This is a genomic window from Staphylococcus sp. AS1337, from assembly GCF_051408735.1.
GTDB classification, from domain to species: Bacteria; Bacillota; Bacilli; order Staphylococcales; family Staphylococcaceae; genus Staphylococcus; species Staphylococcus xylosus_B.
The window spans coordinates 1-115343 of record NZ_JBOIHZ010000004.1 but is presented as its reverse complement, the minus strand read 5'-3'; the positions used below and the strand labels follow the sequence as shown (position 1 = coordinate 115343).

General features: G+C 31.8%; 105 protein-coding genes, 1 tRNA gene, 1 other RNA gene and 3 pseudogenes (1 of these 110 running past the window's edge). 81 read left to right on the top strand and 29 right to left on the bottom strand.

What is annotated here, in order from left to right; translation table 11 throughout:
* The 5 genes from ACSUE0_RS07875 to ltaS all read left to right on the top strand — a co-directional run.
* Window positions 1–110, top strand: the 3' end of a protein-coding gene (locus tag ACSUE0_RS07875) for an aminotransferase class IV (protein ID WP_436956887.1). 499 nt of this gene lie to the left of the window's left edge; the window shows 110 of its 609 coding nt (coding positions 500–609); the start codon falls outside the window, past its left edge; its stop codon occupies window positions 108–110.
* A 112-nt stretch (window positions 111–222) separates the two neighbouring features.
* Window positions 223–429 carry a hypothetical protein gene (locus ACSUE0_RS07870; RefSeq protein ID WP_080619636.1) on the top strand — a complete coding sequence of 69 codons (207 nt, stop codon included), beginning with the start codon at window positions 223–225 and terminating at the stop codon, window positions 427–429.
* Between the two features lie 22 nt (window positions 430–451).
* On the top strand, window positions 452–1159 hold the full coding sequence (locus tag ACSUE0_RS07865) for an allophanate hydrolase subunit 1 (protein WP_119613868.1): 708 nt from the start codon (window positions 452–454) through the stop codon (window positions 1157–1159).
* On the top strand, window positions 1147–2151 hold the full coding sequence (locus ACSUE0_RS07860) for a biotin-dependent carboxyltransferase family protein (protein WP_436956884.1): 1005 nt from the start codon (window positions 1147–1149) through the stop codon (window positions 2149–2151). The genes ACSUE0_RS07865 and ACSUE0_RS07860 overlap by 13 nt, the downstream gene beginning before the upstream one ends.
* A gap of 699 nt (window positions 2152–2850) precedes the next feature.
* Window positions 2851–4791, top strand: a complete 1941-nt coding sequence (gene ltaS, locus ACSUE0_RS07855) for a polyglycerol-phosphate lipoteichoic acid synthase LtaS (RefSeq protein WP_436956882.1) — start codon at window positions 2851–2853, stop codon at window positions 4789–4791.
* A 261-nt stretch (window positions 4792–5052) separates the two neighbouring features.
* Here ltaS and ACSUE0_RS07850 read toward each other — a convergent pair whose 3' ends face one another.
* Window positions 5053–5871, bottom strand: a complete 819-nt coding sequence (locus ACSUE0_RS07850; protein WP_119613871.1) for a ZIP family metal transporter — start codon at window positions 5869–5871, stop codon at window positions 5053–5055.
* Window positions 5872–5983: 112 nt separating this feature from the next.
* Between ACSUE0_RS07850 and ACSUE0_RS07845 the strand changes: the two genes are divergently transcribed.
* From ACSUE0_RS07845 to ACSUE0_RS07820, 6 genes are all read left to right on the top strand, one after another.
* The gene (locus tag ACSUE0_RS07845; RefSeq protein ID WP_436956879.1) at window positions 5984–7864 is read left to right on the top strand and encodes an ABC-F family ATP-binding cassette domain-containing protein; all 1881 of its coding nucleotides are present in this window, start codon (window positions 5984–5986) and stop codon (window positions 7862–7864) included.
* Window positions 7865–7877: 13 nt separating this feature from the next.
* The gene (gene recQ, locus ACSUE0_RS07840) at window positions 7878–9656 is read left to right on the top strand and encodes a DNA helicase RecQ (RefSeq protein ID WP_119613873.1); all 1779 of its coding nucleotides are present in this window, start codon (window positions 7878–7880) and stop codon (window positions 9654–9656) included.
* A gap of 456 nt (window positions 9657–10112) precedes the next feature.
* Entirely contained in the window at window positions 10113–11075 is a 963-nt protein-coding gene (locus tag ACSUE0_RS07835; RefSeq protein WP_436956877.1) for an ABC transporter ATP-binding protein, read from the top strand.
* Entirely contained in the window at window positions 11072–12589 is a 1518-nt protein-coding gene (locus ACSUE0_RS07830; protein ID WP_119613875.1) for an ABC transporter permease/substrate-binding protein, read from the top strand. Before ACSUE0_RS07835 ends, ACSUE0_RS07830 begins: the two co-directional genes overlap by 4 nt.
* A gap of 185 nt (window positions 12590–12774) precedes the next feature.
* Entirely contained in the window at window positions 12775–13830 is a 1056-nt protein-coding gene (gene hisC / locus ACSUE0_RS07825; protein WP_119615089.1) for a histidinol-phosphate transaminase, read from the top strand.
* Between the two features lie 250 nt (window positions 13831–14080).
* A complete protein-coding gene (locus tag ACSUE0_RS07820) occupies window positions 14081–14629 on the top strand; it encodes a 5' nucleotidase, NT5C type (protein WP_436956874.1) in 549 nt (182 codons plus the stop codon).
* Between the two features lie 202 nt (window positions 14630–14831).
* Here the strand turns inward: ACSUE0_RS07820 and ACSUE0_RS07815 are convergent, their stop codons facing one another.
* From ACSUE0_RS07815 to ACSUE0_RS07795, 5 genes are all read right to left on the bottom strand, one after another.
* Window positions 14832–15791 carry a diacylglycerol/lipid kinase family protein gene (locus ACSUE0_RS07815; RefSeq protein WP_436956872.1) on the bottom strand — a complete coding sequence of 320 codons (960 nt, stop codon included), beginning with the start codon at window positions 15789–15791 and terminating at the stop codon, window positions 14832–14834.
* 497 nt (window positions 15792–16288) lie between these two features.
* Window positions 16289–17797, bottom strand: a complete 1509-nt coding sequence (locus ACSUE0_RS07810; RefSeq protein WP_436956870.1) for a peptide MFS transporter — start codon at window positions 17795–17797, stop codon at window positions 16289–16291.
* Window positions 17798–18032: 235 nt separating this feature from the next.
* Window positions 18033–19547, bottom strand: a complete 1515-nt coding sequence (locus tag ACSUE0_RS07805) for a peptide MFS transporter (protein WP_436956868.1) — start codon at window positions 19545–19547, stop codon at window positions 18033–18035.
* 186 nt (window positions 19548–19733) lie between these two features.
* Window positions 19734–20234 (bottom strand): preQ(1) synthase, encoded by a 501-nt coding sequence (queF, locus tag ACSUE0_RS07800; protein ID WP_119615174.1) that lies wholly within the window; start codon window positions 20232–20234, stop codon window positions 19734–19736.
* A 20-nt stretch (window positions 20235–20254) separates the two neighbouring features.
* Window positions 20255–21136 (bottom strand): DMT family transporter, encoded by an 882-nt coding sequence (locus ACSUE0_RS07795; protein WP_119615175.1) that lies wholly within the window; start codon window positions 21134–21136, stop codon window positions 20255–20257.
* A gap of 722 nt (window positions 21137–21858) precedes the next feature.
* Here ACSUE0_RS07795 and nrdI point away from each other — a divergent pair.
* From nrdI to ACSUE0_RS07755, 8 genes are all read left to right on the top strand, one after another.
* The gene (gene nrdI / locus ACSUE0_RS07790) at window positions 21859–22257 is read left to right on the top strand and encodes a class Ib ribonucleoside-diphosphate reductase assembly flavoprotein NrdI (protein WP_017722526.1); all 399 of its coding nucleotides are present in this window, start codon (window positions 21859–21861) and stop codon (window positions 22255–22257) included.
* Window positions 22220–24325: a class 1b ribonucleoside-diphosphate reductase subunit alpha gene (gene nrdE, locus ACSUE0_RS07785; protein WP_017722525.1), complete on the top strand. Its 2106-nt coding sequence runs from the start codon at window positions 22220–22222 to the stop codon at window positions 24323–24325. Before nrdI ends, nrdE begins: the two co-directional genes overlap by 38 nt.
* 115 nt (window positions 24326–24440) lie before the next feature.
* Entirely contained in the window at window positions 24441–25409 is a 969-nt protein-coding gene (gene nrdF / locus ACSUE0_RS07780) for a class 1b ribonucleoside-diphosphate reductase subunit beta (protein ID WP_107531939.1), read from the top strand.
* Between the two features lie 385 nt (window positions 25410–25794).
* A complete protein-coding gene (locus tag ACSUE0_RS07775) occupies window positions 25795–26763 on the top strand; it encodes an ABC transporter permease (RefSeq protein WP_119614535.1) in 969 nt (322 codons plus the stop codon).
* Between the two features lie 13 nt (window positions 26764–26776).
* Complete coding sequence (locus ACSUE0_RS07770; protein ID WP_430459420.1) at window positions 26777–27712, top strand: iron chelate uptake ABC transporter family permease subunit; 936 nt, start codon at window positions 26777–26779, stop codon at window positions 27710–27712.
* Complete coding sequence (locus ACSUE0_RS07765; RefSeq protein WP_119614537.1) at window positions 27709–28509, top strand: iron ABC transporter ATP-binding protein; 801 nt, start codon at window positions 27709–27711, stop codon at window positions 28507–28509. The genes ACSUE0_RS07770 and ACSUE0_RS07765 overlap by 4 nt, the downstream gene beginning before the upstream one ends.
* Window positions 28510–28610: 101 nt before the next feature.
* Window positions 28611–29657, top strand: coding sequence for a ferrated catecholamine ABC transporter substrate-binding lipoprotein SstD (locus ACSUE0_RS07760; protein WP_119614538.1), 1047 nt, complete (start codon window positions 28611–28613; stop codon window positions 29655–29657).
* Between the two features lie 317 nt (window positions 29658–29974).
* Window positions 29975–30301, top strand: a complete 327-nt coding sequence (locus ACSUE0_RS07755; RefSeq protein WP_119614539.1) for a PH domain-containing protein — start codon at window positions 29975–29977, stop codon at window positions 30299–30301.
* 287 nt (window positions 30302–30588) lie between these two features.
* Here the strand turns inward: ACSUE0_RS07755 and ACSUE0_RS07750 are convergent, their stop codons facing one another.
* From ACSUE0_RS07750 to ACSUE0_RS07740, 3 genes are all read right to left on the bottom strand, one after another.
* Entirely contained in the window at window positions 30589–30903 is a 315-nt protein-coding gene (locus ACSUE0_RS07750; RefSeq protein WP_436956863.1) for a CHY zinc finger protein, read from the bottom strand.
* A gap of 14 nt (window positions 30904–30917) precedes the next feature.
* Complete coding sequence (murB, locus tag ACSUE0_RS07745) at window positions 30918–31838, bottom strand: UDP-N-acetylmuramate dehydrogenase (RefSeq protein WP_107551309.1); 921 nt, start codon at window positions 31836–31838, stop codon at window positions 30918–30920.
* Window positions 31839–32070: 232 nt separating this feature from the next.
* Window positions 32071–32613, bottom strand: a complete 543-nt coding sequence (locus tag ACSUE0_RS07740; protein ID WP_119614541.1) for a GrpB family protein — start codon at window positions 32611–32613, stop codon at window positions 32071–32073.
* 127 nt (window positions 32614–32740) lie between these two features.
* On the opposite strand from ACSUE0_RS07740, the gene ACSUE0_RS07735 reads away from it, so the two are divergent.
* The 3 genes from ACSUE0_RS07735 (at window position 32741) to ACSUE0_RS07725 (ending at window position 35513) form a co-directional block, all read left to right on the top strand.
* Entirely contained in the window at window positions 32741–33634 is an 894-nt protein-coding gene (locus ACSUE0_RS07735; RefSeq protein ID WP_119614542.1) for an EMYY motif lipoprotein, read from the top strand.
* Between the two features lie 154 nt (window positions 33635–33788).
* Window positions 33789–34109 (top strand): bacillithiol system redox-active protein YtxJ, encoded by a 321-nt coding sequence (gene ytxJ / locus ACSUE0_RS07730; RefSeq protein WP_017722514.1) that lies wholly within the window; start codon window positions 33789–33791, stop codon window positions 34107–34109.
* Between the two features lie 279 nt (window positions 34110–34388).
* Window positions 34389–35513 carry a glycerate kinase gene (locus tag ACSUE0_RS07725; protein WP_436956860.1) on the top strand — a complete coding sequence of 375 codons (1125 nt, stop codon included), beginning with the start codon at window positions 34389–34391 and terminating at the stop codon, window positions 35511–35513.
* A gap of 194 nt (window positions 35514–35707) precedes the next feature.
* Here ACSUE0_RS07725 and pepT read toward each other — a convergent pair whose 3' ends face one another.
* From pepT to gdpS, 4 genes are all read right to left on the bottom strand, one after another.
* Entirely contained in the window at window positions 35708–36940 is a 1233-nt protein-coding gene (gene pepT, locus ACSUE0_RS07720) for a peptidase T (protein WP_119614544.1), read from the bottom strand.
* 12 nt (window positions 36941–36952) lie between these two features.
* Window positions 36953–37453, bottom strand: coding sequence for a threonine/serine exporter family protein (locus ACSUE0_RS07715; RefSeq protein WP_119614545.1), 501 nt, complete (start codon window positions 37451–37453; stop codon window positions 36953–36955).
* A gap of 18 nt (window positions 37454–37471) precedes the next feature.
* On the bottom strand, window positions 37472–38233 hold the full coding sequence (locus tag ACSUE0_RS07710) for a threonine/serine exporter family protein (RefSeq protein ID WP_119614546.1): 762 nt from the start codon (window positions 38231–38233) through the stop codon (window positions 37472–37474).
* A 525-nt stretch (window positions 38234–38758) separates the two neighbouring features.
* Window positions 38759–39829 (bottom strand): GGDEF domain-containing protein GdpS, encoded by a 1071-nt coding sequence (gene gdpS / locus ACSUE0_RS07705; protein WP_119613399.1) that lies wholly within the window; start codon window positions 39827–39829, stop codon window positions 38759–38761.
* 400 nt (window positions 39830–40229) lie between these two features.
* On the opposite strand from gdpS, the gene ACSUE0_RS07700 reads away from it, so the two are divergent.
* Window positions 40230–41291: a glycosyltransferase family 4 protein gene (locus tag ACSUE0_RS07700; protein ID WP_119613400.1), complete on the top strand. Its 1062-nt coding sequence runs from the start codon at window positions 40230–40232 to the stop codon at window positions 41289–41291.
* A gap of 119 nt (window positions 41292–41410) precedes the next feature.
* Here ACSUE0_RS07700 and ACSUE0_RS07695 read toward each other — a convergent pair whose 3' ends face one another.
* The gene (locus tag ACSUE0_RS07695; RefSeq protein WP_436956857.1) at window positions 41411–42052 is read right to left on the bottom strand and encodes a YigZ family protein; all 642 of its coding nucleotides are present in this window, start codon (window positions 42050–42052) and stop codon (window positions 41411–41413) included.
* Window positions 42053–42215: 163 nt separating this feature from the next.
* On the opposite strand from ACSUE0_RS07695, the gene fakB1 reads away from it, so the two are divergent.
* From fakB1 to ACSUE0_RS07595, 20 genes are all read left to right on the top strand, one after another.
* Window positions 42216–43079 carry a fatty acid kinase binding subunit FakB1 gene (gene fakB1 / locus ACSUE0_RS07690; protein ID WP_436956855.1) on the top strand — a complete coding sequence of 288 codons (864 nt, stop codon included), beginning with the start codon at window positions 42216–42218 and terminating at the stop codon, window positions 43077–43079.
* A 271-nt stretch (window positions 43080–43350) separates the two neighbouring features.
* Window positions 43351–44433, top strand: coding sequence for a DEAD/DEAH box helicase family protein (locus ACSUE0_RS07685; RefSeq protein WP_436956853.1), 1083 nt, complete (start codon window positions 43351–43353; stop codon window positions 44431–44433).
* A complete protein-coding gene (locus ACSUE0_RS07680; protein WP_436956851.1) occupies window positions 44426–45097 on the top strand; it encodes a ComF family protein in 672 nt (223 codons plus the stop codon). Before ACSUE0_RS07685 ends, ACSUE0_RS07680 begins: the two co-directional genes overlap by 8 nt.
* Before the next feature lie 66 nt (window positions 45098–45163).
* A complete protein-coding gene (gene hpf, locus ACSUE0_RS07675) occupies window positions 45164–45730 on the top strand; it encodes a ribosome hibernation-promoting factor, HPF/YfiA family (protein WP_119613405.1) in 567 nt (188 codons plus the stop codon).
* Window positions 45731–46016: 286 nt separating this feature from the next.
* Window positions 46017–48548: a preprotein translocase subunit SecA gene (gene secA / locus ACSUE0_RS07670; protein WP_119613406.1), complete on the top strand. Its 2532-nt coding sequence runs from the start codon at window positions 46017–46019 to the stop codon at window positions 48546–48548.
* Between the two features lie 212 nt (window positions 48549–48760).
* A protein-coding gene (gene prfB / locus ACSUE0_RS07665) for a peptide chain release factor 2 (protein ID WP_436956848.1) occupies window positions 48761–49877 on the top strand; the annotation gives its coding sequence in 2 pieces (ribosomal slippage) (window positions 48761–48832 and window positions 48834–49877; 1116 coding nt in all).
* Between the two features lie 472 nt (window positions 49878–50349).
* Window positions 50350–51300, top strand: a complete 951-nt coding sequence (locus ACSUE0_RS07660; RefSeq protein WP_119613408.1) for a CHAP domain-containing protein — start codon at window positions 50350–50352, stop codon at window positions 51298–51300.
* 318 nt (window positions 51301–51618) lie between these two features.
* Window positions 51619–52260, top strand: a complete 642-nt coding sequence (locus tag ACSUE0_RS07655; protein WP_017722499.1) for a YfbR-like 5'-deoxynucleotidase — start codon at window positions 51619–51621, stop codon at window positions 52258–52260.
* Between the two features lie 5 nt (window positions 52261–52265).
* Window positions 52266–52496 (top strand): CsbA family protein, encoded by a 231-nt coding sequence (locus ACSUE0_RS07650; RefSeq protein ID WP_107531850.1) that lies wholly within the window; start codon window positions 52266–52268, stop codon window positions 52494–52496.
* Between the two features lie 321 nt (window positions 52497–52817).
* Window positions 52818–54800 carry an excinuclease ABC subunit UvrB gene (uvrB, locus tag ACSUE0_RS07645; RefSeq protein WP_436956846.1) on the top strand — a complete coding sequence of 661 codons (1983 nt, stop codon included), beginning with the start codon at window positions 52818–52820 and terminating at the stop codon, window positions 54798–54800.
* 5 nt (window positions 54801–54805) lie between these two features.
* Complete coding sequence (uvrA, locus tag ACSUE0_RS07640; RefSeq protein WP_119613410.1) at window positions 54806–57640, top strand: excinuclease ABC subunit UvrA; 2835 nt, start codon at window positions 54806–54808, stop codon at window positions 57638–57640.
* Window positions 57641–57941: 301 nt separating this feature from the next.
* Complete coding sequence (gene hprK / locus ACSUE0_RS07635) at window positions 57942–58877, top strand: HPr(Ser) kinase/phosphatase (RefSeq protein ID WP_017722495.1); 936 nt, start codon at window positions 57942–57944, stop codon at window positions 58875–58877.
* A gap of 3 nt (window positions 58878–58880) precedes the next feature.
* Window positions 58881–59717 carry a prolipoprotein diacylglyceryl transferase gene (gene lgt / locus ACSUE0_RS07630; RefSeq protein WP_119613411.1) on the top strand — a complete coding sequence of 279 codons (837 nt, stop codon included), beginning with the start codon at window positions 58881–58883 and terminating at the stop codon, window positions 59715–59717.
* Window positions 59718–59726: 9 nt separating this feature from the next.
* Window positions 59727–60203: an acyltransferase gene (locus ACSUE0_RS07625; RefSeq protein ID WP_119613412.1), complete on the top strand. Its 477-nt coding sequence runs from the start codon at window positions 59727–59729 to the stop codon at window positions 60201–60203.
* 21 nt (window positions 60204–60224) lie between these two features.
* A complete protein-coding gene (locus ACSUE0_RS07620) occupies window positions 60225–61661 on the top strand; it encodes a tetratricopeptide repeat protein (protein WP_119613413.1) in 1437 nt (478 codons plus the stop codon).
* Window positions 61662–61725: 64 nt separating this feature from the next.
* On the top strand, window positions 61726–62670 hold the full coding sequence (gene trxB / locus ACSUE0_RS07615) for a thioredoxin-disulfide reductase (protein WP_436956842.1): 945 nt from the start codon (window positions 61726–61728) through the stop codon (window positions 62668–62670).
* A 361-nt stretch (window positions 62671–63031) separates the two neighbouring features.
* Window positions 63032–63958: an RNase adapter RapZ gene (rapZ, locus tag ACSUE0_RS07610; protein WP_017722490.1), complete on the top strand. Its 927-nt coding sequence runs from the start codon at window positions 63032–63034 to the stop codon at window positions 63956–63958.
* Complete coding sequence (locus ACSUE0_RS07605) at window positions 63945–64949, top strand: gluconeogenesis factor YvcK family protein (protein ID WP_119613414.1); 1005 nt, start codon at window positions 63945–63947, stop codon at window positions 64947–64949. The genes rapZ and ACSUE0_RS07605 overlap by 14 nt, the downstream gene beginning before the upstream one ends.
* Before the next feature lie 34 nt (window positions 64950–64983).
* Window positions 64984–65928 (top strand): DNA-binding protein WhiA, encoded by a 945-nt coding sequence (gene whiA, locus ACSUE0_RS07600; RefSeq protein ID WP_119613415.1) that lies wholly within the window; start codon window positions 64984–64986, stop codon window positions 65926–65928.
* Window positions 65929–66121: 193 nt separating this feature from the next.
* Entirely contained in the window at window positions 66122–66967 is an 846-nt protein-coding gene (locus ACSUE0_RS07595; RefSeq protein WP_436956839.1) for a YitT family protein, read from the top strand.
* A gap of 309 nt (window positions 66968–67276) precedes the next feature.
* Here the strand turns inward: ACSUE0_RS07595 and ACSUE0_RS07590 are convergent.
* Window positions 67277–67696 (bottom strand): annotated as a pseudogene (locus ACSUE0_RS07590) (tyrosine-type recombinase/integrase); the annotation flags it as partial.
* An 832-nt stretch (window positions 67697–68528) separates the two neighbouring features.
* Between ACSUE0_RS07590 and ACSUE0_RS07585 the strand changes: the two are divergent.
* From ACSUE0_RS07585 to ACSUE0_RS07560, 6 genes and pseudogenes are all read left to right on the top strand, one after another.
* Entirely contained in the window at window positions 68529–68816 is a 288-nt protein-coding gene (locus ACSUE0_RS07585) for a hypothetical protein (RefSeq protein WP_436956837.1), read from the top strand.
* Between the two features lie 11 nt (window positions 68817–68827).
* Entirely contained in the window at window positions 68828–69241 is a 414-nt protein-coding gene (locus ACSUE0_RS07580; protein WP_436956835.1) for a lipoprotein N-acylation protein LnsA, read from the top strand.
* Between the two features lie 800 nt (window positions 69242–70041).
* The gene (locus ACSUE0_RS07575) at window positions 70042–70245 is read left to right on the top strand and encodes a YxeA family protein (protein ID WP_436956833.1); all 204 of its coding nucleotides are present in this window, start codon (window positions 70042–70044) and stop codon (window positions 70243–70245) included.
* Between the two features lie 272 nt (window positions 70246–70517).
* Window positions 70518–70856 (top strand): annotated as a pseudogene (locus ACSUE0_RS07570) (PepSY domain-containing protein); the annotation flags it as partial.
* Between the two features lie 123 nt (window positions 70857–70979).
* Entirely contained in the window at window positions 70980–71450 is a 471-nt protein-coding gene (locus ACSUE0_RS07565) for a MarR family winged helix-turn-helix transcriptional regulator (RefSeq protein ID WP_436956831.1), read from the top strand.
* Window positions 71447–71851, top strand: coding sequence for a VOC family protein (locus tag ACSUE0_RS07560; RefSeq protein ID WP_436956829.1), 405 nt, complete (start codon window positions 71447–71449; stop codon window positions 71849–71851). The genes ACSUE0_RS07565 and ACSUE0_RS07560 overlap by 4 nt, the downstream gene beginning before the upstream one ends.
* 170 nt (window positions 71852–72021) lie before the next feature.
* Here the strand turns inward: ACSUE0_RS07560 and ACSUE0_RS07555 are convergent.
* A tRNA-Arg gene (locus ACSUE0_RS07555) sits at window positions 72022–72093 on the bottom strand.
* Window positions 72094–72247: 154 nt separating this feature from the next.
* Here ACSUE0_RS07555 and clpP point away from each other — a divergent pair.
* Window positions 72248–72832 carry an ATP-dependent Clp endopeptidase proteolytic subunit ClpP gene (gene clpP, locus ACSUE0_RS07550; RefSeq protein ID WP_101103877.1) on the top strand — a complete coding sequence of 195 codons (585 nt, stop codon included), beginning with the start codon at window positions 72248–72250 and terminating at the stop codon, window positions 72830–72832.
* Between the two features lie 255 nt (window positions 72833–73087).
* Here the strand turns inward: clpP and ACSUE0_RS07545 are convergent, their stop codons facing one another.
* The 3 genes from ACSUE0_RS07545 to ACSUE0_RS07535 form a co-directional block, all read right to left on the bottom strand.
* Window positions 73088–73297, bottom strand: coding sequence for a hypothetical protein (locus ACSUE0_RS07545; RefSeq protein ID WP_119613417.1), 210 nt, complete (start codon window positions 73295–73297; stop codon window positions 73088–73090).
* A gap of 23 nt (window positions 73298–73320) precedes the next feature.
* The gene (locus ACSUE0_RS07540; protein WP_436956827.1) at window positions 73321–74217 is read right to left on the bottom strand and encodes a TIGR01777 family oxidoreductase; all 897 of its coding nucleotides are present in this window, start codon (window positions 74215–74217) and stop codon (window positions 73321–73323) included.
* A 517-nt stretch (window positions 74218–74734) separates the two neighbouring features.
* Window positions 74735–74923 carry a hypothetical protein gene (locus ACSUE0_RS07535; RefSeq protein ID WP_119613419.1) on the bottom strand — a complete coding sequence of 63 codons (189 nt, stop codon included), beginning with the start codon at window positions 74921–74923 and terminating at the stop codon, window positions 74735–74737.
* A gap of 285 nt (window positions 74924–75208) precedes the next feature.
* Between ACSUE0_RS07535 and ACSUE0_RS07530 the strand changes: the two genes are divergently transcribed.
* Window positions 75209–75937 (top strand): DUF4887 domain-containing protein, encoded by a 729-nt coding sequence (locus ACSUE0_RS07530; protein WP_436956825.1) that lies wholly within the window; start codon window positions 75209–75211, stop codon window positions 75935–75937.
* 1012 nt (window positions 75938–76949) lie between these two features.
* Here ACSUE0_RS07530 and ACSUE0_RS07525 read toward each other — a convergent pair.
* Window positions 76950–77180: a hypothetical protein gene (locus ACSUE0_RS07525; RefSeq protein ID WP_119613421.1), complete on the bottom strand. Its 231-nt coding sequence runs from the start codon at window positions 77178–77180 to the stop codon at window positions 76950–76952.
* A gap of 367 nt (window positions 77181–77547) precedes the next feature.
* Between ACSUE0_RS07525 and ACSUE0_RS07520 the strand changes: the two genes are divergently transcribed.
* The 13 genes from ACSUE0_RS07520 to ACSUE0_RS07460 all read left to right on the top strand — a co-directional run bounded on the left by ACSUE0_RS07520 (window position 77548) and on the right by ACSUE0_RS07460 (window position 90793).
* The gene (locus ACSUE0_RS07520) at window positions 77548–78576 is read left to right on the top strand and encodes a sugar-binding transcriptional regulator (RefSeq protein WP_436956823.1); all 1029 of its coding nucleotides are present in this window, start codon (window positions 77548–77550) and stop codon (window positions 78574–78576) included.
* Between the two features lie 41 nt (window positions 78577–78617).
* Window positions 78618–79625, top strand: coding sequence for a type I glyceraldehyde-3-phosphate dehydrogenase (gap, locus tag ACSUE0_RS07515; protein ID WP_042363075.1), 1008 nt, complete (start codon window positions 78618–78620; stop codon window positions 79623–79625).
* Between the two features lie 130 nt (window positions 79626–79755).
* Window positions 79756–80946 (top strand): phosphoglycerate kinase, encoded by a 1191-nt coding sequence (locus ACSUE0_RS07510; RefSeq protein WP_436956821.1) that lies wholly within the window; start codon window positions 79756–79758, stop codon window positions 80944–80946.
* 78 nt (window positions 80947–81024) lie between these two features.
* Window positions 81025–81786, top strand: coding sequence for a triose-phosphate isomerase (gene tpiA, locus ACSUE0_RS07505; protein WP_436956819.1), 762 nt, complete (start codon window positions 81025–81027; stop codon window positions 81784–81786).
* Between the two features lies 1 nt (window position 81787).
* A complete protein-coding gene (gene gpmI, locus ACSUE0_RS07500; protein ID WP_436956817.1) occupies window positions 81788–83305 on the top strand; it encodes a 2,3-bisphosphoglycerate-independent phosphoglycerate mutase in 1518 nt (505 codons plus the stop codon).
* Window positions 83306–83498: 193 nt separating this feature from the next.
* The gene (gene eno / locus ACSUE0_RS07495) at window positions 83499–84803 is read left to right on the top strand and encodes a surface-displayed alpha-enolase (RefSeq protein WP_017722475.1); all 1305 of its coding nucleotides are present in this window, start codon (window positions 83499–83501) and stop codon (window positions 84801–84803) included.
* Between the two features lie 284 nt (window positions 84804–85087).
* Entirely contained in the window at window positions 85088–85549 is a 462-nt protein-coding gene (locus ACSUE0_RS07490; protein ID WP_119613426.1) for a hypothetical protein, read from the top strand.
* Between the two features lie 68 nt (window positions 85550–85617).
* Window positions 85618–85851 carry a preprotein translocase subunit SecG gene (gene secG / locus ACSUE0_RS07485; protein WP_017722473.1) on the top strand — a complete coding sequence of 78 codons (234 nt, stop codon included), beginning with the start codon at window positions 85618–85620 and terminating at the stop codon, window positions 85849–85851.
* A 133-nt stretch (window positions 85852–85984) separates the two neighbouring features.
* Window positions 85985–86725 (top strand): alpha/beta hydrolase, encoded by a 741-nt coding sequence (locus ACSUE0_RS07480; RefSeq protein ID WP_017722472.1) that lies wholly within the window; start codon window positions 85985–85987, stop codon window positions 86723–86725.
* Between the two features lie 35 nt (window positions 86726–86760).
* Window positions 86761–89148: a ribonuclease R gene (gene rnr / locus ACSUE0_RS07475; RefSeq protein ID WP_436956814.1), complete on the top strand. Its 2388-nt coding sequence runs from the start codon at window positions 86761–86763 to the stop codon at window positions 89146–89148.
* Window positions 89149–89170: 22 nt separating this feature from the next.
* A complete protein-coding gene (gene smpB / locus ACSUE0_RS07470; protein ID WP_017722470.1) occupies window positions 89171–89635 on the top strand; it encodes an SsrA-binding protein SmpB in 465 nt (154 codons plus the stop codon).
* Between the two features lie 129 nt (window positions 89636–89764).
* Window positions 89765–90125, top strand: a transfer-messenger RNA (tmRNA) gene (gene ssrA / locus ACSUE0_RS07465).
* 197 nt (window positions 90126–90322) lie between these two features.
* On the top strand, window positions 90323–90793 hold the full coding sequence (locus ACSUE0_RS07460; RefSeq protein WP_436956812.1) for a DinB family protein: 471 nt from the start codon (window positions 90323–90325) through the stop codon (window positions 90791–90793).
* Between the two features lie 28 nt (window positions 90794–90821).
* On the opposite strand, the pseudogene ACSUE0_RS07455 reads toward ACSUE0_RS07460, so the two are convergent.
* A pseudogene (locus tag ACSUE0_RS07455) lies at window positions 90822–91759 on the bottom strand (tyrosine-type recombinase/integrase); the annotation flags it as partial.
* 297 nt (window positions 91760–92056) lie between these two features.
* Between ACSUE0_RS07455 and ACSUE0_RS07450 the strand changes: the two are divergent.
* The 5 genes from ACSUE0_RS07450 (at window position 92057) to ACSUE0_RS07430 (ending at window position 97456) form a co-directional block, all read left to right on the top strand.
* On the top strand, window positions 92057–92299 hold the full coding sequence (locus tag ACSUE0_RS07450) for a hypothetical protein (RefSeq protein ID WP_436956810.1): 243 nt from the start codon (window positions 92057–92059) through the stop codon (window positions 92297–92299).
* 1343 nt (window positions 92300–93642) lie between these two features.
* Window positions 93643–93822 carry a hypothetical protein gene (locus tag ACSUE0_RS07445; RefSeq protein ID WP_119615251.1) on the top strand — a complete coding sequence of 60 codons (180 nt, stop codon included), beginning with the start codon at window positions 93643–93645 and terminating at the stop codon, window positions 93820–93822.
* Window positions 93823–93959: 137 nt separating this feature from the next.
* Window positions 93960–94169, top strand: a complete 210-nt coding sequence (locus ACSUE0_RS07440; RefSeq protein ID WP_436956808.1) for a hypothetical protein — start codon at window positions 93960–93962, stop codon at window positions 94167–94169.
* 371 nt (window positions 94170–94540) lie between these two features.
* On the top strand, window positions 94541–95452 hold the full coding sequence (locus tag ACSUE0_RS07435; protein ID WP_436956806.1) for an iron-hydroxamate ABC transporter substrate-binding protein: 912 nt from the start codon (window positions 94541–94543) through the stop codon (window positions 95450–95452).
* A 1443-nt stretch (window positions 95453–96895) separates the two neighbouring features.
* Window positions 96896–97456 carry a PepSY domain-containing protein gene (locus ACSUE0_RS07430; protein WP_119615221.1) on the top strand — a complete coding sequence of 187 codons (561 nt, stop codon included), beginning with the start codon at window positions 96896–96898 and terminating at the stop codon, window positions 97454–97456.
* Between the two features lie 347 nt (window positions 97457–97803).
* On the opposite strand, the gene ACSUE0_RS07425 is transcribed toward ACSUE0_RS07430, so the two are convergent.
* Together ACSUE0_RS07425 and ACSUE0_RS07420 are read right to left on the bottom strand one after the other, a co-directional pair.
* Window positions 97804–98130 carry a hypothetical protein gene (locus tag ACSUE0_RS07425; RefSeq protein ID WP_436956804.1) on the bottom strand — a complete coding sequence of 109 codons (327 nt, stop codon included), beginning with the start codon at window positions 98128–98130 and terminating at the stop codon, window positions 97804–97806.
* A gap of 148 nt (window positions 98131–98278) precedes the next feature.
* Entirely contained in the window at window positions 98279–99181 is a 903-nt protein-coding gene (locus tag ACSUE0_RS07420) for an ABC transporter substrate-binding protein (RefSeq protein ID WP_436956802.1), read from the bottom strand.
* A 393-nt stretch (window positions 99182–99574) separates the two neighbouring features.
* Between ACSUE0_RS07420 and ACSUE0_RS07415 the strand changes: the two genes are divergently transcribed.
* The 4 genes from ACSUE0_RS07415 (at window position 99575) to ACSUE0_RS07400 (ending at window position 101636) form a co-directional block, all read left to right on the top strand.
* Window positions 99575–99745 (top strand): hypothetical protein, encoded by a 171-nt coding sequence (locus ACSUE0_RS07415; protein ID WP_436956800.1) that lies wholly within the window; start codon window positions 99575–99577, stop codon window positions 99743–99745.
* Between the two features lie 213 nt (window positions 99746–99958).
* Window positions 99959–100165 carry a GlsB/YeaQ/YmgE family stress response membrane protein gene (locus tag ACSUE0_RS07410; RefSeq protein ID WP_436956798.1) on the top strand — a complete coding sequence of 69 codons (207 nt, stop codon included), beginning with the start codon at window positions 99959–99961 and terminating at the stop codon, window positions 100163–100165.
* 890 nt (window positions 100166–101055) lie between these two features.
* Window positions 101056–101178 carry a hypothetical protein gene (locus ACSUE0_RS07405; protein ID WP_436956796.1) on the top strand — a complete coding sequence of 41 codons (123 nt, stop codon included), beginning with the start codon at window positions 101056–101058 and terminating at the stop codon, window positions 101176–101178.
* 80 nt (window positions 101179–101258) lie between these two features.
* On the top strand, window positions 101259–101636 hold the full coding sequence (locus ACSUE0_RS07400; RefSeq protein ID WP_436956794.1) for a YolD-like family protein: 378 nt from the start codon (window positions 101259–101261) through the stop codon (window positions 101634–101636).
* 12 nt (window positions 101637–101648) lie between these two features.
* Here ACSUE0_RS07400 and ACSUE0_RS07395 read toward each other — a convergent pair whose 3' ends face one another.
* Entirely contained in the window at window positions 101649–101891 is a 243-nt protein-coding gene (locus ACSUE0_RS07395; protein WP_119615015.1) for a hypothetical protein, read from the bottom strand.
* Between the two features lie 764 nt (window positions 101892–102655).
* Between ACSUE0_RS07395 and ACSUE0_RS07390 the strand changes: the two genes are divergently transcribed.
* Entirely contained in the window at window positions 102656–103000 is a 345-nt protein-coding gene (locus ACSUE0_RS07390; protein ID WP_436956792.1) for a hypothetical protein, read from the top strand.
* Here ACSUE0_RS07390 and ACSUE0_RS07385 read toward each other — a convergent pair.
* Window positions 102961–103107, bottom strand: a complete 147-nt coding sequence (locus ACSUE0_RS07385) for a hypothetical protein (RefSeq protein ID WP_436956790.1) — start codon at window positions 103105–103107, stop codon at window positions 102961–102963. The two genes, ACSUE0_RS07390 and ACSUE0_RS07385, sit on opposite strands and share 40 nt — an antisense overlap.
* 98 nt (window positions 103108–103205) lie before the next feature.
* Here ACSUE0_RS07385 and ACSUE0_RS07380 point away from each other — a divergent pair, with 98 nt between their 5' ends.
* Both ACSUE0_RS07380 and fosB read left to right on the top strand, forming a co-directional pair.
* A complete protein-coding gene (locus ACSUE0_RS07380; protein ID WP_436956788.1) occupies window positions 103206–103685 on the top strand; it encodes a GNAT family N-acetyltransferase in 480 nt (159 codons plus the stop codon).
* A gap of 16 nt (window positions 103686–103701) precedes the next feature.
* Window positions 103702–104121, top strand: coding sequence for a FosB/FosD family fosfomycin resistance bacillithiol transferase (fosB, locus tag ACSUE0_RS07375; protein WP_436956786.1), 420 nt, complete (start codon window positions 103702–103704; stop codon window positions 104119–104121).
* A gap of 1454 nt (window positions 104122–105575) precedes the next feature.
* Here the strand turns inward: fosB and ACSUE0_RS07370 are convergent.
* The 3 genes from ACSUE0_RS07370 to ACSUE0_RS07360 all read right to left on the bottom strand — a co-directional run bounded on the left by ACSUE0_RS07370 (window position 105576) and on the right by ACSUE0_RS07360 (window position 107771).
* Window positions 105576–106034, bottom strand: a complete 459-nt coding sequence (locus ACSUE0_RS07370) for a threonine/serine exporter family protein (protein WP_017722440.1) — start codon at window positions 106032–106034, stop codon at window positions 105576–105578.
* 12 nt (window positions 106035–106046) lie between these two features.
* Window positions 106047–106799 carry a threonine/serine exporter family protein gene (locus tag ACSUE0_RS07365; protein ID WP_436956784.1) on the bottom strand — a complete coding sequence of 251 codons (753 nt, stop codon included), beginning with the start codon at window positions 106797–106799 and terminating at the stop codon, window positions 106047–106049.
* Between the two features lie 111 nt (window positions 106800–106910).
* The gene (locus ACSUE0_RS07360; protein WP_436956782.1) at window positions 106911–107771 is read right to left on the bottom strand and encodes a MurR/RpiR family transcriptional regulator; all 861 of its coding nucleotides are present in this window, start codon (window positions 107769–107771) and stop codon (window positions 106911–106913) included.
* A gap of 173 nt (window positions 107772–107944) precedes the next feature.
* Between ACSUE0_RS07360 and ACSUE0_RS07355 the strand changes: the two genes are divergently transcribed.
* From ACSUE0_RS07355 to ACSUE0_RS07335, 5 genes are all read left to right on the top strand, one after another.
* Window positions 107945–109435, top strand: coding sequence for an aldehyde dehydrogenase family protein (locus ACSUE0_RS07355; RefSeq protein ID WP_436956781.1), 1491 nt, complete (start codon window positions 107945–107947; stop codon window positions 109433–109435).
* A 26-nt stretch (window positions 109436–109461) separates the two neighbouring features.
* On the top strand, window positions 109462–110346 hold the full coding sequence (gene dapA, locus ACSUE0_RS07350; protein ID WP_436956779.1) for a 4-hydroxy-tetrahydrodipicolinate synthase: 885 nt from the start codon (window positions 109462–109464) through the stop codon (window positions 110344–110346).
* A gap of 16 nt (window positions 110347–110362) precedes the next feature.
* Complete coding sequence (locus tag ACSUE0_RS07345; protein ID WP_436956777.1) at window positions 110363–111742, top strand: flavin monoamine oxidase family protein; 1380 nt, start codon at window positions 110363–110365, stop codon at window positions 111740–111742.
* A 348-nt stretch (window positions 111743–112090) separates the two neighbouring features.
* Window positions 112091–113164, top strand: a complete 1074-nt coding sequence (locus ACSUE0_RS07340) for a YkvI family membrane protein (protein ID WP_436956775.1) — start codon at window positions 112091–112093, stop codon at window positions 113162–113164.
* 785 nt (window positions 113165–113949) lie between these two features.
* Window positions 113950–114690 carry an SDR family NAD(P)-dependent oxidoreductase gene (locus ACSUE0_RS07335; RefSeq protein ID WP_436956773.1) on the top strand — a complete coding sequence of 247 codons (741 nt, stop codon included), beginning with the start codon at window positions 113950–113952 and terminating at the stop codon, window positions 114688–114690.
* A gap of 581 nt (window positions 114691–115271) precedes the next feature.
* Here the strand turns inward: ACSUE0_RS07335 and ACSUE0_RS07330 are convergent.
* Window positions 115272–115343, bottom strand: a 72-nt coding sequence (locus ACSUE0_RS07330) for an IS3 family transposase (RefSeq protein ID WP_436957057.1), incomplete at its 5' end; no start/stop codon positions are given.

Sequence of the window (115343 nt, the reverse complement as noted above, 5' to 3'; positions counted from 1 at the left end):
AAAAAGATTATGATATACATGAATTAAAAGATAAAATAAGTAGTAATATGATACAGATTTTTCTAATAAATAGTTTGCGAGAGGTTGCCGAGGTAGAAATTTATCTATAGAATATAGAAAGTATAATCATGGCGTCATTGATAGCGCATACGCAATTTAAAATAATCAAATTTTATAAACAAAATAGTAAAGACAAAATTTATAAACAGTGAGTGAGGCAAAATGATGATATTGGTTTGGGCATTTACAATTATTATAATTTCTATGCTTACCAAATGGGGCGTAAATCAATTGTTGAAACGACAAAGTGTTTATTTAACACGCTTCGTCATTACAGTATCTTGCATATTTCAATTTATATTTGTCTATTTCCTAGTAAAAGAACTCGTACATTATTTGATACAAGTATTTGATGTATTTTATCGTTAGTAACAATTTATGAGGTGAAACTATGAAGATATATAGTCAAGGAGACCAAGCAATAGTGGTTTCTATAGAAAAAGAAGTCTCTAAAGATTTGACTGAAGATCTGTTAGCTTTGAAAAAATATTTAGCAGACAAACAGTATCCTTTTATAACAGAAATTGTACCTACAGAATCAGACATGATGATTTGTTATGATGCAAGGGACATGATTAAGCATCATCATATCCAATCTCCATTTTTATATATGAAAGCGTTAATGCAAACGGTACAAATGGAAATTAAGCATGACGAAGAAACAGTTGAACCTATTGAAATTCCAGTAGTGTATGGTGGGAAATATGGACCTGATTTAGACGCTCTACTGACTTATTATAAAATGGATTTTGAAAAATTTGTGAAATTACATACGGAACAAAATTATTTTGTGTCAATGATGGGCTATACACCAGGATTTCCTTATTTAACTGGCATGAATAAGCGTTTATTTGTAAATCATACAGGCGGGAAAAAGACTTTTATTCCTGCGGGTTCTGTAATTATTGAAGGTAAAAAGACAGGAATCACTACAACTGATACATATGGTGATTGGTTAGTCATAGGGTATACACCTGTTCGATTGTTTAATCCGGAATTAGAAGATTTCACAAAATTAAAATTAGGAGACAATGTTAAATTTTGTGCGATTCAAGAGGAAGCGCTGGATTTAGGAGGGTTTCAACCATGTCAATCATAATAGAAGGTGAAGGACTATTTTCAAGTTTTCAAGATTTTGGTCGTAAAGGGTATGAGCACGATGGTGTTATCCCTGGTGGTGCTTTAGATCCTCTATCTCATGAAATAGCAAATAGACTTGTAGCTAATGATAAGAATGAAGCTACTTTAGAAATGACAAATAGAATGGCGAGTTTTCGTTTTACTGAACCGACGCTTATTGCATTGAGTGGAGGGAATTTTAAAGCTAAAACTGAGCACATGAAAGTGCTACCCAATAAGTTGTATTTGATGGAAAAAGGTGATGTACTTGTGTTTACTGAAACGAATCGTACATCCAGAGTTTACTTGGCAGTAGGCGGAGGATTTGAACTTAGTGAATGGTTAGGGTCAACTTCAACGGACTTTAAGTCGAAAATTGGTGGTTTCCATGGTCGTAAACTACAAAAAGGTGACGAAGTTAACATGAAACGAAACTACACTGAGCGTCATCATAAATTATTTGAAAACTTAAAAGAAACACATCAAACAGATTGGGGTATCGATGGTTACGCGCTATCTTTCAATTATATGTCCGATGTTTTTCATGTGATAAAGAATAAAGGAACAGAAGATTTTAAACCTAAAATATTGAATCGATTTACTTCTGGAGAATATAAAGTGACAAGTAAAGCAAATAGAGTTGGCATGTATTTAGAAGGAGAACCTGTAAAAGCATTTTACGAAGACATGCCAGAACATCAATCAGTACAAATTGGTACGATACAAGTAAAACGAGATGGCACACCAATTATTTTATTAAATGATCATTATACTTTAGGCAGTTACCCACAAATTGGTACGATTGCAAGTTATCATTTAACAAAACTAGGACAAAAACATCAAGGAACTAAATTGAAATTTCAATTTATAGATGTGGAAAGTGCGGAGAAGAATTTAATCAAATATACAAACTGGTTGAATCAGTTATTTCACGGCATTGAATATAGAATGCAATTAGAGATGTTGAAATAGCAACTATATAAATAATTAAAAGCAGTAACGCCAAAAATAAGCCTAGGTTTTGGGTTACTGTTTTTTATATTTTATTCCTTTGAATTTTTTGGATGATTTCAAAAATATATAATGATATAGAAGTTAGAGAGTGTATCAGCAAAATTGCTAATACGACCATAGTCCGATTAATATACTATCCAATAAAGGTATAATTAAAAAACATATAAATACTTAATAGTAAGTTAATGACCGTTTAACAAGGCGTTAATAAAGCTTTTGTTTGATACCAAATTACATAAAAAAGTGTCTTTTTACTTGATATTTAGCTATGATTGCTTTATATTTATTAATTGAACTATGTGCGTTTTATTACGAGCATATTACAAAAATATAAAAATTGTAAATATAATTTTAACTTATGGTTATGAGTAATAGTGATTGGAATAACTATAGTTAAATATCAATGATTCATAATATAGATATCAAATAAAACTTAAAAACTGAAACATATGAATGCTTGTAACAGTGTACTTTAAATTAATGATTAAAGATGACACTAAAGCATAATTCTAAAACAATTTGCCCAAGCCAATAACGACTTTCGTTTATTAGAGATACTAACATCGCTAATAAGTGTTTAAGATAGTAACTTTACCACTTTTTATAAGGTTAGGTAAGCGTTCTAGCCTATATTAATTTATATCGGGGGATAAGAACATGAGTATACACAAAAAGAAATTAACTCTTTTTGGGTTTTTTATTTTAACGGTGCTAACAGTCACCTTAAAAACATATTTTTCATATTATGTTGATTTTTCTTTAGGCGTTAAAGGATTAGTTCAAAACCTAATCTTGTTAATGAATCCATACAGTTTAATTGCATTAGTATTGAGTATTTTCTTGTTTTTCAAGGGTAAGAAAGCTTTTTGGTTCATCTTTATTGGTGGCTTTTTATTAACTTTCTTATTATACGCAAACGTTGTATACTTCAGATTCTTTTCTGACTTCTTAACATTTAGTACATTAAACCAGGTTGGAAATGTCGAATCGATGGGTGGCGCTGTAACAGCTTCATTCAAATGGTATGATTTCGTTTACTTTATAGATACTATTGTGTATCTGTTTGTTTTAATTTTTAAACAAAAATGGTTTGATAAGCGTGTATTTAGCAAAAAGTTTGTGCCAGTAGTAATGGCTGCGTCAGTTGCATTATTCTTTTTAAACTTGGCATTTGCTGAATCAGATCGCCCAGAATTATTAACACGTACTTTTGACCATAAATATTTAGTTAAATATTTAGGTCCATATAATTTTACTGTATATGACGGTGTTAAAACAGTTCAAAATAACCAACAAAAAGCGTTGGCTAATGAAGATGATTTAACTAAAGTATTGAATTATACGAAACAAAAGCGAACTGAACCAAATAAAGAATATTTCGGTGCTGCTAAAAAGAAAAATGTTATTAAAATTCACTTAGAAAGCTTCCAAACTTTCTTAATAAATAAAAAAGTAAATGGTGAAGAAGTTACACCATTCTTAAATAAACTCTCGTCTGGTAATGAAGGATACAGATATTATCCAAACTTCTATCATCAGACAGGACAAGGTAAAACCTCGGATTCAGAGTTTACTATGGATAACAGCTTGTTTGGTTTACCACAAGGTTCAGCTTATTCATTGAAAGGTGATAACACTTACCAATCACTACCTGCTATACTAGATCAACAGCAAGGTTATACATCTAGTGTTATGCATGGTGACTACAAAACATTCTGGAACCGTGATCAAGTTTACAAACACTTTGGCATAGATAAATTTTACGACGCAACTTATTACGATATGTCTGAAGAAAATCTTGAAAACTTAGGCCTTAAAGATAAAGAGTTCTTTAAAGAATCTGCAGATTATTTAGCAAAAGAAAAAGAACCATTCTATAGTCATTTAATTACGTTAACTAACCACTACCCATTCACTGTGAAACCAGAAGATGCATCAATCGATAAACCAAACACAGGCGATTCAACAGTAGATGGTTATGTACAAACAGCAAGATACCTTGATGAATCATTAGAAGAGTTTGTCAATGAACTTAAGAAAAAAGGGATATATGATGATTCAGTAATAATGATTTACGGTGACCACTATGGTATTTCTGAAAACCATAATAAAGCCATGGAAAAATTATTAGGTGAAGAAATTACACCTGCTAAATTTAACGACTTAAACCGTACAGGTTTTTGGTTGAAGATTCCAGGTAAAGAAGGTACTGTAGATAAAACTTATGCAGGACAAGCTGATGTAATGCCTACATTATTACACTTAATGGGTATCGATACGAAGAACTATTTAATGATGGGTACAGATTTATTATCTAAAGATCACAATGATACAGTACCATTCAGAAATGGTGACTTTGTAACGAAAGACTATAAATATGTTAATGGTAGAATTTATGATAATAAGAATAATGAACCTATGACAGAAAAGCCTAAAGACTTCGATAAGCGTAAACAACAATCTGAGAAAGACTTACAAATGAGTGACGATGTCCTCAACGGTGATTTATTGAGATTCTATGATAATCCTGATTTCGATAAAGTTAAGCCTTCAGATTATGAATATAAATCAGGTCCAAAAGGACAAGAGAAAAAATAAATAAAAATACCGACGATTCTAATTTAGAGTCGTCGGTATTTTTATTTATTATAGATGCCTATTGGAGACAGTTTGTTTTAATATAATCATAAAATAGAGGTGTTGACCATATCTTGTATATTACTTAAAGTATCAATTTGATAAATGTTTGACTAAACGTAAGAAACAGTCCGGGACATTAATATATGTCTCGGACTGTTAAATCATGTCGTCTTGTTTAATGTTTAAATTTTAAAAAAACATCAATTGCATAGTTTGACCTTATCCAAGTGCAACATCTAAAATCATCATAATAGTGAAACCTAGCATGAGACTCATTGTTGCAAGGTCAGTATTATTACTAGCTTGGGAATCAGGAATAAGTTCTTCAACAACTACAAATATCATCGCTCCTGCAGCAAATGCTAGGGCATAGGGTAACATTGGAGTCACAACTAATACAGCGGCTGCACCAATTGTAGCAAATATAGGCTCAACGATAGCAGACGCTTGCCCGTAGTTAAATGCTTTCCATCTAGAAGCGCCAGCTGCTCTTATTGGCATAGACAAGGCTGCTCCTTCAGGAATGTTTTGAATACCGATTCCTATAGCTAAACCAAGGGCTCCTAAAAATGTAGCTTGCCCATTGCCAGCTACGATACCACCAAAAGCAACACCAATAGATAAACCTTCGGGTATATTGTGTAGCGTTATAGCTAAAACGAGTAACGTATTCTTATTGAGTTTTTTTGTGCCTACACCTTCTTGGTATTGGTTTGTGTCTTGGGTGTTTGGGTGTATATGAGGGATAACTAAATCTAGTGCACGAATAAATACTCCGCCCAATAGAAAACCGATAGCAGCTGGTAACCAAGGTAATGATGTACCTTCGCCATAATTAATAGCTGGTTGTAAGAGTGACCAAAAGCTAGCTGCAATCATTATACCTGCAGCGAAACCTTGCATTGAATTTAGAATCTTATCATTTATTCTCTTGAAAATAAAAACAGCTGCAGCTCCTAATGCAGTAAGTAGCCATGTAATAATACCTGCTATTAATGCTTGGATATAAGGAGGCAAGTTTTGGAAAAATTCCGACATAAGCATTGCTCCTTTGTATCATTTGAGTTAAAAAAGGTGTATAATATGTAGAACTGAAATTAAGTTTAACAGAAATAATTATAATTTTCGATATTAAAAAGGATGTTGGGCAATGGAAGCATATAAAATTGAACATTTACATAAATCATATGCCGATAAAACCATTTTTGATAATTTGCAGTTGTCAATTTCTGAAGGTGAGAAAATAGGACTTGTAGGTATAAATGGTACGGGTAAAAGTACATTATTGAAAGTGATCGCTGGATTGGATGAAGACTTTGAAGCAGAAGTATCACATCCTAATGCTTATCGCATCCGATATTCTTCTCAAAAACATGATTTTGATCAAAATATGACGGTGTTTGAAGCGGTATTAACTTCAGAAACTGAAACGATTAAGGTTATAAGAACTTATGAAAATGCTTTGGCGCAATATACAGCGACCCAAAGTGATGAAGATTTTCAGAAAATGATGCAAGCACAAGAAGCAATGGATAATTACCAAGCGTGGGATTATAGCGCTGAAATTAAAACGATTCTTTCTAAATTAGGTATCTATGACATAAACAAAGAAGTGAGTGAACTTTCAGGAGGTCAACAAAAACGTGTTGGTTTAGCTAAAACACTTATTGAACAACCTGATTTATTACTATTAGATGAGCCAACAAACCATTTAGATTTTGAATCAATCAATTGGCTAATTAACTATGTGAAACAATATCCGCATACAGTATTATTTATCACACATGATCGTTATTTCCTAAATGAAGTATCCTCTCGTATTATTGAATTAGATAGAGGTAAGCTTACTACCTATGTAGGAAATTACGAAGATTATATAGCTCAACGAGCAGAAAATGAAATTATAGAGCAAAAACAACAAGCGAAACAGCAATCCTTATATAAGAAGGAACTTGAATGGATGCGTGCTGGTGTTAAGGCACGTACGACTAAGCAGCAAGCTCGTAAAAATAGATTTAATGATTTGGAACAAGATGTGAAAAATCAACACCAACAAGAGAAAGCATCTTTAAACCTTGCTTATTCTAGATTAGGAAAACAAGTCTTCGAATTAGATGGCTTAACGAAACGCATTAACAAAAAAACTTTATTTGAAGATATAACTCAAATTATTCAAAGTGGGCAACAAATTGGTATTGTTGGTCCTAATGGTGCAGGTAAAACAACGTTACTGAATATCCTAAACGGGGAAGATAAAGAGTTTGAAGGTGACCTTAAAATCGGACAAACGGTAAAAGTTGCTTATTTCAAACAAACTGAAGAGCGGTTAGATCGTGATATAAGAATGATAGATTATCTGAGAGAAGAAAGTGAAGTTGCTAAAGAAAAAGATGGCACATCGGTATCTATAACTCAATTACTCGAAAGGTTCTTATTTCCAAGTGCAACTCATGGTAAAAAGATTTATAAATTATCAGGTGGAGAGCAAAAAAGATTATACCTTTTAAGATTATTGGTACACCAACCGAATGTTCTTCTTCTAGATGAGCCAACAAATGATTTAGATACAGAAACACTTACAATTCTTGAAGATTATATTGAAACGTTTGGTGGCGCCGTCATCACAGTTAGTCACGATAGATATTTCTTAAATAAAGTAGCACAAGAGTATTGGTATATTCATGATGGACAAATGGAGCGCATCATAGGTACTTTTGAAGATTATGAAGCTTACAAAAAGGAACAACATCAGTTAAACGAGCAAAAGAGTCAACAGACTAAAGTTAAACAACAATCTGACAAGAAAAAAAGAAAAGGTTTATCTTTTAAAGAAAAACAAGAGTATGAAATGATTATTGAACGTATTGATACAACTGAAGAACGATTAGAAACTATAGAAAAAGAGATGATTGAGGCAACCTCTGATTATGCCAAGATTAAAGAATTAAGCGAAGAACAACGAAGATTAAATGCGTTGTATGAAGAAGATATTGCAAGATGGAGCGAACTTGAAGAACAAAAAGAACAATGAGGGATTTTATAACATGGAGTCAACTTTATCGCATTATTTTGGCTACGACACATACCGTCCTGGTCAAAAAGAAATCATATCAAAAGTATTAGATCATCAAAATGTGCTCGGCGTTTTACCTACCGGTGGGGGGAAATCAATTTGTTATCAAGTACCAGGATTAATGTTGGGTGGCACAACAATTGTTATCAGCCCATTAATCTCATTGATGAAAGACCAAGTTGATCAATTGAAGGCCATGGGTATTCGTGCAGCATATTTAAATAGTAGTTTAACGCAAAAACAGCAAAAAGAAATTGAAACGCAATTAAGAAATGGTGAAATTCAATTCTTATATGTTGCACCAGAACGTTTTGATAATGCTTATTTTATTAGCTTATTACAACAACTATCAATTCATTTAGTTGCTTTTGACGAAGCGCACTGTATTTCTAAATGGGGTCATGACTTTAGACCAAGTTATCAAGATGTAATCCACAAAGTATTTGCATTACCACAAGACTTTACGATTGTTGCACTAACTGCAACAGCAACTATTGAAGTACAAAAAGACATAATGGAACGTTTGAATATAGGAAAAAATGATGAGGTGAAAACGAGTACAAAAAGACGAAATCTCGTGTTTCAAGTCAATCCTACTTATCAACGTCAAAAATTTGTGATGGAATATGTGAAGCAACATAAAAAGGCAGCTGGTATTATCTACTGCTCTACACGTAAACAAGTTGAAGAATTACATGAAGCTTTAAAGAGCAATGATATCAACAGCACGATTTATCACGCTGGATTAACAAACAAAGAACGTGAAGCAGCACAAAATGATTTTGTGTATGATCGCGTACGTGTTGTTGTCGCAACTAACGCTTTTGGTATGGGTATAGATAAATCTAATGTGAGATTTGTTATACATTATAATATGCCTGGTGATTTAGAATCATATTATCAAGAAGCAGGACGTGCAGGTCGTGATGGCTTGAACAGTGACTGTATCTTATTATTTAGTGAACGAGACATTGGATTACATCAATATTTTATTTCATCGTCAAAAGCCGATGATGACTACAAAGATAAAATGGGTGAAAAACTAACGAAAATGATTCTCTATACTAAAACGAAAAAATGTTTAGAGGCGACTTTAGTTCATTACTTTGAACCGAATGAAAAACTTGAAGAATGTGAACAATGTAGTAATTGCATCATTGAGAATAAGACTTATAATATGACAGATGAAGCGAAAATGATTGTAAGTTGTATTGCTCGTATGAAGCAAAAAGAGAGCTATAGTGTCATTATACAGGTGTTAAGAGGTGAAGATTCTGATTATATTCGTTATTGTGATTATAACGAATTATCAACACATGGAATTATGAAAAGTTATACAACTTCAGAACTTAGCCATTTGATAGATGAATTGAGATTTAAAGGATTTTTAAATGAACACGATGAGATTTTAACGTGTGATCAATCTGTTAAGAATTTGCTCGGTGGACAAGTTGAAATATTTACAACGCCATTCAAACGTAAAACAAAAGAAAAAGTAAATATAAATACGGTAGAAGGTGTGGACCGTGCATTGTTTGACGAATTAATTGGTGTCCGTAAAGAATTAAGTGAGAGCTTGAGTATTCCACCGGTTAGTATTTTCTCAGATTTTACACTAGAAGAATTTGCTAAAAGAAAACCAGAAACAAAACAAGAAATGATTTTAATTGAAGGTGTAGGTAGTTATAAATTAAAACATTATTGCCCGATGTTTTTGGAAAAAATTCAATCTTATAAATCTAAAATTTAATAGAATCAAACAACTGATATGGGCAAAACCAGCAATAGAACGAGTCACTTATATGCTAATAAGCTAATCACGATAGTATGTACACTAAAAATATGATTTACAAATCTCTTTTTTAAGTGATTTCTTAAGTATTTAAGTTTATAGCTATCTTATTATATAGAAAATAGATAGCTTTCAGTCTGCTGATTATCATAAGTGAATAACAAGTAAACTAAAGTTATTTTAAGCGAAGTTAATTTGACAATAATTAATATACTATGCAGAATCTTGAGTCATAGATATAATTTTATTTCGAATTAACTTCGCTTTTTTAATGATTAGAATGATGACCTGTAAGTTAAATACTATGAACAAATTAATTGAATTATACATAAAATCAATAAAAATAGGGAATATGTCATTTGATTGAAAATCTAATTTTTTGTTAAATGAATATACGATAATGAAGGTGACAAAGTGATAGAATTTAAGAATGTAGTTAAACGCTACGGTGATAAAATAGCTGTAGATGATATTAGTTTTAATATTAAAGAAGGGGAATTCTTTGTTTTAATCGGGCCGTCAGGTTGCGGTAAGACGACTACGTTAAAAATGATAAACCGATTAATTTCTCTTTCTGAAGGTTATATTTATTTTAAAGATAAACCGATAAGTGATTATTCAATATATGAAATGCGTTGGGATATTGGCTATGTTTTACAACAAATTGCATTATTCCCACATATGACAATTAAAGAGAATATTGCGCAAGTGCCACAAATGAAAAAGTGGAAAGATGAGGATATAGACCAACGTATTGATGAATTAATGGATATGGTAGGACTAGAACCTGAAATATACAAAAATCGTAAACCGGATGAACTCTCTGGTGGGCAACAGCAACGTGTAGGGGTTATTCGTGCACTGGCAGCTGATCCACCAGTCATTTTAATGGATGAGCCATATAGTGCCCTAGACCCAATTAGTCGTGAAAAATTACAAGATGACTTAATAGAGCTACAACAAAAAATAAAAAAAACAATTATATTTGTAACTCATGATATTCAAGAAGCAATGAAGATGGGCGACCGTATATGCTTGTTGAATAAAGGTCATATAGAACAAATAGATACACCAGAAGGCTTTGTCACAAATCCTAAAAATGACTTTGTTAAACAATTTATGGGTGATAAATTAAACCGATCAGTTAATGAGTTAAAACTTTCTGAAATAATAGATCAGTTATCTATAAAAGAAGGAGAGACAAAAGAAGGTTATCCAATCGTTGAAAGTAATTTATATGTTAAAGACGTATATACAGATTTGATAGACAATGAGGCCGTTATTATTAATGATTCAGCTACCTCAACACAACGCGTGTTGAAACGACAAGATATTTTTCAAATTTTGTCAGAGCGTAAAGGAGGTCATAATGAATGAATACCTTCATTAATACACTTATAGAGCGTAGAGGACAATTAATAACAACTATATTTGAACATATACAATTATCTTTTATAGCACTTTTGATTGCAGCACTAATTGGTGTGCCGTTAGGTATATTTTTAACAAAAACACGTAAACTTTCCGAAATTGTTATGAATATCGCGGCGATACTTCAAACAATACCTTCATTAGCATTGTTAGGGCTAATGATACCGTTGTTCGGTATTGGTAAAGTTCCGGCGGTTATAGCATTAGTTGTATATGCGCTATTACCAATTTTAAGAAATACATATACTGGTATTAATGAAGTAGATGCATCATTAGTAGAAGCGGCAAAAGGTATCGGTATGAAACCGGGTAGAAGATTGACTAAAGTAGAATTACCAATTGCTATGCCAGTCATTATGGCAGGTATTCGTACGGCAATGGTATTAATTATTGGTACAGCAACATTAGCTGCGCTTATTGGTGCTGGCGGTTTAGGTGATTTAATTTTATTAGGAATTGATAGAAATGATTCATCACTTATTTTAATTGGTGCCATCCCAGCGGCATTATTAGCTATTTTATTCGATTTAGTGTTACGTTTTATGCAAAAGCTATCATATAAAAAACTTTTGGTGTCACTCAGTGCGATTGTTATTATTTTATTGTTAGTAATTATTGCACCATTGTTAGCTCAAAAAGGTGACAAAATTGTTTTAGCTGGGAAATTAGGTTCAGAGCCATCTGTAATAACTAATATGTATAAAATATTAATTGAGGAAGATACGAATAATACAGTAGAGGTTAAAGATGGTATGGGTAAAACTTCATTTCTTTTTAATGCTCTAAAATCTGATGATATCGATGGCTATTTAGAATTCACTGGCACTGTATTAGGTGAATTAACTAAAGAAGATTTAAAATCTAAGCAAGAAGCAAAAGTATATAATCAAGCGAAATCTAGTTTGGAAGATAAATATGATATGACGATGTTGAAACCTATGAAATACAATAATACGTATGCATTAGCGGTGAAAAAAGATTTTGCTGAAAAACATAGCATCAAAACAATTGGAGATTTGAATAAGGTGAGCGATGAGATTAAACCAGGCTTTACATTGGAATTTAATGATCGTGGAGATGGCTATCCAGCTGTTAAAAAAGCCTACAATCTAGATGTAGGTGATGTGAAAACAATGGAACCAAAACTACGTTATCAAGCGATAGAGAATGGAGATATTAATCTGATTGATGCTTACTCAACGGATGCCGAATTAAAACAATATGATATGGTTGTGTTGGAAGATGATAAGCATGTGTTCCCTCCTTATCAAGGAGCGCCTATGTTTAAAACATCTTATCTGAAAGAACACCCTGAAATTAAAAAACCACTAAATCGCTTAGCTGGGAAAATTTCAGACGAAGATATGCAGGCTATGAATTATGATGTAACAGTGAAAAAGAAAGACCCATATAATGTTGCAAAAAATTATTTAGAGGAACATAATTTAATCGATAAATAAATATTAATAAAATAATATGAGACTGCTAACTTAGTATGAAATATAATACTAAATTATTTGGTCTCATATTTTTTCCTTATAAATAATGGAGACTATAATGATACATTGATTTTAGTCTGTTATAAGGTTTATAATAGTTACTAAGTTTTGAAATTTCTGTAAATTTAAGGAGGACCGAAGCAACTATGAAGAAACAAATTGAACAATTATCAGCTTACGAACCAGGACTATCGCCTCGAGCGTTAAAAGAACAATACGGAATTGAAGGTGAGTTATATAAATTAGCTTCTAATGAGAATTTATATGGTCCAACACCAAAAGTTAATGAGGCAATTCAAGCACATTTAGATGAGCTACAATTTTACCCTGAGACGGGTTCTCCATTATTAAAAGAAGCAATAAGCAAACATTTAAACGTAGACGCATCACGTATATTATTCGGTGCTGGTTTAGATGAAGTTATCTTAATGATTTCACGTGCAGTACTGACTGCTGGAGATAAAATTGTGACAAGTGAAATGACATTTGGACAATATTATCATAATGCGATTGTAGAATCTGCAAACGTAACACAAGTGCCACTCCAAGAAGGTCATTTTGATTTAGAAGGTATTTTATCGGAAATTGATGAAAATACTAAGTTAGTTTGGCTATGTAATCCAAACAATCCAACGGGAACTTATTTTTCACATGATGAATTACAGCGCTTTTTAGAACGTGTACCGAGTGATATACCGGTTATTATTGATGAAGCATATGTTGAATTTGTAACTGCCGATGATTTTCCAAATACGTTAGCATTACAACAACAATTTGCAAATGCCTTTTTATTACGTACATTTTCAAAAGCATATGGTTTAGCGGGTATGCGTATTGGATATGTTGTAGCCGCTAAAGAAGCTATTGAAAAGTACAACATTATACGTCCACCATTTAATGTTGGCCGTCTATCAGAATATGCTGCATTAGCTGCATTAGAAGATCAATCCTATTTAGCTTCTATACGTGATCGCAATGCTCAAGAGAGAGCAAAATTCTTTGAATTATCTCAAAGTGATGCGTTTTATCCTAGTCAAACGAATTTTATTTATGTGCAAACAGATAAACCACACGATTTGTATGAAGCATTGCTAAATGTAGGATGCATTACAAGAGAGTTTCCTAAAGGGGTGCGTATTACAATTGGATTCCCAGAGCAAAATGCAAAAATGATAGAAGTACTTAAAGAGTTTAACTTCTAAAAATAATTCTTAATGAACGTTCAACGATACAAAGTTTATCATTTGATTAATATAAGTAGGGTGTTTATTATATGGCTATCCTATTGGCCTAGTAAATTACTTGAAGATGATTATATTAATGCTATGTTCAATTTTGGTTTAGTTGAACGTGTTTTGCTATAATTGAGGTATATAGGGATAGATTTGTTACGTGTATATAGTACGTTACAAATTAAAGTATATTAAGTAGGAAAAGGGAGTAGAGTAGTACATGACTAGAAAATCAATAGCGATTGATATGGATGAGGTACTTGCTGATACAGTGGGTGCATTAATTGAAGATGTAAATAATCGTACGGATTTAGGGATTACGATTGATATGTTAGATGGTATTAAATTAAGACATGCGATGCCTGAGCATGATGGATTACTAACTGAAATTTTGCGTGAGCCTGGTTTTTTCAAAAAATTAAAGGTGATGACAGACGCACAAGATGTGGTTAAAAAATTAACCGAACACTATGATGTATTTATTGCAACTGCAGCAATGGACGTACCAACATCATTCCATGATAAATATCATTGGCTAAGAGAATACTTCCCATTTTTAGATCCTCAACATTTTGTTTTTTGTGGTCGTAAAGATATCGTTAATGCCGATTATTTAATAGATGATAATCCGAGACAATTAAGTATTTTTACAGGTACGCCAATTATGTACACAGCAACGCATAATATCAATGATGATAGATTCACGCGCGTTAATAATTGGAAAGATGTTGAGCAATATTTCTTAGGTGATAGTGAATATAATATTTAGTTATTAATTTAGAGGCTGGGACATAAATAATGTCCCAGCCTCTATCATTGTATAGGCAGTAGCTGACTGAATTAAAAAAGCTATAAATAAAAGCTTTTTTGACTCTAGTCATCCTTGCCGAGGTGGGACATCGAAACCTTTTTAGTAAAATCAGGTTTGTGTCCCGGTCCCTTTAATTTATTATCTTGATAAGTTGTTTTAGTTAAACATCATCAGATTGTGTGTCTGTATTTGATTCTGGTAATGTGAGTATATTGATTGCATTAGGTATAACTTCGATATTAAGTGGTGTTTTTAAGGCGATTTCACCGTCAATATCTACTTTCATGTGAGGCGTTGTTTCAATTGTAATATTTTTAGCAAGTATGTGTTTAATACCATCAGTCATATTGTTCCAATTCATACTATCGCGTTGTTTAAAGATGTCGCTTAAGACACTTGAACTATGTTCTTCAAAGACAAATATATTTAAATAACCATCATTTGGTGAAAGGTCAGTTAAAGGTATACGACTACCTCCTATAAATGGTCCGTTCGCTACAACAAGCATAGCAGTGTTACCATCAATCTCTTTACCGTCTACGGTCAAACTAAAGTCAAAGTGCTCTGGATTGAGTAATGTTTTAACAGTAGAACCGACATAGCTCAGTTTCCCGAAAACGTCTTTATTCCCATTTTGCACATTTTCTGCATTTTGGACAATCAGACCTAACCCAGCAAAATTTAATGCATATTGGTCATTTATTTTCATTACGTCATAGGAGCACAATTCTGAACTAATAAGTTGTTGACTCGCAATTTTATGACGTGGACTAAGGTTAAGTGTTTTTACAAAGTCGTTAAAAGTACCACCAGGAATAATGCCTATTGGAATATTTAATTCACTTTGCATGATGCCATTGACTAACTCGTTTACTGTACCATCTCCACCTAAAATAAATATAATATCAACGTCATCACTATAGCTTTGATCTTTTATCTTTTCACAGAAAGTGATGATGTCACCTTCATTTTCACTTAATTGGATAGATAAATGTTTACAAAATGTTGTTAAAGAAGAGGCCACATCTCCTAAACCTCTATAGATATCTTTTATGCCTGAGTGTTCATGGTAAAATAACACACCGTGTTTGTATTTTGTTTTAGTCAATCTATTCACCATATTTCTTTTTATTTTGCTTGCTATTCTATTATGTACCCGATTCTCTTATAAAATAAATACATAAACTATAGGGATTAAATTATAGACGTTAAACGTCTAGTAAGCAAATATCAGGAAATAGCTATAATATGAACTAGGGACGAGATGACATATTAAGTTGGCTATTATGTATAAGCTATTATAGTGTTTAATATGTTATTGGTTAATGTGGAGAAAGTAATAGTTGGTTATTATTGTAGACGATTAGGTAAGTGTAAAGTATAAAGGCTTAATGACAGTCTAGTTAGTTGTAATAAAAAGGTTGGGACGTCGCAATCTCATTTATTAAAAAGATTTCGACATCCCAACCCAGTAAAGATGATTAGAACTGAACGGCTATTAAGGAATACTTGAGCAAAAGCTCATGCATAAGCACTACTAATTGTCATAAATGACAAAGTAGTGCTATAAAGTAGTGGGACTTTATTGCTACAGCATCATTTACATCTATATTGAATTTACTTAATGCCTCTCATACCTTTGACAATTTTCGGTACAAATGCAAGAACGACAAGACTGATTACGATGGCAATTACCCCTAAGAATAGGAAGTAGTTTTTATAACCAAGTGGTTCAATTAGTTTAACCAATGTACCATTAATAGCTTGTGCACAGGCATTTGTTAATAACCATAAACTCATCATTTGCGTGTTAAATGCTTTAGGCGCTAATTTAACAGCGGCACTGTTGCCGGTAGGTGATAAGCATAATTCACCTATGACACAAATGATGTAAGAAAGAATGACCCAATTAACACTAATCATCGAACCGTCAGAGCTATGACCTATTAACCCTATCATGATGTATGAAGCGCCGGCTAGGGATGCACCTAATACAAATTTTGTAGCTAAGCTAGGTTGACGTCGAGCCATTTTTGCCCATATAAGCGACACAACAGGAGCTAGTAAGACAATGAATAGTGGATTAATAGATTGGAATAGGGTTGGACCAAAGTCCGTCGTCCAACCAAAGATATTTAGTTTCATATCACTACTTTCAAAAGCAAATAAGTTTAGCACATTTGCACCTTGCTCTTGAATAGACCAGAATAATACCCCCAAAATAAATAAGGGTATAAAGGATATAACTCGAGAACGTTCATCATCTGTTACTTCTTTACTACGGATCATCAGCGTAAAGTAAATAATAGGTAACGCTACGCCAAGTATCAAGACAGTTGTACTCACAATGTTAAATGACAATGTACCTGTTAGACCTGTAATAATTAATACGGCTGCAATAACAATGATGGCAACTGCAAAGATTAAGCCGTATTTTTTCTTTTCTTGTTGATTTAATGGATTAGTAGGTTTGATACCGACAGCACCAATATTTTTTTTATTGAAAATCATGTACCAAACTAAGCCTAGCGCCATACCAACAGCAGCTATTAAGAAACCAGCATGGAAATTACCTGTATGTACAAATTGATCTAAAATTAATGGTGAAAGTAAACCACCTAAGTTAACTGACATGTAGAAAATAACAAAGCCTGCATCAATACGTGTGTCATTTTCTGGATATAAACGGCCAACAATATTAGAAATGCTTGGTTTCATTAGCCCAGAACCTACTATAATAAAGAACATAGAAATAAATAGGCCAACGATATCTAAAGGTAAACTTAAGAATATATGTCCGATGATAATTAATACGCCACCATAAAACGTAGCTTTTCGAGTACCTGTAATTCTATCTGAAATCCAACCTCCAAGTACTGATGTCATATAAATTAATGCACCATAAACGGCCATAACGGATTGTGCCGTACCTTTGTCCATGCCTAATCCGCCATCTTTAATAGCGAAATACATGTAAAAAATAAGCAATGCGCGCATGCCATAGTAACTAAATCTTTCCCAAAATTCTACGAAGAATAGTACGCCTAATCCCTTAGGATGTCCAAAAAAACCTTTTTGGGGAATAGTTGCTACTGTTTGTTCTTGAGATGTGTATTTATCTTGCATAAAACATTCCCGTCCTTTCTTGCTCCCAATAAAAATGTATAGAAAAGATTTTACGCTTAATAAAATTAAATTGCAATAATATTCTCATAATAACAATATTCTAAATATTCCGATAATTAATTAACTGTATATTTTTATTTTTTAATTTCAGGCTACCGAAATAAAATGAATTAAAAAAGTGGCACAATTAAGCACCACTTTGATTAACTATAAATATAAAATTTTTGACTGAAGCTTAATAAACACCTTTCATTGCTCGTTTTACTTTTGGTGATATCAGCAATAATAGAATACCAATCACTACTGCAACTAAGCCTGAATACATAAAGTAATCACTTTGGTTCATCTTTGTATAGACTACTACAAGTTGCGCGTTGAGTCCTTGTGCAGTTGCATTACTTAACATCCATAGACTCATCATACGTGCCGTGAATGTAATAGGTGCTAATTTTGTAGTTGTCGATAAACCAACAGGTGAGATACAAAGTTCACCGATTGTTATCAATAAGAAACTCAGTACAAGCCACAATGGATTGATTAACTCTTGACCACTCGCTAATGGAATAATCATGACTAGATATGATAGACCTGCAATAATCGCACCAAAGGCAAATTTATAGACAGTAGGTGGGTTATGTTTACCTAATTTCATCCATAATGTTGCAAATAGAGGAGCTAATACAACGATGAAAATAGGGTTTAATGACTGTGCCCAAGCTGCTGGGATTGTAAAATCGAATAACCCATTCGTAAGTACTGACATTTCTAATTGTGTTTTTTTATCTGCAAATGTTGCTAAAATAGTTGATCCTTGTTCTTGGATCATCCAAAAAGCTACAGATGTTATGTACAGTGGTACGTAACTATATACTCGTGAACGTTCATCTTTAGTTACATCTTTACTAGCTATCATAACAATAAATATATAGATTGGTAGCACGATACCTAAAATAGTAATTAAGAAACTGAAGTTTTCAAGCGTCAGTGCGTTGAAAAAATGTAAAATTAATAAATAAACTAAGAATAATACAATGAAACCGACAGAAATATAAGAGAATTTCTTAAGTTCTGGTTTTGTTAATGGATTAGGGACGTTACGTCCAGCAAACCCTAAATTTTTCTTACGTTTTAGTGCGAAGACAACTAAACCAAAGAACATACCAATTGCAGCAGCTAAGAAGCCAGCGTGGAAACCAATTCTAGTTTGTAAATAGCCTGTAAGTAATGGTGCAAGTAAACTCCCTAAATTTATTCCCATATAAAATAGTGTGAATGCTGCATCTCTTCTTACATCATTGCGATCATATAATTCGCCTACAGTAGTAGAAATATTGGGTTTTAACAATCCAGTACCAGCAATGATGACTGCTAATGCAATCATGGCCAATGTTAAATTATTTGGTAAAGATAATAAAATATGCCCAATCATAATCAAGAAGCCACCGTAGAAGACGGCGTTTTGCGTACCAGTAATCCTATCTGCAATCCAACCGCCAATCGCACCTGACATATAAATCAGTGTTCCGTATATGGCTACGATTTGCATGGCTACAGCTTGATTTAATCCAAAGCCGCCCTCAGCAACGCTGTAATACAAATAATAGATTAATATGGCTTTCATACCATAATAACTGAACCTCTCCCAGAATTCAGTGAAAAATAGTGTACTTAGTCCTTTTGGATGTCCGAAGAAACCTTTGTTTGGAATGCTTTTCATGATTTCTTCATGTGTGTAATCAATTTTTTTCATAATTTCCCTCCCCTTAAACGGTTGGATTTATTTTATACTGTTTCCGCAAAAATAACAAGTGTATATATGAGCTGTACTAAATTTAAAGAATCATCAGTTAATTATTAATAAAAATGTATAAAAAAATAAATGAACAAAGTTGAAATAATCATGCTTCAGCTTTGTTCATTTATATATGTTGAGGATTTAGCGATTATCTATTTTTTCAGGATATAAATCGTGATTCATTAGACGATGTTCAGCCATTTTTTCATATTTAGAATCTGGGCGACCATAGTTTGTGTATGGATCTATGGAAATACCACCACGAGGTGTAAATTTCCCCCAAACTTCAATATAATGAGGATCCATCAATTCAATTAAATCGTTCATAATGATATTCATACAATCTTCATGGAAATCGCCGTGATTTCTAAAACTAAATAAATAGAGTTTTAGAGATTTAGATTCAACCATTTTAATGTTTGGTATATAAGATATATATATTGTCGCGAAATCAGGTTGACCAGTGATAGGGCATAGTGATGTGAATTCTGGACAATTAAATTTTACAAAATAGTCACGACCTGGATGTTTGTTGTCAAACGATTCTAAGACTGTTGGGTCGTAATCAAATTTATATTTATTGTTTTGATTACCAAGTAATGTGATATCTTGTAACTCTTCTTTATTACGTCCTTCTGTCATTATCGTTCTCTCCTTTAATGTTATGGTTTTTGTTCTTCCTTTTGAATTGTTAGCGGTTGGCGTCTTGCTTTTTCAAACATATAGTAACTAGAGCTAATGATTATGATATAACCTAATACGGCATAAAAATCTGGTGATTCTCCGAACAAGATAAATCCAAAGAATGCAGTAAATATAATAGACGCATAAGTAAATATGGAAATATCTTTGGCAGGCGCGTAGCTATAAGCAAGGGTAATTCCAATTTGACCAGCAGCAGCTGATAGTCCAGCACCAATCAAATAGAATACTTGTATCATAGTCATGGGTTCAAATGTAAATATAGTAAACGGGATGAGTACTATAATTGAAAAGAATGAAAAATAAAAAACGATAGTATATGGTGCTTCACGAGTGCTAAGCGCTCTTACACATGTATAGGCACTGGCAGCAAATATACCAGAGAGTAAACCAATCACGGCAGGTATCATAGATGATGAAAATTCTGGTTTGACTACAAAAAGCATACCAATAATAGCTACAATCATTGCAATGAATTGATAGTTACGAACTTTTTCATGCAAGAATATTAAACTCAGTAAAATAGTCCAAAATGGATTTAACTTCATCAATGTATCAGCATCACTCAAAATCATATGATCTATCGCGTAAATATTTAACAAAACACCAATTAAACCTAATGTTGAACGAGAAATCAAAAGTGGTTGGCTACTAAGTTTGCCAAATAGGGGTTGTTTATATTTGAAAATAAAATAAAGTGGTATAAACATCGCAACTAGATTTCGAGCAAGAGATTTTTGAAATACAGGTAAGTCACCAGCTAATCTGAAAAATACAGACATAAAGCTAAAACCAACTGCTGAAATAAGGATAGCAATGATACCTTTAACTTTAGGGTTCACAGTTATCGCCTCAATTATTAGATTTTAACGTATCTATATTAGCATATATTTCTAGAATATGTATATATCCTTGAAAGTCTGAAGTAACTATATTATGATTATAAAAGGGGAACAAACGTTCTGTTCTTGGTATGGTAATTTACAATTTATCTAAATAGAATTTATAGTTTGTGTGATATGTGTTGTGGGCAACGTGAAGGGGGTTAATACCTAAACCACGCTAAATCAAGTGTTACAAGGTTTTCAAAAAAAGCAAATGAAAAAACCTTAAATTCAGAAAAAAAATTTTTTGTAATCAAAAATAGCAGTTTAAAGTTGAATTGGTGCCATTTACCTCTGCTCTTCAATATTTTGTCAAAAACAAAGGCCTTTAAATAAGGTTCTGAATTATGTATAATGAAACACATAATATAGTATTGATGATTAGAACAAAACACAATATATTGTGTTTTATATGCCTGGTCACTTTATTTATAATAAACCAAATTTTAAGTAAAATAACACTATTAAGAGCGTTTAATAATGACAAATCAAGCATAAATACTTAATTAATGATTTTTTACATACCAACATATAGATAACAAGCTTACTATATATAGTGGTTCACTCCAAAAAATTAATACTAGTTATCATTCTTTAAGTACGAAGTGAAATAGTTCGATTTTATAATTGTGATTTTTCATTAATAAAATATTAGTTAAATTAAGAAAGAAGGTGGTCCAATGAAGGTTGTCTATTTTTCATTTTCTGGCAATGTACGCAGATTCATCAAAAAAACTGAGCTTACGAATGTGATGGAAATTACACAAAGTAATTGTTCTGAGAAAATTGAAGAACCATTTATATTGGTCACTGGAACGATAGGATTTGGCGAAGTACCACAACCAGTTCAGTCATTTTTAGATGTAAATAAAAATTTATTAAAAGGCGTTGCAGCGAGCGGAAATCGCAATTGGGGTCAAAACTTTGCGAAAGCTGGACGGTCTATATCAGAAAAATATCAAGTTCCTTTATTAATGAAATTTGAAGTACAAGGAACACAAAATGATATTAGCGAATTTAAAGATAAGGTGGGGCATTTCAATGAAGATTATGGACGAGAAGAAATACAATCATATTGAGTTAAATAACGAGGTTACTAAACGTAAAGATAATGGCTTTTTCAATTTAGAAAAAGACCAAGAAGCATTAGCAGTATATTTAGAGGAAATAGAAGACAAGACTATATACTTTGATACTGAAATCGAACGCCTTCACTATCTCGTTGATAATGATTTCTATTTTGACTTATTTGCAAAATACTCAGAAGCAGATTTGATAGAAATAACAGATTACGCTAAAAGTATCCCTTTTAAATTTGCGAGTTACATGTCTGCAAGTAAGTTTTTCAAAGATTATGCTTTAAAAACAAACGATAAAAGTCAATATTTAGAAGATTATAAGCAACACGTAGCAATCGTTGCATTATATCTAGCAAATGGTCATAAAGCGACAGCTAAACAATTTATTTCAGCAATGGTTGAACAACGTTACCAACCGGCAACACCTACATTTTTAAATGCTGGTCGTGCTCGTCGTGGTGAACTTGTATCCTGTTTCTTACTTGAAACAGATGACAGCTTGAATTCAATTAATTTCATTGATTCAACAGCTAAACAGTTAAGTAAAATTGGTGGCGGTGTTGCTATTAATTTATCTAAATTACGCGCACGTGGTGAAGCGATTAAAGGTATAAAGGGCGTTGCCAAAGGCGTACTTCCAGTTGCAAAATCACTTGAAGGCGGCTTTAGTTATGCAGATCAACTTGGACAACGTCCTGGTGCGGGTGCAGTTTATTTAAATATTTTCCACTATGATGTTGAAGAGTTTTTAGATACGAAAAAAGTCAACGCTGATGAAGATTTACGTTTGTCTACAATTTCAACAGGATTAATTGTGCCATCTAAGTTCTTTGATCTTGCAAAAGAAGGCAAAGATTTCCATATGTTTGCACCGCATACAATTTATAAAGAATACGGTGTCACTTTAGATGATATTAACTTAGATGAATATTACGATGAACTTGTTGCTAACCCAAATGTTGATAAAAAGAAAAAAGATGCACGTGAAATGCTGAATATGATTGCACAAACACAATTACAATCAGGTTATCCATATTTAATGTTTAAAGATAATGCAAACAAAGTGCATGCTAACTCTGACATTGGACAAATTAAAATGAGTAACTTATGTACTGAAATTTTCCAATTACAAGAGACTTCTATTATCAATGATTATGGCACTGAAGATGAAATTAAACGTGACATCTCATGTAATCTAGGTTCATTAAATATTGTTAATGTTATGGAATCAGGTAAATTCAAAGACTCAGTACACACTGGTATGGATGCTTTAACGGTTGTTAGTGATGAAGCGGATATTCAGAATGCACCTGGTGTTAGAAAAGCTAATAGGGAGTTACATTCAGTAGGATTAGGTGTAATGAATCTACATGGCTACTTAGCTAAAAATAAAATTGGTTATGAATCTGAAGAAGCGAAAGATTTCGCAAACATTTTCTTTATGATGATGAACTATTATTCCATTGAACGTTCAATGGAAATTGCTAAAGAAAGACAAGAAGTATATAAAGACTTCGAAAAATCTGATTACGCAAACGGTAAGTACTTTGAATTCTATACAACTCAAACTTTTGAAGCGAAATATGAAAAAGTTCGTAAATTATTTGAAGGTTTTGATGTTCCAACAGCTGAAGATTGGAAAGCTTTACAAAAAGAAGTAGAAGCACATGGTCTATTCCATGCATATCGTTTAGCAATTGCACCTACACAAAGTATTTCATATGTACAAAATGCAACTAGTTCAGTTATGCCAATTGTTGACCAAATTGAACGCCGTACTTATGGTAACGCAGAAACATTCTATCCAATGCCATTCTTATCACCAGAGACAATGTGGTACTATAAGTCTGCATTTAATACAGATCAAATGAAATTAATAGATTTAATCTCAACTATTCAAACTCACGTGGATCAAGGTATTTCTACAATTTTATATGTAAATTCTGAAATTTCTACACGTGAACTATCTAGACTTTATGTATATGCACATCATAAAGGATTAAAATCTTTATATTACACTAGAAATAAATTATTGAGTGTTGAAGAATGTACAAGTTGTTCAATATAATTTAGCAATAAGAGCCAAGTTAAGTGATTATATAGAACAGTCTAGTCTAAGAATTAGATTAGGCTGTAAATCACTGCTTTAATTAAATTTTTACTAGATAGGGGACATTATCTAAATGAAAGCAGTTAATTGGAATACACAAGAAGACATGACTAATATGTTTTGGCGACAAAATATTTCACAAATGTGGGTAGAAACAGAATTTAAAGTATCTAAAGATATTGCAAGCTGGAAGACATTATCTGAACCTGAAAAAGAAGCATTTAAAAAAGCTTTAGCAGGATTAACAGGCTTAGATACTCATCAAGCAGACGATGGTATGCCGCTTATCATGCTACACACGACAGATTTACGTAAGAAAGCCGTTTATTCATTTATGGCGATGATGGAACAAATCCACGCTAAAAGTTATTCGCATATTTTTACTACATTACTACCTTCTAGTGAAACAAACTATTTATTAGACAAATGGGTTATTGAAGAACCGCATTTGAAATATAAATCAGATAAAATTATTGATAATTATCATAAATTATGGGGCAAAGAAGCTTCAATTTATGATCAATATATGGCACGTGTATCAAGCGTATTCTTAGAAACATTTTTATTCTATTCTGGTTTCTATTACCCATTATATCTTGCAGGACAAGGTAAAATGACTACATCTGGAGAAATCATCCGTAAAATATTATTGGATGAATCTATTCATGGCGTATTTACTGGTATGGATGCACAAAGTTTACGCAATGAACTTTCAGAAAGTGAAAAACAACAAGCAGATCAAGAAATGTATAAATTATTAGAAGATTTATATAGAAATGAAGTTGCTTATACGCATTCACTTTATGATGATATTGGTCTATCTGAAGATGTACTTAACTATGTTAGATATAATGGCAACAAAGCATTGTCTAACTTAGGATTCGATCCATATTTCGAAGAACGTGAATTTAATCCAATCATTGAAAATGCTTTAGACACTACTACTAAAAACCACGACTTCTTCTCTGTAAAAGGTGATGGCTACACATTAGCTTTAAACGTTGAAGCGTTAAAAGACGAAGACTTTGTTTTCGAAGACTAAACCAAAGTATAAATATAAGAACAGTCTAGTGTGCTAATGATTATTATAAAACCAATAAGCCTTCTAAAAGTTTAACTTTTAGAAGGCTTATTTTATATGGTGTTAGTAGTTAGTTTTAATCCATTAAATATTTCAACAAGAAATCGATAGAAAAACTGTTCAACTAAATAGTTAAACAAGTATTAACAATATAACTAATAAATAGTGAATTTAATATTTTTGTATATAGTTTACAATTAAATAATTCTATTTAAATCACTGATTACTATTGAATTTACGTTTAAAAATGGTAAAATTTTATTATAACCACTGATAATGATTATCATAACCATCGGTTAACATCATGAATAATTCACAATTATGAAAGGATTAGAGGTACATCATTATGAAATTCTTATTAAATGGTATAGTTTTAGCTATCATTTTATTATTACTTACTATCCTTTCTCTTTTTATAGGCGTGAGTAAGGTTTCTATTACTGATATTTTCACACTTTCTAAAGAGCAAATGAATATTATTGTCTCAAGTAGAATTCCAAGAACTGTCAGTATATTAATATCAGGTAGTACGCTAGCACTTGCTGGCTTGATTATGCAACAAATGATGCAAAATAAATTTGTAAGTCCGACTACAGCTGGAACTATGGAATGGGCGAAACTAGGCATCTTAATATCAATGATATTTTTTCCTCAAGAAAATATCATAATTAAATTAGTTTTTGCAGTAGTCTTGAGTATTGCGGGCACTTTTTTATTTGTAAAATTAGTTCAATATATTCGATTTACCGATGTTATTTTTATTCCGCTTTTAGGAATCATGCTCGGTGGTATTGTTTCGAGTTTTGCAACTTTTATAGCACTTAGAACGAATACAGTTCAAAGTATCGGTAACTGGTTAAATGGCAATTTTGCGATTATTACGAGTGGAAGGTACGAAATTTTATATTTAAGTATTCCGTTACTAATATTTACATATATTTTTGCGAATCATTTTACAATCGCAGGAATGGGGAAAGATTTCAGTAATAATTTAGGTGTTAGCTATGAAAGAATTATTAACATTGGATTATTTATTACAGCAACGATTACAGCTTTAGTTGTTGTGACTGTAGGAACATTACCTTTCTTGGGGCTTATAGTCCCAAACATTGTCTCGATCTTTAGAGGAGATCATTTGAAAAATGCTTTACCGCATACAGCGATGTTAGGTGCTATTTTTGTTATGTTTTCAGACATTGTCGGCAGACTGATTGTTTATCCATATGAGATTAATATCGGTTTAACAATTGGTGTCTTTGGCACTATTATTTTCTTAATCTTGCTAATGAAAGGAAGACATAACTATGCAAATTAGCGCTAAAACAAAAATGTACATCTTAATTGTATGTACAGTCATAGTAGCAGCGATTTACCTTGTAATAGGTATTGATTTTGAAATATTCCGATATCAATTTACTAGTCGCTTGAGAAAGCTCATACTTATGGTTTTAGTAGGTGGTGCAATAGCAGCATCTGTAGTTATTTTCCAAGCAATTACGACCAATAGGTTACTAACACCTTCTATTATGGGATTAGATGCAATTTATATGTTTGTAAAAGTTCTTATTGTATTTGTATTCGGTGTACAATCAGTATTTGTTACAGATATATACTTAAGCTTTTTAATTTCTTTAATAGTTATGATTGGATTTTCTTTATTACTATTCCAAGGTATTTTTAGAATTGGCGATGTATCAGTGTATTTCATATTACTGGTTGGTATCATTTTAGGAACTTTTTTTAGAAGTATTACAGGTTTTTTAGAATTAATTATAAATCCAGAAGATTTCTTAGCAGTCCAAAGTGCAATGTTTGCAAACTTTGATGCTTCTAACAGTAAGCTCGTAACCCTATGTGGTATTATACTTATTATTCTTATCCTAATTACGATTTATGCAATACCGTATTTAGATGTACTGTTATTAGGTCGAGACCAAGCGATTAACTTAGGTATATCATATAAAACTTTAACACGATTATTATTAATTCTAGTGTCTGTATTGGTATCAATTTCAACAGCTTTAGTTGGCCCTATCACATTCTTAGGATTACTAACAGTCAATTTAGCACATGAATTAATGAAAACATATCAACATAAGTATATTTTGCCAGCAACGATTTGTATTAGTTGGTTAAGTTTAATCTTAGCGCAAGCAGTCGTTGAAAATTTCTTTGAAGCAACTACACAAGTTAGCATAATCATTGATTTAGTGGGTGGAAGTTACTTCATTTATCTGTTAATAAAAAGGAGACATGCGCATTGATCAAAGTTCAAGGCCTTAATAAGACGATACAAGATAAAGCGATTTTGCAGAATATAAACGTTGAAATCAACAAAGGGAAGTTGACAACCATGATAGGTCCAAATGGTGCAGGGAAGAGTACACTCCTGTCAACTATAACAAGGTTGATAGATTTTGAAACAGGTACGATTGAAATTGAAGGAAAATTAATTGCAGATTATAAAAGTAATGATTTAGCTAAAAAATTAGCAATTTTAAAACAATCTAATCATACAGAATTAAATATCACTGTTGAAGAACTTGTGGAATTTGGACGTTTTCCACATTCAAAAGGTCGATTAAAGCAAGAAGATAGAGATCAAGTTGAATATGCATTAGATCTATTACAATTAAATGAAATAAGAGATCGCTATTTAAAAACACTCTCTGGAGGCCAACGTCAACGAGCTTATGTAGCCATGACGATTGCTCAAGATACGGAATACATATTATTAGATGAGCCATTGAATAATCTTGATATGAAACATTCGGTTCAGATTATGCAAACACTGCGTAGGCTCGCACAAGACTTGAACAAAACGATAGTCGTTGTGATTCATGATATTAACTTTGCATCTTGCTATTCGGATGACATCATCGCATTAAAAGACGGTCAACTTGTAAAAGCAAGTACGAAAAATGATGTTATACAAACAGATGTGTTAAAAACATTATATGATATGGATGTCAGAATTGAAGAAATTCGTGGGCAACGTATATGTGTTTATTACGATGAGTTAACAGCACATCAAGATTTAGTATTGGCACATTCAATGTAATTAATAGTGACTTTGAGGGGAGTGATGCAACTGTAACGTTGTTAACTTTTAGGGACATAAAAAGGAATACATCATTTAGAAATCCAGGAGGAGTTAAGTACATGAAAAAATTAGGTTTATTATTATTAGTAGGGTTAATGTTTTTATTAGTAGCATGTAGTAATGGCGGATCAGACGATAAAAAGAATTCAGAAGCTGATTCAAAGGGTGAAAGTTCAAATAAAACTGTAAAGGTTGAAAATAACTATCAAGCAAGTGGAGAGAAACGTGATGGTAGTGATGCTAAAACAGTTAAGGAAACTGTAGAAGTTCCTAAAAACCCAAAAAATGCAGTTGTTTTTGATTATGGGACATTAGATACAATGAAAGAAATGGGACTTGAAGATAAAGTTAAAGCACTTCCTAAAGGTGAAGGTAATAAATCATTGCCAGATTTCTTAAGTGATTTCAAAGATGAAAAATATTTAAATACTGGAAGTCTAAAAGAAGTTAATTTCGATAAAGTTGCTGAAGCTAAACCAGAAGTTATCTATATTTCTGGACGTACAGCGAATCAAAAAAATCTAGATGAATTTAAAAAAGCTGCACCAGATGCAAAAGTAGTTTACATTGGTGTAGACGATAAAGATGAAGTGAATTCATTGAAAAAGAATACTGAAACTTTAGGTAAAATTTATGATAAAGAAGACAAAGCAAAATCACTAACTAAAAAATTAGATGATAAAATTGCTGGTATCAAAGATAAAACAAAAGATTTAAAAGATAACAAAGCATTATTCTTATTAGTAAATGAAGGTGAATTATCAACATTTGGATCAGGTGAACGTTTTGGTTCAATGATATTCGATACAATGGGCTTCACACCAGCTGATGATAATATTAAAAATAGTAAACATGGTCAAAATGTCACTAATGAATATGTAGCAGAGAAAAATCCGAGTATTATCTTTGCAATGGACCGTGGACAAGCAATTGGTGGCAAATCAACAGCTAAAAACGCATTAGGTAATGATGTAATTAAAGATGTAGATGCAATTAAAGATAACAAAGTGTATGAGCTAGATCCTAAACTTTGGTACTTTGCAAGTGGTTCTACAACAACAGCAATTAAACAAATTGAAGAAGTTGAGAAAGCTTTAGAAAAATAAAGTTAAAGGATGTCATTTGTGGGGGCACGTCTAAAAAGAGAGTCTGGAGTATACCAGGCTCTCTTTTCAATTTACGAAGCCAGTCTAATGTACTATTAAGAAGTAATAGTATTGCTGAGTTAAATCAGATTTATAACAATACTGAAATTGATAATTGAATATGCGTATTATATTGATTTTAAGTGAAATCAATATATTATTAAACTTTAAGGCAGGAATGTTATAATAAGGGAACGAATACAAGTGATTTTTAGAAAACAGACCTCTAACATCAACTTGTACAAATCAAAACAACGATTGTAGGGGGATTGAAATACATGATATTAGACAATGTTAATCCAAATGATTTATATCCAACTGAGAAAAAGGGACCTAATGTATTAGGAACAATAGAATATTCTATACAAGGTTCTTCAGAATTTGAAGGTGCTTTTATAGCTACAAGCGAAAGAGTTATCTTGAATGTTGATATGAATGGTGAATTTTATTATAGAAGTATCGCGTATAACGAAATAGAATCAATTAATTACGATGGTGAAAAGATTAATTTTAAATTTAACATTGGGCCAATGCCTATGAAAAATATTCAAAAAGGTGATGTAGAGACCTTCATTCAATTTGTTAGTGATAAAATAGATCGTTAATTGACTATCTGAAAAATTGGCAATCAATCAAAGGGTGAAATTGTGAATTTAATAATTGAAGTTATAACAAATGAAATAGTTTGGTACATAAAAATTAATACTTAAAATAAACAGCAACTTCAACTTTTGTGGAGGTGCTGTTTATTTTTAAGCAAAAAATCAAGAGAAAGTATAATAAACAAAGTGTATTTATTAAGATTTTGAAATCAAAGAAACTGTAAATATAAAAAAACGTGTTACATCTTCTGTATAATCAATAAGATGTAACACGTTTTTTAAATGGTTAATTAAACTGAAAAATATAAATGATAGTGATACTTACAACGATTGTTAAAATGTGCATTACACTCGGGACAAGCTTCAATCATCATATAATCATTTATAGTCATTTCATGATGACAAACGCCACATAAAATTGCCTTTTCATTAAATTCATCTGAATCCCATCGCTGTATGCTATGGTTTTCGTGTTCGTTGTGACATTTGTAGCAAGGATAGTATTTGTTACAACATTTGAATTTAATCGCAATGATGTCTAATGATGTTTGATAATGTGTACACCGAGCTTCATTATCTACTGTAGAACCATATACATTAATCATAGTCTTTACTCCTATTAATCAACAGGGTGGTCTCCAATGATTCTCACTTCAGGATGGAGATCAACGTCAAATTTTTCTTTTACAACTTCTTGAACGTAGTGGATCAAATCTTCGTAATCAGTAGCCGTACCTTTATCAACATTTACCATAAAGCCAGCATGTTTTTTAGACACTTCAACTCCACCTATACGATGACCTTGTAAATCAGAGTCTTGAATCAATTTACCTGCAAAATGGCCAGGAGGACGTTGGAAAACACTGCCACACGACGGATATTCTAGTGGCTGTTTTGTTTCTCTTCTCTCAGTCAGATCATCCATAGTCGCTTGTATTTCGTCTAGATTGCCAGGTGCAAGTGTAAATGCAGCTTCTAAGACTACTAAGTGTTTTTGTTGCACAATACTATTACGATAATCTAATTCCAACTCTTTATTCGTTAATGTAATTAATTCGCCTTTATCATTAACACAAAGTGCATAATCAATACAATCTTTTACTTCTCCACCATAAGCACCTGCATTCATAAATACAGCACCACCTATGGAACCAGGGATACCACATGCAAATTCAAGTCCAGTTAGGGCATGATCTCTTGCAGTACGTGAAACATCTATGATTGCTGCGCCACTACCAGAAATAATAGCATCATCTGATACATCGATATAATCAAGTGAAAGTAAGCTAATAACAATTCCGCGAATACCACCTTCGCGAATAATAATATTAGAACCGTTCCCTAAATAGGTCACAGGAAGATCTTTAGTATAGGCATAGTGAACAATGGCTTGAACATGTTCGTTTTTGGTAGGAGAAAGATAATAATCAGCCTTACCACCAGTCTGTGTATATGTATACTTTTTTAAAGGTTCATCAATTTTAATAATTTCTGATGGTACAATTGCTTTTAATTCCTTTAAGATGTTATCTTTATGCAACTATAGAACATCCTTTCTTGTTGAATTCATTTATTTATTATACCAATGATTTGTGCGCTTGGCTAAAATCTTAGGAAAATATTCATGATTTTTTAAAACTTTAATTAAACATTAAAGAGATTTCCTATGTAAACAGGAATTTAGTTAAAATGACTTAAAATACATATGTACATTCATAAAAATCTAAGTTATTCATTTCTATATTGATATTTCAGTTTTTAAGCTTAATTAATTACATATCATTACTTTTTATGTCGCCACTTAAATGTTTTGTTAAATTGTCAAACAGTTTCTGCTTCTGGTTTTCATAGTCACGTATATTTGTAGCAGTAATTGCAGCAGATTGTTTTGCTTCGCCAAATGTTGTGGTTAAATGGTCATTTTTACTGAGTAAAAGGTTTGTTTGCAAATAGTCATTATAAAGTTTTGAGTTCTTTTGTATAATATGTAAACGAGCTACTTGTTTTAATTCTATTAAGTTATTAAATTGTGCCATAACTACTTTTTTCTTATATGGATGGTGTAAGCGGTAGAACCCTTCATAATTCAAACGTTTTTCATCTAAGGATGTAATGTCATGTAAATTATTTACACCCACTAATATATCTAAAATAGGCTCGGTTGGATAATTAAAGTGTGAAGTTCCACCGAGATGATGTGTTGATTTAACAGGTGTATCAAGCAAGTTGAAGAGGATATCGCTTAGTTCTTGGTATTGCTGTCGATAAATGTTGTTATGGTCTTCTGTTATTAATGGTTGGATATGAGAATACATGTAGGTTGTCCACGCCTTTCAATGTTATGATAGAACTGTTAAACTGTAAATTCTGAAACAATATATCACATATCATTTTCAAGTTAAATAAGTTTCTGTATAATACTGAATGATAAGGAGTGCAGAAATGAAAAAAATAATTTGCATTGTTTTATTGTTTTGTTTTTCAATTACACTAAGCGCATGTGGCAATGAAGGAGCTACCGAATTTAAAGACTTTGATAGCACGCTTAATGACGTAAAATCCAAGGAAAATGAACTGAAAAAAGTCATAGATGATATTCACTTAAAGCGTTTAGATGATTTAAGCAAGACAGATATGACAGACAAAAACAAAAAAGAATTTAACGAATTGCAAAATAAAGTAAATAGTAAATTGGTTCCTAAGCTCGACAATTATGAAGCGGCTGCGAAAAAACTACCTGCTGATTCTGAAGAAACAAAAGAATTAAAATCAACATATTTAAAATCAGCGAAAGATAAAAAAGCTGCTATTAATGATTTGAAAAACTTCATTGATTTATGTAATCAAGCAGTTAAGGCAAATGAAGATATTTTAGACTATACTAAGTTATTTGAAAAAAATAGATCTCAGGTTGAAGCACATATGCAAAAAGCAAGTGACGCTGGTTCGACAACAGATGTAAATAATTTTAAACATAAATTAGAGCAAAATAATAAAGAGTTGAGAAACACGGCTGAAAAAGAAGCGGACTCAACGGATACTACCAAAGTAAAACAGTCTATAGAAACACAAATTATGCCTTTAATTGATAAGCAGATTAAAGATTTGAATAAAACAGCAATTACAAATAATTATGTCAATGATGCACGTAAAAATGCCATAGAAATGTATTACAGCTTACAAAATTATTATGAAACTCGAAAAGAAACGATAGATATTAGCGAACAATTAGATACAATCAACGCTAAAGATTTACCGAAAAAGGGTGAAGATTTAGAGAAGTTTGACGCTGATTTTGACAAAGAATATAATAATGTAAAAGAAGACTTTAATTAAAAAGGTTTTTTACCAAAGTTATAAAATTTTAAATAAACAGTTAACAACAAAAAGAGAGTTGTGTATAATTGGAAACAATGATATGTGTATATCGTGTAAATTTCACACTTTTTGAAACATCACTGTGTGTTAAATATTTTTAGAGGTGAATAGAATGGCTATAAAGCTGAGTTCGATTGACCAGTTTGAGCAAATTATTAATGAAAATAAATATGTATTTGTACTGAAACATAGCGAAACATGCCCAATTTCAGCAAATGCAATTGACCAATTCAACAAATTTTTATATGAAAGAGATATGGATGGTTACTATTTAATTGTACAACAAGAAAGAGAATTATCTGATTATATAGAAGAAAAAACAAGTGTGAAACATGAATCGCCACAAGCATTTTATTTTGTTAAGGGACAAGCGATTTGGAATGCGAGTCACGGAGATATTAACGTTTCAACATTAGCAAGTGCTGAAGAGTAAAAGACAATAAAATACAGATTTAAACGCTTGTTAAGCGCTTATCATTGAGGTAGGCGTTTAACAAGCGTTTCTTATAATGTGAAAAATTTTCGTCTGGCATGTATAATAAATAATTGAATAAGAAATGTAGACTACGATTTTATCGTTTACACATATATAGTCAAAACATGAGGCATTCATATATGAACTGATGTATAAAAATTGAAAAAGTGATTATGTACCTAATTTTTTACTTTTATCAATTAAAAAATTTAAAATAAAAATACTAGAGGTGACAAAATGAAAGTTTTAGTTGCGATGGATGAATTTAATGGAATTATTTCCAGCTATCAAGCGAATCGTTATGTTGAAGAAGCGGTAGCTAGCCAAATTGAAAAAGCAGACATAGTACAAGTTCCTTTATTTAATGGGCGTCATGAGCTTATGGATTCTGTCTTTCTTTGGCAGTCTGGCACTAAATATAGAATGACAACACATGATGCTGATATGCAAGAGGTAGAAGCAGTGTATGGTATCACAGATAGTGGTATGACTGTGATTGAGGGTAATCTGTTTTTAAAAGGTCAAAAGCCAATAAATGAACGTACAAGCTATGGTTTGGGAGAAGTTATAGTAGATGCTTTAGAGAACGACGCGACGCATATTGTTATTTCACTTGGTGGTATCGGTAGCTTTGATGGCGGTGCTGGTATGTTACAAGCACTGGGGGCTAAGTTTTACGATGATGAAGCACAGGAAATTGATTTGCGACAAGGTAGTCATAAGTTGAAATATATCCGCAAAATTGATATTTCTGGGTTACATCCAAACTTAAACAATGTACGTTTTCAATTAATGTCAGATTTTGATAGTAAAATTTACGGTAAGAATAGTGAAATAATGCAAACGTATGAAGCTTATGGGGTAACACGTGAAAGTGCTGCCGAAATTGATAACTTAATTTGGTATTTAAGTGAAATGTTCAAAAGTGAATTAAGACTTGTGCTTGGCCCAGTGCAAAGAGGTGGCGCAGGCGGTGGCATTGCTGCAGTATTAAATGCGCTCTATAATGCAGAAATCATGACTAGCCATGAACTCGTAGATCAAATAACACATTTAGATGCATTAATAGAGCAAGCAGATTTAATTATTTTTGGAGAAGGTATAAATGAAGCAGATCAAATACTTGAAACAACAACGGTACGTCTAGCAGAATTAGCTACAAAATATAATAAACCATCAATAGTAATTTGTGCCACTGATGATAAGTTTGACTTATTTGAATCTATAGGTGTTACAGCAATGTTTAATACATTTATAGAAATGCCAGAAAGTTTTACTGATTTTAAAATGGGAATTCAAATTAGACATTATACTGTCCAAGCGATTAAGTTATTGAAAACGCAATTTGATATAAACAAATAGTTTAAGTGAATAAAATGCATTGCTAGTTTTCTTTGTGGATTGTATCTTAAGTCACTGACATGATAAATAGTTTTTGGTAACTTCATTCGTTATGCCGTTATCATTTTAGTGAGAAATATGTTGTTAAGCATGGTAAAAATTAAGGTTACGAGACGTCTGTAAACGTCTCGTAACCTATTTTAATATAAATATAATTATTTTTGATATGTTTGTACGACTTCTTCTGTAATACCGATAATAACTTCAATAGCTTTCTCCATTACATCAATAGATGCATATTCGAAAGGACCATGGAAATTATCACAGCCAGTAAAGATATTTGGTGTAGGTAATCCCATATATGAGAGTTGTGAACCATCTGTACCTCCACGAATTGGTGCGGTATTGGCTGGGATATCTAATTTAGTAAAAACACGTTTTGGTATATCAATGACATGTGGATTTGCCGAAATTTTTTCACCCATATTATAATATTGGTCATTGATTTCAATTTCAATAGGATTGTCTTCAAAATGCGTGTTGATATCATTTTTAATTTCGACTAAACGTTTCTTCCGTAAGTTAAATTGATTACTGTCGTGATCACGAATAATATAATGAAGTGTTGTTTTTTCAACGTCGCCATTCATTTTCATCAAATGATAAAAACCTTCATAACCTTCAGTTCTTTCAGGGACTTCGTTTGGTGGAAGTAATGAATTAAATTGCTGGCCTAATAATACAGCATTAATCATAGCATCTTTAGCTGAACCTGGATGTACATTGACACCATGACAAGTTACGATTGCTTCAGCAGCATTAAAGCTTTCATATTGTAATTCACCATATTCACTACCATCCATAGTGTACGCAAAGTTAGCGTTAAAGCGTTCGACATCAAATTCATGAGGGCCTCTACCGATTTCTTCATCTGGCGTAAATGCAACACGGATACGTCCATGTTTAATTTCAGGATGTGAAGTTAAGTATTTTAAAGCTTCCATAATCTCAACTACACCAGCTTTATCATCAGCGCCTAATAATGAAGTTCCATCTGTAACCATAAGCGTATGACCTTCGACATTTTTCATATTTGGAAAAACATCTTGGCTTAAAACGCGGCTCGTATCTCCAAGTTTAATTGGTTTGCCATCATAAGCTTCAATTATTTGTGGATTGACATTAGTAGCGTTAAAGTCTGGTGATGTATCGACGTGTGCTAAAAAACCAACAGTTGGTAAATCAGCATCTACATTACTTTCTAATGTGGCAAATAAGTAGCCTTGTTCATCGATATCTGTCTCTAATCCAAAATCAGTCAATTCATCATTTAATAAGTTTAATAAATTCCACTGTTTCTCTGTAGATGGTGTTGTATTAGATTCTGGATCAGATTGTGTGTCAATAGTTACGTATCTTGTCAGTCTTTCTATTATGTCTTGTTTCATAAGAACACCCCTTTAAGCTCTATTGTTCATATTGTAAGATTTTTTATAAGTTTTGCCATTCATTTTACCATAATATTGTTTTATCCGTGTATAGATATAATAAATAATCTCTGCACATAAAATACCAAAAGCAATTGCCCCTGAAATTAGAGTTACTTCTAAAAATGTATTAACGGCGTGTGTGTATTCATTACTTACTAAAAATCGTGTAGCTTCATATGCTAAGCCACCTGGTACAAGTGGAATAATACCAGGTACAATGAAGATAATTACTGGTCGCTTGTAACGTCTACTCATAACGTGACTCATTAAAGCTAAGATAAAACTACCTAAAAAAGAGGCTAGGACTTTACCTAAGTCAGCATCAAACGTCAACTTATATATGATCCAGCCCATTGCGCCTACAAAACCACAAGCTAAAAGGAGGCGTCTTGGTGCATTGAACAGAATTGAAAATAGCATTGTTGCAAGAAAGCTAATTATAAATTGTGAAAAATAATAAACAATGGTCATAATGTTAGCACTCCTTTTTTAAAATATTAATAATACTATGGCAACGCCAGCACCAATTGCAAATGAAGTTAATGCCGCTTCAACACCACGTGACATACCAGCAAGTAATTCACCAGCCATCAAATCACGTATGGCGTTAGTAATCAAAATGCCTGGTACAAGAGGCATAACACCAGCAATGGTTATGATATCTTGATTATGTGACCAACCTATTTTTGTGAAAGTAGAGGCTATCATAATAACCACTGCTGCACTAATAAACTCAGAAAAGAATTTAATCTGTATGTAACGTTGTACATAATTAAAGGTTAAAAAAGCGCCTGCTCCAGCGAGGATAGCGAAAATAAAGTCTTGGATGATTCCACCAAACATAAATAGGAAAAAACCACATGCAATCGGTGCTGCCAAGAAATTAGTTAGGGATGAATATTGTAAAGAAGCGTGATGCAAATGTATCAGTTCAGATTTTGCTTGATCTATATTCAGTTCATTATTAGAAATTTTTCGTGAAAGACTATTAGTCAAAGCAATTTTTTCTAAGTCTGTTGTACGTTCGCGAATTCTAATAAGCCGTGTATTAGTACGGTTATTTAGTGAAAAAATGATCGCAGTAGATGTCACAAAGCTATATGTATCATCTAAACCAAAACTCGCAGCTATACGTGTCATCGTGTCTTCAACACGGTATGTTTCAGCGCCACTTTCAAGTAAAATTCTTCCTGCAATAAGCACGACATCAATGACTTTATCCTCATCAATAATCGTAATTGAATCTGACATAGCTTTGCACCTCCCGAAAAGTTTTTAGAACAATTGAAAGTTTACAGTGTACAATTGAAACTTTCAATAGCAATTCATACGCCGTCATATTTTTTTAATAATCCATTATATATTGTAACAAACTCAATTGTATAACTATAACAGTTTATAGAAATAAAAGTTTTAGTTAAAGATTTTAAGGTTAGAAATTACCGCATTATATTAACACTGTTTGTCATAATAATTTGATGAATTCTAAATATAAAAAAGCTTAAAGTTTTTTATGAATTAAGTAATTGATAGTTTGATTCATAATATTTGTACAAAATTGAGGTATAGTTCATTTTAAGTAGTGATAAGATTTGATAGGGATTTACATATCAATAAAAAGACAAACACCCTCTGCTGAGTGTTTGTCTTTTTATTGATATAAGTCATGTTGTGAGGCACCAGGGAATTAGTTTAAGCTGGAACATCTAATAAATTATGCTTAATGTAAGTTATATGGACTGAGCTTATATAGACACAATTAAACAGGGATATGTTTTAAAGTTTAACAATAGGATTAAACATCACTTGATTACGACCTTCATTTTTAGCCATATGCAACATATCATCTGCTATTTTAAATACTTTACGTTGTGACTTGTAATCATCAGCAGTTAAATAACCCACACCTATTGAAACAGATAATTTAATAACCTCTTTATTAGGTAGATGGAAAGTTGATTGTTCTACACCACCACGTATACTCTCACTTAATTTAACACATTGGTCTAATGTGTAATCGTATAAAACGATAGAGAATTCCTCGCCGCCATTACGATAAATACTAAATTCTTGTGGTACATAGTTTTTGAGAAGTTGAGCAACTTGTCTTAGTACTGCATCACCAGATTGATGTGAAAATTTATCATTTACATCTTTAAATCCATCGATATCGATGAGTAACAGCCCGATACTTTGGTTATTTTTTTCAGCAATGCTTGTCGTTTCATTAAGGTGTCTGTCGAATTCTTTAACGTTACCTAAACCTGTTAAATAATCAAATTTATCTTCATTTTCATAACGATTTACTAAAGAGAAAAAATACCAAATATCAACAAATGTAATCGACGAAGTAATCATTAATATAAATGATATAGGTATTAAGAACAATACCTCTGTAATTTCGTAATATGGGCTTATGAGTGATAAAATAAGGAAAATAACAAGTGTAATCGCGTTAAGAATTTGTAGTGAAATAATATCATTTTGTTTTAAAAATGGGCCAACAGCACCAACAATCACAGCGATAACGATAAGTATCATAGCGGCAATGATAGTATAATCACCAATTAGAACATTTACTAACCCTACGATTAATGCTGAAAGCACAGTGTAAAACACGTTCGTATATCTACCTAGGAAGAGTATAGGTATGAAGGTTAAGTAAAGTGTGTATTGGTTAAATAATGGCACGGGATAAGCAGATAGTAAAAGTGCTACTATGGTCATTAAAACTGTAACATATTCTTTAGAAAACACCATGTTCTTATTCTCTGAATACTGTAAGCGGTGAAATAAATAGATACCTGCTACTGTAACAGAAATATTGTAAATAATAGCTTCAAACATTTAACTTTACACTCCTCTTTGATTAGCACTTTGTTATTGTAAGTGAAAACTTACAATTTGTCATCTTTATGAAAATAGAAATTTATAACATTCACTTAATATTCGTGTTAGAATAATTTTTTGAGTGAATATACAATGCTTCACTCTGAAATTTAAATATTTAAGAAATAATCCTGAGACTTATCAATTATCGCATTTCAAGTTGTATAAGTAAAAGCGTATAGGGTATTATAGAATTATGTAGCATATCTGACTATATAACGACTGCAATTAATTTTCAAATTTGCATGATTCGATAAATTAGATGATGATTAGCTTACAATTAATTTAAAATAATTATTTTCAACTTAGGATTTTGAAATCAAAAATAAAACAGAATTACATTAATGAAGGTGAACTGATGTATACATTATTATTAATCATTTTTTCAATGATTGTCAGTTTGATACTTACACCAATAGTTATAAAGGTTTCACATAAATTAGGGATTGTAGATCAACCGAATTTTAGAAAAGTACATACTAAACCTATATCTGTACTTGGTGGAACTGTTATACTCATATCATTCTTAGTAGGGATATGGCTTGGACATCCTATAGAAACGGAAGTTAAACCTCTGATTATTGGGTCAGTGTTAATCTACTTGGTTGGACTCATAGATGATATTTATGATTTGAAACCAATAATTAAATTATTAGGTCAAGTAATTGCAGCACTTGTTGTTGTTTATTATGGTGTGACTATTGATTTTATTTCTTTACCTATTGGACTAACGATTCATTTTGGTATTCTAGGTATACCAATTACAGTTATTTGGATTGTGGCAATTACTAATGCGATTAATTTAATTGACGGACTAGACGGTTTAGCATCCGGTGTTTCGATGATTGCATTAATGACGATAGGTTTTATCGCCATCTTACAAGCAAATATATTTATTATGATGATCTGCAGTGTTTTGATTGGGGCGCTTCTAGGATTCTTATTCTTTAATTTTCATCCAGCAAAAATCTTTTTAGGCGATAGTGGTGCTTTGCTAGTCGGTTTTATCGTAGGCTTCTTATCACTGCTCGGATTTAAAAATATTACCTTTGTATCTTTATTCTTCCCGATTGTAATTTTAGCTGTACCATTTATTGATACACTGTTTGCCATGATTCGTCGTGTGAAGAAAGGTCAGCATATTATGCAAGCTGATAAATCGCATCTCCATCATAAATTTTTAGAACTTGGCTATTCACATCGTCAAACTGTATTATTAATATATTCTATAGCATTATTGTTTAGTCTTGCTAGTATAATATTATATCTATCTCAACCGTGGGGCGTACTCATGATGTTTATTTTGATTTTAATCACAATTGAACTTATCGTCGAATTTACAGGACTGATTGATGATGATTATCGACCATTATTAAAATTAATTGAAAATAAAGAACAGCATGACGATTATCACAAATAATATTATAAAATATTAATCATAGTTATAGAAATGCACCTCCATATTATAGGAGGTGCATTTTTTATGTTTAAAATGTAAGGTAATATATTAAATGAAAGCTAATTTAACATCACAAAACGTTAATTTGTAGGGATATCGAAAGGCAGACGAACTGTTTCACCCTCAATTAAATTATAATTACCTGAAGTAGTGCGATTTAAAAATGTTAGAAAGGTATCGTAATCGGAAGCTACAACATCAATGCTATAACTTACTTTGTCTGTGTAGGTTTGCTCTCGCAATAAGAAAGGCGTACTTTCTAACTCGTATTCAAATTTACCAGTTAAATCATAGCCTATAGTTACAGTAGTAGGTATAGCAGGGCGTAAAGCGACACGTCCGATATCAAATATGACATCTCTCACAGCACCACTATAAGCGCGGATTAAGCCACCACCGCCTAGTTTAATTCCACCGAAGTAACGTGTAACCACCACACATGCATTATGGATCTCAAGCTTTTTAAGAATTTCTAACATTGGCACGCCCGCTGTACCACTTGGTTCACCGTCATCGTTTGCTTTTTGAATATTCATTTGATCACCAATTGTGTATGCCGAACAGTTATGGTTAGCTTCTTTATGTTCTGCTTTGATAGCTGAAATAAAATCTTTTGCTTCATCTTCTGTTTCAACAGGTTTAATATGCGCTATAAAACGCGATTTACTGATTATATTTTCAATCGTATGTTCTTGTTTAATCGTTTTGATTGTGTTATCCATTCTGGTCACCTCGAGTATGTATTATACGTTTAGTTATTTACAGTGAATCAGTTATTAACTAATATTATACACTGTATTTAATTATAGATTAAATGTTAAAATAAATTTTCTTTTAAGCAAAAGTAAGGTATTATAGTTGTGAGTATAATTGAGGAGGATTATGATGAAAATCGCTGTCTTGACAGATTCAACGAGTTATCTATCTCAAACATTAATTGAAAAATATAATATAAAAGTAGCCCCATTAAGTGTCACTTTTGATTCTGGAGAAAATTTTGTTGAGAATGCAACAATATCAACGGATGAATTTTATAAACGCATGAAAACATCGGATACTATTCCAACAACTAGCCAACCCGCGATTGGAGATTTTTTGGAGAATTTCGAGCAATTACGTGAAGAAGGATATACAGATGTTATTTGTGTATTCTTATCTGGAGGTATTAGTGGTTGTTATCAAACAGCTACTCAAGCTGGAGAAATGGTAGAAGATATCAATGTTTACACATTTGATTCAAAATTAGCTGCAATGGTTGAAGGTGCATATGTACTCAGGGCCATTGAAATGATTGAACAAGAGTATGAACCACAAGCAATCATTGATGAGCTATACGCAATGCGAGAAGATACTGGTGCAGTATTAATGGTAGATGACTTAAAAAATCTACAAAAAAGTGGACGCATCACAGGCGCACAAGCATGGATTGGTACAATGCTTAAAATGAAGCCAGTATTGAAATTTGATAATGGTAAAATAGTCCCTGACGAGAAAGTAAGAACAAAAAAGCGCGCATTACGTAAAATGATTGATAAAGTTATTGCAGAAGTAAAAGATTTTGAAGAAGTAACATTATTTGTTATAGAGGGCGACATTACGGAAGACTCAGATTGGATTCAACGTGAGTTAGAAGAAAAATATGCGCAATATCCAATCTATCGTTCAAGTTTTGGACCTGTAATCGCAGCTCATCTAGGCTCAGGTGGGATTGGATTAGGTTATGTAGGACGTACTATTCGTACAAAATAATATTTGCACACTAAAGACATGTTTGGCTTTGTTGCCACATGTCTTTATTTGGAGGTAAAGAGCGATAAAATACTATGGTAGATTAATTATAGATAAATCACTTTTAACAAATGAAATAATAAGTCATGTATCAAAAGGTATAATTATAAAAAATAATAAGTGGTATTGCATACAATGTCATACTAATCAACCAAGCCATTACTATAAATACTATTCAGAAGTTTTAAATAAGTATATTATTTATTGTAGAAATTGTATTAATTTGGGAAGAATGGATAATATTCAATCTGTTTTCATCACAGCATCACAAAATCAGGTTTCGTCGGGCACTTATCAATTGCAATTTGATCTTTCGGAACAACAAAACTATGCATCAAATGAAATTTTAGCAGCTATAAAAACACTTCGCTCAAAGGTATTATATGCCGTGACTGGTGCAGGTAAGACGGAGATGATATTTGAAGCTATTCAATATGCACGTAGTCAGGGATATAATGTTGCTATTGTTTCTCCTAGAGTGGATGTAGTTATTGAGGTGAGCATGAGAATTGCAGAAGCCTTTCAACAAGAAGATATTGATGTTTTATACCAAGGGCATGCACAAAAATATAATGGGCATTTCATTGTAGCAACGATACATCAGTTGTATCGCTTCAAAAAGCATTTTAATTTAATTATTGTTGATGAAGTAGATGCTTTTCCATTAGACATAGACTCCTCTTTATTTGAAGCGGTTAAAAACGCTTCAAATAAACATTGTTCCCACATTTATATGACTGCTACGCCATCAAAAAAATTACTCCAACGATTGAATTATAGCGATGTGATTGTCTTACCTGCACGTTTTCATAGACACTCACTTCCGATACCTCATTTTAAATACTTCAACTTAAAGCCTTACAAAATACAAAGAAAACTATTAAATATTTTAAGAAAGCAAATTACTAATCAACGCTATACACTTGTATTTTTTAACAATATTAAATTAATGAAGGAAGCTTATAACCAATACAAAAATCTATTCAAGAGAATAACTTATGTTTGCAGTGATGATGTTTATCGCTGTGAAAAAGTGAAGTCCTTAAGAAATGGAAAGTATCAAATTGTTTTTACGACAACAATCTTAGAACGTGGTTTTACGATGGCTAATTTAGACGTCATAGTCTGCAATAGTCATAATTTTTCAACCAATGCATTAATTCAAATAGCAGGGAGAGTTGGACGCAAGAGAGAAAATCCAAGTGGGCTTGTTTTATTTTTACATGAAGGTATCACATTTAAAATGTTACAGGCACGTAAAAATATTAAGCGTATGAATCAATTGGCCCGTGAAAAAGGGTGGATAGATGACTAAATGTATACAGTGCCAAGAAACATATATTGAACCGTTTAATGCTAAGACATTTTATAAAAAAGCTTCAAAATTCTGTGATAGTTGTTTAGAACAGTGGCAAAAGGCTAAGCTTTCATCAGAAAATCGGTGCCCGCGATGTTTGAAACTATTAGCAATTACTGAAACAGCTTGCTTAGACTGTAAATTTTTGATGTCAAAATTTAAACTAATGCATCAACTTTATTGTAATTACCAATATCAAGGCATGGTAAAACAATTAATACATCAATATAAATTTATGAAAGATGTGGCGCTTGCTGAAGTGTTAGCAGCACAAATGCAACTGCCTAAAACCCAATATGATTATATCGTACCTATACCTTCAGCGAGAGAAAAAGACCAAGCACGTACATTTAATCCTGTGACGTGTGTCTTAGACCAGATGGGTATATCGTACAAATCTTTATTGATAGCAAAAGTGAGACCGAAACAATCATCATTAGCTAAATTACATCGTTTTGAGCTTACTAATCCGTTTGAAATTGTACAAAATATAGACTTGAAAAACAAAAATATATTACTTGTAGATGATATATATACTACAGGATTAACGGTTCATAATGCATCATCAATACTACTTATTAGAAAAATCAGAAAATTCGATGTGTTTACGTTTGCACGATAACATAAAAGTGGTATTATAAGAGTAAGCAATATTACCAATATAGAGGTTTTAAAGGAGTCGATTATTATGATCAGATTTGAAATTCACGGGGAGAACCTCACTATTACTGATGCGATTCGCAACTATATTGAGGAGAAAATTGGTAAACTTGAACGTTATTTTAACGATGTTCCAAATGCAACTGCACACGTTAAAGTAAAAACATACCATAACTCAGCTACTAAAATAGAAGTAACTATTCCATTGAAAAACGTTACATTACGAGCTGAAGAAAGTAACGATGATTTGTATGCAGGCGTTGACCTAATTAATAGCAAACTTGAAAGACAAGTTAGAAAATACAAAACACGTGTAAATCGTAGAAATAGAAATCGTGGTGAGCAAGAAGCATTTGCATCACTACCAGAAGAAAATGAAGCAGTAGAAATTCAAAATGACGATTCTGAAAATGAAATCGAAATCATTCGTGCTAAAAATTTCAGCTTGAAACCTATGGATTCAGAGGAAGCAGTATTGCAAATGGATTTATTAGGGCATGATTTCTTCATTTTTACAGATCGAGAAACAGATGGAACAAGCATTGTTTATAAAAGAAAAGATGGCAAATATGGACTGATTGAAACAACTGAATAACATTTTGATTTAGTTTCATATTAGATAACAGTAGCGTTCATGATTATGTTAAATCGTGGACGCTCATTTTTTGCTATGTTACTATAAAATAATTTGAAAGTTGTACATGTATTTGTGTATATTTTTAGTGAAGAAGGTTTCAAAGACGAATTAAAAAATAACTAAAGTTTATGTTTGATATCAGAATTAATAAATATACTGAAATCAATAAGTGTAAATTTAAGCTTATTAATGATAATATAAGTTGTTGTAAGCTAAGAGTTATTAAGCTAAAGGAGCGAACAAAATGGGTTTTTTATCAAAAATTGCAGATGGCAATAAAAAAGAAATAAAACGCCTTGGTAAATTAGCCGACAAAGTTCTTGCATTAGAAGAGGATATGTCGATATTAACTGATGAAGAAATTAAAGGGAAAACAAAAGCATTTCAAGAACAATTACAAGCTGAAGAAGATATAAAAAAACAAAATAAAATATTAGATGATATTTTACCAGAAGCTTTTGCAATCGTACGAGAAGGGGCAAAACGTGTATTCAATATGAGTCCGTATAAAGTACAAGTTATGGGCGGTATCGCAATTCATGGTGGCGATATTTCAGAAATGAGAACTGGTGAAGGTAAAACATTAACAGCAACGATGCCAGTTTATCTAAATGCTTTAACAGGACGTGGCGTACACGTTATTACGGTCAATGAATACTTATCTAGTGTTCAAAGCCAGGAAATGGCTGAGTTATACGAGTTTCTTGGCCTATCTGTTGGTTTAAATTTAAACAGTAAAACAACAAATGAAAAAAGAGAAGCTTATGCATGTGATATTACTTATTGTACAAATAATGAGCTAGGTTTTGACTACTTGCGTGATAACATGGTGAACTATGCAGAAGAGCGAGTTATGAGACCATTAAACTTTGCTATTATTGATGAAGTTGACTCTATTTTAATCGATGAAGCACGTACACCATTAATAATTTCGGGTGAAGCAGAGAAATCTACTTCTCTTTATACACAAGCAAATGTTTTCGCAAAAATGCTAAAAAGTGAAGATGACTATAATTTCGATGAGAAAACAAAAGCAGTTCAATTAACAGAACAAGGTATCGATAAAGCAGAACGTATGTTTAAAATTGATAACCTGTATGATGTGAAAAACGTTGATATTATTAGTCACATTAATACTGCATTACGAGCTCATGTAACACTACAACGAGATGTAGACTACATGGTCAATGACGGTGAAGTGCTTATTGTCGATCAATTCACAGGTCGTACAATGCCAGGCCGTCGATTCTCTGAAGGGTTACACCAAGCTATTGAAGCCAAAGAAGGCGTTAAAATTCAAAATGAATCTAAGACAATGGCATCTATTACATTCCAAAACTATTTCAGAATGTATAATAAATTATCGGGTATGACGGGTACTGCAAAAACAGAAGAAGAAGAGTTTAGAAATATATACAACATGACTGTAACTCAAATTCCTACGAATAAACCGATACAACGTATAGATAAACCTGATTTGATATATATTAGCCAAAAAGGTAAGTTCGATGCAGTAGTTGCAGATGTAATTGAAAAATATAAGCAAGGTCAGCCTGTACTTTTAGGTACCGTTGCAGTGGAAACCAGTGAATATATTTCTAACTTGTTGAAGAAAAATGGCGTACGTCATGACGTATTAAATGCTAAAAATCACGAACGTGAGGCAGATATTGTTGCCAATGCCGGTCAACGTGGCGCTGTTACGATTGCTACGAATATGGCGGGTCGTGGTACAGATATCAAACTGGGTGAAGGCGTTGAAGAAATAGGTGGACTCGCAGTTATTGGTACGGAAAGACATGAATCTCGTCGTATCGATGACCAATTACGTGGTCGTTCTGGTCGTCAAGGTGACAAAGGTGATAGCCGCTTCTATTTATCGCTTCAAGATGAATTGATGGTACGTTTCGGCTCAGAGCGTTTACAAAATATGATGAATCGTTTAGGTATGGATGACTCTACACCAATTGAGTCTAAAATGGTTTCACGTGCAGTGGAATCTGCACAAAAACGTGTTGAGGGTAATAACTTCGATGCGCGTAAACGTGTTCTTGAATATGATGATGTATTACGTAAGCAACGTGAAATCATTTATAATGAACGTAATAATATTATCGATAGTGATACAAGTGGTGATCTAGTCAATCAAATGCTTCATTCAACATTAGAAAGAAGTGTTCACTATCATGTGAATGAAGAAGTAGACGAACCTGATTATGAACCGTTCATTAATTATGTCGATGATGTATTTTTAAATGAAGGCGACTTAAAAGTTGCAGATATTAAAGGGAAAGATAAAGAAGACATAGTTGAAATTGTTTGGAATAAAGTTGAAGTAGCGTTAAAAGACCAAAAAGAAAAGATTGGTACGCAATTTGACGAATTTGAACGTATGATTCTACTTCGCTCTATTGATACACATTGGACTGACCATATTGACACAATGGATCAACTTAGACAAGGTATACATTTACGTTCTTATGGTCAACAAAATCCGTTGCGTGATTATCAAAATGAAGGTCATCAATTGTTTGATGCAATGATGGAAAACATTGAAGAGGACGTAAGTAAATATATTCTTAAATCAGTTGTTTCAGTCGAAGATGATGTAGAAAGAGATAAAGCTACAGACTTTGGTAAAGCTGAGCACGTTTCTGCAGAAGATGGTAAAGAAAAAGTTAAATCATCACCATATGTTAAAGACGAACATATTGGTAGAAATGACCCTTGCCCTTGTGGTAGCGGTAAGAAATATAAAAACTGTCACGGTGCGTAACACATGTGATTATAAATTAAACCGGGAGCATTGATAGTCGTATCATTAACTTCCGGTTTTATTTTTGTTTTATAACATTACAAGTCACATGGAGGAGATTATGGGTAAAGTTGAAATGTTAACACTGAGTTCTGTAGAATAGTGATATTGGATAAAATAAATAAGTATGTTGTGTAAGTACTTCATTTAAATGATAATAGGAGAGATGCAAAATGGAATTATCAGAAATTAAACGAAATATTGATGCTTATAGAGAAAGATTAGAACAACTTAGGGGGTCTCTTTGACTTAGAAGAAAAAGAGACTAATATTAAAGAATTCGAAGAGATGATGACAGATCCTACTTTTTGGGATGACCAAGATAAAGCACAAGAGATAATTGATAAGAACAATGCTTTAAAATCAATTGTGAATGCTTATAGATCACTTGAATCAACTCTGGAAGACATGGATACGACAAGAGCGTTATTATTAGAAGAAAACGATGACACAATGAAGCAAGAATTGGAGCAAGAAGTTCATACGTTTGAAAGTCAGTTAGACAACTTCGAATTACAATTATTGTTAGATGGTCCATATGATGCGAACGATGCAATTATGGAGTTACATCCAGGTGCAGGTGGTACTGAGTCACAAGATTGGACTAACATGTTATTGAGAATGTACCAGCGTTACTGTGAGCAAAAAGGCTTTAAGGTAGAAATTGCTGACTATTTACCAGGAGACGAAGCTGGAGTTAAAAGTGTAACGATAATCGTAAAAGGTCATAATGCTTATGGCTATTTGAAAGCTGAAAAGGGAGTGCACCGTCTTGTTCGAATTTCTCCATTTGATTCTTCGGGACGTAGACATACATCATTTGCATCATGTGATGTAATCCCACAATTTAATAATACCGAAATAGAAATTGAAGTTAATCAAGACGATATTACAATTGATACTTTTAGAGCATCGGGTGCAGGTGGACAACACATCAATAAAACAGAATCAGCCATTCGAATCACTCACCATCCAACTGGCATCGTTGTAAATAACCAAAACGAACGTTCTCAAATTAAAAACAGAGAAGCTGCCATGAAGACTTTGAAATCTAAGTTATATCAATTAAAAATCGAAGAACAAGAACAGGAAATGGCAGAAATTAGAGGAGAACAAAAAGACATAGGATGGGGGAGTCAAATCAGATCTTATGTATTCCACCCGTATGCCATGGTCAAAGATCATCGTACTAATGCTGAAACTGGCAAGGTCGATGCGGTAATGGATGGAGGTATTAATTCATTTATAGAAGCATATTTACGTAGCCAGATGGACCATAGTGAAAAATAGGTATGAATGATACTAAAATAGATGATGTAAAATAGCAAGCTAAAGTTTGATATATATGTGGGGATGAGATAGCAATCAATTTTAAAGTGTTGAGCGCTATCTCATCCCTTATTTTTGAAGTTTTACACTAAATGCAAATAACGGGCATGTGAATTTCAACGAATAAAGAGGTGGTCTATAATTTGAATAGAATATAAATATAAGATTATATATTTTTAATGATTTTAAAATATTAATTATTGGATGTAAAATACATTTTTTAATGTTACATAGTCTGTTACTCGCAGAATGATAATCTTTATTTAAATTTAGTTTTATCAAAGGATTGGACGTATTTTAAATGATATAAAAGAGTTCGTTAAAATTGAAAGTTGACTGTTGTATTACAGTATAATAACAAAGACAAATGTCTAAGAGTTATGTGCTATATTATTCTTGATTAAAATTAAGATAGCAAAGGATGAAATATGTAATGAAGAAAGGCTTAACATTTTCTATAACAACGGCAGCAATGTTTTTTGGTATAAATGGTATAGCATCAGCAGACCAAATCCATACAGTGAAGGAAAATGCTAAATTAACAGATATAGCTCAAGCATTTGCAACAACAACTACTGAAATTCAAAATTTAAATCAAATAAATGATAGAGAGTATGTTCAAGCAGGAGAAAGATTAGTACTTCCAGATAATGATATTGTAGAAGTAAAAGTTGGGGATTCAATTCAAAGTATCGCAACTGCATATCAACTGACAGTTGAACAACTTAATCAGTTGAACCCAAATTTAGGAGAAATGATATATCCTGGTCAACTTATCGCAGTTTCTGAAAAAGGTTCAGCACATTTAAACAATCAAATACAACAAATGTTTAACGAGCAAATCGAAGGGCAAAGTAATACTTCAGACGGTAATTACAATGAAGCAATTAATGAACAATCAACGCCAAATCATACTACAACATCAACAAATGTGACATCTATTGCACCACAAACATGGCCAAATGTTAACGCACAAGATGTAGCTGAAAACAATCAACAAATGCATGTTGATAGTAATGTGGAATCTAAAGAACACTATAGACCAGTCCAACAAACTTCAAATGACAATAACTATTACACATGGGGACAGTGTACATATTACGCTTTCGATAGACGTCAACAATTAGGAAAATCTGTTGGTAATTTATGGGGAAATGCGAATAATTGGGCTTCAGCAGCTCGTCAAAATGGCTATCAAGTAAATCACACGCCAGAAGTTGGAGCTATTTTCCAAAGTAATGCTGGTAACTATGGTCATGTAGGTATAGTGGAACGCAAAAATTCAGATGGATCAATTCTTGTGTCAGAAATGAACTGGCAAGGAGTAGGGCAAAAATCTTATAGAACAGTACACAACACAGGACAATACAATTATATTCACTAATTAATACTAGAGTTTTCAGTTTGATTTAGAACAAATATGTTGATATCTTATTTTATAAGATAATAAGTGAAATCGTAAATTAACGTAGAAGAAATGACTAACTAAACTGAAAGCTATGTTCATGGGAGTGGGGCGACGAAATCATTGTAGAGTAATATGATTTCGCTGTTCCACTCTCTCGTTATATTAATTAAAGTAGTATGTTTATAAATACAAATAAATAATTATTTTTAAGGATATTGGTAAGACATTTTATTTGTTGAGTGATATTATAAAAACAAGTATAATGATTCATTAAATAAACTAGGAGGCGATGTCATGGGAGTACATCAATATTTTAAACGCTTATCTGATTTAGAAAAATTAATTAGATTGCCAGGTAAATTTAAGTATTTCGAGCATAACGTCGCTGCCCACTCATTCAAGGTGACTAAAATAGCTCAATATTTAGGTACAGTTGAAGAGTATCATGGGAATGAAGTGGATTGGAAAAGCTTATATGAAAAGGCATTAAACCATGATTTCGCGGAAATATTCACAGGAGATATTAAAACGCCTGTAAAGTATGCTAGCGGAGAATTAAAGAAATTATTCTCACAAGTAGAAGAGGAAATGGTAGATCATTTTATAAATGAAGAGATTCCAGAACCATATCAAGATATCTATAGAGAAAGACTACAAGAAGGTAAGGACGATTCGTTAGAAGGTCAATTACTTTCAGTAGCTGATAAAATAGATTTATTATATGAAACATTTGGAGAAATTCAAAAACGTAACCCAGAACAACTATTCTTTGAAATATATGAAATGTCGTTAGAGACAATAATGCAATTTGATCACCTTAGCTCAGTTCAAGATTTTATAGAAAATATTATTCCTGAAATGTTGACGGAAAAGTTCATTCCAAAATCTGAATTACGAGAAACAACCATGGCTATTTTAAATAATAGGAACGGGTGAATTGAATGATTTGGTATGCGCTTGCGGCCTTTTTTCCTTGTATATTTGTTGTGTTATTTAGTGTATTAACGAGAAATAAATGGGTAGGAACAATCCTGACATTAGTTATTATTGGTGCCTCTGTACAAAAAGGATTCTTCCATAGTGAATGGATTATTTTTATAGATGTAGTGTCTATGTTGGCAGGATATCTCATTATTGATCAATTAGAATTGCACAAAAAAGAAGACGATTGAAAAGTAAGTATTGAGCAACCTAATTGCTATAATTTAATAAGCGCTTTATAATTATATGACTTGAGATAATTAAGAACATGGTTATAATGCAAATTTATGCAAACATGGTAGAGTGACTATGTTTGTTTTTTATTTATATAGAACAAGATTAATTAAAACGAACAAATGTTTGCTTTTGTGTTTGTTAATCTGTTAAAATATGTAACGAGTATAAGCACCTTCGGAAAAATATTACGCCAAAAAACAATGTATATAGCCTAATAAAAAGATTTAAAATAGGTTCTAAGCGTTAGAAATGATATAGGAAGTAGGGGTTATAATATGGAACATTATCCGTTTAAACTGCATTCTGATTTTGAGCCTCAAGGCGATCAACCAGAAGCCATTAAAAAAATTGTGAATGGTGTCAATGAAGGAAAAAGACATCAAACGTTACTTGGGGCTACAGGAACAGGTAAAACTTTTACAATGAGTAACGTTATTAAACAAGTGGGTAAACCTACGTTGATTATCGCACATAATAAAACACTAGCAGGACAGTTATATAGCGAATTTAAAGAGTTTTTCCCTGAAAACAGAGTGGAATATTTTGTCAGCTATTATGATTATTATCAACCAGAAGCTTATGTGCCATCGACTGATACTTTTATAGAAAAAGATGCTTCTATTAATGATGAAATAGATCAATTACGACATTCAGCAACTAGCGCATTATTTGAAAGAGATGATGTTATTATCATAGCTAGTGTCAGCTGTATATATGGCTTGGGTAATCCAGAAGAATATCGTGATTTAGTCGTAAGTGTTCGTGTTGGCATGCAAATGGACAGAAGTGAATTACTGAAAAAATTGGTTGACGTGCAATATACAAGAAATGATATTGATTTTAGACGTGGTACGTTTCGCGTTAGAGGTGATGTAGTAGAAATCTTTCCAGCCTCAAGAGAAGAAATGTGCATAAGAGTAGAATTCTTTGGTGATGAAATAGATCGTATTCGTGAAGTTAACTACTTGACAGGCGAAGTATTAAGAGAACGAGATCATTTTGCGATATTCCCAGCCTCACACTTCGTAACGCGTGAAGAAAAAATGAAATTAGCAATCCAAAGAATTGAAAATGAATTAGAAGCACGTTTGACTGAATTACGTTCAGAAAACAAATTGCTAGAAGCACAACGTTTAGAACAACGTACGAACTATGACTTAGAGATGATGCGAGAAATGGGCTTTTGTTCAGGTATAGAAAACTATTCCGTTCATCTAACTTTACGACCAACAGGTTCAACACCTTATACGCTTCTAGATTATTTTGGTGATGATTGGTTAGTAATGATTGATGAATCACATGTTACATTACCGCAAATTAGAGGGATGTATAATGGTGATCGTGCTCGTAAACAAGTACTAGTAGACCATGGTTTCCGTTTGCCAAGCGCTTTAGATAATAGACCGCTAAAATTTGAAGAATTTGAAGAAAAGACTAAACAATTAGTTTATGTATCTGCTACACCAGGTCCATTCGAATTAGAACATACAGATGAGATGGTACAGCAAATTATCCGACCGACAGGTTTATTGGATCCTAAGATTGAAGTTCGACCAACTGAAAATCAAATTGATGATTTAATTGGAGAAATTCAAGACCGTATTGATCGAAATGAACGAGTACTAGTAACTACTTTAACTAAAAAAATGAGTGAAGATTTAACTACTTATTTGAAAGAAGCGGGAGTAAAAGTAAATTATTTACACTCAGAAATTAAAACACTAGAACGAATTGAAATTATTCGCGACTTGAGAATGGGCACATATGATGTCATAGTCGGAATTAATTTATTAAGAGAGGGTATTGATATACCAGAAGTGTCTCTCGTAGTGATATTAGATGCAGATAAAGAAGGGTTCTTGCGTTCACAAAGATCACTTGTTCAAACGATTGGACGTGCTGCACGTAATAGTCGTGGTGAAGTTATTATGTATGGGGATAAGATTACTGATTCTATGCGTTATGCGTTGGACGAAACGGAAAGACGTCGTACAATTCAAGAAGCATATAATGAAAAACATAACATTACTCCTATGACTATTAATAAGAAAATACATGATGTGATTAGTGCTACTGTTGATAACGATGAAACTAATGATCAACAACAAACGGAAGTTCCTAAGAAAATGACGAAAAAAGAGCGCGAAAAGACAATTGCAAATATAGAAAAAGAAATGAAGAAAGCGGCGAAAGATTTAGATTTCGAAAAAGCTACAGAGCTTAGGGATATGTTATTTGAATTAAAAGCAGAAGGGTGACACAAATGAAGCAACCATCCATTGTAGTAAAAGGGGCACGTGCCCATAATTTAAAAGATGTTGATATAGAAATACCTAAAGATAAACTTATAGTTATGACTGGACTTTCAGGTTCAGGTAAATCATCTTTAGCATTTGATACAATATATGCTGAAGGACAACGTAGATATGTGGAATCATTAAGTGCATATGCGAGACAATTTTTAGGTCAAATGGATAAGCCAGATGTAGACACGATAGAAGGCTTATCTCCAGCTATTTCAATAGATCAAAAAACAACGAGCAAAAATCCAAGATCTACTGTTGCGACTGTAACTGAAATTTACGATTATATTAGATTGCTTTATGCACGTATAGGGAAACCATTTTGCCCTAATCATGGCATTGAAATAGAGTCACAAACAGTACAACAAATGGTCGATCAAGTCATGAAGTTAGAGGAACGTACTAAGATTCAAATCCTCGCGCCAGTAATTACACATAGAAAAGGCGCCCAAGAGAAGTTAATAGATGATATTAGTAAAAAAGGTTATGTGCGTGTAAGAGTAGATGGTGAAATAACTGATGTAAATGAAGTACCTGCATTAGATAAAAATAAAAACCACACTATCGAAGTAGTCATCGACCGTTTAGTTGTTAAAGAGGGTATTGAATCACGTTTGGCAGACTCTATCGAAACAGCATTGCAACTTTCTGAAGGTAGCCTAATTGTTGATATCATTGATGGCGAAGAATTAAAATTCTCTGAAAATCATGCTTGTCCAATTTGTGGTTTCTCAATTGGAGAGTTAGAACCACGCATGTTTAGTTTCAACAGTCCATTTGGTGCTTGCCCGACCTGTGACGGCTTAGGTCAAAAACTTACAGTTGATTTAGATTTAGTGGTTCCTGATGCTAATAAAACGTTAAATGAAGGCGCTATTGTTGCTTGGGAATCATCTAGTTCTGATTATTATCCAACATTATTAAATCGTGTTTGTGAAGTGTTTAAAATAAATATGGATAAACCTTTTAAAAAGCTTACAGATCGGCAAAAAGATATCATCTTATATGGTTCAAATGGCAAAGAGATTGAATTTACATTTACACAACGTAATGGACAAACGCGCAAACGTACAATGGAGTTTGAAGGTGTAATCAATAATATAAATAGAAGATATCATGATTCTCCATCTGAATTGGTAAGAGAAATGATGAGTAAATACATGACTGAATTGCCATGTGAAACTTGTCATGGTAAACGTTTAAGTCGTGAAGCACTATCTGTTTATATTGCAGGAAAAAATATTGGCGATGTCGTTGAACAATCCATTAAAGAAGCGTTGTATAGTTATGAACATATAGAGTTATCTGAACAAGATAGAAAAATTGCTAACCAAATCTTAAAAGAAATCAATTCAAGATTAGAATTCTTATATAATGTTGGACTAGAATATTTAACATTAAATCGCGCCTCTGGTTCATTATCTGGTGGAGAGGCACAACGTATTCGCCTTGCAACTCAGATTGGTTCAAGACTTTCAGGAGTACTTTATGTCTTAGATGAACCTTCTATCGGTTTGCATCAACGAGATAACGATCGATTAATTAATACGTTAAAGGAAATGCGTGATTTAGGTAATACCTTAATCGTTGTTGAACATGATGACGATACAATGCGCGCAGCAGACTTTTTAGTTGATGTTGGTCCAGGAGCCGGTGAACATGGTGGAGAAATCGTTGCAAGTGGTACACCGAAACAGGTAATGAATAATAAGAAATCATTAACGGGCCAATATTTAAGTGGTCAAAAACGTATTGAAGTACCAGAGTCACGTAGGCAGATTACAGATCGCAAAATTAGCGTGAAAGGTGCGAGAAGTAATAATTTGAAAGACATAAATGTTGATTTCCCACTTTCAACAATGACTGTTGTCACAGGTGTTTCTGGTTCTGGTAAAAGTACGTTAGTGAATGAAGTACTTTACAAATCATTAGCAAAACATATTAATAAATCTAAAATAAAACCTGGTGATTACGATGAAATTCAAGGTATAGACCAATTAGATCGTATTATTGATATTGATCAATCTCCAATTGGTCGAACACCAAGATCTAATCCAGCTACGTATACAGGGGTTTTTGATAATATACGAGATATCTTTGCACAGACCAATGAAGCGAAAGTTAGAGGTTATACGAAAGGTCGTTTCAGTTTCAACGTTAAAGGCGGCCGTTGTGAAGCGTGTAAGGGCGACGGAATTATAAAAATAGAGATGCATTTCTTACCTGATGTGTATGTACCTTGTGAAGTTTGTGGTGGCACTAGATATAACCGCGAAACATTAGAAGTGACCTACAAAGGAAAAAATATTGCTGATATATTAGCGATGACGGCTGAAGAAGCTACGACGTTCTTTGAAAACGTACCTAAAATTCATCGTAAATTGAAAACGCTAGTAGATGTTGGTTTAGGTTATGTAACTTTAGGTCAGCCTGCTACTACTTTATCCGGTGGTGAAGCGCAACGTGTAAAACTTGCTTCAGAATTGCATAAACGATCTACAGGTCGATCAATTTATATATTGGATGAGCCTACTACTGGTTTACATGTTGACGATATTAGTCGTTTGTTAAAAGTGTTAAATACACTTGTAGAAAATGGTGACACTGTAGTTATTATTGAACATAATCTAGATGTGATTAAAATGGCCGACCATATCATAGACTTAGGACCTGAAGGTGGCGATGGTGGTGGCACACTCGTTGCAACTGGTACGCCTGAAGCAATTACAGAAGTTGAAGAAAGTTATACAGGTCGATATTTAAAGCCGGTATTAGCACGTGATACAGTTAAATAAAAATCACGATTCATCATAGACCAACGAACTTTATTAAACAATATAAAAATAGACTCCCTATAAATAACACGATGTTACTTATAAGGAGTCTTTCTTTTTGTTTTACTGTAAAAAATACATAATTGTTGGATGAATGAACTATAAATTGAAAATATCGTTTATAATTAATTAGGCAGTGATGTAATTAAAGAGATTAATTAATTATTAATCTTCTACACTTTTTAATATGGATTATCAATTCTTTTTGATATGATAATAACTATACTATAAAAGTCGAAGAAATATTGATAGAGGTGAACCAATGTTAACTACAAAAAGTTTAGTAGAACGCTTCGAACTTGAGATGATTGCAGGCGAAGAAGGGCTAAATAAGCAAATTAAAAACACTGATATTTCGAGACCTGGATTGGAAATGGCGGGGTATTTTTCTCACTATGCTTCAGACCGTATCCAATTATTAGGTACTACGGAATTATCTTTTTATAATTTATTGCCAGATGAAGAACGTAAAGGACGCATGAGAAAATTATGCCGACCTGAAACACCGGCAATTATTGTCACGAGAGACTTAGAACCACCAGAAGAATTGATTGAAGCTGCTAAAGAACATGAAACACCTTTAATAACTTCTACAATTGCGACTACACAGTTAATGAGCCGATTGACTACGTTTTTAGAACATGAACTAGCTAGGACAACGTCACTCCACGGTGTACTTGTGGATGTGTATGGTGTAGGTGTACTAATAACTGGTGATTCTGGTATTGGTAAAAGTGAAACAGCCTTAGAATTAATTAAAAGAGGCCATAGACTTGTAGCAGACGATAACGTTGAAATTAGAGAAATAAGTAAAGATGAATTAATTGGTAGAGCACCCAAATTAATAGAACATCTACTAGAAATTAGAGGTTTGGGTATTATCAATGTTATGACTTTATTCGGTGCTGGATCGATTTTGACAGAAAAACGATTGCGCTTGAATATTCATTTAGAAAACTGGCACAAAGAGAAATTATACGATCGTGTAGGATTAAATGAAGAAACATTACGCATTTTAGATACAGAGATTACGAAGAAAACTATACCAGTTAGACCTGGCCGTAACGTAGCAGTAATCATTGAAGTAGCAGCAATGAATTATAGACTAAACATTATGGGGATTAATACAGCTGAAGAATTTAACGATCGTTTAAACGCAGAAATTTTGCGTAATGGTAATAATGGTGAGGAGAAATAAGCAATGTTGACATTAAACTATATCGATCCTATTGCATTTGAATTAGGGCCGATTTCAGTCCGATGGTATGGTATTATCATTGCGGCTGGTATACTATTAGGCTATTTTATAGCACAAGCTAGCGTGAAAAGGATTGGTTATGACCAAGATACGCTAGTTGATATTATTTTTTGGAGTGCAATATTTGGCTTTATTGTGGCAAGAATCTATTTTGTTATTTTTCAATGGCCTTATTACATACAAAATCCAATTGAGATACCAATGATATGGCATGGAGGTATTGCGATACACGGCGGTTTAATTGGAGGGTTTGTAACCGGCATTATTATTTGTAAACAAAAGAATATTAATCCCTTTCAAATCGGCGATGTAATTGCACCTAGTATGATTCTTGGTCAAGGTATTGGAAGATGGGGAAATTTCATGAATCACGAAGCTCATGGTGGGCCAGTTTCAAAATCTGTGCTTGAAAATTTGCATATACCCGATTTTATTATTGATAATATGTACATTGATGGTAAATATTATCAACCAACATTTTTATACGAATCCATATGGGATATTTTAGGTTTTGTTATATTAATTTTATTAAGAAAACATCTGCGTGTTGGTGACACGTTCTGCCTTTATTTAATTTGGTATTCTATTGGTAGATTTTTTGTGGAAGGCATGCGTACTGATAGCCTAATGTTAACAAGTGATATTCGTGTAGCGCAGTTAATGTCTATTATATTAATTTTAGTTGGTGTTATCATAATGATTGTTAGAAGAGTGAAATATCGTTCGCCACGTTATAAAGATGTTGGTCCGCTATCATGGCCAAACCCAAAAGTGAAGTGATAAAATAACATGCGGAATTTAAAAAGACAGAAGTCATATGATAAAAACCCATTGTGGCGTATGTACCGTTACGTGAGGATTGTTAAAATTTTCAAGCAGACGGTAATTATTGAAATTTGTCGCTATTTACCTATTGTGAAGTTAAAGCATTGGATATATCGTAAATTTTTGAAAATGAACATCGGTGCAGAAACTGCATTTGCGTTTAAAGTCGTGCCGGATTTACTTTATCCAGAATTTATTACGATAGGTAAAAATTGTGTCATTGGATATAATACAACTATTTTGACGCACGAATTTCTAGTGGATGAGTTTAAAATAGGACCTGTCCATATCGGAGATAATACTTTAATCGGAGCAAATGTTACTATTTTGCCTGGTGTTACGATAGGAAATAATGTCAAAGTAGGTGCGGGTGCCATTGTATCTAAAGATATACCAGATAATACAATGGCTTATGGGAATCCCATACAAATTAAAAGTTAAAAACATAGGAGGTGATCATGGATGGCGCATAACGACAATGTAATATCGATGAAGTTTGATAGTCAATTTTATAAAAAATTAGGTGAGCAAAAATTTCACCAACAAGATTATAAAAAGGCTGCAGAACATTTTAAAAAAGTGCTTGAAATGTCACCTCAAGATTTTGATACAAAAGTAAAATATTCTGAATGTCTAGTAAATATAGGACTAGGTAATAAGGCAGAACATCTTTTTTATGAAAGTATAGCACAAGATGAATTTGTAGAAGAAAGCTATTTTCAGCTTAGTCAACTCAATATTACGATGAATGAAGCTAATAAAGCATTCTTATTCGGAATCAACTATATTACAATGTCTGACGATGAAGATTATAGAGATGAACTTGAAGATATGTTTGAAGTATCCTACCATTCTGCTGAAAAAATTGAAACAGAAAGTCAACTATTCGCCATACAACTTATTTTTCAATATTTATTTTCCCAAGGTCGCTTACCAGAAGCAAGGAATTTTATTTTAAATCAAAATGATGACATACAAGCACATCGTGTCGTACGTAATTTGTTAGCAATGTGTTATTTATATTTAAATGAATATGATACGGCGAAAGAGATGTTTGAACGCTTATTGAGTGAAGATAATAGCGATGTACATGCCTTATGTCATTATACGTTATTACTTTATAATACAAATGATAAAGAGAAATATCATCGCTACTTAAATATTTTAGGAAAAGTTATACCAATGAATGATGACGAATCATTTAAATTAGGGATTGTCCTATGTTATTTAAGACAATATGAAGCATCGCAAAAGATATTACACCCCCTTTATAGAAAGGGGAAATTCCTATCTATACAAATGTATAATGCGCTCAGTTATAATAATTACTATTTAGGAAATTTGGAAGATAGTAAATACTTTTGGGCCAAACTACAAGAGATTACACAAGTAGACGTTGGCCACGCCCCATGGGTTATAGAAGAAAGTAAAGCTTACTTTGATCAACAAATTCTACCATTATTATTAAATGACGATAGTCATCATAGATTGTATGGCATTTTTTTACTTAATCAATTAAAAGGAAGAGAAGTGCTATTGACCCAAGAAATTTGGGGAGTGTTAGAATCTATGAATGATTACGAAAAATTATATTTAACATACCTTATACAAGACTTAAAATTAAATAAGTTAGATTTTATTCACAGAGGTTTGTTAATGCTTTATGATATAGAATCATTGAAAAATATTGAAGAATTATTTATTATATGGATTGATCAAGCGGAAGCGATTATTTCTGAAAAGGTAGATTTAACCAATGTCGATAACTATGTAGCGGCATTTGTATATATGTATTTTCGAAATACTGAAATCAAAGTGACGAAACAACAAGTATTAGAGTGGTTTAATATCTCAGCATATCGCTTGAATAAAACAATTGATTATTTAGTGAGCATATAAGTTTATAAAAAGCAAGAAATCATATATACTTCGCATAATGAATTATTAAATAGGAGGCAATTAAATGGCTGAACAAGTGGATTTTGATATTGCAATTATCGGTGCAGGTCCAGCGGGTATGACTGCTGCAGTTTACGCATCTCGTGCAAATTTAAGCACAGTAATGATTGAACGTGGCATGCCTGGCGGTCAAATGGCGAATACAGAAGAAGTTGAAAACTTCCCAGGATTTGAAATGGTAACAGGTCCAGACTTATCTACAAAAATGTTTGAACACGCCAAAAAATTTGGTGCAAAATATCAGTATGGTGATATTAAATCAATTGAAGATAAAGGATCTTATAAAGAAATCAATCTTGGTAATAATGTAATTACAGCTCATGCAGTTATCATTTCAACTGGTGCAGAATATAAAAAAATCGGAGTACCAGGTGAACAAGAACTTGGTGGTCGTGGCGTAAGTTACTGTGCGGTTTGTGATGGCGCATTCTTTAAAGGTAAAAAATTATTTGTTATCGGTGGCGGAGATTCAGCTGTTGAAGAAGGCACATTCCTTACAAAATTTGCTGATAGTGTTACTATTGTTCACCGTAGAGATGAATTACGTGCACAAAAGATACTTCAAGATCGTGCATTTAAAAATGACAAAATTGATTTTATCTGGAGTCATACGCTAAAAACAATTAATGAAAAAGACGGTAAAGTTGGCTCGATCACATTAGAATCAACTAAAGATGGTGCAGAACAAACATTAGAAGCAGACGGTGTATTTGTTTATATTGGTATGAAACCATTAACAGTACCTTTCCAAGATTTAGGTATTACTAACGAAGTTGGTTATATTTTAACTAATGAAGATATGAGTACTAATATTCCTGGTATTTATGCAGCAGGTGACGTTCGTGAAAAAGGTTTACGTCAAATCGTAACAGCAACAGGTGATGGAAGTATTGCAGCGCAAAGTGCAATTGCGTATATTGAACACCTTAAAGATACAATTGAAGTATAATTAAAAATTTAACTGAGCTATACAAAATTAAGCAATGTAACTCGGTTATAGTTATTGCTAGAATGTTAAACTTACGCTAGATTGTAAGTGAACGCATTCTAGCTTTTTTTACATAAAGAATTATACTAGTGACAAAGTTGTCATGATTAAATCTTAAAAATTAAAAATCATTGAATACAAAAAAATACTATAGTGACAAATGCTTAGACTACTACCTTAGACCTTTTTCATGTAAAATAGTTTATGATACTATGATACTATTAGATATAAAAAAGTTACTTTTAAGGAACGAACATAATAGTCGCTCAATATAACGATTTAACAATAATTATGATAAATAAACAACGGATGGTGTGAAAAAATGCAACCGGAAGAACAAGATATAGTGAAAAGTGAATTATTAGTTGTTACAGGTTTGTCAGGTGCCGGAAAGTCTGTAGTTATACAGAGCTTAGAAGACATTGGATATTTTTGCGTAGATAATTTACCACCAATTCTTTTGCCGAAATTCGTCGAACTTATGCAACAAGGTAATCCTTCCCTACAAAAAGTAGCAATTGCAATAGATTTAAGAGGTAAAGAATTATTTAAGTCGCTTGTTAAAGAAATTGATTTAATCAAAGGTGATTCAGATGTTATCGTTGATATGATGTTTTTAGAAGCATCTAATGAAAGATTGATTTCTAGGTATAAAGAAACACGTCGTGCACATCCTTTGAATGAAAGAGGACAGCGCTCATTAATTGAATCTATTGAAGAAGAACGCGAACTATTGACTGAGATTAAGAGCTTGGCAAACTATACGATTGATACTTCACAAATGAAGCCAAAAGAATTGCGTAAACGTATTGGTGACTATTTCAATCAAAGTAATTATCAAACTTTTAATATCAATGTAACAAGTTTTGGGTTTAAACATGGTATACAAATGGACGCTGACTTAGTGTTTGATGTGAGGTTTTTACCAAATCCACACTATGTTGATGATTTGAGACCGTTAACTGGTGAAGATGAACCGGTCTATAAATATGTCATGAAATGGAAAGAAACTGAAACTTTTTATGAAAAATTAATCGATTTATTAAAATTTATGATACCAGGTTACAAAAAAGAAGGTAAATCTCAACTTGTTATTGCCATTGGATGTACTGGTGGACAACATCGTTCTGTCGCATTAGCCAAACGAATCGGAGCAGAACTCAAAGAGAGTTTTGACTATAATGTTTATGTGCATCATAGAGATGCACATGTCGAAAGTGGCGTGAAACATAAAGATGAGAAGAATTAAACTTGTACTTATAGGTGGAGGTACAGGTTTATCCGTTTTAGCACGCGGTTTAAAAGGTTATCCCATAGATATTACGACAATTGTTACAGTTGCTGATGATGGGGGTAGTACTGGAAAGATAAGAAGCGAAATGGATATACCTGCTCCAGGTGATATACGAAATGTAATTTCAGCATTAAGCGAAACTGAATCAACAATAGAACAATTATTCCAATATCGTTTTAAAGAAAATCAAGTTGAAGGGCATTCTTTAGGTAATTTATTGATTGCTGCACTTACAAACATTAATAATGATTTTGGACATGCAGTTAAAGAATTGAGCAAAATATTAAATATCAGAGGAAGCGTCATCCCTTCAACTAATACGAGTGTAAGATTAAATGCAGTGATGGAAGACGGAGAAATTGTATATGGTGAATCTAAAATACCTAAAAAGAATAAAAAGATAGAACGTGTATTTTTAGAACCAGAAGATGTAAGACCAATGGAAGAAGCCGTAGAAGCTATTGAAGAAGCCGATTTAATTGTAATGGGGCCAGGATCTTTATATACGAGTGTTATATCTAATCTCTGTGTTAAAGGCATCTCTGAATCATTACTTAAAGTTGATGTGCCTAAACTATATGTATCTAACGTTATGACCCAACCAGGAGAAACGAATCATTACACAGCACTTGACCACGTTAAAGCGATACATGATCACATAGGAAATAATTGTATTAACTATGCCATTTGTAGTACGCAACCGTTTCATGGAGATGTAGTCGAACGCTATAGAGAAGATAACGCTGAGCCTGTGCGATGTGATATAGCCGAAATGGAAGCTCAAGGTATTAAAGTTTTTACACATCCAAACCTGGTTGAAGTTTCCTCTGAAAATTATGTACGACATAATACTGAAGTTCTTTCTAAGATGATATATGAAATTGCTATGCAGGAAACAGAGACAATAGAATTTACTCGCGATAAAGAAAATAATGAAAAGCATTAAGTGAGACTATAAAGTTAAGAAGGGACTGATTGTAATGAGCTTTGCATCCGATATGAAGAATGAACTAACAAGAATAGAAGTAGATGAAGAGAATGCTAAAGCAGAGCTCAGTGCCCTTATTCGAATGAATGGTGCACTCAGTCTATCCAATCAAAAATTTGTTATCAATGTACAAACTGAAAATGCTACGACAGCTAGACGTATCTATTCACTAATCAAAAAAGTATTTAATGTTGAAGTGGAGTTACTAGTAAGAAAAAAAATGAAGCTTAAAAAAAACAATATTTATATTTGTCGTATTAAAGCACGAGCAAGAGAAATTTTAGATGAATTAGGTATTTTAAAAAATGGTGTTTTCACACATGAAATTGACCAAGGTATGATTTATGAAGACGAAATGAAAAGAAGTTATTTGAGAGGGGCTTTTCTTGCTGGCGGCTCGGTTAATAATCCAGAAACATCTTCTTACCATCTTGAAATCTTTTCATTGTACGAAGATCATTCTGAAGGAATTACACAATTGATGAATGAATATGAATTAAACGCCAAGCACCTTGAACGTAAAAAAGGAAGTATCGCATATCTAAAAGAAGCGGAAAAAATATCAGACTTTCTCAGTTTAATTGGTGGTTTCCAAGCATTGTTAAAATTCGAAGATGTGCGTATCGTACGTGATATGAGGAATTCTGTAAATAGGCTTGTGAATTGTGAAACGGCAAATTTAAATAAAACAGTAAGTGCTGCAATGAAACACGTTGAAAGTATTCGCCTCATTGATAAAGAAATAGGGTTAGACAATTTACCTGATAGATTACGTGAAATCGCAAAATTAAGAATAGAACATCAAGAAGTTTCACTAAAGGAACTCGGTGAAATGATGTCTACTGGAAAGATATCTAAATCTGGTGTAAATCATCGTCTGCGTAAATTAAATGAAATGGCTGACAAGATACGAAGCGGAGAATCAATAGAGTTGTAAATTAGCATTGCAATAGCTTAATTTACTAGATTCGAACTTTTTTTAAATAAGTTATGCTAATATATTACAAAAGTAATCATTTCAATTACTGACACCTTGTATAGGTGTCTTTTTTACATAATTAACAAATTGATTCTAAGGTTGAATCATGTCGAAGTTTAACTAAGTAGTTTAGACAATAAGGAGGGCATACATGTTAGATTTTATTAATAAGCATTATAGAAACATTATATTCTGTTTAATTGGTACATTGATAAACGCAATAGGGGTAAATTGTTTTTTACTTGGTTCTAACCTTGGCGATGGAGGGACTGTTGGCATATCACTTTCTTTACTGTATGCCTTTGGTTTATCTCCTGCATGGACATCTCTAATTATAAATACTATTGTCGTGTTTATTGGTTGGAAATTTTTAAGTAAAACGGTTGCTGTTTATACGGTAATCTCAAATACTGCTCTGTCTTTCTTTTTACATTTAACTGAAAATATTAATCTCGGCCTCGATAATTTTGTTATTAATTCTGTCTTTGGGGGCGCTATTATCGGTATTGGTGCTGGTTTAGTTATCTCAACAGGCAGCACACTTGGTGGGACATCTGTAATTGCTAAAATAGTAAATAAATATTCAGAGATTAAAACATCACAAGGTATTTTTATACTTGATGCATTGGTGGTACTTTCTTTTTTGATGGTATTACCGTTAGAAAATGTCTTGTTTACAGTCATTATGTTATTTGTTACTGAAAGAGCAACAGCATTTATAATTGAAGGATTTAATCCTAAAAAAGCAGTTACTGTAATTTCAAATAAAAGTGAAACAATTAGTGATAAAATAAACGCTTTTACAGGTAGAGGTTCAACAATTCTTACTGGAAAAGGCGGATATGGTAAAAATGAAACACATATGCTTTATGTCGTCGTGCCACAGTCACAAGTGACAAGAGTGAAAAAATTAGTGAATGAAGAAGATGAAAATGCCTTTTTAGTAATCCACGACGTACGAGATGTTTTAGGGAGCACTTTTATTAATATGAGTTAATCAATGAAACTGAAGCTATGGACGCATTGATTCAACAGTTACTAAGTGGCAGATTAGCTAAACCAGAATAAGCAGCATCTGTCGTTCTACGTCTATAAATCTCATGTGCAAGTAATATGATTGGCTAAGTATTTTCGGCAGACGGTGGCTTTACAATTCAATAAGTATTAAAATCAAAATGATATACAAAAAAGGAACACCATAGATATGGAATTCCTTTTTTTGTATGTATATAATTATAAGTCCCCTCGAAGGAGATTTCTAATATCAGTAGTTATAGGGTTTAAAGTCTCTAATGAGTCCCTAAAACTACATACTCTCTAAAATAGCAATCGCTTTGTCATTTTCTTCTTTGAATTTTTCGTCTAATAAATGAGAGTAAATGGAAGTGGTTATTGATATGTTTTTATGTCCTAATCTTTTAGAAATGTAATATATTGATACGCCTTTAGCAAGGAGATAAGAGCAGTGTGTATGTCGTATTGCATGTGAAGTTATGCTAGAAATAGCTAATTTGTCACATGCTTTTTTTAATGTCTTGTTTATTGCATTTACCGAAATAAAGTAACCTGTTTCTTTAAATATATAACCATCATAGCTAATTGTTAGTTCATTAATTACACTTAGTATATGTTTCATACCAGATTTTGCTAATTCAATATGACGAGGTGATGAATCTGTTTTATGTTCATTTATAAATAATTGATTTTTAATTTGATTTATATAATCTTTGGGGCTATTATTTTTATATGACTGTCACCCTTATTGGGTGGTAATTTTTATTTACTTATTCAACTTAATGGGGTATTCTTTATAAACACGCCTTAGGGCGTAAAGGAATAATAATGGGTCTTTTTCTTGCTCGCTCATTGGCGTGTAGGAGAACGCAACTCCTTATAATCCTATGGCACCTCTTTACGAGGTGTCTTTTTTATGATGTAAGTAATTTTAGCAATACTATTGCTAACCAACCAAGTATACCTTACTAAAAGAAGTAGACACGTTGTCCCGTGTCTGCTCTTTTTACTTAATCACGAAGTAATTATATAACAATTAAATCCACCTATATGATAAAAAGGTGGATTATTGAGTGCTAATCTATTTGGTATTTAGTATTTCTTTGTATTTCATTACCGTGTTTATCAACAGGATACGAATAGATTTCATGGCTTTTATTTTTGAAACTTATTATATTCATTACGGTAGGATCTTCATCTAATTCTGTTATGTAGGTGATATTGTTTTCCTTTTTATATACTATGGAATAGTAATATACTCCTCTTTTAGAATCATATTGTTCTTTTTTCTTTACTATATCCTCATCAAAGTTCTTTTTTTCTAATTAAAGATTGATTACTTCAAAAGTTATCTTTTTTTGATAGTGCTTAAATCCTTTGTAAAAACCAAAAATCAATAAAATTAATATTAAAATAATTAATATTGTAATTACATATTTCTTTTTCATAATTTATATAGCTTCTTTTATTTACTCGTATTTTATTATAGTATATATAAAGTGATATATTAACCTTATAATAATATATTTCTAAAAAAATTAAATATGATACATATTTTAAAGAAATTTTTATATTCATTTGTTGTATTATTGTTTTTTGTTTCGGTGCTTTCTAGTACATTCGTAGATATAGCTAAAGCAGAAGAAGAACAAGAAAACGAACAAAATTATAACCAATTAAAGAGAGAGAATATTATCGATGATTCTGTTTCTGAAGAAGAATGGAATGAGTATTTAAAAGAGGACCAAACTGAAAAAGAGAATATTGAAAGTGAAAAAGAAATACCATCTTATGCTAAGTCATCATTTAAATTAAAAAAGGAGATGTATTAATAACAAATGGCATGAGTTCTAAAGGTTTAACAGGTCATGCTGCTATTGCTATTAGCAGTAAGACAGTTTTACATATATCTGGTTCTGATGCACATCCTAGCACTAAGTCTTTCGCCTCTTTCAAAAAAGATTATGGGAAAGGCAAAAAATGGGTGAAAGTTTATCGGTCTAAAAAAGCAGGGGCAGGAACAAAAGCTGGAAATTGGGCTATCAAAAACTATAAGGGCAAAAAATACAAATATGAAAGAAACACAAAATTATCTAAGAAAAATCCAACGTATTGTTCTAAAATAATCTATCAGGCTTATAAATATGGAGTGAGTAAAAAATCTATTTATGATCCTGGTTCTCATATAATCTCACCGTACGCATTGCCTAATATTTCTTCTAATGCTTATAAATTGAAAAAGGTTAAAACGTTTTAATATATTATAATATTAGTTACAATACTTATAGGATGTAAGCAGACACATTGTCCCGTGTCTGCTTTTTTATTTATCATTTGTAAATTAAAGAATATTCTGATAATATAATGTTAGCCTTATTTTGATACCTTTCAACGAAACAATTATTCTTATGTATTAGTGTCACTTCGGTGGCGCTTTTTTTATTTATTTATTGTAATTATAATTGATAATTGTTATCATTTAATCACTGTCGATATTATATCGTTAATTAGACAGTTAAGAGTATAACAAGTTGGATATCCCTCCACATATTGTTTCTATAATAATTCCGACGAGACATCCCTAAAAGGGTTGTCTTTTTCTTCTGTTGAAACAAATTGAATATTCTGATAATATGAAAATATCCTTTCATTGTATATATATTTTAAGAATAGTATATTCAGATGTCACTTCGGTGGCATCTTTTTTTATTATATGGTAATTTAGATATTGCACATGTATGCTGTGCACCAACTCTAAACGTTTGATCTCTTAAATGTTCGATCCCCCCACTGTATAGGTGGGAGTTTTTATTTATCTATTATAAAGTATGGAATATTTTTAATGTTAATTATTGTAAATTAACTATGTATTAAGTGACAATATTGTAAGTATATTTAGTTTCTTTCAGTTGGTAAAATATTTACAATATTAATAGTATTGGCATTTATAATCAAGGAAAAAAATGAACCTGGAGAAGTTTATGCATTAATAGATCAACTTAATCCACTAGTTAAAGAGCAAAATAGTTATGTTAAAACAAAAAAACTGATGAATTTTTGGAACATAACAGAGTAAGTTATACTCAAAAATCATATGACGAACAAGGTAATGGTAGAAATATTACCTTCGAGGCAGCTCAAACATTAAAGTTGGATAAATACCTCAAGATAACTCATAAGGGAGCGCATGCAGTGACTTATGAAGAAGTTAAGAAAAACGATGTACCCAAAAAAGCTTTAAAAGTGATAGAACGATATTAAATATTGATAAAAAATAAGTATTAAGTGATGAAAAGTGACAAAATTGTAAGTATACTTCACTTCTTTTAGTTGATAAACTATTTATGTAGCGAAACAAGTGATTTAAAGTAATTAAAGCAAATGAAAAGTAGTGATTTTGTTAGTTATTAATTCAGACAACTATCCTCTAGGGAGCCTTTAAATGGCTCCCTTATTTTTGTAGACGGGTATATTCAAACTAAAGAAGGTTATATTCACAAAGTAGATGTTCACACACAAACGCTACATTTAAAAGTAATGGAGAATGGTCTTATAAAATTGAGCAACAAAAATCAGGCGAAGAATCTGAAGTAATTATTTCAGATAAGAATAAAAAAGTTTTAAATAAAGAAACTGAAAAAGAAGATTCAGTTAATAAAAACGATGAATTTAAATATAATGATACGATCAGTTATAAAGAAGCTATCAAAAAAGGACAAAAAGAATTTGATGGGGATATTAAAGAATGGTCTTTATCAGTAGATGATGGCAAACTAGTATATGATATGGATTTACAAAAAGACAATAATAAGCACGAAATCACAGTTAATTCTAAGAATGGAAAAGTATTAAATAACGAAAAAGAAAACTAATATAAAGTCCACCTAAATGAACAGGTGGGCTTTTGTGTCTTTGGTTCGATTTTATTGTAAGTGAAAAAGAGGTGTGTTAATATATTTTGATAATCAAGTATTTTGATAATCAAGATAAATGAGGTGATTAGAATAGAAAAAAAGTATGAAGAAATAACCTCTCTTGTAAGAAGTCTAGGAACTCGTGTTGTGTTATACCAACAATATATTTCAGAACTTTTAAATGTTTATAGTCATGATTTCACTACTATAAATATATTAAAAGAAACGGGTCCTATTACTGCTGGTGAATTGGCTCAAAGAGTAGGACTAACCACAGGTAGTGTAACCTCATTAGTAGACAGATTAGAAAAAAGAGGATATGTAACTAGAGAAAGACATCCAAGAGATAGAAGAAAAATTATTATAGTTCCACATTATGAAGAGAAAACAGAAGTTCAAAATGTATTTTCAAATTTAAATGAAAATATGTTGAGTTTAAGTGCGCAATACACTGAAAAAGAATTATTGATTATTAAAAGGTTTTTAAATGAGGCAACAAGTGTCATAGAAAATCAAATTATACGTTCAAATAGTGAGGGAGATAAAAATTGAAACTTAATCATATAAATATAGCTGTTAAAGATGTTATTACTACAAAAGAATTTTTAGAGAATTATTTTGAACTGGTATGTATTGGTTCTGCAGGAAATAAATTTGCAGCATTGAATGATGATGATGGATTATTATTCAATTTAATAAAAGATGAAAATGCTGTTTATCCAGAAACATTTCATATAGGTTTTCCACAAAAAGACGAAAATAGCGTTGACAAAATATACGAAAGATTAAAAGCTGATGGTTTCAAAGTTTGGGAGCCTTCATTGGCACATGGATCTTATACGTTTTATTTTAAAGCCCCAGGAGATTTTACAATTGAAGTGTATACTCAAGTTGAAGAGAAAACTAAAACAGTAGTACATCCATACTTTAATGGTTTTTCAAATGGAAAATAGTTAAATAAAACAACCCACTTATTCATTTAGGTGCGTTGTTTTGTCATTCTGGTCCCTTAAAAGTCCCTGAAATTTAGTTTTATATAGTTAGTAATGGTAATACCATGTGGAAAGAATGCCGTCATTACAACATTCTTAATTTTGAAAAGTGTTTAATTATATCTTATAAGTCCCCTCGAAGGGAATCGAACCCCTATCTTAAGAACCGGAATCTTACGTGTTATCCATTACACTACGAGGGGATAAAAAACACATTAATCTAAGTGTACAAATCTAAATGCTTTCGGTCAATAAGAATAATTTAACTTTCATAAAAAAATTGAGCGTTATTTTTTGACCATGTTTGACTTTTGAGTTAAAATAAGTTTATCATTTAGAAATAAGGAGGCAATATTAATGAATTTAATACCTACAGTAATTGAAACAACAAACCGTGGGGAACGTGCCTATGACATTTACTCACGTTTATTAAAAGATCGTATTATTATGTTAGGTTCACAAATCGATGATAATGTAGCAAACTCTATTGTTTCTCAATTATTATTCTTACAAGCACAAGATGCTGAAAAAGATATTTATCTTTACATTAACTCACCAGGTGGTAGTGTAACTGCTGGTTTCGCAATTTATGATACAATCCAACACATCAAACCAGATGTACAAACGATTTGTATTGGTATGGCTGCGTCTATGGGTTCATTCTTACTTTCAGCTGGTGCAAAAGGCAAACGTTTTGCACTTCCAAACGCAGAAGTAATGATTCACCAACCATTAGGTGGTGCACAAGGGCAAGCTACAGAAATTGAAATTGCTGCTAACCACATTCTTAAAACGCGTGCTAAATTAAATCAAATTTTAGCAGAACGCACAGGTCAATCAATTGAAAAAATTGAAAAAGATACAGATAGAGATAATTTCTTATCTGCTGAAGAAGCAAAAGAATATGGTTTAGTTGACCAAGTGATGGTTCCTGAATCATAGTATTACAAATTGTAAGGTTATTGACAAGTCGCAAATAGAGTTGCAAAGCTTGTTTTTATGTAGTCCGGGACGTAAATAGTTGTTCCGGATTTTTTTATGTGCATTTATTTTAATAGTGATGTGTTATGAATTAAACCACTGAAATATTTATTGCTTATAAATATTGATATTAAGTAAATTCACATAAAAAGATGCAACAAATGAAAAACCAACCAAATGCATAGATAGCACTTGACTGGTTTTTCGAAAAGTATATTAAGAATCTTGGAATGTATTACTTTTGGAAGAATTTTTACTGTTAAAGAAAAGTTTTAGTGCAAATGCAGTAACAATGATTCCAAAAACGATTAAAAAGGATGAAACAACGAGCATCGGCGTAGATTTTTCAAATGCAAAGCCACCGTTTAATAACAGGAGTAAACCAGAGATTAAAAGTAATACATGTGTTAAACGATCATGTTTCATTTTTAAAATTCAGTCCTATTCAATTAATGTACTAGATTTTCTAAAGCAATTTTTAAATCTGGATATTTAAATTTAAAGTCAATTGCCTGTAATTTGTTTGGGATAACCTTTTGAGTATCAAGAATAACTGTAGACATTTGACCTAAGATAATTCGTAATGCTAATGACGGGACCCAAGTATAATGTGGGCGATGTGACACACGCGCAAGAGTGTAGCCAAATAAATTTTGATGTTCAACGATTGGCGCAGTAAAATTAAATACGCCTTGTGCATCTTCAGTGTTGATAGTATGAAGAATTGCTCTGGTTAAATCGTCAATGTGTATCCAAGAATACCACTGTCTTCCTGAACCAATCTTACCACCAACATAGAATTCATATGGCAGTTTCATCATTGGTAAAGCACCACCTTCATTAGATAGAATCATACCAAATCTACCTATAACTACACGTGTACCTAATGATTCGAATTGACGAGCAAGACGCTCCCATTGATAGACTACTTCTGATAAGAAATCAAATGGTAATGTTTTGTATAGTTCAGTATATGTGCGATATAAATCGGGTTTGTAATAACCGACAGCACTTGCGTTGAAGAATACTGAAGGTTTTTGTTCGCGCCCATCAAATAATTCAAATAAGGCTTGCGTTGATTGTAAACGACTCACCATAATTTTTTGTTTATAGCTTTTAGTCCAACGCTTATTTAAACTCGCACCCGCAAGATTGATAACGATATCTATGTCAGGTACTTGTAATTCCCAATTAGGTTTTGACCAATTTACATAAGTAATTTTGGGATGCGATGTTGTTCGGTCTTGTCTTGTTAAAATTGTAATATGCGCGTCACTTTGGACAATAGCTTCTACTAATTGTGTACCAACCATCCCCGTGCCGCCTGTAATTAAATAGTTTTTCATTTTATCACCTCATAAATAGTAATGCCTAATGTTGCAATGATTTTAAGCGAAACAATCGCATCGCATTTGAAGGTCATAATTTTTTCAAAGATTGTTCAAGAATATGTCATTTACTTACCATAAGAAGTATTTAAAATAAAGGAGGTTCCATTTATAATAAAAGTACCTTCGATATTAATTAATCATCTCTTAATTATTTCGAGTATACCCCATAATATACTAACGAAGGTAAAATTTTGACTCCCTTTAGTAGTGAGGCTGGGACATAACTATGTGTCTCAGCCTTAAATACGTTATTGCAAGAGACTAATTAGATATTTATAATTATCTTTTATTGCCAATCACTTTTTTGTATGGAGATATAAAGGGGTTACAAAAGCTCCTTGCAGAAGCTTCCTTTGTGTGTCCCTAATCCTAAATATATGTTAACGCAATTTGCAGAATATAACTATTTTTTTACTTGTTATTCCTCTAAAAAAAGGAGTAAGGTAGAAGTTTATACTTGTATCACTTGTATCTATAGAAATAATAAAATAAAGCCAAAAAGACTAATTAATATTAAAGTAATAAAGGTTATGAATGTAACACGTGATTTCGCATGTGCTTTTGTTTTATGATTTTCATTTTCAAGCATAATTTTTCTAAGACCGTTATTGGTATTCTTTGAGTGTTGATCTAAGTCATCAAATAGTTCATGTTTTTTCAATTTAGAACACATCCTGTTATGATAATAGATATAAGGTAATCTTTTTTAATTACTTACACAAAAGTATTGAAAGTGTAGATGAAATTAGATTAGTATTAAAGCGAATCTTAAAATTTTATCATACATATGTATTTTACTATATATATGACTTTAAGATAACAACTAGATTAAAAAATTAGTTAATAAGTTTAATTAGCATATGAAATAGTGTAAAATATATATTTGATATTGAACGCATATACGGTTTTTATAAATGTATGATATAAATTGAAGTGAGGGGAGCATATGCCAAAGCATAATCAAAATAATAACTTTGATGACCAAGATAATAAGAAAATGAGTGGTTTTGCAAAAATAGTTAGTGGAGTAATTGTATTACTGTTAGTAGGCGGACTGATATTTGCCATTTTTGCATTTGTAGATCATTCTAATAAAGCTAACGAACGTTTAGCAGATCAGAAACAAGAAGAAAAAAAGAAACAAAAAGAGAAAACAAAAGAAGAAAAAGAGAAGAAAAAGAAATCTACTGAAGAATCTCAACAGACACAACAAACGCAACAGACGCAACAGACACAACAAACGCAACAGACACAACAAACGCAACAGACACAAGAAACACAGCAGACGCAACAAGCTCCTCAAACGCAGCAAACACAGCAGACGCAACAAAGAACTAGACAACCTGCTACAGCTGAACGTACAACGGAAGAAAAGAAAACCCCAGAAAAAACAAAAGAAGCAACAACTGAGGAAAGAACTACGGAAGAAAGAACTACTGAAGAGCAAACAACAGAAGAAAAAACACCAGAGCCTTCTACTGAAGAAAAAACACCAGAGCCTTCTACTGAAGAAAAAACAAGAGAACCATCAACTGAGCAAAAAACATCTGAGCCTGCTACAGAGCAAAGAACAAGCCAAAGAAGCGAACAAAATAGCTCACAAAGCAGTACACAAGAGAGATCATCACAAAATAATACTTCAAATAGAAGCGCACAAACATCTGAGGAAGACTAAAGTACAGTTGTATAAGGATGCGTCAATTCATTTGTTAATGTTGAAAAGCCGGACTGATTATTTATCAGTCCGGCTTTGTTTATATAAAAAGCATTTCACAAATTAATGTTAACTATAATTAGTTAGAAATAACTGTACCTAATGTCATTTCTATAACATAGCTGTTTTGGATATCAAATTTGATATTGTTACCATTTAAAATATAGTAAATAGATTGACCTTTTCCTGTATTAACAACTATACCTTATATCCACACTTTAGGCAGTTGTTTAAAAAAATTGTTTTTTTAAATTGAGGATTTAGCTTGGAGTGTTTTGTTAGAAGCAAATTTCATTAATTTTTGATTATGTACTTTAATTTCTTTTGAATATTTTTGATAACTTAAAGCACTCGAGTATCAGTATAAATATTGTAACCATTGATTTTAATGTTATTGTGCTTTACAGCATTTTAAAATTGAAATCTAATATAAAGTTACCGTTATAACAAGTCTTATTGGAGTAATTGTAGCATAGTTTTACCGTTGCCTCTGCAACGTTACTTTGTGATGCAAATTGTATTGTTGTAGCGCCTAGTAATGTGCTTAATGCGATACCGACAGCAAAATAACTTTTATGAATGTTTCGTTTTTTAAAGACCTTCTTAATATTTTTATGATTATATTGCTTATAACCTTATTGACATAAAAGTATTGCTATAAGATCACAAGTGAGTTACATGAATTTTGGAGAATTTTGATTAGGCTAGTAAAATTTTTGTCTAAGAGAGGGGAATATTAAAATAAGTTAAGCTGCAATAAGAGAATAAAGAATAAACTGCCACATAGCTTAAGTCACTATACAACAGTTAAGAATATATAAGCATTATAATGAATTGAGAAGTTATAATTTAGATAGAAGCATTTATTATTAAAGGATAGATTCTATGTGGAGACTATTATAATGAGGAATCAATAGTATAGTAATTGAACGATGAAATATGACTTGTAATTATCATTTTCGAAAATGTGATTTTAAAATAAAAAACTGAGTAAGTAAGATACTAACGAAAATATAATAATTAAAGTAAAACAACCGCCAAAACATCCTAAGGGACCACAACCACAGCCGATATGTTTTGTGTAATTTAAAGATTGATGACGTTTGTTTGTAGGGATGCCTTGATTTTTCTTATTAAAGTATTCCTTATCTTTATAACGTTGATCATCTGGGTCAATGACTTCTGGATTATTATTATTAGACATGGTCTCTCTCCTTGATTTTTTTAATATATATTCATTTTAAAGATTTAATACATAGTATTCAATTAGAGTTGTTCATTGTAGTGATAAGGGTTGGACAAAATGTGACGAACTCATTTATCCAATTATTTAAGGAATAATGATTAACAAATTATATAGCGGGTAAATTGTTACTGTACGCAGATTGAAAATGTATGATTTAACAGTAAATTTAGCTAATGAAATATAAGTTATTTTTACTTGCAATTTCAAAACGATAGTAGTATTATTGCAAATATAAGAGGTTATATTTTTTTGTCCCACTAGGGACGGAAAAAGTCAATCTATGGTTAGAACTTGACCCTTTATAAAGAAACGGAGGAGGATAGTAGTGAAGGATTTGATAAAAGTTCAACAAAAGCTTGTGCCAGAAATTGTTGAAAAAATGTATCGCCGTTTCTCGATTCTCACTACTATTTCAAAGCATCAACCCGTAGGTAGACGTAGTTTAAGTGAATATATGGATTTGACAGAACGTGTGCTTCGTTCTGAAACAGACACCCTAAAGAAACAGGATTTAATTAAAGTTAAACCCACAGGTATGGAAATAACAGAAGCAGGTGCGGCAACCGTCAGACAATTAAATGGTTATTTTAATGTATATTCTGATGACCATCATCTTGCCCAAGTTATTAAAGAACAGTATGGAATCAAAGAAGTCTATGTCATACCAGGAGATTCAGACGCTGATCAAACGGTAAAGATTGAATTATCCCGTCAGGCAGGACAATTAGTTGAGGATGTACTTTACGAAAATGCAATTGTTGCAGTAACAGGTGGTTCAACAATGGCCTATGTTAGTGAAGCAATGCATCATCAGCCATACAATGCGTTTTTCGTTCCTGCTAGGGGCGGACTTGGTGAAAATGTTATTTATCAAGCAAACACTATTGCAGCTAGCATGGCACAGCAGACAAATGGTGATTATACAACATTATATGTACCAGACAACGTAAGTGAAACGACATATAATACACTAATGTTAGAACCATCCGTAATCCAGACGCTAGAAAAAATCAAACAATCCAATATTACAATCCATGGCATTGGTGATGCGCTGAAGATGGCGCGAAGACGTCAATCACCTAATGAAGTTATAGAAAAACTTCAACATCACAATGCCTCGGGAGAAGCATTTGGATATTATTTCGATGATCAAGGTGAAATCGTGCACAAAGTGAAAACGATTGGACTTCAGTTAGAGGATCTTGAATCGAAAAAGTTTATTTTTGCTGTAGCAGGGGGTAAATCAAAAGGAGAAGCAATCAAAGCTTATCTTTCAATTGCTCCTAAAAACACTGTACTAATTACAGATGAAGGTGCAGCAAAAGCAATCGCAAACAATAGTAATAAAAAGTGATAACACTTTTTAAATATCATTTATTAAAGGAGGCCATTATAATGGCAGTAAAAGTAGCAATTAATGGTTTTGGTAGAATTGGTCGTTTAGCATTCAGAAGAATTCAAAACGTTGATGGAATTGACGTAGTAGCAGTAAATGACTTAACAGATGACGAAATGTTAGCACATTTATTAAAATATGACACTATGCAAGGACGCTTCACAGGAGAAGTTGAAGTAGAAAATGACGGTTTCCGTGTAAACGGACAAGAAGTAAAATCATTCTCTGAGCCAGACCCAAGCAAATTACCTTGGAAAGATTTAGACATCGATGTTGTATTAGAATGTACAGGTTTCTTCGCTGATAAAGAAAAAGCAGAAGCTCACATTAATGCAGGTGCTAAAAAAGTATTAATTTCAGCTCCAGCTACTGGTGATTTAAAAACAATCGTTTATAACACAAACCACCAAGAGTTAGACGGTAAAGAAACAGTTGTTTCAGGTGCTTCATGTACAACTAACTCATTAGCTCCAGTTGCTAAAGTGTTAAACGATGACTTTGGTTTAGTAGAAGGTTTCATGACTACAATCCATGCTTACACTGGTGACCAAAATACACAAGATGCGCCACACGCTAAAGGCGACAAACGTCGTGCTCGTGCAGCTGCTGAAAACATTATTCCTAACTCAACTGGTGCTGCTAAAGCAATTGGCCTAGTTATTCCTGAAATCGATGGTAAATTAGACGGTGGAGCGCAACGTGTTCCTGTAGCTACTGGTTCATTAACAGAATTAACAGTTGTATTAGAGAAAAATGTAAGTGTTGAAGACGTTAACGCTGCAATGAAGAATGCTTCAAATGAATCATTCGGTTACACTGAAGACGAAATCGTTTCTTCTGATGTAGTTGGTATGACTTACGGTTCATTATTCGATGCAACACAAACACGTGTTATGACAGTTGGCGATCGCCAATTAGTTAAAGTAGCAGCTTGGTACGATAACGAAATGTCTTACACTTCACAATTAGTTCGTACATTAGAACACTTAGCAACTCAAGCTAAATAATTCGATGTAAAATTGATTTAGCAAGCGCATTGTGCTGTTAAATTTAAACAATATGCTTAGGAGTAAGCGGGGAGCACAACGCTTCTCCGCTTATTTTAATTTATTGTTCCATTCAGAGGAGGAAGCTTACATGGCTAAAAAAATTGTAACTGACTTAGAATTAAAAGGTAAAACTGTACTTGTTCGTGCTGATTTTAACGTACCGATGAAAGATGGAGAAATTACTGATGATAATCGTATCGTGCAAGCATTACCAACAATTCAATATATTATTGAACAAGGTGGCAAAATTGTATTATTCTCTCATCTAGGTAAAGTAAAAGAAGAAAGCGACAAAGCAGAATTAACTTTAAAACCAGTAGCTGATGCATTAACGGAAAAATTAGGTAAAACTGTTACTTTTGTACCTGAAACACGTGGTGAAACATTAGAACAATCTGTTAAAAATCTTAATGAAGGTGACGTATTATTAGTCGAAAATACTCGTTTTGAAGATGTAGATGGTAAAAAAGAATCTAAAAACGATCCTGAATTAGGTAAATACTGGGCTTCACTTGGTGATGTATTCGTAAATGATGCTTTTGGTACAGCACATCGTGAACATGCATCAAATGTAGGTATTGCAGCTAACTTAGAAACAGTAGCAGGATTCTTAATGGAAAAAGAAATAAAATATATTGGTGGCGTAGTTGAAAACCCTGATAAACCTGTAGTTGCAATTCTTGGTGGCGCAAAAGTTTCTGACAAAATTGGCGTTATTACAAATTTATTGAAAATTGCAGATAAAGTACTTATCGGTGGCGGTATGTCATATACATTCTTTAAAGCACAAGGTAAAGAAATCGGCTTATCTTTATTAGAAAAAGATAAAGTTGACTTTGCTAAAGAATTATTAGACCGTGCTGGCGATCAAATCGTATTACCGGTTGATTGTAAAGTCGCTAAAGAATTTTCAAATGATGCAGAGATCACAGAAGTAACTGTAGATAATATCCCAGCTGATCAAGAAGCGATGGATGTTGGACCGAAAACAGTTGAATTATTCAAAGAGCATTTACAAGGTGCACATACTGTAGTATGGAATGGACCAATGGGCGTATTTGAATTAAGTAACTTTGCTAAAGGTACGATTGGCGTTTGTGAAGCAATCGCTGACTTGAAAGATGCTAATACTATTATTGGTGGTGGCGATTCAGCTGCTGCAGCTATTTCATTAGGTTATGCAGATGACTTTAGCCATATCTCAACTGGTGGCGGCGCATCATTAGAATATCTTGAAGGCAAAGAGCTACCTGGCGTAGTTGCAATTGCTAACAAATAACCGCACGACTAGAAACAGCAACCCATGATTATAAATAGGCAATATTTAATCATAATTTACTAATAGGAGTGTATTATAATGAGAAAACCAATTATCGCAGGTAACTGGAAAATGAACAAAACTGTTCAAGAAGCAAAAGATTTTGTAAATAAATTACCAACATTACCAGATACTAAAGAAGTAGAATCTGTTATTTGTGCACCAACAATTCAATTAGACGCATTAGTAACGTTAGTTAATGAAGGTAAAGCACAAGGCTTACAAATTGGCGCACAAAATGCATATTTCGAAGACAATGGTGCTTTCACTGGTGAAACTTCTCCAGTAGCATTAGCTGACTTAGGTGTTAAATACGTTGTTATCGGTCACTCAGAACGTCGCGAAATCTTCCATGAAACAGATGAAGAAATTAACAAAAAAGCACATGCAATTTTTAACCATGGTATGACTCCAATCATCTGTGTTGGTGAAACTGACGAAGAACGCGAAAGCGGCAAAGCAAATGAAGTTGTTGGAAACCAAGTTAAGAAAGCAGTAGAAGGTTTATCTGAAGAACAACTACAACAAGTTGTTATCGCATATGAACCAATTTGGGCTATCGGTACTGGTAAATCATCAACAGCTAAAGATGCAAACGAAATGTGTGCATTTGTAAGACAAACAGTTGCAGAATTATCTAGCCAAACTGTAGCAGAAGCAACACGTATTCAATATGGTGGTAGTGTTAAACCTAACAACATTGAAGAATACATGGCAGAATCAGACATCGATGGTGCTTTAGTAGGTGGCGCATCACTTAAAGTGGATGATTTTGTACAATTGTTAGAAGGTGCAAAATAATATGGCGAAACAACCAACTGCATTAATTATTTTAGATGGTTTTGCAAACAGAGAGAGCGAGCACGGTAATGCTGTAAAACTAGCTAATAAACCTAATTTTGACCGTTATTATAGTAAGTATCCAACAACACAAATCGAAGCAAGTGGTTTAGATGTTGGCCTACCAGACGGCCAAATGGGTAATTCAGAAGTTGGGCATATGAATATTGGTGCTGGACGTATTGTTTATCAAAGTTTGACACGTATCAATAAATCAATTGAAGATGGAGATTTCTTTGAAAATGATGTGTTAAATAGCGCTATACAACATGTTAAAGGTAATGATTCAGTACTACATGTTTTTGGTCTATTATCAGACGGCGGTGTACACAGTCATTATCAGCATCTTTTTGCTTTATTAGAATTAGCTAAAAAACAAGGCGTTGGAAAAGTTTATGTTCACGCATTTTTAGACGGACGTGACGTTGATCAAAAATCAGCATTAAAATATATAGAAGAAACTGAAGCTAAATTTAATGAACTTGGCATTGGCCAATTTGCTTCTGTATCTGGACGTTATTATGCAATGGATCGTGATAAACGTTGGGATAGAGAAGAAAGAGCATATAATGCTATCCGTAATTTTGGTGGAGAGACATTTGAATCAGCAAAAGCTGGCGTTGAAGCTAACTATGCTAAAGATTTAACAGATGAATTTGTAGAACCATTTATCATTGAAGACCAAAATGAAGGTGTTAATGATGGCGATGCAGTAATCTTCTATAACTTCCGTCCAGATAGAGCAGGACAACTTTCTGAAGTGTTTACAGATAAAGCATTTGACGGGTTTAAAGTGGAACAAGTCAAAGATTTATTCTATGCAACATTTACAAAATACAATGACAACGTAGATGCAGAAATTGTTTTTGAAAAAGTCGATTTAACTAATACAATCGGTGAAGTTGCACAAGATAATGGTTTGAAACAATTACGTATTGCTGAAACAGAAAAATTTCCGCATGTAACTTATTTCATGAGTGGTGGTCGCAATGATGAATTCGAAGGCGAACGTCGTCGTTTAATTGATTCACCTAAAGTTGCAACTTATGACCTTAAACCAGAAATGAGTGCATATGAAGTAAAAGATGCTTTAATCGAAGAGTTAAATAAAGGTGACCTAGATTTAATCTTATTAAACTTTGCAAACCCTGACATGGTTGGACATAGTGGTATGTTAGAACCGACGATTAAAGCTATTGAAGCCGTAGACGAATGTTTAGGCGAGGTTGTTGATAAAATAACTGAAATGGGTGGTCATGCAATTATAACTGCTGATCACGGTAATTCAGATATGGTATTAACTGACGATGATCAACCTATGACTACACATACAACTAATCCAGTTCCAGTAATTGTTACAAAAGATGGTGTGACATTACGTGAAACAGGTCGTCTTGGTGACTTGGCACCAACATTATTAGATTTATTAAATGTAAATAAACCAGAAGACATGACTGGTGAATCATTAATAAATCATTAATTTAATTAATTAAAATATAGAGTGAAAATTGATGCTATAAATTTAGTATAGAAGCGTTTCTTATTCTGACAATTTATAGCATCTATAAACAACACAAGAGAATTAAATTACTTTGTATTTATAGTATTTAAAGCTATAATGAAGATGAAATTTAATATTTCTAAACTACTTATTTATAAAGGAGATTATAAACATGCCAATTATTACAGATGTTTACGCTCGCGAAGTCCTAGACTCACGTGGTAACCCAACAGTTGAAGTAGAAGTATTAACAGAGAGTGGCGCTTTTGGTCGCGCATTAGTTCCATCAGGTGCGTCTACTGGTGAACATGAAGCAGTAGAATTACGTGACGGTGATAAATCACGTTACTTAGGTAAAGGTGTTACTAAAGCAGTTGACAATGTTAACGAAATTATCGCACCAGAACTTATCGAAGGTGAATTTTCAGTATTAGAACAAGTATCAATCGATAAAATGATGATTCAATTAGACGGTACTGAAAACAAAGGTAAATTAGGCGCTAACGCTATTCTTGGTGTTTCTATTGCAGTAGCACGTGCAGCAGCTGATTTACTTGGACAACCACTTTACAAATATTTAGGTGGATTTAACGGTAAACAATTACCTGTACCAATGATGAACATTGTTAACGGTGGTTCTCACTCAGATGCTCCTATCGCATTCCAAGAATTTATGGTATTACCTGTAGGCGCAGAAACATTTAAAGAATCGTTACGTTGGGGAGCTGAAATCTTCCACAACTTAAAATCAATCCTTAAAGACCGTGGTTTAGAAACAGCAGTAGGCGACGAAGGTGGCTTTGCACCTAAATTTGAAGGTACTGAAGATGCTGTTGAAACAATCTTAGAAGCAATTAAAGCAGTTGGTTTAGAGCCAGGTAAAGACGTATTCTTAGGCTTCGACTGTGCTTCTTCAGAATTCTTTGAAGACGGTGTTTATAACTACGCTAAATTCGAAGGTGAAAATGGTGCGAAACGTAATGCTGAAGAACAAGTTGACTATTTAGAAGAATTAGTTAACAAATATCCAATTATCACTATTGAAGATGGTATGGATGAAAATGACTGGGACGGCTGGAAAGTATTAACAGATCGTATCGGTGACAAAGTACAATTAGTTGGTGACGATTTATTCGTTACAAACACAGTTAAATTATCTGAAGGTATCGAAAAAGGTATCGGTAACTCAATTTTAATCAAAGTTAACCAAATTGGTACATTAACAGAAACATTTGACGCTATTGAAATGGCTCAAAAAGCTGGTTACACTGCAGTTGTATCTCACCGTTCAGGTGAAACAGAAGATACTACAATTTCTGACATCGCTGTTGCAACTAACGCTGGTCAAATCAAAACTGGTTCATTATCAAGAACTGACCGTATTGCAAAATACAACCAATTATTACGTATTGAAGATGAATTATACGAAACAGGCAAGTTTGACGGACTTAAATCTTTCTATAACTTATCTAAATAATATATTTTTAAAATTTAAGAGTTCACGCGCTAACACGCAAGTCATAAAGACTTGCGTGTTTTTTTAAAGTCCTACTTACTCAATTGAAAATTGAGTTTAGTAGGACTTATGCAATAGCAAAGCTATTGTATACTAGAAACCACCTTGTTTATATGCAACATAAAAAATAAAACGTATTATTAGAGTATATGCCTCTAGTTTACTTATTTACTTAAATTGTTCATCTTTCACTATGAAACTGATATAATTGTAAGTGTAAATTATAAAAGGAGTTTCAACTCATTATGGATGTAAAACCAAAGTCAAAAGAAATTAAGACAGCACATCTGATTGCATATAGTTCATTAATTATTGCTATACTTTATGCCGTACATTTATTTTTAGTGTTAGATGATAGTGTAATAAAACAGTTATTATCTAATAGTGGACAAAAAACATCAGAAAACGCTGTTGGCACAATTAAAAATAGTTTTCAGTTTACAGGGATTATGTATATCTTAGCGAACTTAGCGGGTATCTTTGCAATTTGGAATAGACACAGCTATTTATGGTGGTTCATGTTTGCAGTATTCGCATCGCAAATTTTGTATAATATAATTAATATTGGTGCAGTTTATCGCGCAATATTAGATGTGAAATCAAGCTTAAACTTATTACCACTAACATTAGTATTAGTGATATCATTTGTACTCGGCATATACATGTTAATCGTTTCAATAGTTCGTAAGAGTACATTCAATAGATAGAAGTTTGCTAAAGATAACGAACGTATGATATAATGCGTTTCGTATATGATGAATGGAGGACAATTTTCATGCATACATTAATAATAGTACTTTTGATTTTAGATTGTATTGCATTAGTAACTGTTGTGTTACTCCAAGAAGGTAAAAGTAATGGACTATCAGGTGCAATCAGTGGTGGCGCCGAACAGTTATTTGGTAAACAAAAGCAACGCGGTATTGATTTATTCTTGCATAGATTAACAATTGTATTGTCTATCATTTTCTTCTTGTTAATGTTAGGCATAAGTTATTTTGGTTTATAAGGTCCGACAATGTTAAAGTCGGGCTTTTTTATTTATAATAGACATGTTGAGTTTAAATGAATAGTGAAATATTCAAGTATAGATAAATATAGTAATATTGTAATTAAAAGCATAAACGAAAGGATTGAATACAATGCAGATGAAACTTCCAGAGCCATTCTTTTTTGAAGAAGGGAATAGAGCAGTGTTGTTATTGCATGGTTTTACAGGAAATTCCTCAGATGTAAGACAATTAGGTCGATTCTTACAGAAAAAAGGTTATACATCTTACGCACCACAATATGAAGGGCATGCAGCACCACCTGAAGAAATTTTAAAATCAAGTCCTTTTGTATGGTTAAAAGATGCCTTAGATGGCTATGATTTTTTAGTAGACAAAGGTTATGATGAAATTGTTGTAGCTGGTTTGTCACTTGGTGGTTGCTATGCTTTAAAATTAAGCTTAAACAGAGATGTAAAGGGTATTGTAACTATGTGCTCTCCTATGTATATTAAGACTGAGGGCGCTATGTTTGAAGGGGTTTTACAATATGCCCGTAATTTTAAAAAGTATGAAGGTAAAGATGAAGCCACAATTCAAAAAGAAATGGACAATTTCAAACCAACAGATACTTTAAAAGAATTACAAGGTCAAATTGAAGATGTAAGAGAACACATTGATGAAGTGATGGATCCGTTATTGGTTATTCAAGCAGAGCAAGATCAAATGATCAATACAGATTCTGCAAACATTATATACAATGAGAGCGAATCTGATGATAAAGATATTAAATGGTATGCAAATTCAGGACATGTCATTACGATAGACAAAGAGAAAGAATTAGTATTTGAAGACGTTTACAATTTCTTAGAATCATTAGATTGGTCTAATTAAAATATAAATATTTAAAAATAGAAAGGAGGGGCATAATGAATTTAAAGCAATCCATTGAAGAAATTATAAAACAACCAGATTATGAACCAATGTCTGTGTCTGATTTTCAAGATGCATTAGGTTTAAATAGTGCCGACTCATTTAGAGACTTAATTAAGGTGCTTGTTGAATTAGAACAAACAGGTTTAATTGAACGTACAAAAACAGATAGATATCAACGTAAGGAATCACAAAAGTCCAAACAGCCAAAATTGATAAAAGGTAAACTTAGCCAGAATAAAAAAGGCTTTGCATTCTTACGTCCAGAAGTAGAGGACATGGATGACATCTTTATCCCACCTACAAAGATAAATAGAGCTATGGACGGTGATACAGTCCTAGTTGAGGTACACCAATCTAAAGGAGATCATAAAGGTAAAGTTGAAGGCGAAGTTAAAACTATAGAAACACATTCAGTCACTCAAGTGGTTGGTACTTACAGTGAAGCACGTCATTTCGGTTTTGTATTACCCGACGATAAACGAATTATGCAAGATATCTTTATTCCAAAAGGCCAAAACCTTGGAGCCGTGGATGGTCACAAAGTGCTCGTACAAATTACAAAATATGCTGATGGTACTGATAATCCAGAAGGTATCGTTTCAGCAATTTTAGGACACAAGAATGACCCGGGTGTAGATATCTTATCAATAATTTATCAACACGGTATTGAGATTGAATTTCCAGACAATGTTTTAGCAGAGGCTGAAGCTGTTCCAGATCATATTGAATCATCAGAAATTGCAGGTCGTCATGACTTACGTGATGAATTGACAATTACCATTGATGGCGCAGATGCAAAAGATTTAGATGATGCTATTAGCGTTAAAAAATTAAGTAACGGTAATACACAATTAACAGTAAGCATTGCAGATGTAAGTTACTATGTAACTGAAGGTTCAGCATTAAATGAAGAAGCCTATAGCCGTGCAACAAGTGTTTATTTAGTTGATCGTGTAATTCCAATGATTCCACACCGTTTAAGTAACGGTATCTGTTCATTAAATCCTAAAGTAGATAGATTGACCTTAAGTTGTCAAATGGAGCTTAATGAACGTGGTGAAGTTGTTAAACATGAAATTTTTGATAGTGTAATTCATTCAAATTATCGTATGACTTATGATGAAGTAAATGAAATTATAACGGATCAAAACGTTGAAACTCGTAATAAATATAGTGAAGTTACACCGATGCTTGATGTAGCACAAGACTTGTCGCAACGTTTAATTAATATGAGAAAACGCCGGGGTGAAATTGACTTCGATATTGATGAAGCCAAAGTACTTGTCAATGAGGAAGGTATCCCAACTGACGTTCAATTAAGAAAACGTGGCGAAGGTGAGCGCCTAATCGAATCATTTATGTTAGCTGCTAATGAAACAATTGCTGAACATTTTGATCGTTTAGAAGTACCATTTATTTATCGTGTCCATGAGCAACCTAAATCAGAACGTCTACGTCAATTCTTTGACTTTGTAACTAATTTTGGTTTAATGATTAAAGGGACAGGAGAAGACATTCACCCATCCACTTTACAAAAGATCCAGCAAGAAGTTGAAGGTCAACCAGAACAAATGGTTATTTCAACGATGATGTTACGTTCAATGCAACAAGCACGTTATGATGATGTGAACTTGGGTCATTTTGGTTTATCAGCAGAGTATTACACGCATTTCACATCACCGATACGTAGATATCCTGATTTAATTGTGCATAGATTAATTCGCAAGTACATTGTAGAACAGTCTATGGATAGAAAAGAGAAAAACAAATGGGAAGAAGCGTTACCTGAAATTGCTGAACATACGTCACAAAGAGAACGTAGAGCGATAGAAGCTGAACGTGACACAGATGAACTGAAGAAAGCCGAATATATGGTACAACATATTGGTGAAGAGTTCGAAGGTATAATTAGTTCAGTTGCGAACTTTGGTATGTTTATTGAATTGCCAAATACAATTGAAGGTATGGTACATGTATCCAACATGACAGATGACTATTATCATTTTGATGAACGTCAAATGGCTATGATTGGTGAACGCCAAGCTAAAGTATTCCGTATAGGTGATCCTGTAGAGATTAAAGTAATCAATGTTGATGTTGATGAACGTATGATTGATTTCCAAATTGTAGGTATGCCATTACCTAAAAATGAACGTGGCCAAAGACCTTCTCGTGGTAAGACGATTCAAGCTAATCCGCGTGGTAAATCATCAGACAAATCAAAAGATGATCGAAACAGTAAAGGAAACCACACGAAACAGAAACAACGTAAAGGTAAAAGCAAACGTAATAATGGGAAACAAGAACAAGGTAATACGAAACACAAACCATTTTACAAAGATAAAAAAGTGAAAAATAAAGCGCGCAAGAAGAAAAAATAACTCAACAAAGAGGTGAAACTCAATGCCAAAGAAAAAATCACCAGGAACACTAGCAGAAAATCGTAAAGCAAGACATGATTATAATATTGAAGATACGATTGAAGCGGGCATTGTGTTACAAGGAACAGAAATTAAATCGATTCGCCGAGGAAGTGCAAACCTTAAAGATAGTTATGCACAAGTCAACCGTGGTGAAATGTATTTAAATAATATGCATATTGCACCATATGAAGAAGGTAACCGATTTAACCATGACCCACGTCGTTCACGTAAGCTATTATTGCACAAACGTGAAATTATAAAACTAGGTGAACGTACACGTGAAGTTGGTTATTCAATTGTTCCATTGAAGCTCTATCTCAAACACGGTCACTGCAAAGTCTTATTAGGTGTTGCTCGAGGTAAGAAGAAATATGATAAACGCCAAGCTTTAAAAGAAAAAGCAGTACAACGTGATGTAGCTAGAGAGATGAAAGCCCGTTATTGAGCGGATATATTGCCAAAGATGATAATCTTTGGTAATATAATATGTGCTTTCTGAAAAAGCTTAGTAGTTACTGTATAGTCGTTATAAAGTCATTACGAAGTCAGCAGAAAGTACATTTAATATTATTCTGGGGGCGTTTTTGGATTCGACAGGGGTTCCATGAGCTAGTTAAGCGTGTCGGAGGGTTGTCTCCGTCACCAACACACACAGTTATAATAACTGGCAAAGAAAACAATAATTTCGCAGTAGCTGCGTAATAGCACTCTGCATCGCCTAACGGTATCTCCTATGTACCGTTAACGCGATTCAACCTATAGTAGGATACGCTAGGCACTGCCGTTTGAAGTCTGCCTAGAAGAGATTAATCAAACTAGCATAATGACGGATGTCTATCACCTCCCATTATGCGAAACCTATTGATAGACTACGCACGTAGAAGTGCTAGTATCAGAACCTCTGGACGCGGGTTCGAATCCCGCCGTCTCCACTATAGAGCCTGCAACCCATGTGGTTGTAGGCTTTTTATTTTTGAGTGCACAGATAATGCACAGTTTAGCCCCAATACATAAAAAAATCAAAGTTATAAAATTGAATTTAGCACATAGTTAGTATTGTGAAATAAATAAAAATAAATGCTAAGGTGTATATAGTACATCCAATTAATAATTTAAATGAGGGATCAAAAAAATGATTAAAGAACAATTTCAAAATTCTTATAATTTGTTAAATAAGCATATAAAAGATATTGATGAAGAGAAAGCTATATTTCAACCGGACATAGTTAATAATAATATCAAATGGCAATTAGGTCATTTGATATTGCTAAATGATTTTTTAGTATTTGAAACTATTAATGAAGAAAAAGTTTTAGATCAACCTGCTACAAAATATTTTCTATGGGGAACATCACCTACAAATTTTGATGGGAATGAACCTTCTTTTAAGGAATTGAGATTATTATTAAATGAACAATTTAATAGAATTTTCAATGTGTTAGAAAATCAATTACAGAAAGATAGAAATGAGCCAATTATTCTTAAAGATGCAGATATCGTCATGGAAAATTTTAATGAATCAATTCATTTTGCTATTATCCATATGAATAGACACTTTGGTCAAATTGTATTATTAAAATCTATTATTAATAAATTAGATTAAAAGTTACCGTCCAACGTTTGGACGGTAACTATAGATATTTTATAATTTCTTTTTGAGTGGAAGGGTATAAATGACCGTATCGGGATGTAACTTGTTCTGTAGATGAATGTCCTAATCGTTGCGCTATTATCATTGGACTAGCACCATGATTCACTAACATTGACGCATGGCTATGTCTTAATTCATGTATCACAATACGTGGGAATGTTTCACCATCTGGCAATTTATCATCTAGTACTTTTAATGTACTTGTAAACCATCTATCAATAGTTGATTCACTATAAGCTTTAAAAAATGTACCAAATAATACATAGTTATCTTTATATATATTATTATCTTTATACCAAATTAAATATTTTTGTAAGTCGTCCATCATGTGAGTAGGTAGGCAAATATTACGTATGGCTTTTTTCGTTTTAGGGGCTGTCACTTCACCGTGATAGTCCGTTTTGTTTATATGGACATAATCATCGTTAAAGTTTACATCTCCCCATGTGAGTGCTCTAATTTCGCCCTTACGTGCACCACTGTAGAATAATAGTTTGAAGAATAACTTTTGTTGAATAGTAGATAATGCATCATAGAATTGATTAAATTGTTCTAACTTCCAGTAATTTAATCGTTTTTGTGTTTCAATTTCAAAATTGCCCACTAATGATGCAACATTTTGCTTTAAATCATGATACTTCATAGCATGATTTAATATAGACACTAAAAATACATGCATCTTCTTTAAATAATCTCCAGAATGTTCTTCTTTCATTTTCTTATTCTGAAACTTCATCACATCTTGTGTAGTCACATGTTGAAAACGTCCATTGATTTAAAATAGGGTATCAAATGATTATTCGCATGTGTTTTAAGTGATTTTAAACTTGATGCCTTACGTCGTGCAGAATACCAATCAATGTATTCTTCTACTAATTTATCAAATGGTAATTTATTAATTTTACCTATACCTTCGGTTTTTAATAATAGGGAGCTTTTTTATTTATATAAAGAAACTAGTTTAGCTAAAGTGGATTTGAAAGATATTGTGGAGATAAAATAAAAAGGGCATAGTTAAACGCCCATGTAAAAATATATTAAATAGAATTATCAGTCATATAATCCAAGATAACTATCGGTGAACTCTTCTGATGATATTTCTCCATTGTCTCTTTGTTATTGCAATTCTGCTGCTTTATTCTGGATTTCATCATACTCTTCACGAGAATATCCTTGATTTTCCATTTCTTCATAGTTTGCTTCTTCTTGGTCTTTTTGTTTAACTATACATTGCGTGAAGAAATGTGTAACAAATTTTTAGATAATGGAGAAAAATTAAATTTTCCACTACCTAAATGGGGAGATTTCAGTTCAAATAAAATCGACAAAATTTGTATCCCCATAATTGATGGTGTTGAACCTGATTATAAATATGGAAATATTGATAATTTTTATAAGCATAATCAAAACATTTTTGATGAAACAAAACATAATATAATGGAAGAAATGAAAAAATAAATAATTCGTATGATAATATGCAATATAAAAGCAGAAAAGATTTAAAAGAACAATTTAATAACTTGTTTGATGAAAGTTAACTATATGCTGTATCAATTTTGATGTTAGAGTGAAATTAATCAGTTAAAATAGTGTATTGAAGTATAAAAAACATTTTAAAAATAAAGAGTGCACAAATTCATCTTGTTTTTGCAATTTTAACATTTTACACTGAATGAATAATGTAACGTAATCATTGATATGACAATATTTATAGCGACTTTTAAATGTATACATAAATGGTATAATGAACTCCCGCCGTCTCCATTTTACAAGGCTTAACCATAGTGGTTGAGCCTTTTTTGTTTTTGTTCCCCCAGTATTACCCCATATAAAAAACACAATCGCTATTTAGATTGTGCTTTTAACAGATTATTCTTTTCGGCTATTAATATATTTATTCAACTTTGACCAATTCATTTTCAAAGCATTAAATAAATATATTAATATAGCGATAGATAACATTAAAGAAATTATAATTGATATTTGAGACTCAAAATTAATAAATAAATTGAAGAGTAGGATTGCTCCTATTAAAAGCATGCTTAAAAATTTAATAGGAAGTTACTTAGAAAAAAAGTAAGCATTGTTGTTTTGTGAGATTTATATGTAAATACATTAGAAACGTCGAAATGTTGAATATTACTATTAAAGTAATATTCTAATTTTGTATTACTAATATCTTCTGAATTTTGTATTACTAATATCTTCTGAATTTTATATTACTAATATCTTCTGAATTTTATATTACTAATATCTTCTGAATTTTATATTACTAATATCTTCTGAATTTTTTATGATTCTTATATCACTTTGGGGAGAATCTATTGTGCAAATATAAAGTCTTTTACCACTATTGTTATAATTTTCTATATAATAACAATCTTTATTTGAATAAGATGAAAGAAAAAATATATAGTGGAAAATATTATGATAAAAAGTGAGATTTTGGTGAAATACATAAGTCTCTCTTTAGGGTTATTAAGTACATTATCTATTTTCTCAGTATTATAGTGTGTTAAATCTAAAGAAATTAATACAATAAAATATGAATGTAGAGAGAACCAAGAGTCATATGTAAATTCTAATATAGAAAATCATAGAGGGGATTTAACTACTGCGCGTAAAAGTTTATTCAATAACAGATTAGTGCATTTAATGTTAATCCTATTGGAAGAGCTATTGATCCTAAATCCATGGTGCAAAATGTTGTAATTAGACACTTATGGGATGTTGAAAATAAGGTGAGAAATAAACGGTAGTGAATAGCAAATATATATTTTGATGCATTAGGAGGTGAGAATATGAACTATGGAGAAAATCGAGAATATAAATCTATGGGACGTGGAGAAGTAAGAACAAGTCATGAAATATTGAGCGAAATTCAACTAAGATATTTAGAAAAAGAACTTCGCAAATTACAGTTTAAAGAGCTTAAAAAGGGAAGATTCTTTCTTAATTCTTCTTTGTTTAGAAACAAATGAGTCGTTAAAGCAAAAAATTGAAGAGTTAGTTAAATGGAAGTATAGATTATTCAATTTTAGAATAGTATATGTGCAATTACGATATAGTATGGTAGATTCTTATAAGAGCGAATTCATAATTAGTCGAACTCCAATATATGAACTTAGAATCGACTGTAAAAAGTATTGCAAAGGTATTTAACATCTGTGGTATAAAACTGCAATGGTCAACCAAATTGTCGTGCTGGGATAACAAGAAGTATACAGATGAAGTCATAGCTGATGTTATAGGTGTAAATGAATTAACACTAGGACATGCTAGAGAATTAATATTGAAGCGTGTGGCAAAGGCAGTAGAATATATATGAAGTAGGAAAAGGTACTGGAAAAGATTTTATATTAAACTATCACAGGACAATAGATAATAGTAATATTGAAGATGTCATGTTCTTTAACGAGTTAGAGGCTCTTATTAGTAGAGTAGCAACTGAAACGGAATATAATTTTTTATTACTTAGTGATGTGTTAGTTTTGAGAAAGTTGGAAGTATATTTGGTGTTATGGAACTGAGGGACTAAGCAGATGTATAATCGCTTGTTGGATAAATTGGCAAAATAAGTTTTAGACAGGCACTTTTGTATTTACACTATTTTTTATGAAATTTAAAGTATAGGTTGATAAAAATTCACTTTTATTTATAATTGATATATATTATCAATTAGAGAATAGGGATGATAAATTGAGAAAAATTCTAATTATGGCATTATGTTGTTTTATTATTTTAAGTGCTTGTTCGAGCAACACTGACAAATCACAGAATGCTTCGAAAGAGACAAAAGACTATAAGCTAGAAAATGGTAAAACTATAAAAGTACCTAAAAATCCTAAGAAAGTTGCTGTTTTAACAGCATTTTATGTTGGTGATTTTATAGAATTAGGAATTAAACCAGTAGCTGTATCTGATATAATTAAAGATTCTTCAATATTAAAGCCTTACTTAAAAGATACTAAATTAGTAGGAGAAGGAAATATTGAACAGGTTGCTAAAGTAAAACCAGATTTGATTATAGTTGATTCAATGGATAAAAATATTAAAAAGTATCAAAAAATTGCACCAACTGTCCCTTATACATATACAAAATATGATCATAAAGAAATTTTAAAGGAAATTGGTAAGTTAATAAATAAAGAAAACAAGGCAAATAGTTGGATTGAAAAATGGAACAGAGAAACTGCAAAAGATAAAAAAGAAATACAAAGTAAAGTCGGTAATTCAACCGCATCAGTATTTGAGCCAGACGGTAAAGATATTTATATATATAACAGTACATGGGGGCGAGGGTTAGATATTGTGCATGACGCGTTTGGCATGCCTATGACTAAAAAATATAAAGAAAAACTAAATGAAGATAATAAAGGATATTCCTCAATTTCCAAAGAAGAAGTAGAGGAATATGCGGGAGATTATATTCTGTTAAGTAAACCATCTAACGGTAAGTTTGACTTTGAAGAATCAGCTACATGGAATAACTTGGATGCCGTACAAAATGATAGAGTAATTTCATATAAGGCAGAAGATTATTGGTTTACAGACCCATTAACACTAGAAAAGTTAAGACTGAAATTGAAAAAACAAATATTGAGTGAATAACTTGTAACCTAATGAATATTACAATTCTCACTTCCCTCAATAATGCTATATTCATAATAATTCGATCAAGACTCCTCTTTACAAGGTGTCTTTTTTGTATTACTTTTATGTAGATAATTTCTTATTATTTTCCAATTAAATTTTCAATTATTTTTCAGCCATGCTAGTGGGTGGTTTTTTGTATTAAAATATATGAATACTTTAACTATTTGTGTTTATAGATATTTTAAGTGGATAATTAATAGAATCTCCAAAGTAAATTATATTTTTTCGTTCAAATATGCTAATGATTGATACCATCCAGCTTCCAACTGGGTGGTTGTTTTTATTTATCTATTGCAATTTCTATTGAGAATTGTTATCATTTAATCACTATCTAAATGCATTGCAGTTTAGATAGTCTTTATTAAATTGATACTCTGGGCTTTCAGTTACTGTTTGGGCATTTGCTCTGACTACTCCTATATAATGATTTGTATGCACCCATCAATTTGATGGGTGTTTTATTTTAAAAAGTTACTTGATACTGATAACTTTCAACGAAATAGAATTTTATGATTATTTGGTGGCACTTCGTTGGCATCCTTTTTAATTATGCTCATGAATAATCTGCACCGACTCTAATCGTTTGTTCTCTTAAATCGTAAGACCTTTCAGCTACTCTTTGGGGTGGTTATTTTTCATGTTTGAAAGAATTCTTACAGGGAATAAACTTCCTTAGAGACTCCGATCCCGTATCATAGATCTCCTATTATTTAAGTTGCTTAACTATTTATAATAGGTGATATTTATGTTCGCATTTACGTTCTGCCTATTTCCTTTTTAGTATGTTTTGTATATTATATATTTAATTATAATAAGAGGTGAAGAATTATGACAAAGATTGCAGGGATAGTATCATCAATTGGTATTTCACCCACCAGTTGGTAGGTGTTTTTTTTATCTGCAAAACTAGCTGCTGAAAAAATGCCTTTTACAATGTTTTGACAAGAAACATTAATTTTACAAACCAATAAAATAATATGTTAGGCAGCCTAAAAAAATACTATCTTTTTTGTTTAATTAAAAAAATCATTTTTAGAAACGTTAAAATAATCTCCTAAAATTTCTGTATTCTTTCTATAATTGAACCGTATGCATTTTCTCAATTCCAAATTTGGCAAAATCTAATTTCAGTGTTATATATCTTGTTTAAAGTAACTGCCAAGTTGGAAATGATTAACTTATTTTTTCTCTTAATTCTTTTAGCAACTCCAAAAGTATTATCTACTATTAAATAGTGTTATATATATTATAATATATTGTTTCTCTTATTTTGAATATAAATGAAAAGACAGTATTAACTAAAGATATTTTGAAATATATTATAGGATAACTTAAAATTGTTTTGCTGTGTGTTTTAATGGGAATCTATAATTGTAATCATTTTAGGAGGTAATATTAATGAAAATAAAAAGCCTAGCAACTCTAACTTTATCAGCATTATTGTTAACTGCATGTGGAAATGGATCATCAGAAAGTGATACTAAATCAGGTGGTTCAAATAAGGAAGGTAATAATAATGTTATTGCATTAAATAAGATAAAAACAAGTCCAGAGGATGCAATGAAGAAAGCTCAAGATGTATATAGCGGTCAAAATTTAAAAGGTATTTCTTATGAAAAAAGTAATGGAGAATGGTCTTATAAAATTGAGCAACAAAAATCAGGGGAAGAATCTGAAGTAATTATTTCAGATAAAAATAAAAAAGTTTTAAATAAAGAAACTGAAAAAGAAGATTCAGTTAATAAAAACGATGAATTTAAATATAATGATGCTATCAGTTATAAAGAGGCAATTAAAAAAGGACAAAAAGAATTTGATGGAGATATTAAAGAATGGTCACTATCTGAAGATGACGGCAAGTTAGTATATGACATGGATTTACAAAAAGATAAAACTAAACATGAAATAACAGTTGATGCTAAAAGTGGAAAAGTATTAAATAACGAAGAAGATAATTAAAATAATCCCCTACCTAAATTAATAGATGGGGATTCAATAAACAGATACTAAAATAGTGTGCACACAATTAAATGTGAATGTGGTAGATGATGCATGTGTAAATAAAAAATATATTTACTGTTTGATTTAATTTAAGTATTCAACTAATTTAAGAGATGGTTGGTTATACTCTTTTCGAGGTGTCTATTTTTTTAAACATTATAAATAAATGTGAAATTCTGAATATTTGTGTACATGAATATTTTAAGTGAGTACTTTTATAATAGAGTTTCCAATGTATATTGTATTTTTAATTTTTAAATCTACTTATGGTTGATCGCATCTAGCCACATATTGGGAAGTTGTTTTTATGAAAAAGCAAGGTAATAAGTGAGTTCTATTCTAGTTTCATCTAATTTATATATATAATGAGTGTATGGGTCTTTAGTGTGTTCGTACCATTTTCCACTAGATTTACAAACACAGCGTATAATTGTATTGCAGTAATTATGAAAGGAGTGATTGCCAATATATTCAAAGTTTAATTTTTGAATATACTTAAATCTTAGATTTAACTCGTTTTTAACAATTAAAGCTTTTTTATAACTCTTTTCTTTCATAGATGCTTCTACTATTTCTAATAAATTATCTAAATCCTCTAACATTTCTTTTTCAGATAATTTTTCTTCTATCATATAAACCACCACTTAATAATATTTATACGCTTGAATTAAATAGAAGCGCACATTATGCTATTATCAAAGTTATAAGTGTATTATTACACTTTAGCAAATTTAATGTCTTTATGTTTAAATTATCTAAATATGCAAAAGCCAACCTCTATTAGGTGGACTTCTTTGTTAAAATAGTTTTGAAATGATTTGATAACTTTTCTAATGAGGATGGATTCGAATATGTTGCATTATCTTTTGAATAGTAATAAACGTGTCTGTTTTTATAAGCTTTTTGGTTCTTCCATAATTCAGATTTTGTGAATTCATTGGTTTCGACTTTACCTGAATCAGTTGGAATTAGGACGTAATCCGCGGCGTATTTATTGTATTTTTCATACGGAATCTTTTTAAAGCCATTTTTTGCTAAGCCATCTTTTGCACCTTTAGGAAAAGAGAATTTATATTCTTGATAAATGATTGGTGTTCCTCTACCAAAGTTTTCTCCGAAAATTGACAGTTGTTTTGGTTGTATTTCCATAACTGTAAATGTTTTATTGTTACCAATTTTTTGTTCGATAGCTTGTCCATCATGATGTAATTGATTTTCTAAATCTTTAATTTGATCTTTTGCTTTTTGTTCTTCGCCTAAAATTTCACCAATTGCTAAATGCATTTCTTTATATGAGTAATCTGTGTATTTTATAGGAATTGTCGGAGCTATTTTTTTATACTTTTTGATTTTGGTGTTAACATCGTAAGTTAAAATTAAATCGGGTTTTAATTTTGCTACGCTTTCTAAATCTTCTGAACCAACACGTTTAGAGCCTTTTTCATTTACATACTTTGATTTTGGAAAGTCGGCATCGATACCAACAGGTGTTACACCTAAGTCTTTGAAGTTTCCACCATTTGAGGTTAATACGACAATACGTTTTGGATTTTTGGGGATCTTAATTTTATCCCCTGATTTTGTTTCAAATGTTTTTGTTTCTTTAGAATATGATGACTTGTCTTGGCCACATCCAGTGAGTACCAGTAATAAAGCTATAAATAATACGATGTTTTTCTTCAATAAAATCATTCCTTTTAATTTTTAACTAATTATGAACTAATTGATATTAATTATCAATAGCGAAAGAGAAAGCACCAAAATGAATAGGTGGATTTTTTACATAGGTTAGAAAAATTTATTTGGAACATTAAACGAACAACTATACGCATATTCATGTCTCGATGTAGTACAAAGCGAATGTTAGAATAGAAAATGTTTACGAATATTTTGTGAAATAAAAATTGTGATTTGTGATAATTTTACATAGAATGTTCATAAGTGATAGGGGTTTGTTTCAAATGATTAAGGTTGCATATACTGAAAAAGCCAAAAAGGTAAGTGAAAGCACAGAAAAAATACAATGATATACTATCGTAATATATCTCAATCTCAGGTGTTTTTGTAGCGATACTAATGACGGTTTTTGGCGGTATTAAAGCCTTTTCTTCTATATATAAAGATAAATCACTTACCCTAGAAGACTCTTTAATGATAGCTTGTATTGATTTTATGGGGAATTTGCTTTTGATTTTTATACTGCTAAACGGTATAGCGAAACTTACAGGTAAAAATATAGATAAGTAGTGAAGGAAGATGGTTTAAGAGGCACCCGACACTTATTAATAGTTTCATTATACTTAGTACTATAATTGCATTTATTCTTGTATTAAAAATAGTTAAAATACCGTCCATATTTATTGATAATAGCTGGTTGTGGTTAGTTCCAATCTTATATCCAGTAGTAATGTTTTGTATCTTTAATAAAAAATCAACATAAAAACATCTGCCAAATGGCGGGTGTTTTTTAATAATAAATTCAGTTGTTTTAGATTTTATTATTTATCTCGAAATATTATTGCCGGTTTAATTGGTTCTGCAATTGGTAGTAAACTATTAGGTACATGGGGACCAGTTTTAGGTGGTGTACCAATTCTGCCTGCGTTAATTGGGGCAATTGTTTTAATTTTAATTGTTTCAATTGTAATGAAAGCTATTCGAAAATAAAATGTTTGTGAGGTAGGCACTTATGTGCTTTCCCTATTTTTTAATTTAAATTATAGTTTACAATCAATATTCAATGTTGTACTATTATCTAGCGCACCTTAGGGTGTTGCTAGATAGAGTGGGTCTAATACATACCCTAGGGTGTGCATCCAGACAAACTCTCTAAAGCCACCTTTAGGGGTGGTTATTTTGATGAATACAAAAATCGTCATGCAAATGGACGATATTTTAAATCCTTTATTACAATTCGTTGTAAAAAGTAAGTGCAAGTGTTACTGTTGAATAAGAGATAGGCACTTACCTATTTCTACCATCTACTAATCCTTTAGTTAGCTATTTTTAAATTCGCTTTAGAAAGCGAATAAGTATCTACTGTTTAACCAACAAGTTTGATAAGTTTATCAAACGTGCGTTTTTACTATAAAAGAAATGTTCCCCTTATTATATTAAGAGGGGGCATTTTTCATTTTCAAGTGTTGTATTTACTTTTGTGTTGAACTAAATATACATGTGCAAATAAGAAATAACTATTATTACCTATCTAACTACTACACATTTCATTGGATGGTTGTTTTAAATTTATATGATACAATTTCATTGTTTCCTGGATGGGGGAACTTCCTTAATATTTTGGGCAGCCGTTAAATCGACTGTCTTTTTTGTGTTTAATTATAATTTAAGCGAGGTAGAGTATGCTTACATGCATTTTTTCATATTTACATTACCTTTATATATAAATTCACCCAAGCATGTCACTGGGTGGTTATTATTTGCATTAATAAAAATATATGAATGCATAAAAATTAACTTAAGAAACAAGGAGACTTCTATATAAAAGTAAACTATAATAAAAATGTTATAATTATTATATTAAATATGGAGGTTATACTATGTTTGAACAAGGTTTTAACACAATACCATACATACTTGATAATGCCATGAAAATATTAAGTTGGATTGGCTCTATGGCTTTAGATACACTTAATGAATTTTTGAAAGCACTAGGTTATTAATTGTATATTTATAGTTAAAAACAAATTATAGATTATGTGAGTACTTTCTTATATAGAGGGGTACTTTTTTTGTTTGATTAATGGTTAAGTGGCAAGCCTTTATGTCACTACCCGAACAATACGAACAACTAGAACAATACATACAAGACCAAAATAAGATTGATAGACCGTCATTAAGTAATCACCAATTGAATGATTTAAAAGATAAGTTAATATTCAAAATGTATCACGACCCAACTATTGAAATACGTTATTTTGTAGAAGGATATATTAAAACTAAAGAAGGTTACATTGACAAAGTAGATGTTCACACACAAACACTACATTTATATGAAGAATCTGGTGTTAGTCAAACTGTGATTTCTACATTAAGAAATGGGAATCGTGGTATAGACAATTTAACATTAAAGACAACAGAAAAGCTATACAAATATGCAAAAGCCCACCTGAATGAATAGGTGGGTATTTCGTTATTTAGATTTTCTGTTTAAAACTTCCGAGCCTGCAACTCCTATAATCATAATGAGTAATGGAAGAATAGAATAGAGGATATCATTATTAAGAAATCCAATATCATTACCGCTTGTTTTGACATAAACAAACAAGCCAAACTTGATTAAAAGTAACAATAATCCGATTACCACTAGAGCGTCAAAACATTTTTTTATTTTAGGGTATTTCAATCCTTTATTACTTGAATATTTATATTTCACGAAAAATCACTCCTTTTATGTTTATAGTATATATTTAAATAATTCATTATAAACAAAATGGTTTTGAATATATAATAAAAAGTGTGATATATATATATAATGTGTTTTTAATTTTAGAGCATTCTATTTATAAAAGCCACCTAAATGAATAGGTGGGTATTTTATGTATCAAATACGTGTCATTTTTAGTTATATTTCTTTAATTTTAGTTAGAAACAAAATGTTGTTATTTAGCGTATTTAAGCCGTTTTAATATGAATTAGAAAGTTAAAATTTTCCCGTCGTCTCCATATATGGAAAGCCTATGACTTAAATGGTCATAGTCTTTTTATTTTGTTTTCCCAATATTGTCCCAGTTTTGCCCCATTGTATAAAAAAGACACCACCTAAAATAGGCAGTGTGATTATTAAATAATGCTTGATAAAGTGAGTATTTTCAAATCAAAATTTAGCTGATAAGTTTAAATCATGTATGTAGCTATGAACTTCTTGTCTATCTAAATATAATGTTCCCAGTATTGAGAATTTTTGATTATTTAATAATTTTACTAATGATATCTCATTGGTAGATAAATATAAATTAAAATCATATCTACTATTATTAATAATATTCCAATCATTAACTTTCATTATTTATCATCCTTACAAATATTTTATTATTTCTTTTTGTGTACTAGGGTGTTATTAATAAAAAGGTATACTCCCTTCAAGAACAGATAAACGAAAATTATTATTTAAATGTTAGTCATACTGTGTGTGATGAAATGAGTGATGTTATATCGGTCACATACCCTTTAGAAAAATTAGTTATTTGGATTATACAAAAACAAGATGATTTAGATCGTTTTAAAAAGAATAGTCTTAAGCGACTGAATTTATTGAAACAAATTGTTAGTGGATATACAAAGCAGGAGCAAAAAGAAGTGATGGACTATATGCGTTCTAACGGACGTATAAAAGCATATGAGACGATTGATTTTTATATGAATTTAAGTATTCTAACCGTGCTGATGGTGCTAGGAAGCACAGAAAAGCGACTGTTGTGTGAGGATTGTAATAACTATATGAATTATGATAAAGCTACTGTAAAAGCATTGATACCAATATGATTTAATTGATCAATAAATTTACTATATTGGTACTCAATAAACTTTATCAATGAAGATTGTTTGTCTAATAGCGTTCCATCTAAATCAAATAAAATTGCTTCTATCATAATATAAAACTCCTTAATAATTATTATTTGAATATTCCATCAATTGAAATAATGATATCATAAATTAAGAAAATTTTTGAAATAAGAAGGAATAAAATATGAGTGTTTACTTAGAAAATATGAACCAACAAACTTTCAAAGCCTTTTATGAGGAAAGTATAATTGAATATGCAGCAGAGAACGTTAAAAGCGGCGATTGGAAGGAAGAAAATTCAATTGAAAGAGCGCGTGCAGAATTTGAAAAGTTACTGCCAGAAGTTTTAAATACAAGTAATCAATATTTACTATCTGTGGTATATAATAATGAAGATATAGGTTACCTATGGTTACATATATTTGATGTTAAAGAAGAAAATAAATGTTTTATATATGATATTCACATTAAAAATACATTTAGAGGACAAGGTTTAGGTACAAAAACAATGAAACGTATAGAAGAATATTGCAAGGATAAAGATGTAGAAACTATTGGTTTGCATGTATTTGGACACAATAAGCGAGCTGTATCTTTATATAATAAAATGGGATTTGAAACTACAAATTATCGTATGGAGAAAAAATTGAAATTATATAAATAGGAAAGGATTTTTAAAATTGATTCAATCTATAAACCACGTTACTTATTCAGTATCAGATATTAAGACATCTATTGCTTTCTATAAAGATATATTAAAAGCTGAAATTTTAGTAGAGAGTGACAAGACGGTTTATTTTACATTAGGTGGTCTGTGGATAGCGCTTAATGAAGAAAAAGACATACCTAGAAATGAAATTCAATACTCATATACGCATATGGCGTTTACAATTGATGAAAGTGAATTTGAAGAATGGTATCAGTGGTTAAAAGATAACAATGTTAATATATTAGAAGGACGTAATAGAGATATAAGAGATAAACAATCAATATACTTCACTGATCCAGATGGCCACAAGTTAGAATTACATACTTGTACATTACAAGATAGATTAAACTATTATAAAGAAGAAAAGCCACATATGAAATTTTATATATAAGTAGGTACTTAAATTAAATCACTATCTTCATAATTAAAGAAGCTCTGCTAAGTTAAATTAAGTTAACTGAAATAATGAAAAACCCACTACTATACTAATAAGAAGTGAGTTGAAATTTTAAAGATGAAAACATACTTAAGATTGTAACCAAAGAATAATAGGATTTAAAAAATCCGTTACAATTTTTTGAAAATAATAAAAGTGAGTGAAAAAAGTCAAAATAATAATAAGAAAAGCTAGAGTGAGATAGGAAAGGGTTTGACTTATTTTATTTTTATAGAGCGAAGAAATAGTATGTAAAATAACATTTTTCTTAAATCGTTAAATAGTATTACATAAATAAATAGTATTGCTAAAAACCTTAATATTAAAATAAATGAAATTACACTAGGAAAATTAAGCTGGTTGAATTTAGTACAGTGGTCTTTATCATTTCAATTATGGATTCGAAAAAGTTTGAAAAACTACTGAAATATAATTTATCAAATTTGTTTTCTAAATTTGAAATAACATTAGGATTCATGAATAAAGTGCTAAGTAATATTAGTGTAAGTGAAGTATATTTTAAGAAATAATAAAAATAACTTATTTTAATAATAGAGGGGGTATTTTTTTGTTCATTTATAATAACGAATTTTCTGTTGAATTCATGAGATGATAATATGAAAGTAATAAATCCAGATGCACAAGTTAAAATAAAAAAATGAAGGTCAATTTAAAGTTGTTATGAACAATAATGCAAAAATATATATTGATAGTAACGGCAAAGCTAAAATTATTAATGAAAAAACAAATAAATGAGAATTACTAACTTCAATCGAAAACATAGAAGGTGGAGTAGGGAAATGTATTTTAGGCACTGGCGGTGACCTTATTGGAGGTGCTTGAGGCGGTACAGCTACTGGTGTTGGTTATAGAGCTATCACTGCTACACAGTTGGAGTAGGCGTTGGTTCTGCAATAGGAGCAGAAGCAAGCTGTTTTGATTAATAAATTAAATGTAGTAATAACTATTATTATAATAGCTGTAATTTTTAACAATATTTTTGGCTTGCCGTCATTGAGTATAATTTTACTGTTTATATTATTACTGATAAGTTATAAATAAAAAATAAGTATTTTGTGTGCGAAAAAAATTGTGTTACCCTAAATTGTAACTATTTGCGCTTCAATTGTGTAACGCTTATTAAAAGAGTAAGGATTAAAAAGGCTTAATGACAGTATTTTTATACCATTTGAAACTTACATATACAGTAGAAATATACTCCTGACTTCTTCATACAGGGGAGGAGCTAGGACTTAAATATCTCTAGCTAAAAAATAAACACCAATTTCTATATAATTTCAATAGAAATCGATGTTTATTTTTTAGTTAGAGATATTTATGTACAGGACGCTTTTAATATAACTGTTGTTAATCATCGATTATATAAAAATTTTGATATTTTTAGTTTACTATAATTGATTTTGTTTTATTTTCAAATACTTTCTTATATTCAAAGTTTTAGATAATTGATCAGAAATTATTAAACCTAGAGCAATAGAACCAGCAATAAGTATAGTTCTAATAAATGTATTGCTTGCATCAGTGAAATTTAGTGTTACAAGTTGCTGCATAGCTCTAAAAGCCAAGCTTCCTGGGACTAAAGGAATAATACCTGGAATCATAAAAACAACAACAGGAGATTTGAGTAATCTACTCATTATATGGCTGATTAAACCTAAGGTTAAACTTCCTAATAAACTGGTGTAGATGCTATCCATTTGAAACCATGTGTTTAATGTGAAATTAACTATATAACCTAGTGCACCAGCCAAGCCAGCTGCAAAAAATAGTTTTTTTGGGGCGTCATATATTAAGGCAAAAAAATAAGAAGCTGTAAAACTAAAAAATAAAGTGTAAATAAAAGTCATAATATCGCCCTCCTAAAAAATCAAATAAGCAATTGAAATCCCTGAGCCAATAGCAAAAGCAATTACCAAAGCTTCTAAAAATTTTGCTGTAAACATTAACATATGTCTGCTGAATAAATCCTGTATAGCAGTAGTAATTAAGACTCCAGGAACAATAGGCATAATAGAAGCAATCATTGCTGGGCCAATTGTCTCATTTGTATTAAATAGTTTTGCGCTTAATAAAATGATAAAACCTAATATAAAAGAAGCAACCAATTCGGGTATAAACATTGTTGGTGACCTGCTTTGCATCCACTCAACAATAAAAAAACCAACAGAGCCAGCAATAAATGTAGGAATAATATTATGCCAATCACCACCATGTAAATATAAAAAGCTAAGTGAAATAAATCCAGCCGCAATAAGTTTTTTCCATAAAGCGATGGTTAAAGTCGTATGTTCAATATTGGTCAAAAGATTATAAGCTTGATGAATTGAAATACTATTATTGGTTAGTTGACGTGAAATAGAGTTAACTCGAAAAATTTTAAGTAGGTTTGTTGCGTTTTTATTGATTCGAACAATACGTGTATCGTGACTTTCACTAAGAGAAAAATTTATGAAGTTATTTATAACGTATCCTTGACTATTATTATAGCCCATACAGAGAGCCATTCGTTTCATCGTATCTTCTACACGTGAAATTTCAGCACCTGAAGATAGTAATATTTTACTGGCAATTAAAATAACACTCATAGTTATTTTATCTTGAGAACTATTCAATATTCTGTACCTCCAAATCAATAATAATGAAGTTATTTTAATACTAATTTGTTCAAACGAAAGTAAATAAAATATTGCTAAAAAATAACGCAACAAAATTTTATTTTGAAATTATTTATGATATGTAACATTATTTCTAATCAATGTATCTTCTAATGTTCTTAGTTTATCTAACGAAGTTTCGGATGTACGTTTTCCTAATTCTAAGACTAAAGCGTCTATAAGGGCGATAATTGGTACTATTGAAAAATGATCTTTGCTAACGGACAACTTCAATGTTACTGAAGCATATTCTATAATTGGAGAAGAATCATAATCTGTAATTAACAATACGTCATTCCCTTGAGTCTTTGTTTCTTTTACCGCGTTAATGACTGAATATGTGTAGGGTTCAAACGCAAATACGATAAGAATATCTCTGGCAGCCATTTTAGTTATTTTATCAAGTGTTGCATCTGTATCACCACTTAGTTGATGGACATTTAAATAGAATTCATTTAATAAGTGTTCAAGGTATAAAGCAGTTGATTTGTAAGGTCTAGTTCCTAGAATACTTACACTTGTCGCTTGTTCAATATATTGAACTGCTATATCAAAGTTAGTAATTAAATCAGTTTTCAATGATTGGTTTAATAAATCTACGCTTTTATCCCATACGTTAGTCAAAGTATTGGTCTTCAGGTTTTCACTATGGATAAAAGCATTTTTTAAAGAGAATTTAGTATTAATAGGTAGAGCTTCATTGTAAATATCTTTTCTAAAATCATTAAAGTTTTTATAATCCAAAGCATTAATGGTTCTCATAACTGTAGAAATACCCACATCTGCTTTATTTGAGAGTTCCTTAATAGTTGTAAGGCCTAAATCTTCAAAATTTTTAAGTATATAATTACATAGCTTTTGTTGTTTTTTAGGTAAAGTACTTTTTCTATTTACAAGTTTTTCTTTTAAAGATAATGTTTTTCTTTTCATTAAGAATCCTCCCCTCCCGATTATAATTCTTATTTTAATTAATAATAACAGAAGAATTACAGTAATCAAATAACAATATGAGAATGAAAAAATTCCCTTTTTAATTTAAAAGGTTTACATTTATTCATTTTTGGTGTTAAAATTCAAATCAATAAGATTAAGGAGGCAATTAAATGTTGAATTTTGATATTAAAGATTTGAAACCAAAGGTACAAGATTTTTTAAGTAAAGAAATTCCATTATATATAAATGGAAATTACACTCAATCAGTAAATAACAATACTTTTGAAGTAATCGATCCTTCAACAGAAGATATTGTTGCAAATGTATGTGAAGCTGGTGAAAAAGATATAGATATAGCAGTTGAAGCTGCGAGGGCAGCTTTTGATAATGGTTCTTGGACAAAAATGGAAGCGCATACAAGGTCGAATATTATATATGAATTTGCTCGATTATTGAAAGAAAATAGGGAAGAACTTGCCGAGTTAGAAGCCATTGATAGTGGTAAACCTTATGAAGTAGCTTTAGCAGACGATATAGATGGTACAATTCAACAATTTGAATATTATGCTGGTTTTGCGACAAAAATATCTGGTAAAACAACGCAAATATCAAATGATTTAGTTAGCTATACTTTACATGAACCAGTAGGGGTTGTTGGTCAAATTATACCTTGGAATTTTCCATTGTTAATGGCTGCTTGGAAATTAGGTGCAGCGTTAGCAGTAGGTTGTACCGTTGTAATTAAACCAGCAACAGAAACTCCATTATCACTACTTTATGCGGCTGATTTATTTAAACAAGCTGGTTTTCCAGATGGCGTAGTTAATATAGTACCAGGTCCAGGGCATATTGCTGGCGAATTTCTTGTTAATCATGAAAAAGTAGATAAGATAGCGTTTACTGGATCAACAGATGTTGGAAAAAATGTAATGAAAGGAGCAGCAGATCAAATTAAAAATATTACATTAGAATTAGGTGGGAAATCTCCTGCCATACTGTTAAAAGATGCTGATTTAGATGAAGCTATTGATGGTGCTTTTGATGGAACAATGTATAACCAAGGACAAAACTGCAGTGCTTGTACAAGAATTTATGTACACCGTGATATATATGATGAGGTTATTGAGGGATTAAAAACAAGAGCTGAAAATGTAAAAGTAGGTCCGAGTATGGAACATTCATCAGATATGGGGCCACTTATTTCTAAGAGACAGCAAGATAAAGTTATTGATTATATTAATAAAGGCAATGAAGAAGGAGCAAGATTAATTTTCGGCGGTAGTAAAGTAAACAAACAAGGTTATTATGTAGAACCTACTATTTTTGCAGATGTCGAAGATGATATGACAATTGCAAGAGAAGAAATCTTTGGCCCTGTAATGGCAGTATTTGTATTTGATGAAATTGATGAAGTTATAGATAGAGCAAATGATAGTGAATATGGGTTAGCTTCAAGTGTGTGGACACAGAATCTAAAAAATGGCCACTATATTTCTAAAAAACTTAAAGCAGGAACGGTTTGGATTAACACAGTTGGTCTTGAATTAGAGACAATGCCTTTTGGTGGCTATAAACAGTCTGGTATTGGTAGAGAAATGGGTGGTGAATATGGATTACAAAGTTATACAGAAGTCAAAAGTGTAATGATTAATATTGATTAAATAAAAAAATAAATGGAGGATTCATTATGTATAAACCATATGGAATGATTGCAGCGTTACCAACACCAATGTTAGAAAACGGAGATATTGATTATGATTCATTTGGTAATTTAATTGAACATGTAATTGCTGGGGGTCTTCAAGGCGTACTTGTCGGGGGGAGTACTGGCGAGTATTCATTAATGACTACAGAAGAGCGAAAACAAATTATAGAATTTGTAACTTTAAAAGTGAATCGCAGAGTACAAGTTATGGCTGGAACAGGATGTCATCGAACATCAGACACAATTGAATTAACGCAATTTTCAGAAAGTGTAGGTGTTGATTCTGCCTTAGTTATAAATCCATATTATATGGTTACAAGCGACGAAGGTATTGTAGAACATTATAAAAAAGTAGCAGAAAATACGAGTGTTGGGATTGTTATTTATCATTATCCAGAAGCTACTGGTGTTGAACTTGCACCAGAGCTTATCCATGAAATTAGTAAAATTGATAGAGTGGTAGGCATTAAAAATACTGCAGATGGCGTGCACACTTCCAAAGTACTTGATTTAGTTAAAGATGACCCTGATTTTTCATTATTAAATGGTTTTGAAAATTTATTTCTACCTTCATTAGCAATTGGTGCACAAGGTGCTATAGGTTTAGTAGATAATTTAGTTCCAGATAAAATTGCTCGCTTATACCAGCTTGTGCAAGATAATAACATTCAAGAAGCAATAGAATTAAATAAAAAATTACTACCTTTGTATAATTTATTAGAAGAAGAAACAGTGCCTGGCACAGTAAAAGCAGGATTAAAAGTATTAGGCATTTCTGGAACAACATGTCGTTTACCATTAAAACCAGCCACTCAAGCATTTGAAGAAAAAATGAAATTAGTATTGGATGAAATAAATAATAGTTAAATTAGAGGTGATCAATATGAAAGACGTAATTATTATCGGAGGCGGCCTAGCTGGTCTTTCAGCAGCTTGGCGCCTCAAAAACCACAACATATTATTACTAGAATCATCAAATCGTGTAGGCGGTCGTGTAATGTCAGAAAGACGAGGTAACTATTGGTTGAACTGGGGCGGTCACGTTTATGCCGGAGAAGGATCAGCCACAGATGAATTATTAAAATCTGTAGGTGTTAAATCTACGCCTGTACCTGGAACATTATCTGCTATGCATCTAAATGGAAAGCTATTATTGGGCGGAAGAGTAGAACTTTATCCATTCAGAGCACCGATGTCTTGGAAATCAAGATTTGCAATGTTAACTGCTGGCGCAAAAGTTAGGTTGGCAGTTATGAAGTATAGTAGAGTTGCGAAAAAACGTCCTTTAGAAGAACCTAGTGTTCAACAACAACGTATTTTAGATTTTATGAATAATAAAACTTTTTCTGAATTTACTGGTAAATTACCTACAGATGCGGATGCTATCTTTCGACCTACAGTAAGTCGCTCTACAGGCGACCCAGAACAAATATCAGCTGGCGCAGGTGTTGGCTACTTTGATATGATTTGGAGCAAAGAGGGTGGACTCTCAAAAAATATAATAGGAGGACCTTCAACTTTAACCAACACAATAGCATCTACATTAAAACATCAAATTGAACTTGAAACAGAAGTTCTAGAAGTAATTCATAACCAAGATTTTGTGACAGTTCGTTATATTAAAAATGGTAAAGAAATTACTGAAACAGCACGCTATGTAGTTCTAGCAACTCCTGCGCCTATAACTAGAAAAATAACTAAGAATCTTAGTAATGAACTTGATAACGCATTAAGTAAAATTAAATATGGTCCTCATGTGAGTGCTTCTTTTTTAACAAATGAAAGTGGAAAACAAGTATGGGATGATGTATATGCTTTTGCAACACCAAAAAAATCATTTGATGTTTTGATTCATAATTCTAATGTGAATCATGCTTCAGAGAAAAAAAGAGAACAAGGTAGTAGTTTTATGACTTTTTCTCCAGCAAACAGGGGGAAAATGTTAATAGATAAATCAGAAGAAGAAATTTTAGAAATTTATTTAAACGACTTAGAGGACATGTTCCCAGGATTTAGAAATTATGTTGTAGAAGGGCATGTTAATAAATTTCCATATGGTTCAGCATATGTCTACCCAGGTCGTGCTAAGATTCAACCTATTTTAACTAAACCTGAAGGAAGATTATATTTAGCTGGAGATTATTTAGGAACGCTCTACACTGAGACTGCAATTCAGACCGGGTTTACAGCAGCACAGAATATTAATAGCTTATTAGAATTTAATGAAATTAAAGAAAATAATGAATTTCGATCTATTTTGTAAGCGCTTACTATAGTTTGAGATAACTTTACAGATAAAGTAGGTTAGAAACACTAAATACAACCAATTTTGATTTATTTTATCCTATAAGAATTTTTGTGATTTATAAAATGGACAAAAGAAGTTTGATTTAACTACTTCTAGTTATTATTGTAATTTGATTTTAGCATTAGTTGGCAAAACACCAACTTGATTTCAATTATTTTTATAATTTGTAGGATAAAATATACTGAAAAATTATCTGTTTGAATATGAAAGTAAATATTGTTATCAAATAAAAACTTGAATTGCAGTTATTATTTGATAACAAGATTATTTTACAAACAATCCAAAAAGGGGATGTTATGGGGAATGAGCAAAGATAATAAAGCGGCCTTTAAGGTGGCCTTAGCTTATCTAAGTTTTATTGTAGGCGCCGGTTTTACGACCGGTCAAGAGTTGCTTCAATTCTTTGTTAACCATGGTAATTATGCTTATATAGCTGTAATTCTTACAGGCATTATTGTCACTTTTGCAACACGACAAACTTCGAAGATTGGCTATGTTTTAGATGCAAACACTTATGAAATATCGTTAAATAATATTTTTGGAAAATTTATTGGGCGTATATTAGATTATCTAACTATATTTTTCTTGTTAGGGCTAACTGTAGTTATGATAGCAGGTGGTGGCTCAGCCTTATATCAAGGATTTGACCTACCAATTTGGGCTGGATCGTTAGCAATAGTTATCTTACTATTCATCGTATTACAACTTAAATTTAATGGAATTATGGTAGTATTAAGCGTGGTAACTCCATTTCTTGTAATAGCAGTGTTAATCATCGCAGGATACAACATTATTAATCCAACAATTCCTTTTTCAGAAGTAAATAAATACATTCAACCTTCGCAAACTTCTAGTTCTTTTTGGTGGTGGGATGCCCTTGTATATGGTGGGTTGATTATTGGTAATAGTTTTGGTTTTTTAACCATTATCGGTTGTGATTCAATTAGTCACAAAGCAGCTCGTAGGGGATCTTTTTATGGTGGTTTATCATTCAGCGTTTTATTATTAATTATGACTAGTGGTTTATTAGCAAATATACAAAAAGCAAATAGTGTTGATATACCAACTTTGTTATTGGCAAATGATATACATCCATTAGTTAGCGTATTTATGTCAGCAGTTATGATTGGTGTTATATTTAACGGTTGTGTTGGTATGTTATATACATTTTTAAATAGGTTTACCAAGCCCAAAAGTAAACAGTATGTTGTATTACTTAGTATTTCATTAGTCGTCTCATTTTTACTTAGTTTTATTGGTTTTGTTGATTTAGTGAACTTCGTTTTCAAAACATTTGGTTATATTGGTTTATTTATTAGCGCAACCTTATTAGTAAGATGGGTTTATAATAAATTTTCAAAAACAAGATTGATGTAATGAAAAGAATTTATCAACATTGATTTTAATAAGTTCAGATAGCAATTTTAAAATATGATTGTAGGTTATTAGTGTTAGAGAGTTTACAAGCACTGTTTTAATTCTAGTCGATATCGATTGCCAAGTATCTAGATTAAGAGCTAACCCTGCACAAACATTTTCTCAAATAATTGTTAAATCTAACCGATTATTTATCTTTGATAAGGGATATTCTGAATTTATAGCAAATAGAAGCGACCTGTGACTGAATCAATTAGGTGAAAATTCACATTTAGTTAACAAACTTACACAAATTGAAATTGATAAAAGAGATTTAATAGTAAATATTTCGAATTCTGACTCAATAAAATATTTGAGAACGCTAACAGAACAACCGAAATTTATAGAATTTAAAGTTGTACTATTAACGATAAATCCTATAAATATAACGAGTGATATTGTAAATTATATTGTAGAAAACATAAGTAAATAGAAAAGATGATTTTGAAAAGTTACTATTGGATAATTTGTTTGGTAAACTTAACAAACATTTTCGAGGTTAAACTTCTTAATATAAAGTTAAGAAGTTTTTAATTATATATCGATAATTAGCGCTATCTTAAATGTTCAGAATAATTTTATTGAAATATTACGTTTTGGGTTAATTGTTGATATTATCAATACATTAATAAGTTATATTTGTTCATAGTTAATCAAAGATTATTCTATAATTATTGCTATGTGAATAAATAAATATGAGTTTACTATATTTATAATAATAGATAATTTATTAAGGAGAGAATTATATGCCCAATTTAAAAAATAAAGTAGTACTAATAACTGTCGCTAATAGAGGACAAGGTAAATCAATTACAGAACACCTAGACTTTCTTGGGGCAAAAATAGCTGTAGGGTCACGTAATTTCCAAGATGCTATTAGTGTTTCGCAGAGTTTAACAAATAAATCTATCCCTATTAAGTTAGATATAACTAAGGAAGAAGATTGGAAAAAAGCTGTGAATACTATTTTAGAGGAATTTGGACAAATAGATATATTAGTTAATAATGCTGGTGTTTACCAACGTCAGTCTTTTTTAGAGAGCACATTGGAGGAATATGAAAAGTTAATAAATGTTAACCAAATAGGCACTTTTTTAGGAATGAAAAATGTAGCTAATCAAATGAAAAATCAAGAACAAGGTTCTATTATAAATATAGTTTCTATATCTTCTTTCTCTCCTATTAATAAATCTTCTTTATATGCTTCAACAAAAGCTGCCGTGACAACTATGTCTAAAGCAGCAGCTATAGAATTAGGCGATTATGGCATACGCGTTAATATGGTACACCCTGGTGGCGTCGATACAGGAATGTTTTCGGAAAGTAAAGGCGGAAACTCTTTTTATGATTCCATACCTCTTCAAAGAATTGGAAAGCCAATAGATACAGCAAAAGCGATTGCTTTTTTTGCTTCTGATGAAAGTTCATATTGTACGGGAACAGAACTAGTCGTAGATGGAGGAATGACTTTAGGTACGGATGCTTAATTAAACTAATAATTTTTTATTATTTTAATTACTAATTCATATAGTACATAAGTGATGATTTTGTATCAAAACAATATTTTTATTTAACTATACTTATTTAGATGGTAATAACGTTTATGATATTAGTGAAAAGAGTAAAGTTAAATTTGAATTACCATCTATATCTGATGTCTTATACCCCAAAAAACAGGCTATAGTGATTTCGATTATATAAATTGGGATAAGGTAAACAATTTTTCCAGAAGTTAGTTGTATAGTCATTAAGAAAAACATCAGGTGTTAAGTGATTAATATTAAATTAGTCTATTAATTGTGCATAAACTTTATCTTTCCAAACGTATCCATTTTTATCTAATTCTATAAATTTATTTTTGAAAGTAATCATTTCAATATGTTTTAAGTAATTAATGAATTTGTCATACTGGTCATCGATAAAATTATTTAATGAGCTTTCTCTATCTAAAACTGTTCCATCTAAATCAAATAAAATTGCTTTTAAAATAAATATTCATTATTAAACAAACCACCCAATTATGTGGCACTGAACCCCTAAAGTGGGAATTTAATAAAAACACTATGTTCTAGGCTGCTAATTCCCTGTATTTTACAGGGGCTAAGTAGCCTAGTTTTTGTTGAATTCGATTACTATTATA

Bases quoted from the DNA above. Each gene is read 5' to 3' on its own strand.
- ACSUE0_RS07870 (WP_080619636.1), top strand. From the start codon at position 223: ATGATGATATTGGTTTGGGCATTTACAATTATTATAATTTCTATGCTT.
- ACSUE0_RS07865 (WP_119613868.1), top strand. From the start codon at position 452: ATGAAGATATATAGTCAAGGAGACCAAGCAATAGTGGTTTCTATAGAA.
- ACSUE0_RS07860 (WP_436956884.1), top strand. From the start codon at position 1,147: ATGTCAATCATAATAGAAGGTGAAGGACTATTTTCAAGTTTTCAAGAT.
- ltaS (WP_436956882.1), top strand. From the start codon at position 2,851: ATGAGTATACACAAAAAGAAATTAACTCTTTTTGGGTTTTTTATTTTA.
- ACSUE0_RS07850 (WP_119613871.1), bottom strand. From the start codon at position 5,871: ATGTCGGAATTTTTCCAAAACTTGCCTCCTTATATCCAAGCATTAATA.
- ACSUE0_RS07845 (WP_436956879.1), top strand. From the start codon at position 5,984: ATGGAAGCATATAAAATTGAACATTTACATAAATCATATGCCGATAAA.
- recQ (WP_119613873.1), top strand. From the start codon at position 7,878: ATGGAGTCAACTTTATCGCATTATTTTGGCTACGACACATACCGTCCT.
- ACSUE0_RS07830 (WP_119613875.1), top strand. From the start codon at position 11,072: ATGAATACCTTCATTAATACACTTATAGAGCGTAGAGGACAATTAATA.
- hisC (WP_119615089.1), top strand. From the start codon at position 12,775: ATGAAGAAACAAATTGAACAATTATCAGCTTACGAACCAGGACTATCG.
- ACSUE0_RS07820 (WP_436956874.1), top strand. From the start codon at position 14,081: ATGACTAGAAAATCAATAGCGATTGATATGGATGAGGTACTTGCTGAT.
- ACSUE0_RS07815 (WP_436956872.1), bottom strand. From the start codon at position 15,791: ATGGTGAATAGATTGACTAAAACAAAATACAAACACGGTGTGTTATTT.
- ACSUE0_RS07810 (WP_436956870.1), bottom strand. From the start codon at position 17,797: ATGCAAGATAAATACACATCTCAAGAACAAACAGTAGCAACTATTCCC.
- ACSUE0_RS07805 (WP_436956868.1), bottom strand. From the start codon at position 19,547: ATGAAAAAAATTGATTACACACATGAAGAAATCATGAAAAGCATTCCA.
- queF (WP_119615174.1), bottom strand. From the start codon at position 20,234: ATGACAGAAGGACGTAATAAAGAAGAGTTACAAGATATCACATTACTT.
- nrdI (WP_017722526.1), top strand. From the start codon at position 21,859: ATGAAGGTTGTCTATTTTTCATTTTCTGGCAATGTACGCAGATTCATC.
- nrdE (WP_017722525.1), top strand. From the start codon at position 22,220: ATGAAGATTATGGACGAGAAGAAATACAATCATATTGAGTTAAATAAC.
- nrdF (WP_107531939.1), top strand. From the start codon at position 24,441: ATGAAAGCAGTTAATTGGAATACACAAGAAGACATGACTAATATGTTT.
- ACSUE0_RS07775 (WP_119614535.1), top strand. From the start codon at position 25,795: ATGAAATTCTTATTAAATGGTATAGTTTTAGCTATCATTTTATTATTA.
- ACSUE0_RS07770 (WP_430459420.1), top strand. From the start codon at position 26,777: ATGTACATCTTAATTGTATGTACAGTCATAGTAGCAGCGATTTACCTT.
- ACSUE0_RS07760 (WP_119614538.1), top strand. From the start codon at position 28,611: ATGAAAAAATTAGGTTTATTATTATTAGTAGGGTTAATGTTTTTATTA.
- ACSUE0_RS07755 (WP_119614539.1), top strand. From the start codon at position 29,975: ATGATATTAGACAATGTTAATCCAAATGATTTATATCCAACTGAGAAA.
- ACSUE0_RS07750 (WP_436956863.1), bottom strand. From the start codon at position 30,903: ATGATTAATGTATATGGTTCTACAGTAGATAATGAAGCTCGGTGTACA.
- ACSUE0_RS07740 (WP_119614541.1), bottom strand. From the start codon at position 32,613: ATGTATTCTCATATCCAACCATTAATAACAGAAGACCATAACAACATT.
- ACSUE0_RS07735 (WP_119614542.1), top strand. From the start codon at position 32,741: ATGAAAAAAATAATTTGCATTGTTTTATTGTTTTGTTTTTCAATTACA.
- ytxJ (WP_017722514.1), top strand. From the start codon at position 33,789: ATGGCTATAAAGCTGAGTTCGATTGACCAGTTTGAGCAAATTATTAAT.
- ACSUE0_RS07725 (WP_436956860.1), top strand. From the start codon at position 34,389: ATGAAAGTTTTAGTTGCGATGGATGAATTTAATGGAATTATTTCCAGC.
- pepT (WP_119614544.1), bottom strand. From the start codon at position 36,940: ATGAAACAAGACATAATAGAAAGACTGACAAGATACGTAACTATTGAC.
- ACSUE0_RS07715 (WP_119614545.1), bottom strand. From the start codon at position 37,453: ATGACCATTGTTTATTATTTTTCACAATTTATAATTAGCTTTCTTGCA.
- ACSUE0_RS07710 (WP_119614546.1), bottom strand. From the start codon at position 38,233: ATGTCAGATTCAATTACGATTATTGATGAGGATAAAGTCATTGATGTC.
- gdpS (WP_119613399.1), bottom strand. From the start codon at position 39,829: ATGTTTGAAGCTATTATTTACAATATTTCTGTTACAGTAGCAGGTATC.
- ACSUE0_RS07700 (WP_119613400.1), top strand. From the start codon at position 40,230: ATGTATACATTATTATTAATCATTTTTTCAATGATTGTCAGTTTGATA.
- ACSUE0_RS07695 (WP_436956857.1), bottom strand. From the start codon at position 42,052: ATGGATAACACAATCAAAACGATTAAACAAGAACATACGATTGAAAAT.
- fakB1 (WP_436956855.1), top strand. From the start codon at position 42,216: ATGAAAATCGCTGTCTTGACAGATTCAACGAGTTATCTATCTCAAACA.
- ACSUE0_RS07685 (WP_436956853.1), top strand. From the start codon at position 43,351: ATGGATAATATTCAATCTGTTTTCATCACAGCATCACAAAATCAGGTT.
- ACSUE0_RS07680 (WP_436956851.1), top strand. From the start codon at position 44,426: ATGACTAAATGTATACAGTGCCAAGAAACATATATTGAACCGTTTAAT.
- hpf (WP_119613405.1), top strand. From the start codon at position 45,164: ATGATCAGATTTGAAATTCACGGGGAGAACCTCACTATTACTGATGCG.
- secA (WP_119613406.1), top strand. From the start codon at position 46,017: ATGGGTTTTTTATCAAAAATTGCAGATGGCAATAAAAAAGAAATAAAA.
- ACSUE0_RS07660 (WP_119613408.1), top strand. From the start codon at position 50,350: ATGAAGAAAGGCTTAACATTTTCTATAACAACGGCAGCAATGTTTTTT.
- ACSUE0_RS07655 (WP_017722499.1), top strand. From the start codon at position 51,619: ATGGGAGTACATCAATATTTTAAACGCTTATCTGATTTAGAAAAATTA.
- ACSUE0_RS07650 (WP_107531850.1), top strand. From the start codon at position 52,266: ATGATTTGGTATGCGCTTGCGGCCTTTTTTCCTTGTATATTTGTTGTG.
- uvrB (WP_436956846.1), top strand. From the start codon at position 52,818: ATGGAACATTATCCGTTTAAACTGCATTCTGATTTTGAGCCTCAAGGC.
- uvrA (WP_119613410.1), top strand. From the start codon at position 54,806: ATGAAGCAACCATCCATTGTAGTAAAAGGGGCACGTGCCCATAATTTA.
- hprK (WP_017722495.1), top strand. From the start codon at position 57,942: ATGTTAACTACAAAAAGTTTAGTAGAACGCTTCGAACTTGAGATGATT.
- lgt (WP_119613411.1), top strand. From the start codon at position 58,881: ATGTTGACATTAAACTATATCGATCCTATTGCATTTGAATTAGGGCCG.
- ACSUE0_RS07625 (WP_119613412.1), top strand. From the start codon at position 59,727: ATGCGGAATTTAAAAAGACAGAAGTCATATGATAAAAACCCATTGTGG.
- ACSUE0_RS07620 (WP_119613413.1), top strand. From the start codon at position 60,225: ATGGCGCATAACGACAATGTAATATCGATGAAGTTTGATAGTCAATTT.
- trxB (WP_436956842.1), top strand. From the start codon at position 61,726: ATGGCTGAACAAGTGGATTTTGATATTGCAATTATCGGTGCAGGTCCA.
- rapZ (WP_017722490.1), top strand. From the start codon at position 63,032: ATGCAACCGGAAGAACAAGATATAGTGAAAAGTGAATTATTAGTTGTT.
- ACSUE0_RS07605 (WP_119613414.1), top strand. From the start codon at position 63,945: ATGAGAAGAATTAAACTTGTACTTATAGGTGGAGGTACAGGTTTATCC.
- whiA (WP_119613415.1), top strand. From the start codon at position 64,984: ATGAGCTTTGCATCCGATATGAAGAATGAACTAACAAGAATAGAAGTA.
- ACSUE0_RS07595 (WP_436956839.1), top strand. From the start codon at position 66,122: ATGTTAGATTTTATTAATAAGCATTATAGAAACATTATATTCTGTTTA.
- ACSUE0_RS07585 (WP_436956837.1), top strand. From the start codon at position 68,529: ATGATACATATTTTAAAGAAATTTTTATATTCATTTGTTGTATTATTG.
- ACSUE0_RS07580 (WP_436956835.1), top strand. From the start codon at position 68,828: ATGAGTTCTAAAGGTTTAACAGGTCATGCTGCTATTGCTATTAGCAGT.
- clpP (WP_101103877.1), top strand. From the start codon at position 72,248: ATGAATTTAATACCTACAGTAATTGAAACAACAAACCGTGGGGAACGT.
- ACSUE0_RS07545 (WP_119613417.1), bottom strand. From the start codon at position 73,297: ATGAAACATGATCGTTTAACACATGTATTACTTTTAATCTCTGGTTTA.
- ACSUE0_RS07540 (WP_436956827.1), bottom strand. From the start codon at position 74,217: ATGAAAAACTATTTAATTACAGGCGGCACGGGGATGGTTGGTACACAA.
- ACSUE0_RS07530 (WP_436956825.1), top strand. From the start codon at position 75,209: ATGCCAAAGCATAATCAAAATAATAACTTTGATGACCAAGATAATAAG.
- ACSUE0_RS07525 (WP_119613421.1), bottom strand. From the start codon at position 77,180: ATGTCTAATAATAATAATCCAGAAGTCATTGACCCAGATGATCAACGT.
- gap (WP_042363075.1), top strand. From the start codon at position 78,618: ATGGCAGTAAAAGTAGCAATTAATGGTTTTGGTAGAATTGGTCGTTTA.
- ACSUE0_RS07510 (WP_436956821.1), top strand. From the start codon at position 79,756: ATGGCTAAAAAAATTGTAACTGACTTAGAATTAAAAGGTAAAACTGTA.
- tpiA (WP_436956819.1), top strand. From the start codon at position 81,025: ATGAGAAAACCAATTATCGCAGGTAACTGGAAAATGAACAAAACTGTT.
- gpmI (WP_436956817.1), top strand. From the start codon at position 81,788: ATGGCGAAACAACCAACTGCATTAATTATTTTAGATGGTTTTGCAAAC.
- eno (WP_017722475.1), top strand. From the start codon at position 83,499: ATGCCAATTATTACAGATGTTTACGCTCGCGAAGTCCTAGACTCACGT.
- ACSUE0_RS07490 (WP_119613426.1), top strand. From the start codon at position 85,088: ATGGATGTAAAACCAAAGTCAAAAGAAATTAAGACAGCACATCTGATT.
- secG (WP_017722473.1), top strand. From the start codon at position 85,618: ATGCATACATTAATAATAGTACTTTTGATTTTAGATTGTATTGCATTA.
- ACSUE0_RS07480 (WP_017722472.1), top strand. From the start codon at position 85,985: ATGCAGATGAAACTTCCAGAGCCATTCTTTTTTGAAGAAGGGAATAGA.
- rnr (WP_436956814.1), top strand. From the start codon at position 86,761: ATGAATTTAAAGCAATCCATTGAAGAAATTATAAAACAACCAGATTAT.
- smpB (WP_017722470.1), top strand. From the start codon at position 89,171: ATGCCAAAGAAAAAATCACCAGGAACACTAGCAGAAAATCGTAAAGCA.
- ACSUE0_RS07460 (WP_436956812.1), top strand. From the start codon at position 90,323: ATGATTAAAGAACAATTTCAAAATTCTTATAATTTGTTAAATAAGCAT.
- ACSUE0_RS07445 (WP_119615251.1), top strand. From the start codon at position 93,643: ATGAACTATGGAGAAAATCGAGAATATAAATCTATGGGACGTGGAGAA.
- ACSUE0_RS07440 (WP_436956808.1), top strand. From the start codon at position 93,960: ATGAACTTAGAATCGACTGTAAAAAGTATTGCAAAGGTATTTAACATC.
- ACSUE0_RS07430 (WP_119615221.1), top strand. From the start codon at position 96,896: ATGAAAATAAAAAGCCTAGCAACTCTAACTTTATCAGCATTATTGTTA.
- ACSUE0_RS07425 (WP_436956804.1), bottom strand. From the start codon at position 98,130: ATGATAGAAGAAAAATTATCTGAAAAAGAAATGTTAGAGGATTTAGAT.
- ACSUE0_RS07415 (WP_436956800.1), top strand. From the start codon at position 99,575: ATGACGGTTTTTGGCGGTATTAAAGCCTTTTCTTCTATATATAAAGAT.
- ACSUE0_RS07405 (WP_436956796.1), top strand. From the start codon at position 101,056: ATGTTTGAACAAGGTTTTAACACAATACCATACATACTTGATAATGCC.
- ACSUE0_RS07400 (WP_436956794.1), top strand. From the start codon at position 101,259: ATGGTTAAGTGGCAAGCCTTTATGTCACTACCCGAACAATACGAACAA.
- ACSUE0_RS07390 (WP_436956792.1), top strand. From the start codon at position 102,656: ATGAGTGATGTTATATCGGTCACATACCCTTTAGAAAAATTAGTTATT.
- ACSUE0_RS07385 (WP_436956790.1), bottom strand. From the start codon at position 103,107: ATGATAGAAGCAATTTTATTTGATTTAGATGGAACGCTATTAGACAAA.
- ACSUE0_RS07380 (WP_436956788.1), top strand. From the start codon at position 103,206: ATGAGTGTTTACTTAGAAAATATGAACCAACAAACTTTCAAAGCCTTT.
- ACSUE0_RS07370 (WP_017722440.1), bottom strand. From the start codon at position 106,034: ATGACTTTTATTTACACTTTATTTTTTAGTTTTACAGCTTCTTATTTT.
- ACSUE0_RS07360 (WP_436956782.1), bottom strand. From the start codon at position 107,771: ATGAAAAGAAAAACATTATCTTTAAAAGAAAAACTTGTAAATAGAAAA.
- ACSUE0_RS07355 (WP_436956781.1), top strand. From the start codon at position 107,945: ATGTTGAATTTTGATATTAAAGATTTGAAACCAAAGGTACAAGATTTT.
- dapA (WP_436956779.1), top strand. From the start codon at position 109,462: ATGTATAAACCATATGGAATGATTGCAGCGTTACCAACACCAATGTTA.
- ACSUE0_RS07345 (WP_436956777.1), top strand. From the start codon at position 110,363: ATGAAAGACGTAATTATTATCGGAGGCGGCCTAGCTGGTCTTTCAGCA.
- ACSUE0_RS07340 (WP_436956775.1), top strand. From the start codon at position 112,091: ATGAGCAAAGATAATAAAGCGGCCTTTAAGGTGGCCTTAGCTTATCTA.
- ACSUE0_RS07335 (WP_436956773.1), top strand. From the start codon at position 113,950: ATGCCCAATTTAAAAAATAAAGTAGTACTAATAACTGTCGCTAATAGA.